The sequence below is a fragment of the Streptomyces sp. NPDC034084 genome (assembly GCF_055575535.1).
Map to the genome: position 1 here is coordinate 1 of NZ_JBVISK010000012.1, position 113345 is coordinate 113345.

At 72.5% G+C, this 113345-nt stretch carries 101 protein-coding genes (1 of these 101 running past the window's edge); 44 read left to right on the forward strand and 57 right to left on the reverse strand.

The window, feature by feature from the left end; all coding sequences use genetic code 11:
- The 3 genes from ACZ51I_RS30370 to ACZ51I_RS30380 form a co-directional block, all read left to right on the forward strand.
- Window positions 1-456, forward strand: a 456-nt coding sequence (locus ACZ51I_RS30370) for an acyl-CoA dehydrogenase family protein (RefSeq protein WP_468882243.1), incomplete at its 5' end; no start/stop codon positions are given.
- Window positions 457-484: 28 nt separating this feature from the next.
- Window positions 485-1270 carry an electron transfer flavoprotein subunit beta/FixA family protein gene (locus ACZ51I_RS30375; RefSeq protein ID WP_468882245.1) on the forward strand — a complete coding sequence of 262 codons (786 nt, stop codon included), beginning with the start codon at window positions 485-487 and terminating at the stop codon, window positions 1268-1270.
- 33 nt (window positions 1271-1303) lie between these two features.
- Window positions 1304-2260 carry an electron transfer flavoprotein subunit alpha/FixB family protein gene (locus ACZ51I_RS30380; protein ID WP_468882248.1) on the forward strand — a complete coding sequence of 319 codons (957 nt, stop codon included), beginning with the start codon at window positions 1304-1306 and terminating at the stop codon, window positions 2258-2260.
- 71 nt (window positions 2261-2331) lie between these two features.
- Here ACZ51I_RS30380 and ACZ51I_RS30385 read toward each other — a convergent pair whose 3' ends face one another.
- From ACZ51I_RS30385 to ACZ51I_RS30400, 4 genes are all read right to left on the reverse strand, one after another.
- Window positions 2332-2715 (reverse strand): zinc ribbon domain-containing protein, encoded by a 384-nt coding sequence (locus tag ACZ51I_RS30385; protein WP_468882250.1) that lies wholly within the window; start codon window positions 2713-2715, stop codon window positions 2332-2334.
- Window positions 2716-2867: 152 nt separating this feature from the next.
- Entirely contained in the window at window positions 2868-3575 is a 708-nt protein-coding gene (locus ACZ51I_RS30390; protein WP_468882252.1) for a TetR/AcrR family transcriptional regulator, read from the reverse strand.
- An 88-nt stretch (window positions 3576-3663) separates the two neighbouring features.
- Entirely contained in the window at window positions 3664-4425 is a 762-nt protein-coding gene (locus ACZ51I_RS30395) for an SDR family NAD(P)-dependent oxidoreductase (protein ID WP_468882255.1), read from the reverse strand.
- Between the two features lie 245 nt (window positions 4426-4670).
- The gene (locus ACZ51I_RS30400; protein ID WP_468882258.1) at window positions 4671-5279 is read right to left on the reverse strand and encodes a CGNR zinc finger domain-containing protein; all 609 of its coding nucleotides are present in this window, start codon (window positions 5277-5279) and stop codon (window positions 4671-4673) included.
- Window positions 5280-5317: 38 nt separating this feature from the next.
- Between ACZ51I_RS30400 and ACZ51I_RS30405 the strand changes: the two genes are divergently transcribed.
- Window positions 5318-6481 (forward strand): MFS transporter, encoded by a 1164-nt coding sequence (locus tag ACZ51I_RS30405; RefSeq protein WP_468882260.1) that lies wholly within the window; start codon window positions 5318-5320, stop codon window positions 6479-6481.
- Between the two features lie 33 nt (window positions 6482-6514).
- Here ACZ51I_RS30405 and ACZ51I_RS30410 read toward each other — a convergent pair whose 3' ends face one another.
- Window positions 6515-7669 (reverse strand): acyl-CoA dehydrogenase family protein, encoded by a 1155-nt coding sequence (locus ACZ51I_RS30410; RefSeq protein WP_468882263.1) that lies wholly within the window; start codon window positions 7667-7669, stop codon window positions 6515-6517.
- A gap of 115 nt (window positions 7670-7784) precedes the next feature.
- Here ACZ51I_RS30410 and ACZ51I_RS30415 point away from each other — a divergent pair, with 115 nt between their 5' ends.
- From ACZ51I_RS30415 to ACZ51I_RS30430, 4 genes are all read left to right on the forward strand, one after another.
- On the forward strand, window positions 7785-8390 hold the full coding sequence (locus ACZ51I_RS30415) for a TetR/AcrR family transcriptional regulator (protein ID WP_468882265.1): 606 nt from the start codon (window positions 7785-7787) through the stop codon (window positions 8388-8390).
- Window positions 8391-8682: 292 nt separating this feature from the next.
- Window positions 8683-9318 (forward strand): TNT domain-containing protein, encoded by a 636-nt coding sequence (locus ACZ51I_RS30420; protein ID WP_468882508.1) that lies wholly within the window; start codon window positions 8683-8685, stop codon window positions 9316-9318.
- On the forward strand, window positions 9315-9557 hold the full coding sequence (locus tag ACZ51I_RS30425) for a hypothetical protein (RefSeq protein WP_468882267.1): 243 nt from the start codon (window positions 9315-9317) through the stop codon (window positions 9555-9557). Before ACZ51I_RS30420 ends, ACZ51I_RS30425 begins: the two co-directional genes overlap by 4 nt.
- Before the next feature lie 113 nt (window positions 9558-9670).
- Window positions 9671-10981 carry an ROK family transcriptional regulator gene (locus ACZ51I_RS30430; RefSeq protein WP_468882269.1) on the forward strand — a complete coding sequence of 437 codons (1311 nt, stop codon included), beginning with the start codon at window positions 9671-9673 and terminating at the stop codon, window positions 10979-10981.
- A gap of 25 nt (window positions 10982-11006) precedes the next feature.
- On the opposite strand, the gene ACZ51I_RS30435 is transcribed toward ACZ51I_RS30430, so the two are convergent.
- From ACZ51I_RS30435 to ACZ51I_RS30455, 5 genes are all read right to left on the reverse strand, one after another.
- A complete protein-coding gene (locus ACZ51I_RS30435) occupies window positions 11007-12143 on the reverse strand; it encodes an XdhC family protein (protein ID WP_468882271.1) in 1137 nt (378 codons plus the stop codon).
- Window positions 12144-12184: 41 nt separating this feature from the next.
- Window positions 12185-13657, reverse strand: coding sequence for an NCS2 family permease (locus ACZ51I_RS30440; protein ID WP_468882273.1), 1473 nt, complete (start codon window positions 13655-13657; stop codon window positions 12185-12187).
- A 247-nt stretch (window positions 13658-13904) separates the two neighbouring features.
- Window positions 13905-16304, reverse strand: a complete 2400-nt coding sequence (locus ACZ51I_RS30445) for a xanthine dehydrogenase family protein molybdopterin-binding subunit (RefSeq protein WP_468882275.1) — start codon at window positions 16302-16304, stop codon at window positions 13905-13907.
- Between the two features lie 2 nt (window positions 16305-16306).
- Window positions 16307-16903, reverse strand: a complete 597-nt coding sequence (locus ACZ51I_RS30450) for a (2Fe-2S)-binding protein (protein WP_468882278.1) — start codon at window positions 16901-16903, stop codon at window positions 16307-16309.
- A gap of 2 nt (window positions 16904-16905) precedes the next feature.
- Window positions 16906-17796: an FAD binding domain-containing protein gene (locus ACZ51I_RS30455; protein WP_468882280.1), complete on the reverse strand. Its 891-nt coding sequence runs from the start codon at window positions 17794-17796 to the stop codon at window positions 16906-16908.
- Between the two features lie 306 nt (window positions 17797-18102).
- Here ACZ51I_RS30455 and ACZ51I_RS30460 point away from each other — a divergent pair, with 306 nt between their 5' ends.
- A complete protein-coding gene (locus ACZ51I_RS30460) occupies window positions 18103-19797 on the forward strand; it encodes a PucR family transcriptional regulator (protein ID WP_468882283.1) in 1695 nt (564 codons plus the stop codon).
- Window positions 19798-20089: 292 nt separating this feature from the next.
- Window positions 20090-20893 (forward strand): hypothetical protein, encoded by an 804-nt coding sequence (locus ACZ51I_RS30465; RefSeq protein ID WP_468882285.1) that lies wholly within the window; start codon window positions 20090-20092, stop codon window positions 20891-20893.
- Between the two features lie 33 nt (window positions 20894-20926).
- Here the strand turns inward: ACZ51I_RS30465 and ACZ51I_RS30470 are convergent, their stop codons facing one another.
- Window positions 20927-22582 carry a hypothetical protein gene (locus ACZ51I_RS30470; RefSeq protein ID WP_468882288.1) on the reverse strand — a complete coding sequence of 552 codons (1656 nt, stop codon included), beginning with the start codon at window positions 22580-22582 and terminating at the stop codon, window positions 20927-20929.
- Between the two features lie 130 nt (window positions 22583-22712).
- Window positions 22713-23522: a GntR family transcriptional regulator gene (locus tag ACZ51I_RS30475; protein WP_468882291.1), complete on the reverse strand. Its 810-nt coding sequence runs from the start codon at window positions 23520-23522 to the stop codon at window positions 22713-22715.
- A 191-nt stretch (window positions 23523-23713) separates the two neighbouring features.
- Here ACZ51I_RS30475 and ACZ51I_RS30480 point away from each other — a divergent pair, with 191 nt between their 5' ends.
- A complete protein-coding gene (locus tag ACZ51I_RS30480; RefSeq protein ID WP_468882294.1) occupies window positions 23714-24580 on the forward strand; it encodes a (2Fe-2S)-binding protein in 867 nt (288 codons plus the stop codon).
- 216 nt (window positions 24581-24796) lie between these two features.
- On the forward strand, window positions 24797-25909 hold the full coding sequence (locus tag ACZ51I_RS30485; RefSeq protein WP_468882296.1) for a DUF2637 domain-containing protein: 1113 nt from the start codon (window positions 24797-24799) through the stop codon (window positions 25907-25909).
- A gap of 35 nt (window positions 25910-25944) precedes the next feature.
- On the opposite strand, the gene ACZ51I_RS30490 is transcribed toward ACZ51I_RS30485, so the two are convergent.
- From ACZ51I_RS30490 to ACZ51I_RS30505, 4 genes are all read right to left on the reverse strand, one after another.
- Window positions 25945-26349: an ATP-binding protein gene (locus ACZ51I_RS30490; RefSeq protein WP_468882299.1), complete on the reverse strand. Its 405-nt coding sequence runs from the start codon at window positions 26347-26349 to the stop codon at window positions 25945-25947.
- Window positions 26350-26437: 88 nt separating this feature from the next.
- On the reverse strand, window positions 26438-28180 hold the full coding sequence (locus tag ACZ51I_RS30495; protein ID WP_468882301.1) for a pyruvate dehydrogenase: 1743 nt from the start codon (window positions 28178-28180) through the stop codon (window positions 26438-26440).
- A gap of 27 nt (window positions 28181-28207) precedes the next feature.
- Window positions 28208-29728 (reverse strand): protein phosphatase 2C domain-containing protein, encoded by a 1521-nt coding sequence (locus tag ACZ51I_RS30500; protein ID WP_468882303.1) that lies wholly within the window; start codon window positions 29726-29728, stop codon window positions 28208-28210.
- A gap of 123 nt (window positions 29729-29851) precedes the next feature.
- Window positions 29852-33619, reverse strand: a complete 3768-nt coding sequence (locus ACZ51I_RS30505) for a S8 family peptidase (RefSeq protein WP_468882306.1) — start codon at window positions 33617-33619, stop codon at window positions 29852-29854.
- Window positions 33620-33850: 231 nt separating this feature from the next.
- Between ACZ51I_RS30505 and ACZ51I_RS30510 the strand changes: the two genes are divergently transcribed.
- Together ACZ51I_RS30510 and ACZ51I_RS30515 are read left to right on the forward strand one after the other, a co-directional pair.
- A complete protein-coding gene (locus ACZ51I_RS30510; protein WP_468882309.1) occupies window positions 33851-34834 on the forward strand; it encodes a helix-turn-helix domain-containing protein in 984 nt (327 codons plus the stop codon).
- 129 nt (window positions 34835-34963) lie between these two features.
- Complete coding sequence (locus ACZ51I_RS30515) at window positions 34964-35446, forward strand: DUF456 domain-containing protein (protein ID WP_468882311.1); 483 nt, start codon at window positions 34964-34966, stop codon at window positions 35444-35446.
- Window positions 35447-35488: 42 nt separating this feature from the next.
- Here ACZ51I_RS30515 and ACZ51I_RS30520 read toward each other — a convergent pair whose 3' ends face one another.
- The gene (locus ACZ51I_RS30520; RefSeq protein WP_468882314.1) at window positions 35489-36841 is read right to left on the reverse strand and encodes a DNA-3-methyladenine glycosylase 2 family protein; all 1353 of its coding nucleotides are present in this window, start codon (window positions 36839-36841) and stop codon (window positions 35489-35491) included.
- Between the two features lie 72 nt (window positions 36842-36913).
- A complete protein-coding gene (gene rsgA / locus ACZ51I_RS30525) occupies window positions 36914-38029 on the reverse strand; it encodes a ribosome small subunit-dependent GTPase A (RefSeq protein WP_468882316.1) in 1116 nt (371 codons plus the stop codon).
- A gap of 591 nt (window positions 38030-38620) precedes the next feature.
- Here rsgA and ACZ51I_RS30530 point away from each other — a divergent pair.
- The gene (locus ACZ51I_RS30530; RefSeq protein ID WP_468882319.1) at window positions 38621-39190 is read left to right on the forward strand and encodes an SMI1/KNR4 family protein; all 570 of its coding nucleotides are present in this window, start codon (window positions 38621-38623) and stop codon (window positions 39188-39190) included.
- Window positions 39191-39248: 58 nt separating this feature from the next.
- On the opposite strand, the gene ACZ51I_RS30535 is transcribed toward ACZ51I_RS30530, so the two are convergent.
- Window positions 39249-43703 (reverse strand): golvesin C-terminal-like domain-containing protein, encoded by a 4455-nt coding sequence (locus ACZ51I_RS30535; protein WP_468882511.1) that lies wholly within the window; start codon window positions 43701-43703, stop codon window positions 39249-39251.
- Between the two features lie 59 nt (window positions 43704-43762).
- Window positions 43763-44713, reverse strand: coding sequence for a hypothetical protein (locus ACZ51I_RS30540; RefSeq protein ID WP_468882322.1), 951 nt, complete (start codon window positions 44711-44713; stop codon window positions 43763-43765).
- 1071 nt (window positions 44714-45784) lie between these two features.
- Here ACZ51I_RS30540 and ACZ51I_RS30545 point away from each other — a divergent pair.
- Window positions 45785-46615, forward strand: coding sequence for a glycoside hydrolase domain-containing protein (locus ACZ51I_RS30545; protein ID WP_468882324.1), 831 nt, complete (start codon window positions 45785-45787; stop codon window positions 46613-46615).
- 94 nt (window positions 46616-46709) lie between these two features.
- On the opposite strand, the gene ACZ51I_RS30550 is transcribed toward ACZ51I_RS30545, so the two are convergent.
- Complete coding sequence (locus ACZ51I_RS30550; RefSeq protein ID WP_468882326.1) at window positions 46710-47834, reverse strand: YihY/virulence factor BrkB family protein; 1125 nt, start codon at window positions 47832-47834, stop codon at window positions 46710-46712.
- 17 nt (window positions 47835-47851) lie between these two features.
- Between ACZ51I_RS30550 and ACZ51I_RS30555 the strand changes: the two genes are divergently transcribed.
- Together ACZ51I_RS30555 and ACZ51I_RS30560 are read left to right on the forward strand one after the other, a co-directional pair.
- The gene (locus ACZ51I_RS30555) at window positions 47852-49489 is read left to right on the forward strand and encodes an acyl-CoA dehydrogenase family protein (protein ID WP_468882329.1); all 1638 of its coding nucleotides are present in this window, start codon (window positions 47852-47854) and stop codon (window positions 49487-49489) included.
- 243 nt (window positions 49490-49732) lie between these two features.
- Window positions 49733-51043 carry a GAF domain-containing protein gene (locus ACZ51I_RS30560; RefSeq protein WP_468882332.1) on the forward strand — a complete coding sequence of 437 codons (1311 nt, stop codon included), beginning with the start codon at window positions 49733-49735 and terminating at the stop codon, window positions 51041-51043.
- Between the two features lie 37 nt (window positions 51044-51080).
- On the opposite strand, the gene ACZ51I_RS30565 is transcribed toward ACZ51I_RS30560, so the two are convergent.
- The 5 genes from ACZ51I_RS30565 to ACZ51I_RS30585 all read right to left on the reverse strand — a co-directional run bounded on the left by ACZ51I_RS30565 (window position 51081) and on the right by ACZ51I_RS30585 (window position 56578).
- Window positions 51081-51989 carry an MBL fold metallo-hydrolase gene (locus ACZ51I_RS30565; RefSeq protein WP_468882334.1) on the reverse strand — a complete coding sequence of 303 codons (909 nt, stop codon included), beginning with the start codon at window positions 51987-51989 and terminating at the stop codon, window positions 51081-51083.
- Complete coding sequence (locus ACZ51I_RS30570; RefSeq protein ID WP_468882336.1) at window positions 51982-53208, reverse strand: ketosynthase chain-length factor; 1227 nt, start codon at window positions 53206-53208, stop codon at window positions 51982-51984. The genes ACZ51I_RS30565 and ACZ51I_RS30570 overlap by 8 nt, the downstream gene beginning before the upstream one ends.
- Window positions 53205-54473 (reverse strand): beta-ketoacyl-[acyl-carrier-protein] synthase family protein, encoded by a 1269-nt coding sequence (locus ACZ51I_RS30575; RefSeq protein ID WP_468882337.1) that lies wholly within the window; start codon window positions 54471-54473, stop codon window positions 53205-53207. The genes ACZ51I_RS30570 and ACZ51I_RS30575 overlap by 4 nt, the downstream gene beginning before the upstream one ends.
- Before the next feature lie 142 nt (window positions 54474-54615).
- On the reverse strand, window positions 54616-55758 hold the full coding sequence (locus ACZ51I_RS30580; RefSeq protein ID WP_468882340.1) for an acyl-CoA dehydrogenase family protein: 1143 nt from the start codon (window positions 55756-55758) through the stop codon (window positions 54616-54618).
- Window positions 55759-55792: 34 nt separating this feature from the next.
- The gene (locus tag ACZ51I_RS30585) at window positions 55793-56578 is read right to left on the reverse strand and encodes an SDR family NAD(P)-dependent oxidoreductase (protein WP_468882342.1); all 786 of its coding nucleotides are present in this window, start codon (window positions 56576-56578) and stop codon (window positions 55793-55795) included.
- A gap of 291 nt (window positions 56579-56869) precedes the next feature.
- Between ACZ51I_RS30585 and ACZ51I_RS30590 the strand changes: the two genes are divergently transcribed.
- Window positions 56870-57523, forward strand: a complete 654-nt coding sequence (locus ACZ51I_RS30590) for a hypothetical protein (protein WP_468882345.1) — start codon at window positions 56870-56872, stop codon at window positions 57521-57523.
- A 98-nt stretch (window positions 57524-57621) separates the two neighbouring features.
- On the opposite strand, the gene ACZ51I_RS30595 is transcribed toward ACZ51I_RS30590, so the two are convergent.
- From ACZ51I_RS30595 to ACZ51I_RS30610, 4 genes are read right to left on the reverse strand one after another with little or no spacing between them, the layout of a single operon-like run.
- Window positions 57622-58752 carry a nucleotide disphospho-sugar-binding domain-containing protein gene (locus ACZ51I_RS30595; protein WP_468882348.1) on the reverse strand — a complete coding sequence of 377 codons (1131 nt, stop codon included), beginning with the start codon at window positions 58750-58752 and terminating at the stop codon, window positions 57622-57624.
- Window positions 58749-59768 carry a quinone oxidoreductase family protein gene (locus tag ACZ51I_RS30600; protein WP_468882351.1) on the reverse strand — a complete coding sequence of 340 codons (1020 nt, stop codon included), beginning with the start codon at window positions 59766-59768 and terminating at the stop codon, window positions 58749-58751. The genes ACZ51I_RS30595 and ACZ51I_RS30600 overlap by 4 nt, the downstream gene beginning before the upstream one ends.
- A gap of 54 nt (window positions 59769-59822) precedes the next feature.
- On the reverse strand, window positions 59823-60263 hold the full coding sequence (locus ACZ51I_RS30605; protein WP_468882354.1) for a nuclear transport factor 2 family protein: 441 nt from the start codon (window positions 60261-60263) through the stop codon (window positions 59823-59825).
- Between the two features lie 16 nt (window positions 60264-60279).
- Window positions 60280-61056 (reverse strand): AfsR/SARP family transcriptional regulator, encoded by a 777-nt coding sequence (locus tag ACZ51I_RS30610; RefSeq protein WP_468882357.1) that lies wholly within the window; start codon window positions 61054-61056, stop codon window positions 60280-60282.
- Between the two features lie 230 nt (window positions 61057-61286).
- Here ACZ51I_RS30610 and ACZ51I_RS30615 point away from each other — a divergent pair, with 230 nt between their 5' ends.
- Both ACZ51I_RS30615 and ACZ51I_RS30620 read left to right on the forward strand, forming a co-directional pair.
- On the forward strand, window positions 61287-62261 hold the full coding sequence (locus ACZ51I_RS30615) for a 3-hydroxyacyl-CoA dehydrogenase NAD-binding domain-containing protein (protein WP_468882360.1): 975 nt from the start codon (window positions 61287-61289) through the stop codon (window positions 62259-62261).
- A 34-nt stretch (window positions 62262-62295) separates the two neighbouring features.
- The gene (locus ACZ51I_RS30620) at window positions 62296-62799 is read left to right on the forward strand and encodes a flavin reductase family protein (RefSeq protein ID WP_468882363.1); all 504 of its coding nucleotides are present in this window, start codon (window positions 62296-62298) and stop codon (window positions 62797-62799) included.
- Between the two features lie 54 nt (window positions 62800-62853).
- Here the strand turns inward: ACZ51I_RS30620 and ACZ51I_RS30625 are convergent, their stop codons facing one another.
- The 11 genes from ACZ51I_RS30625 to ACZ51I_RS30675 all read right to left on the reverse strand — a co-directional run bounded on the left by ACZ51I_RS30625 (window position 62854) and on the right by ACZ51I_RS30675 (window position 74087).
- On the reverse strand, window positions 62854-63876 hold the full coding sequence (locus ACZ51I_RS30625; protein WP_468882366.1) for a carbohydrate kinase family protein: 1023 nt from the start codon (window positions 63874-63876) through the stop codon (window positions 62854-62856).
- Between the two features lie 41 nt (window positions 63877-63917).
- Window positions 63918-64892 carry an NAD-dependent epimerase/dehydratase family protein gene (locus ACZ51I_RS30630; protein WP_468882368.1) on the reverse strand — a complete coding sequence of 325 codons (975 nt, stop codon included), beginning with the start codon at window positions 64890-64892 and terminating at the stop codon, window positions 63918-63920.
- Window positions 64889-65611, reverse strand: coding sequence for a class I SAM-dependent methyltransferase (locus tag ACZ51I_RS30635; RefSeq protein WP_468882370.1), 723 nt, complete (start codon window positions 65609-65611; stop codon window positions 64889-64891). Before ACZ51I_RS30635 ends, ACZ51I_RS30630 begins: the two co-directional genes overlap by 4 nt.
- A gap of 49 nt (window positions 65612-65660) precedes the next feature.
- Entirely contained in the window at window positions 65661-67085 is a 1425-nt protein-coding gene (locus ACZ51I_RS30640; protein WP_468882371.1) for an NDP-hexose 2,3-dehydratase family protein, read from the reverse strand.
- Window positions 67082-68083 (reverse strand): dTDP-glucose 4,6-dehydratase, encoded by a 1002-nt coding sequence (gene rfbB, locus ACZ51I_RS30645; RefSeq protein ID WP_468882373.1) that lies wholly within the window; start codon window positions 68081-68083, stop codon window positions 67082-67084. Before rfbB ends, ACZ51I_RS30640 begins: the two co-directional genes overlap by 4 nt.
- Window positions 68080-69144 (reverse strand): glucose-1-phosphate thymidylyltransferase, encoded by a 1065-nt coding sequence (locus ACZ51I_RS30650; RefSeq protein ID WP_468882375.1) that lies wholly within the window; start codon window positions 69142-69144, stop codon window positions 68080-68082. Before ACZ51I_RS30650 ends, rfbB begins: the two co-directional genes overlap by 4 nt.
- Window positions 69141-70271: a DegT/DnrJ/EryC1/StrS family aminotransferase gene (locus ACZ51I_RS30655; protein ID WP_468882378.1), complete on the reverse strand. Its 1131-nt coding sequence runs from the start codon at window positions 70269-70271 to the stop codon at window positions 69141-69143. Before ACZ51I_RS30655 ends, ACZ51I_RS30650 begins: the two co-directional genes overlap by 4 nt.
- A 126-nt stretch (window positions 70272-70397) precedes the next feature.
- Window positions 70398-71363, reverse strand: a complete 966-nt coding sequence (locus ACZ51I_RS30660; protein WP_468882380.1) for an aromatase/cyclase — start codon at window positions 71361-71363, stop codon at window positions 70398-70400.
- A 40-nt stretch (window positions 71364-71403) separates the two neighbouring features.
- Window positions 71404-72978, reverse strand: a complete 1575-nt coding sequence (locus ACZ51I_RS30665) for an acyl-CoA carboxylase subunit beta (protein WP_468882513.1) — start codon at window positions 72976-72978, stop codon at window positions 71404-71406.
- A gap of 66 nt (window positions 72979-73044) precedes the next feature.
- Window positions 73045-73761 (reverse strand): 4'-phosphopantetheinyl transferase family protein, encoded by a 717-nt coding sequence (locus ACZ51I_RS30670; protein ID WP_468882382.1) that lies wholly within the window; start codon window positions 73759-73761, stop codon window positions 73045-73047.
- A 50-nt stretch (window positions 73762-73811) separates the two neighbouring features.
- Complete coding sequence (locus ACZ51I_RS30675) at window positions 73812-74087, reverse strand: acyl carrier protein (RefSeq protein ID WP_468882384.1); 276 nt, start codon at window positions 74085-74087, stop codon at window positions 73812-73814.
- 424 nt (window positions 74088-74511) lie between these two features.
- Here ACZ51I_RS30675 and ACZ51I_RS30680 point away from each other — a divergent pair, with 424 nt between their 5' ends.
- Window positions 74512-75456, forward strand: a complete 945-nt coding sequence (locus tag ACZ51I_RS30680) for a hypothetical protein (protein ID WP_468882387.1) — start codon at window positions 74512-74514, stop codon at window positions 75454-75456.
- Between the two features lie 45 nt (window positions 75457-75501).
- Here ACZ51I_RS30680 and ACZ51I_RS30685 read toward each other — a convergent pair whose 3' ends face one another.
- Window positions 75502-76143 (reverse strand): TetR/AcrR family transcriptional regulator, encoded by a 642-nt coding sequence (locus tag ACZ51I_RS30685; RefSeq protein ID WP_468882390.1) that lies wholly within the window; start codon window positions 76141-76143, stop codon window positions 75502-75504.
- An 82-nt stretch (window positions 76144-76225) separates the two neighbouring features.
- On the opposite strand from ACZ51I_RS30685, the gene ACZ51I_RS30690 reads away from it, so the two are divergent.
- The 3 genes from ACZ51I_RS30690 to ACZ51I_RS30700 are packed head-to-tail and all read left to right on the forward strand — an operon-like array spanning window position 76226 to window position 79501.
- Window positions 76226-77293, forward strand: coding sequence for a zinc-binding dehydrogenase (locus ACZ51I_RS30690; RefSeq protein WP_468882393.1), 1068 nt, complete (start codon window positions 76226-76228; stop codon window positions 77291-77293).
- Window positions 77290-78867 carry an MFS transporter gene (locus tag ACZ51I_RS30695; protein WP_468882395.1) on the forward strand — a complete coding sequence of 526 codons (1578 nt, stop codon included), beginning with the start codon at window positions 77290-77292 and terminating at the stop codon, window positions 78865-78867. Before ACZ51I_RS30690 ends, ACZ51I_RS30695 begins: the two co-directional genes overlap by 4 nt.
- Before the next feature lie 13 nt (window positions 78868-78880).
- Window positions 78881-79501, forward strand: a complete 621-nt coding sequence (locus tag ACZ51I_RS30700; protein ID WP_468882398.1) for a DsbA family oxidoreductase — start codon at window positions 78881-78883, stop codon at window positions 79499-79501.
- A gap of 66 nt (window positions 79502-79567) precedes the next feature.
- Here ACZ51I_RS30700 and ACZ51I_RS30705 read toward each other — a convergent pair whose 3' ends face one another.
- A complete protein-coding gene (locus ACZ51I_RS30705; RefSeq protein ID WP_468882400.1) occupies window positions 79568-80248 on the reverse strand; it encodes a response regulator transcription factor in 681 nt (226 codons plus the stop codon).
- Window positions 80249-80528: 280 nt separating this feature from the next.
- Between ACZ51I_RS30705 and ACZ51I_RS30710 the strand changes: the two genes are divergently transcribed.
- From ACZ51I_RS30710 to ACZ51I_RS30765, 12 genes are all read left to right on the forward strand, one after another.
- Window positions 80529-81098 carry a GNAT family N-acetyltransferase gene (locus tag ACZ51I_RS30710; RefSeq protein WP_468882402.1) on the forward strand — a complete coding sequence of 190 codons (570 nt, stop codon included), beginning with the start codon at window positions 80529-80531 and terminating at the stop codon, window positions 81096-81098.
- Between the two features lie 139 nt (window positions 81099-81237).
- Window positions 81238-81321 carry a putative leader peptide gene (locus ACZ51I_RS30715; RefSeq protein ID WP_342669711.1) on the forward strand — a complete coding sequence of 28 codons (84 nt, stop codon included), beginning with the start codon at window positions 81238-81240 and terminating at the stop codon, window positions 81319-81321.
- Between the two features lie 136 nt (window positions 81322-81457).
- On the forward strand, window positions 81458-83155 hold the full coding sequence (locus ACZ51I_RS30720) for a nitrite/sulfite reductase (protein WP_468882405.1): 1698 nt from the start codon (window positions 81458-81460) through the stop codon (window positions 83153-83155).
- Window positions 83152-83331: a hypothetical protein gene (locus ACZ51I_RS30725; RefSeq protein ID WP_468882407.1), complete on the forward strand. Its 180-nt coding sequence runs from the start codon at window positions 83152-83154 to the stop codon at window positions 83329-83331. Before ACZ51I_RS30720 ends, ACZ51I_RS30725 begins: the two co-directional genes overlap by 4 nt.
- On the forward strand, window positions 83328-84035 hold the full coding sequence (locus ACZ51I_RS30730) for a phosphoadenylyl-sulfate reductase (protein ID WP_468882409.1): 708 nt from the start codon (window positions 83328-83330) through the stop codon (window positions 84033-84035). Before ACZ51I_RS30725 ends, ACZ51I_RS30730 begins: the two co-directional genes overlap by 4 nt.
- Window positions 84017-84598: an adenylyl-sulfate kinase gene (cysC, locus tag ACZ51I_RS30735; RefSeq protein ID WP_468882412.1), complete on the forward strand. Its 582-nt coding sequence runs from the start codon at window positions 84017-84019 to the stop codon at window positions 84596-84598. Before ACZ51I_RS30730 ends, cysC begins: the two co-directional genes overlap by 19 nt.
- 88 nt (window positions 84599-84686) lie before the next feature.
- Window positions 84687-85622, forward strand: coding sequence for a sulfate adenylyltransferase subunit CysD (cysD, locus tag ACZ51I_RS30740; RefSeq protein WP_468882414.1), 936 nt, complete (start codon window positions 84687-84689; stop codon window positions 85620-85622).
- Entirely contained in the window at window positions 85622-86962 is a 1341-nt protein-coding gene (locus ACZ51I_RS30745; protein ID WP_468882417.1) for a sulfate adenylyltransferase subunit 1, read from the forward strand. Before cysD ends, ACZ51I_RS30745 begins: the two co-directional genes overlap by 1 nt.
- A 207-nt stretch (window positions 86963-87169) precedes the next feature.
- On the forward strand, window positions 87170-88279 hold the full coding sequence (locus ACZ51I_RS30750) for an aliphatic sulfonate ABC transporter substrate-binding protein (RefSeq protein WP_468882420.1): 1110 nt from the start codon (window positions 87170-87172) through the stop codon (window positions 88277-88279).
- Window positions 88280-88313: 34 nt separating this feature from the next.
- Window positions 88314-89108, forward strand: a complete 795-nt coding sequence (locus tag ACZ51I_RS30755; RefSeq protein ID WP_468882422.1) for an ABC transporter ATP-binding protein — start codon at window positions 88314-88316, stop codon at window positions 89106-89108.
- Entirely contained in the window at window positions 89095-89988 is an 894-nt protein-coding gene (locus ACZ51I_RS30760; RefSeq protein ID WP_468882425.1) for an ABC transporter permease, read from the forward strand. Before ACZ51I_RS30755 ends, ACZ51I_RS30760 begins: the two co-directional genes overlap by 14 nt.
- Entirely contained in the window at window positions 89985-90737 is a 753-nt protein-coding gene (locus ACZ51I_RS30765) for a sirohydrochlorin chelatase (RefSeq protein WP_468882516.1), read from the forward strand. Before ACZ51I_RS30760 ends, ACZ51I_RS30765 begins: the two co-directional genes overlap by 4 nt.
- Here ACZ51I_RS30765 and ACZ51I_RS30770 read toward each other — a convergent pair.
- The 6 genes from ACZ51I_RS30770 to ACZ51I_RS30795 form a co-directional block, all read right to left on the reverse strand.
- Entirely contained in the window at window positions 90734-91306 is a 573-nt protein-coding gene (locus ACZ51I_RS30770) for a TIGR03086 family metal-binding protein (protein ID WP_468882427.1), read from the reverse strand. The genes ACZ51I_RS30765 and ACZ51I_RS30770 overlap by 4 nt on opposite strands.
- 55 nt (window positions 91307-91361) lie before the next feature.
- Window positions 91362-91988 (reverse strand): mycothiol-dependent nitroreductase Rv2466c family protein, encoded by a 627-nt coding sequence (locus tag ACZ51I_RS30775; RefSeq protein WP_468882429.1) that lies wholly within the window; start codon window positions 91986-91988, stop codon window positions 91362-91364.
- Window positions 91989-92061: 73 nt separating this feature from the next.
- Window positions 92062-92622: a DUF1697 domain-containing protein gene (locus tag ACZ51I_RS30780; protein ID WP_468882432.1), complete on the reverse strand. Its 561-nt coding sequence runs from the start codon at window positions 92620-92622 to the stop codon at window positions 92062-92064.
- Between the two features lie 139 nt (window positions 92623-92761).
- Window positions 92762-94054, reverse strand: a complete 1293-nt coding sequence (locus ACZ51I_RS30785; RefSeq protein WP_468882435.1) for an ABC transporter substrate-binding protein — start codon at window positions 94052-94054, stop codon at window positions 92762-92764.
- Complete coding sequence (locus tag ACZ51I_RS30790) at window positions 94051-94893, reverse strand: carbohydrate ABC transporter permease (protein WP_468882437.1); 843 nt, start codon at window positions 94891-94893, stop codon at window positions 94051-94053. The genes ACZ51I_RS30785 and ACZ51I_RS30790 overlap by 4 nt, the downstream gene beginning before the upstream one ends.
- Window positions 94890-95834, reverse strand: coding sequence for a carbohydrate ABC transporter permease (locus tag ACZ51I_RS30795; RefSeq protein WP_468882440.1), 945 nt, complete (start codon window positions 95832-95834; stop codon window positions 94890-94892). The genes ACZ51I_RS30790 and ACZ51I_RS30795 overlap by 4 nt, the downstream gene beginning before the upstream one ends.
- Before the next feature lie 166 nt (window positions 95835-96000).
- Here ACZ51I_RS30795 and ACZ51I_RS30800 point away from each other — a divergent pair, with 166 nt between their 5' ends.
- On the forward strand, window positions 96001-96858 hold the full coding sequence (locus ACZ51I_RS30800) for a phosphotransferase enzyme family protein (RefSeq protein WP_468882442.1): 858 nt from the start codon (window positions 96001-96003) through the stop codon (window positions 96856-96858).
- A 45-nt stretch (window positions 96859-96903) separates the two neighbouring features.
- Window positions 96904-97734, forward strand: coding sequence for an alpha/beta fold hydrolase (locus ACZ51I_RS30805; RefSeq protein WP_468882444.1), 831 nt, complete (start codon window positions 96904-96906; stop codon window positions 97732-97734).
- Here ACZ51I_RS30805 and ACZ51I_RS30810 read toward each other — a convergent pair.
- From ACZ51I_RS30810 to ACZ51I_RS30825, 4 genes are all read right to left on the reverse strand, one after another.
- The gene (locus tag ACZ51I_RS30810; protein ID WP_468882445.1) at window positions 97731-98453 is read right to left on the reverse strand and encodes an exonuclease domain-containing protein; all 723 of its coding nucleotides are present in this window, start codon (window positions 98451-98453) and stop codon (window positions 97731-97733) included. The two genes, ACZ51I_RS30805 and ACZ51I_RS30810, sit on opposite strands and share 4 nt — an antisense overlap.
- Window positions 98454-98539: 86 nt before the next feature.
- Window positions 98540-99844 carry an SAV2148 family HEPN domain-containing protein gene (locus tag ACZ51I_RS30815; RefSeq protein WP_468882447.1) on the reverse strand — a complete coding sequence of 435 codons (1305 nt, stop codon included), beginning with the start codon at window positions 99842-99844 and terminating at the stop codon, window positions 98540-98542.
- A gap of 121 nt (window positions 99845-99965) precedes the next feature.
- Window positions 99966-101321, reverse strand: a complete 1356-nt coding sequence (locus tag ACZ51I_RS30820) for a copper amine oxidase (protein WP_468882449.1) — start codon at window positions 101319-101321, stop codon at window positions 99966-99968.
- Between the two features lie 54 nt (window positions 101322-101375).
- On the reverse strand, window positions 101376-102239 hold the full coding sequence (locus tag ACZ51I_RS30825; protein ID WP_468882452.1) for a Tat pathway signal sequence domain protein: 864 nt from the start codon (window positions 102237-102239) through the stop codon (window positions 101376-101378).
- Window positions 102240-102377: 138 nt separating this feature from the next.
- Here ACZ51I_RS30825 and glgX point away from each other — a divergent pair, with 138 nt between their 5' ends.
- On the forward strand, window positions 102378-104498 hold the full coding sequence (glgX, locus tag ACZ51I_RS30830; protein WP_468882454.1) for a glycogen debranching protein GlgX: 2121 nt from the start codon (window positions 102378-102380) through the stop codon (window positions 104496-104498).
- 79 nt (window positions 104499-104577) lie between these two features.
- On the opposite strand, the gene ACZ51I_RS30835 is transcribed toward glgX, so the two are convergent.
- Window positions 104578-105789 carry an MFS transporter gene (locus ACZ51I_RS30835; RefSeq protein WP_468882519.1) on the reverse strand — a complete coding sequence of 404 codons (1212 nt, stop codon included), beginning with the start codon at window positions 105787-105789 and terminating at the stop codon, window positions 104578-104580.
- 99 nt (window positions 105790-105888) lie between these two features.
- Between ACZ51I_RS30835 and treY the strand changes: the two genes are divergently transcribed.
- On the forward strand, window positions 105889-108207 hold the full coding sequence (gene treY, locus ACZ51I_RS30840) for a malto-oligosyltrehalose synthase (RefSeq protein WP_468882521.1): 2319 nt from the start codon (window positions 105889-105891) through the stop codon (window positions 108205-108207).
- Between the two features lie 33 nt (window positions 108208-108240).
- Window positions 108241-108849, forward strand: coding sequence for a hypothetical protein (locus ACZ51I_RS30845; RefSeq protein WP_468882457.1), 609 nt, complete (start codon window positions 108241-108243; stop codon window positions 108847-108849).
- Here ACZ51I_RS30845 and ACZ51I_RS30850 read toward each other — a convergent pair whose 3' ends face one another.
- From ACZ51I_RS30850 to ACZ51I_RS30860, 3 genes are all read right to left on the reverse strand, one after another.
- Window positions 108850-109341, reverse strand: a complete 492-nt coding sequence (locus tag ACZ51I_RS30850; protein WP_468882459.1) for a hypothetical protein — start codon at window positions 109339-109341, stop codon at window positions 108850-108852.
- Between the two features lie 81 nt (window positions 109342-109422).
- The gene (locus tag ACZ51I_RS30855) at window positions 109423-110535 is read right to left on the reverse strand and encodes a cytochrome P450 (RefSeq protein WP_468882460.1); all 1113 of its coding nucleotides are present in this window, start codon (window positions 110533-110535) and stop codon (window positions 109423-109425) included.
- 123 nt (window positions 110536-110658) lie between these two features.
- On the reverse strand, window positions 110659-111207 hold the full coding sequence (locus ACZ51I_RS30860) for an FHA domain-containing protein (RefSeq protein ID WP_468882463.1): 549 nt from the start codon (window positions 111205-111207) through the stop codon (window positions 110659-110661).
- A gap of 137 nt (window positions 111208-111344) precedes the next feature.
- Between ACZ51I_RS30860 and ACZ51I_RS30865 the strand changes: the two genes are divergently transcribed.
- Window positions 111345-112337, forward strand: coding sequence for a GNAT family N-acetyltransferase (locus ACZ51I_RS30865; RefSeq protein ID WP_468882464.1), 993 nt, complete (start codon window positions 111345-111347; stop codon window positions 112335-112337).
- Between the two features lie 54 nt (window positions 112338-112391).
- On the forward strand, window positions 112392-113345 hold the 5' portion of the coding sequence (treZ, locus tag ACZ51I_RS30870; RefSeq protein WP_468882467.1) for a malto-oligosyltrehalose trehalohydrolase. The gene runs 798 nt beyond the window's last position; only the first 954 of its 1752 coding nucleotides appear in the window; its start codon is at window positions 112392-112394; the stop codon falls past the right edge of the window.

Below are 113345 nucleotides of genomic sequence, written 5' to 3' on the forward strand. Positions count from 1 at the left end.
GGCACCGGCTTCGCCACCGCCATGAAGACCCTCGACCACACCCGCATCACCATCGCCGCCCAGGCCATCGGCATCGCCCAGGGCGCCCTCGACTATGCCAAGGGCTACGTCACCGAACGCAAGCAGTTCGGCAAGCCCATCGCCGACTTCCAGGGCGTGCAGTTCATGCTCGCCGACATGGCCATGAAGCTCGAGGCCGCCCGCCAGCTCACCTACGCCGCCGCCGCCAAGAGCGAGCGCGTCGACGGCGACCTCACCTTCTTCGGCGCCGCCGCCAAGTGCTTCGCCTCCGACGTCGCCATGGAGGTCACCACCGACGCCGTCCAGCTCCTCGGCGGCTACGGCTACACCCGCGACTACCCCGTCGAGCGCATGATGCGCGACGCCAAGATCACCCAGATCTACGAAGGCACCAACCAGGTCCAGCGCATCGTCATGGCCCGCAACCTCCCGTAACCACCAGCCTCTCGAAAGGAGACAGGCCGTGACCCTGAAGATCGCTGTCTGTGTGAAGTACGTCCCCGACGCGACCGGCGACCGCGGTTTCGCCGACGACCTGACGACCGACCGTGAGGCCGTCGACGGTCTGCTCTCGGAGCTCGACGAGTACGCGGTCGAGCAGGCGCTGCGCATCTCAGAGGAGTCCGACGACGCCGAGGTCACGGTCGTCACGGTCGGTCCGGACGACGCCAAGGACGCCCTGCGCAAGGCGCTGTCGATGGGCGCCGACAAGGCCGTCCACGTCAACGACGAGTCCATCCACGGCTCCGACGTCATCGCCACCTCCGCCATCCTGGCCAAGGCCCTGGAGAAGACCGGCTTCGACCTGGTCGTCTGCGGCATGGCCTCGACCGACGGCACGATGGGCGTCCTGCCGGCGCTGCTCGCCGAGCGCCTGAGCCTGCCGCAGGTCACCCTGCTGTCGGAGCTCTCCGTCGAGGACGGTCTCGTGAAGGGCCGCCGGGACGGCGACGCCGCGACCGAGCTCCTGGAGGCCCCGCTGCCGGCCGTCGTCTCGGTCACCGACCAGTCCGGCGAGGCCCGTTACCCCTCCTTCAAGGGGATCATGGCCGCGAAGAAGAAGCCGGTCGAGGAGCTCGACCTGGACGACCTGGACATCGACGCCGACGAGGTCGGCCTCGCCGGGTCGTGGACCCTGGTCGACGCCGTGGCCGCCCGCCCGGCCCGTACCCAGGGCACGATCGTCACGGACGAGGGCGACGGCGGCAAGCAGCTCGCCACCTTCCTCGCCACCCAGAAGTTCATCTGACCCACCGTCACCCCACCTCAGGAGCAAGGAATCATGGCTGAGATCCTGGTTCTCGTGGACCACGCCGACGGTGCGGTCCGCAAGCCGGCCCTCGAACTGCTGACCCTGGCCCGCCGCATCGGCGAGCCCTCGGCGGTCGTCCTCGGCGCCGGCGAGGCCGCGGCCTCGATCGCCGCCACGGCCGGCGAGTACGGCGCGGCCACCGTGTACGTCGCGGACGGCGCCGAGTTCACCGAGCAGCTCGTCGTCCCGAAGGTCGACGCGCTCGCCCAGCTGGCCGGGGAGAAGGGGGCGGCCGCCGTCCTGGTGACCTCCTCCGGCGAGGGCAAGGAGATCGCGGCCCGCGTCGCGCTCCGCCTCGGCTCCGGCCTCATCACCGACGCGGTGGAGCTGGAGGCCGGCGAGAACGGCCCGGTCGCCACCCAGTCCGTCTTCGCCGCCTCGTACCAGGTGAGGTCGAAGGTCTCGCACGGCGTCCCGGTCATCACCGTCAAGCCCAACTCGGCCGCTCCGGAGGCCGCTCCGGCCGCCGGTACGGTCGAGAACGTCAGCGTCGCCTTCACCGGCAACGCCGCCAAGGTCGTCTCGCGCACCCCGCGCGTCTCCACCGGCCGCCCCGAGCTGACCGAGTCCGCGATCGTGGTCTCCGGCGGCCGCGGTGTCGGCGCGGCCGAGGGCTTCGCGGTCGTCGAGAAGCTGGCCGACTCGCTCGGCGCGGCCGTCGGCGCCTCCCGCGCCGCCGTGGACGCCGGCTGGTACCCGCACTCCAACCAGGTCGGCCAGACCGGCAAGCAGGTCTCGCCGCAGCTGTACGTCGCGGCGGGCATCTCCGGCGCGATCCAGCACCGGGCCGGCATGCAGACCTCGAAGACGATCGTCGCGGTCAACAAGGACCCCGAGGCCCCGATCTTCGACCTGGTCGACTACGGCGTGGTCGGCGACCTCTTCGAGGTGCTGCCGCAGCTGACCGACGAGATCGGCGCGCGCTGACCTCACAGCGGGGACGATGACGAAGGGGCGGGTGGCACTCTGTGCCACCCGCCCCTTCGTCATCAGCGCGCTCAGTACCAGCCGTCGAGCGGGACCTCCTCGCACAGCCGGACGACCGGCCTGCGCCCGGAGGCCGCGGCGCCGGAGACCTTGACCCTGACTCCGGGGCGCACCGCGTGCGGCGGCCCGTCGACGCGGCAGCGGACCACGAACCCCTCCGTCATGTGGACCGGCCAGAGGTCGGCGTCTGCGGCGGCGACCCCGCGGCGCACGGAGATCACGCCCTCGCCCTCGCTGAGTTCGGGCGTGAGCTCGGTCGACCCGCAGGTCGGACAGAGCAGGCGCTGGAACGTGGTGGTGTGGCACCAGCGGCAGCGCTGGAAGTACAGCTCGGAGTCGGGGGCCGACTCGTCGGCCTGGACGGCGGTCCCGCTCCTCAGTCCCGTGTGGAACACGATGCCTTCTCCTTGCACTCGGCGGCTCAACCGTGCATGGAGCAAAGATATGGCACTGAGTGCCATCAAATAAAGACCTGAGTTCCCTCAATTCGAGATACCGGGACCCCCGGGGTGTTCCGGTGCCGCTCCGGGATCGCCTCGGGAGCCTCTCAGCCCTCTCCGAGGCTGGACTCCACCTCGCGGACCACGCGCCACATGGGGGTGGACCGCTTGGTGATGACCACGACGACGTCCCCGGCCTCCTCCGCCGGCGCGTCCGGGGCCTGGCCGCCGCCCCAGGTGGCGCGGACGAACTCCAGGGCGCCGTCGACCTCGGCCAGCGGGTCTCCCTCACCGCCCGAGCGCAGCCAGTGCCGCAGGGCGTGGTTGTGGGCGGCGACCACGGCCGCCGCGACGACGTTGGCGCGCAGGGTGCCGTCCCTGCGGTCGGCCCAGCGGGTGCGCAGATAGTCGCCGAGGGTCTTCTCGTACCGCCAGACCACCGACAGCTCGTAGGTGCGCAGTCCGGTCACCTCGCGGGTGAGCCGGTAGCGCTGCACGGAGAAGGTGGGGTTCTCGGCGTACATCCGCATGACGAGCCGGGCGGCGTCGCAGACGCGGACGACGGGGTCGTCGGAGTCGGCGCTCGCGGCGAGGAAGCGGGTCATGTCGGCGAGGCACTGCTCGTGGTCGGGGAAGACCACGTCCTCCTTCGACGGGAAGTACCGGAAGAAGGACCGCCGGCCGACGCCCGCGAGCGTGACGATGTCGTCGACGGTGGTCTGCTCGTAGCCCCGCTCCAGGAAGAGCTGGAAGGCCGCGGCGATGAGGGAGTCCCGCATCGCGGGCTTCGTGGAGTTCGTCGACGCTGTTCCCATGGCCCGAACCTAACATTCGCGGCCCATGGGCGCGGCACTCGGTGCCGGGTGACTCCGGCACCGAGTGCTCTGATGGGGGTACGGAGGCTCAGCGGGGGGCCATCCGCAGCGCGCCGTCCATGCGGATCGTCTCGCCGTTGAGGTAGTCGTGCTCGGCGATCATGGTCACGAGGCGGGCGTATTCCTCGGGGCGTGCGAGGCGCTGCGGGAAGGTGACGCTCGCGGCGAGACCGGCCCGGACGTCCTCGCCGAAGCCCGCCATCATCGGGGTGTCGACGATGCCGGGGGCGACGGTGACGACCCGGATGCCGAACTGCGCCAGGTCACGGGCGGCGGTGACGGTCATGCCCGCGACGCCCGCCTTGGAGGCGGCGTAGGCGATCTGCCCGACCTGGCCCTCGAAGGCGGCGATGGAGGCGGTGTTGACGACGAGGCCGCGCTGTCCGTGCTCGTCGGGCTCGTGGCGGGCGATGGCCTCGGCGGCGAGCCGCATCACGTTGAAGGTGCCCAGCAGGTTGACGTTGAGCACCGTACGGAACAGGTCGAGGTCGTGCGGTCCCTTGCGGCCCAGGATGCGGGCGGAGGGGGCGATGCCGGCGCAGTTCACGGCGAGCCGCAGCTCGGCGCCGTCGGCGTCGATCGCGGCGAGCGCCTCGCGGACCTGGTCCTCGTCGGTGACGTCGGCGGCGAGCAGCCGGACGCCCTCGGGCAGCGGTCCGGCGGCGGCCACGGCCTTGTCGAGGTCCAGGCCGTAGACGGTGGCGCCGCGCGCGGCGAGCGCGGCGGCGGTGGCGGCGCCGAGGCCGGAGGCGGCGCCGGTGACGAGCGCGGCGGAGCCGGCGATGTCCATGGAACTCCTCGTTCGTGTCGTACGGGTGCGACCCTGCCGCCGGGTTGGCCGCCGGACCGGGCGCGTGCCCGCGGGGGACCGCGCGGTCCGCGCGATCTGCGCCGCCCACCATAGAACCCCCTCCGGCACCACCGGAAGCGCAGGCCGGAGGCCGGGCGCGGTGCCCGCACGAGGGCCGCGACCGCTCGGCCGACACGGGGACCCCGGCCGCGGTCGCCGCCCTCCTCAGCGCGGCGAGCACCCGCTCACGCGCGGTCCGGCACGGTGCCGTCCGAGCCCCCGGCGGAGTGCCGGCCCCGGTGGGCCGCGACGCGCTCGCGGGTGGCGCAGCGGCGGGAGCAGTAGCGGCGCTCCGGGCCGCTGCCCTGCGCGATGAAGACGTTCCGGCAACTCCCCGACGCGCAGGTTTTGCCGGGCGGACGCTGCCGGTCCCACAGGAGAACGGCGAGCGCCATGCAGGACGAGGCGAGCAGCCACTCGGCCCAGGGCGCGTCGTCGTCCCGGTCGATGTGTGCGTGCCAGGGCGCGGTGCCGCCGTGCGAGGTGAGCCGGAGGGGCCCGGTGTGCTCGCGCAGGAGCCCGTTGAGGACGGCGGCGGCCTCGTCGGCGGTCGCGGCGGCGAAGACCTCGCGCAGCGGGACGGCGGCCGCGCGCATCCCGGCGACCTCGTCGGGGCCCAGTTCGACGGGGCCGGGCTCCCCGTACTCCAGGAGTACGGCGGCGACGTCACCGGGGTCGGGCCGGGGGGCCGCGAGCACGTTGACGAGGGCGGCGGCGCGGCGGGCCGTCGTCAGGACGGAGTGGCGGGCGGACCAGCCGTCTTCGGTGACGGACACCCTCGGAATGTAACGCATATTGCGGAGTTTTGAGTTACCTCCGTACCGTCCTGCCGGTGAGCGGAGATGACGCGACCCGCACCTACCTGGCCGGCGCCCTGGTGGCCCGCGTCGGGGACGAGACGGCCGGACCGGCGCTGCTCCTCGCCGGATTCGCGGTCGCCGGATCGACCGCCGGGGCCTCGACGCTGCTCGCGGGCCTCAGCCTCTCCGCCGCGTTCGGCGGGCCAGTGCTCGGGGCGCTCCTGGACGGGGCGACACGACCTGGCCGTCTGCTCGCCGGAGCGCTCGTCCTGTACGCGGCGGGCCTGACGCTCGTCCTCGGAGGGCTCGGCCGGGTTCCGTTCGCCGTGACCGTGGCGACGGCCGTCCTGACGGGCCTTCTGGGACCGGCCCTCTCGGGAGGCTGGTCCGCCCAGTTGCCCCGGGTGGCGCCGGGCGACCGGCTGCCCCGGGCGAACGCGCTCGACACGATGACCTTCGGCGTGGCGGTCCTGGCCGGCCCGGCTCTCGCGGGCGGGGCGGCGGAGGTGCTGGGGGCGCCGACGGCCGTGGTGCTCGCGGCGGCTCTCGTCGCCTCGGCGGCCCCCGCGGCGTGGGGCCTCCCCGTGCGGGCCCGGCGCGTTCCGGGGTCCGGGGCGGTCTTCGGCGTCCTCGTCTCGGGCACACGAGCCGTCCTCCGGAACCGGAGTCTGGCCCGGGCGACCCGTACCTCCGTCCTCTCGTGTGCCGCACAGGGGATGCTGACGGCCTGCGTCCCGCTCCTCGGCGAACGGGTTCTCGGCGGAGCCGGTCGCGGGGCGGTGCTGCTGTCCTGCGCGGCGGGCTCCGCCCTCGTCGCGAACGCCCTGTTCGCCCGGTTCCCGCTCCGCCTCTCCCCCGACGCGCTCGTACGGGCCGGGGCGCTGGTCCAGGCAGTCGCCCCCGCGCTGGCCCTGACGGGCGGGCCCGTGACCCTGGTGACCGCCTTCCTCGTCTCGGGGCTCGGCGAAGGCCCGCAGCTCACCGCGCTGTTCGCGGTGCGGCACCGGGAGTCCCCGGAGCACCTCCGGGGCCAGATCTTCACCACCGGAGCCAGCCTCAAGATCACCGGCTTCGCCCTGGGGGCCGCGGTGGCGGGTCCGCTCGCCGCGCGGTCGCTTCCGGCGGCCCTCACCGTGGCGACGGCCACGGCGCTTTTGGCGGCGGTCACCAGGACGCGCGTCCGCCCCCGGCGTTGAGCTGCTGCCGGGGGCGGGCGAGGGGGCCGGGGATCACGCCGCCGGCCGGGCGAGTCCCCGGCTGATGACCAGGCGCTGGATCTGGTTCGTGCCCTCGAAGATCTGCATGATCTTCGCCTCGCGCATGTAGCGCTCGACCGGGAAGTCGCGGGTGTAGCCGTAACCGCCGAAGACCTGGACCGCGTCCGTGGTCACCTTCATCGCCGTGTCCGTGGCGATGAGCTTCGCCACGCTGGCCTGGCGGCTGAAGGGGCGGCCGAGATCGCGGCGGCGGGCCGCGTCCAGGTAGGTGGCGCGGGCCGCGTCGACGGCGGCGGCCATGTCGGCGAGGAAGAAGCCGAGGCCCTGGTGGTCGACGATCCGGCGGCCGAAGGTGGTGCGCTCGTTGGCGTACGCCACGGCCGCGTCCAGTGCCGCCTGGGCGAGCCCCGTGGCGCAGGCGGCGATGCCGAGGCGGCCGTTGTCGAGGGCGCTGAAGGCGATCTGCAGGCCCTGGCCCTCGTCCCCGATGCGCCGGTCCTCCTCGATGAGGGCGCCGTCCCAGTACGCGGCCGTCGTCGGCACGGCCTGGAGGCCCATCTTCCGCTCGGGGGCGCCGAAGCTCAGGCCCTCGGTGGCGCCGGGAGCCAGGAAGCAGGAGATGCCGTGGCTGCCGGGGGCGGTGCGGGCGAAGAGGGCGTAGAACCCGGCCTTGCCGCCATGGGTGATCCAGGCCTTGGTGCCGGTGACGCGGTACCCGCTGCCGTCGTCCTGCCGCTCGGCCTTGCAGGTGAGGGCGGCGGCGTCCGAACCGGCCTGCGGCTCGGAGAGGCTGTAGCCGCCGACGGTCCGCCCCTCCAGCATCGCGGGCAGCCAGCGCTCCTTCTGCTCCGGGGTGCCGAAGGCGTGCAGGGGGTGGCAGGCGAGGGTGTGGACGCTGGTGGCGACGGCGACGGCGGCCCAGCGCGCGGCCAGCTCCTCCAGCACCTGGAGGTAGACCTCGTACGGCTGGCCCCCGCCGCCGTACTCCTCGGGGTACGCGAGGCCCAGGAGCCCGGCCTCGCCGAGGGTCGCGAAGAGCCCCTCGGGATAGGTCTCGGCAGCCTCGTGCTCGTCCACCCGCGGAGAGAGCTCCTTGTCGGCGATCTCCCGGGTGAGGGCGATGAGGTCCGCTGCCTCGGGGGTGGGAAGCAGGCGGTCGACATCCATGGCGACTCCAGCGGCGCGCAAAGTGGTACTGGGAAGGGTACTGCAGTACCGCTGAGAGTAGCGCAGAAGGGTGCCGCCGCAACCCCCTCGAACGGCGGCCTGGAATACTGTCGGGGTGATCGAGACCTCCGCCGCCGACGCCCCCAAGCTGACGGGCCGCGGAGCGGCGCGCCGCTCCGCCCTCTTCGAGGAGCTCGTCGCCCTCCTCGTCGGCGAGGGTTTCGCCCAGCTGACACTCGACGACCTCGCCGGCCGGCTGCGCTGCTCGAAGCGGACCCTGTACGGCCTGGCCGGCAGCAAGGAGCAGCTGGTCCGGGCGGCGGTCGTGCACTTCTTCCGGCGCGCCACGGCCCGGGTGGAGGCGGTCCTCGCCGCCGCGACGGATCCGGCCGAGCGGCTCGCCGCGTACCTGCGGGCGGTCTCGGCCGAACTGGCGCCCGTATCACCGCAGTTCTTCGACGACGTGGCGGCTTTCGAGCCGGCCGCGGAGGTGTACGAGCGCAACACGCGCGCGGCGGCGGGCCGGGTGCAGCAGCTCATCGAGGACGGCGTGCGGGCCGGCGTGTTCCGCGAGGTGCACGTGACCTTCGCGGCCGACGTCATCTCCTCCGTGATGGTCCGCATCCAGCGGCGCCAGGTGGCCGCGGCGACCGGACTCGCGGACGCGGAGGCGTACGAACAGCTGGCCGAGCTGCTGCTCAGCGGCCTCCGGAAGGCCTGAGCGGACCCCGGAAGGCGACCGGCCGGGCCGGAAAGGCCGGCCCCCGGAAGGCCGGACCCGGAGGCCGGACCCGGAGGGGGTCCCGGCCGTCCCGGAAGGCCCCAGACCGGCACCCTCAAGACCCTGACCCGCCCCCGACGGGCACGCATGGCCGGATTCCCCCCCGCCTTCGATCACTCTGCGCAAACGATCCACTACTGTGTGCGGCGCCACTGACCACCCACCCCACCCAGGGAGCCTCCGCGTGGAGCGCAGCCGTACCGTCCTCAGGATCCGTGCCGTCCTCGCCGCCATGGGCGTCACCGCCACCCTCGCCGCGGCTCCCGCGGCGCAGGCCGTCCCCGCCGGGAAGCCCGTCGCCGCTCCCCCGGCGCCCTGCACCGGAGAGTTCGAGGGCGACCAGCGGCTCGGCCCGAAGTTCCTGCCGAAGAAGTGGCAGGAGCCGGTCGGCCCGCTGCTGAACCGCTACCACCGGACCGGGAGGCTCTCCTCCGCCGACTTCCTCAAGAAGTACTGGGAGGGCCCGGCCGGCACCGGCGGCTGGAAGTACCCGCCGAACGACGGCTTCGGCGAGGTCAACGGCACCGTCGACAAGGCGCCCGAGCTCCTGGAGGAGGGCGAGCGCCTGGACCGCTTCGGCTCGGAGTACGGCTCCTACCTGGCTCCTGCCGGCGACGACTACGCGAAGCGGGCGCTGCCCCCGCAGAATCTCAACACCCGCGACGCCGCCTTCCCCTGCGACTACCACCTGTACGAGGTGACGAGGAGCTTCGTCGTCTGGGAGGGCTCCATCGCGCCCTGGTTCGAGCAGCCGGGCGGCGGCCGCCAGATCAAGCTGGACCCGGCGTTCCTGAACCCGGGCGAGGGGCAGCGCCTCAGCGTGAAGTGGCTGCTCGACAACGGCTACCTGGTGCGCGTCCCCGCGTGACCGACCGCCGGACGCTGGACCGGGCACTCCGGGAGGCCGGGGTGCCCGCCGCGTACTACTGGATCGAGGGTGTCCACGAACCGGCACCCACCCCGCCCGACTTCGTCTATCTGCGGACGAGGCCGGGCGGGCCCGGCTGGGAGACCGGGATGTACGAGCGGGGGGCGTACGAGCCGGTCGCCACACACGACACGGAGGCGGCCGCCTGCGCCCATCTGCGGAACCTGCTGGGGGCGTAGCGCATGAGGGTCACCCGCTTATTTCAGATCCTGACTTAACCCACAAGAGAAGCTGCGTCAAGGGTCCACGCGGCGGTATGTTGCGTTCAGGACTACTTCACCTGGGGGCCCAAGTGACCATGCGGAACGGCCGCACCGTGCGCGACCTGCGACGCGAGAACCGCACCGCCGTCCTCCAGCGCCTCTACTTCGACGGCCCCCTGAGCCGCTACTCGCTCGGTCCGGCCACCGGCCTGAGCTCCGGTTCCATCAGCAACGTGGTCGCGGAGCTCGTCGCGGAGGGCCTGGTCGAGGAGGCGGGCAGCGTCGACTCGGCCGGCGGGCGTCCCCGTACCCTGCTGAGGATCACCCCCGGCAGCGGCTGCATGATCGGGGTGGACGTCGGCGAGACCCGGGTCCGCGTCGAGCTGTTCGACCTCACCCTCACCGAACTCGCCCGCACCGAGCGCCCCTTGGCGGTCGACGGTCCGCACCCGCACGAGCGGTACGAGGTCGGGGTCGTCGTCGACCACGTACGGGCGGGCATCGCGGAGGTCCTGCGGACTGCGGACGTCCCCGCCGAGCGTCTCCTCGGCGTCGGCGTCGGCGTGCCGGGCATCGTGGCCCGCACCGCCGAGGAGGGTGCGGTCGTGCACGGCCAGACCATCGGCTGGGACGCCGTCCCCTTCGAACGCCTCCTGCGCGCGGCCGTCGACCTGCCCGAGGACGTCCCCTACTGGATCGACAACGGCGCCAAGACGCTCGGCCAGGCGGAGATGTGGTTCGGGGCGGGGCGGGGCGCGCGCAGCGCGGTGGTCGTACTGTTCGGCTCGGGCGTCGGCGCCTGTGTGGTCACGGACCCGATGGGGCCCGGCCGGGCCATCGAATGGGGCCATCTGACGGTACGGGTGCGGGGCCGCCGCTGCCGCTGCGGTGCCCGGGGCTGCCTGGAGGCGTACGCGGGCGCGGAGGCGCTCCTCGAACGGTGGCGCGAGGCGGGCGGGCGGCCTCCGGCGGGTGCGGACGAGGAGACGGCCCTGACGGCGATGCTGGCGGCGGCCTACCCGGCGGACCCCTCGGTGGCACCCGACGCGACGGCCCTCGCCGTCCTGGAGGAGACGGCCGAGTACCTGGGCGCCGGGTTCGCCGATCTCATCAACCTCTTCCAGCCCGAGCGGATCCTCGTCGGCGGCTGGGCGGGGCTCCAGCTCGGCGCCCGCTTCCTGGAGACGGTGAAGGGGTACGCGGCGGAGTACGCCCTGAATTACCCGGCGGCCCGGGTCGGCATCGGCCTGGGGACCCTGGGTCCCGACGCGGTGACGGTCGGCGCGGCGATCCTGCCGCTCGCCGACTTCTTCGCCCGGGGCGGGCGCCGGGCCGAGACCGGGGCCGTGGAGGAGCAGCCGGCGTGGGCGTCGACGGTACGGGACCGGGCGGCGCGCTGAGCAGGCGCCCTCCGGGACCGGGGCGCTACGCGACCGAACCTATGCGGCCGGCCGGCTCGCGGGGCCCGTCGTGGTGGATCGGGGTGTGGGCGCCCGTGAGGGACACGCCCCTGCCGCCGCGGCGGTTGGCGACGATCTCGGCGCCGATCGAGAGGGCGGTCTCCTCGGGCGTGCGCGCGCCGAGGTCGAGGCCTATCGGGGAACGCAGGCGGGCCAGTTCGAGTTCGGTGACGCCGACTTCGCGGAGGCGCTTGTTGCGGTCCTCGTGGGTGCGGCGGGAGCCCATCGCGCCGATGTAGGCGACGGGAAGCTTGAGGGCGGCCTGGAGGAGCGGCACGTCGAACTTGGCGTCGTGCGTGAGGACGCAGAGGACGGTCCGGCCGTCGACCTCGGTCGACTCCAGGTAGCGGTGGGGCCAGTCGACGACGATCTCGTCGGCCTCGGGGAAACGGGCCGCCGTCGCGAAGACGGGCCGGGCGTCGCAGACGGTGACGTGGTAGCCGAGGAACTTGCCGACCCGGACGAGGGCGGCGGCGAAGTCGATGGCACCGAAGACGATCATGCGTGGGGCGGGGACGGAGGACTCGACCAGGAGCGTCAGCGGCTGTCCGCAGCGGCTGCCGTCCTCGCCGATCTCCACCGTGCCGGTGCGGCCGGCGTCGAGCAGGGCGCGGGCCTCCGCGGCCGCGGTGCGGTCCAGCTCGGGGTGGCCGCCGAGCTTTCCCTCGTACGAGCCGTCGGGGCGGACGAGGAGGGCCTGGCCCCTGAGCTCGTCCGGGCCCCCGACGATCCGTGCCAGGGCCGCCGCCTCCCCCGTGGCGGCGGCCGCGAGCGCGGCGGGGAAGACCCCGCCGCGGACCGGGGTGACGAGGATGTCGATGATGCCGCCGCAGGTCAGACCGACCGCGAAGGCGTCCTCGTCGCTGTAGCCGAAGCGCTCGACGACGGTCCTGCCGTCTTCGAGGGCCTGGACGCACAGGTCGTAGACCGCGCCCTCCACACACCCGCCGGAGACCGAGCCGATCGCCGTGCCCTCGCTGTCGACGGCGAGTGCGGCTCCCGGTTGCCGGGGTGCGCTGCCGCCGACCGCCACCACGGTGGCGACGGCGAACGCGCGTCCCTGCTCGACCCACCGGTGCAGCTCTTCGGCGATGTCCAGCATGTCGGTCTCCTTGGGGGTGTGCGGAGGGTGGCCGTCGGGTGTCAGCTGACGCCCAGCCAGCCCTCGATCGGATGAAGGGCGAAGAACACGATGAAGATCGCGGTCAGGCACCACATGAACGCGCCGACCTCGCGCGCCTTGCCCTGCGCCACCTTGATGACGGTGTAGGCGATGACGCCGGCCGCGACTCCGGGGGTGATGCTGTAGGTGAACGGCATCAGGACGACGGTCAGGAAGACCGGGATGGCGACGGAGCTGTCGCCCCAGTTCACGTGCTTGGCGTTCATCATCATCATCGCGCCGATGACGACCAGGGCGGCGGAGCCGACCTCACGGGGCACGATCTGGGTGATCGGCGTGAAGAAGAGGCAGGCCGCGAAGAACAGGCCGGTGATGACCGAGGAGAAGCCGGTGCGGGCGCCTTCGCCGACGCCGGTGGCGGACTCCACGAAGACGGTCTGGCCGGAGGCGCCGGAGACGCCGCCGATCGCGCCGCCCGCGCCGTCGATGAACAGCGCCTTGGAGAGGCCGGGCATCCGGCCCTTGTCGTCGGCGAGGTTGGCCTCGGTGCCGACGCCGATGATGGTGGCCATGGCGTCGAAGAAGCCGGCGAGGACGAGGGTGAAGACGATGACGCCGACGGTGATGTAGCCGACGTCGCCCCAGCCGCCGAAGGAGACCTCGCCGAAGAGCGAGAAGTCCGGGCTGGAGACCGCGCTGCCCTTGAGTTCCGGAGCGCCGTTGGCCCAGGCGCCCGGGCCCTTCGGCGGGACGTCGGCGACGGCGTTGACGATCAGCGAGACGATGGTGCCGCCGACGATGCCGATGAGGATCGCGCCGGGGACCTTGCGGGCCTGGAGGGCGAAGATCGCGAGCAGGGTGACCGCGAAGATCAGGACGGGCCAGCCGACGAGCTCGCCGGCGGCCCCCATGGTGACGGGCGGGCCGAACTGCGGTCCCGCGCCGACGAAGCCGGCCTTGTTGAAGCCGATCAGCGCGATGAAGAGGCCGATGCCGATGGTGATGCCGTGCTTGAGCGGCAGCGGGATCGCGTTCATGATCATCTCGCGGAGACCGGTGACCACCAGGAGGCAGATCACCAGACCGTAGACGACACACATGCCCATGGCCTGCGGCCAGGTCATCTGGGGCACGACCTGGGTCGCGAGCACACCGGAGACGCTGAGTCCCGCCGCGAGGACGAGCGGGACCTTGCCGACGAAGCCCATCAGCAGGGTGGTCACCGCCGCCGCGAAGGCGGTCGCCGTGATGACGGCGGAGGTGGCGAGGACGTGCTTGTCGACGTCGGGGCCGCCGAGGAGGATCGGGTTGAGGAGGAGAATGTACGCCATCGCCATGAAGGTGGTGATGCCGCCGCGGATCTCCGTCGCGACGGTGGATCCTCTCTCCGAGATGTGAAAGTACCGGTCGAGCCAAGAACGCCCGGCGGGGTTGCGCGAGCCGGAGCCCGCGTCCTCCGCGGTGGTCTTGGGCTCCACAGACGACTGGGTCATGGGGCCTACTCCCAAGGTTCAAAGGGGCACCCGCATCAGACTTCGAAGCTCTGACGGTGAAGCTGCGGGATTTGGGATATTTCGTTGGCTGCACGACCCGGGGGACGGCCCGAGACGAACGGGGTGATGCCGTGAAGCGGGGTACTGCGGTACTGCGGTGATGCGGGTATCCCCAGGGGGGAGTGCTCCGGGCGGTGCGGGCGGGGAAGTGTGACGTTCCGGGGAGGCACGCACCGCCCGGAGAGTCCTACAGGGTGCCGGTGAGCGCCTCGGGGCGGACCGGCGTCTTGTTGAGCTCCAGGCCCGTCGCCGCCCGGATCGCCGCGAGGACGGCCGGGGTGGACGACAGGGTCGGGGCCTCGCCGATGCCCCGGACGCCGTACGGCGCGTTGGGGTCGGCCAGTTCGAGGTAGTCGACCGGGATGGTCGGCGTGTCGAGGATGGTGGGGATCAGGTAGTCCGTGAAGGAGGGGTTGCGCACCTTCGCGGTCTTCGGGTCGACGATGATCTCCTCCATCACCGCGACGCCCAGGCCCTGGGTGGTGCCACCCTGGATCTGGCCGACCACGGAGAGCGGGTTGACCGCCTTGCCGACGTCCTGCGCGCAGGCCAGCTCGATGACCTTCACGAGGCCGAGCTCGGTGTCCACCTCCACCACCGCGCGGTGCGCGGCGAAGGCGTACTGGACGTGCCCGTCGCCCTGGCCGGTGACGAGGTCGAAGGCCTGGGTGGGGCGGTGGCGCCACTCCTCCTCGACCTCCACGACCTGGTCCTCCAGGACGTCCGCGATGCTCGCGAGGGCCTCGCCGCCGTCGGTGACGACCTTGCCGCCTTCCAGGAGGAGCTCGGCGTTGGCCCAGGCCGGGTGGTACGAGCCGAACTTGCGCCGGCCGATCTCCAGGACCTTCTCGCGGACGATCCCGCAGGAGTTCTTGATGGCGCCGCCGGTCATGTACGTCTGGCGGCCCGCGGAGGTGGAACCGGCCGAGCCCACCTGCGTGTCGGCGGGGAGGATGGTGACCTGCTGGACGCCGAGCTCCGTACGGGCGATCTGGGCGTGGATGGTGATGCCGCCCTGGCCCACCTCCGCCGCGGCGGTGTGGACCGTGGCGACGGCCTCGCCGTTGATGACCTCCATGCGGATCCTGGCGGTCGAGTAGTCGTCGAAGCCCTCGGAGAAGCCGACGTTCTTGATGCCGACGGCGTAGCCGACGCCCCGCACGACGCCCTCGCCGTGCGAGGTGTTGGAGAGGCCGCCCGGCAGCGCGCGGACGTCCGCGCCCTCGCCGGCGGTCTCCCACTGGCGCTCCGGCGGCAGCGGGCGGGCCTTGACCCGGCGCAGCAGCTCGGCGACCGGAGCCGGCGAGTCCACGACCTGGCCGGTCGGCATGATCGTGCCCTGCTCCATGGCGTTGAGCTGGCGCAGCTCCACCGGGTCCATGCCCAGCTTGGCCGCGAGCTTGTCCATCTGCGCCTCGTAGGCGAAGCAGGCCTGTACCGCGCCGAAGCCGCGCATGGCGCCGCAGGGCGGGTTGTTGGTGTAGAGGCCGATCGCCTCGATCTCGACGTCCTCGACGACGTACGGACCGATCGAGAGGGACGAGGCGTTGCCGACGACCGAGGCCGTGGAGGACGCGTACGCGCCGCCGTCGAGCACGATCTTGCACTTGACGTGCGTGAGCTTGCCGTCCTTGGTGGCGCCGTGCTCGTAGTAGAGCTTCGCCGGGTGCCGGTGCACGTGCCCGAAGAAGGACTCGTACCGGTTGTAGACCATCTTGACCGGCTTGCCGGTGCGCAGCGCGAGGATGGACGCGAGGATCTGCATCGAGATGTCCTCGCGGCCGCCGAACGCGCCGCCGACGCCCGCCATCGTCATGCGGACCTTCTCCTCGGGCAGGCCGAGGCAGGGGGCGATCTGCTTGAGGTCCGAGTGCAGCCACTGGGTGGCGACGTACAGGTCGACGCCGCCGTCCTCGGCCGGTACGGCGAGGCCGGACTCCGGGCCGAGGAAGGCCTGGTCCTGCATGCCGAAGGTGTACTCGCCCTTGACGATCACGTCGGCGCGCTCGGCGGCCTCGGCGGCGTTGCCGCGGATGATCGGCTGGCGGTGCACGATGTTGGGGTGCGGGACGTGGCCGGAGTGGTGGTCGTCACGGTTCTCGTGGACGAGGATCGCGTCCGGGGCGAGCGCCGAGGCCTCGTCCGTGATGACCGGGAGCTCCCGGTACTCGACCTTGATCTTCGCGGCGGCGCGGCGGGCGGTCTCCGGGTGGTCGGCGGCCACGAGGGCGACCGGCTCGCCGTGGTGACGGACCTTGCCGTAGGCGAGGACCGGGGTGTCCTGGAACTCCATGCCGTAGTTCTTCGCGGCCGGCAGGTCCTCGTGGGTCAGGACGGCGTAGACGCCGTCCATCGTGAGGGCCTCGGAGGTGTCGATGGACACGATCTCGGCGTGCGCGACGGTGGAGCGCAGGATCTGGCCCCACAGCATGTCCTCGTGCCACATGTCCGAGGAGTAGGCGTACTCGCCGGTGACCTTGAGGGTGCCGTCGGGGCGGAGGGTGGACTCGCCGACGCCGCCCTTGACGTGCTTCTGGGTGACCTCGGTGGGCGTACCCGCCGGAACGGTGCGTGTGTTCTGAGCCATCGTCAGACCGCCTCTCCCTGACGCTCCTGGCGAGCGGCCGCGAGGCGGACCGCGTCGAGGATCTTCTCGTAACCGGTGCAGCGGCAGAGGTTGCCGGAGAGCGCCTCGCGGATGTCCGCGTCCGTCGGGGACGGGTTGCGCTCCAGCATCTCGTCGGCCGCGACGAGCAGGCCGGGGGTGCAGAAACCGCACTGGACGGCGCCGGCGTCGATGAACGCCTGCTGGATGGGGCTCAGTTCGACGCCCTCACCGGTCTGCGAGTCCTGGGCGGGCTTCGCCTCCCACTTCTTGGCCGCGTCGACCGAGGTGCCGCAGGCGCCGGAGGCGCAACCGCCGTGCTCCTCGCGCTGCTTGGCGTACTCCGCCAGGCCCTCGACGGTGACGACCTCGCGGCCCTCGACCTGACCGGCGGCGACCAGACACGAACAGACCGGCACGCCGTCGAGGCGGACCGTGCAGGAGCCGCACTCGCCCTGCTCGCACGCGTTCTTGGAGCCGGGCAGGCCCAGGCGCTCACGCAGAACGTAGAGGAGGGACTCGCCCTCCCAGACGTCGTCGGCTTCCTGCGGACGACCGTTGACCGTGAAATTGACGCGCATGGTTATGCAGCTCCCTCAAGCGTGCGGCCTGCGCCGCGGTACTGCTCCCAGGTCCAGCCGAGCTGGCGGCGAGCCATGATGCCGACGGCGTGGCGCCGGTACTTGGCGGTGCCGCGGACGTCGTCGATCGGGTTGGCGGCGGCCGAGCAGAGGTCGGCGAACTGCTTGGCGATCGACGGGGTGATGATCTTTCCGTTGTCCCAGAAGCCGCCCTCCTCCAGAGCCGCGTTCAGGAAGGCCTCGGCCTCCTTGGCGCGGATGGGGGTCGGCGCGGCCGAGCCGATGCCGGTGCGCACCGTCCGGGTCTCCGGGTGCAGGGCCAGGCCGAAGGCGCAGACGGCGATGACCATCGCGTTGCGGGTGCCGACCTTGGAGTACTGCTGGGGTCCGTCCGCCTTCTTGATGTGGACGGTCTTGATGAGCTCGTCGGCCTGGAGCGCGTTGCGCTTCACGCCCGTGTAGAACTCGTCGATCGGGATGAGGCGGGTGCCGCGGACCGACTCGACCTCGACCTCGGCGCCCGCGGCGAGCAGCGCCGGGTGCGCGTCGCCGGCGGGCGACGCGGTGCCGAGGTTGCCGCCCACGCCGCCGCGGTTGCGGATCTGCGGGGAGGCGACCGTGTGCGAGGCCAGCGCCAGACCCGGGAGCTCCGCGCGGAGGTTCTCCATGATCTGCGTGTACGGAACGGAGGCGCCGAGGCGGACCTTCTCCTCGCCGACCTCCCACTCGCGCAGCAGCTCGATACGGTTCAGGTCCAGGAGGTACTCGGGGCGCCGGTGGTCGAAGTTGATCTCGACCATGACGTCGGTACCACCGGCGATGGGCACGGCCGTGGGGTGCTCGGCCTTGGCGGCGAGCGCCTCCTCCCAGCTGGCGGGGCGAAGGAAGTCCATGGTGGCTCTCTTCTAGTGATTCTGGTGATCGGGGGTCGAGCTAGGGGGTCCGGGGGGACGGCCGGCCCTCGACATCGTGTTCATGTCCTGTTCACGCGGTGTGTGGCCTAGTACACAAGCCACGCTCGTCCGGGTGCAGTCACCGAAACCATGAAGGAGTTGGCTGGCGGCCGTTGTCGTCTTGTAGATTCGAACGAACGACGAGAACCGGGAACCTCACCGTTTCCCCCTGGAAACGGTGGCACCAGGTCACCGTCGACAACGCGACACACCACCATCATCGAACGAAGGAACGGCGGCGACACGATGCGGCTGCGCGCACTGCTGGAGAACGACGCGCTCGGGCTGCGCCTGCTCGGCGGCGAGGACGAGCTGGACCGGACCGTCCGAGGTGTCATGACGACGGACCTCAAGGACCCCAGCCGGTACCTCTCCGGCGGCGAGCTGGTGCTGACCGGCCTCGCCTGGCGGACGGAACCGGCCGACGCCGAGCCCTTCGTCCGCATCCTGGCCTCCGCCGGGGTGGCCGCCCTGGCCGCCGGAGAGGCCGAGCTCGGCGACATCCCCGACGATCTCGTAGAGGCGTGTTTGCGCCATCGGCTTCCGCTCTTCGCCGTGAACGAGTCCGTTGCGTTCGCGACGATCACCGAGCATGTCGTTCGACAGGTGTCCGGCGAGCGGGCCGGTGACCTGGCCGCCGTCGTCGACCGGCACAGGCGGCTCATGACCTCCGGACCGGCGGGCGGCGGGCCCGAGGTCGTCCTCGATCTCCTCGGCTCCGACCTGGACCTGCGGGCCTGGGTCCTCTCCCCCACCGGCCGCCAGATCGCGGGCGCGGGCGAGCCCCTGGAGCCCGGGCTCGCCGCCACCCTGGCCGGTGAGCACCTGGCCGCCACCCGGACCGGCCGGCGCGGCCCGCACCGGCTGGGCGTCGCCGGAGCCACGTACTCGCTCTTCCCGATCCGCAACACCGGCCGGGGCGCCGTGCCCGCCTCCCGGGACGTGCGCGAGACGGTCCTGTCGGACTGGCTGCTCGCCGTGGAGGCGGACGCCGGGGACTGGCCCGCCGCCCGGCTGGACCTGCTCCAGGGCGTCACCCAGCTGATCGCCGTCGAGCGGGACCGGCGCGACGCGGCCCGCACGGTACGGCGCCGGCTCGCCCAGGAGGTCCTGGAGCTGGTGCAGACGGGCGCCGCGCCCGCCGAGATCGCGGCCCGGCTGCGGGTCGCCGCCCCGGTGCTGCTGCCGGGGCTCGGCACGGCCCCGCAGTGGCAGGTGGTCGTCGCCCGCGTGGAGTGGGAGCAGGAGGCCGGTCAGAGCCCGCTGGACAGCGGGCCGGTCGCGCAGGCGCTCCTGGAGGAGGTCCTCGTCGACCCGGCGACCGTCGGCGCCGAGTCGGCCGACCGGATCGCGGTCGCGCACAGCGGTGACGAGGCGATCGCCCTGGTCCCGCTGGCCGCGGCCCCGCTGCCGGAGAGCGAGGACGAGAGCCCGGCCCCGGCGCTCGGTCTCCACGCGGACGCGCTGCTCGCCGCCGTACGGGCGCCGCTCTCCGCGGGACTCGCCGACGACGGGCGTCTGACGCTGGGCGTCAGCGCGGCCGTGCACTCGGCGGAGGGCCTGCGCGGGGCCCTGGAGGAGGCCCGGCACGCCCGCCGGGTGGCCGCCGCCCGCCCGGGCCGGGTCTGCGCCGCGGGCCACCACGAGCTGGCCTCGCACGTGCTGCTGCTGCCGTTCGTCCCGGACGACGTCCGGCGCGCCTTCACGGCCCGGCTGCTCGACCCGCTGCGGGACTACGACCGGCGCCACCGGGCTGAGCTCATCCCGACCCTGGAGGCGTTCCTGGACTGCGACGGCTCCTGGACCCGCTGTGCGACCCGTCTCCACCTGCACGTGAACACGCTGCGGTACCGGGTGGGCCGGATCGAGCAGCTCACCGGCCGCGACCTCTCCCGGCTGGAGGACAAGCTCGACTTCTTCCTCGCGCTGCGGATGAGCTGACGCCGATCGGACCACCGGCGATTCACTCCTTCGGGCGAGTCCGGAGGAGTGACGGCGGCGGCCCCGGCGGGCCTCCCGCACCGGGTCCCGCGGACCCGGCCCGACGCTGATCACCGGCGTGATCACCGGCCGATCGGCGGTCCGGCGATCCGCCGGACCGGGCGGGGGCGGAGGTCTCCACCCCCGCCGACCTCTTGTGAATTTTTTCACCCGACCCCTTGGCCGGGTGCTGCCGTTCGTGCTGAGATGCCGTCCTACTCAACAGCTCGATGGCGCGCTCGGGGAGGGCAATGTGGCGGATACCGCCATGTCTGGTTCCGAATCAAGGGATGGCGAAGATCCGTCCCTCGCCTACGGCAAGGAGACTCCCGTGGAGACCGCCATATGGCGGCTCCGCTCCCGAGGTTGCTGGACGGACGCGGCCGCGCTGCTCGCGCCGTACGCGTCCGAACCGGCGGCCGCACTCGAACGCGCGGCGCTGCTCATCGAGCGCTGCCTCTACACCGAGAAGGGCTGGGCCGACGCCGAGGAGGCGCTCCGGGCGGCGGAGGCGGTGGCCGGCACCGACGAGGAACGCGGGGCCGCGGCCTGTGAACGCGGTTATCTCGCCTACGCCTCCACGCTGTTGGGCGAACGCGACCGGGCCGACGAGGCGCGGATGGCGCTGGGCCGGGCGGCGGCCCTGATCGCCCCGTCCGCCGCCGGCCGGCCGCTCCTGGACTTCCGGCGCGGGCTCGTCGCCCAGAACCTCGGTGACTCCCCACAGGCTGCCCGCGCCGCGTACCGCAGGGCGCATGCCGGGGCGACCGCGCAGGGCGACGCGCTGCTGCTCTCCTTCACCTGGCGGCATCTCGCCGGACTCGCCCTGCGCGAGGGCGAGTTGGCGGAGGCGCGGCACGGTTTCGCGGAGTCGCTGCGGATCCGTGAGGAGCTGGGCTATCTGGTCGGTACGGCCCCGGCGCTCACGGCTCTGGCCGACACGGAGACCGAACCGGAGGCGGGCCGCCTGCGGGCCGAGGCGCGCCGTCTCTTCCAGCTGCTCGGCGGGGTGCCGTCCTGGCTGTCGGCCCAGCTGACACCGCGGGCGGCCACCTGAACTCCACTCGCTCGGCGGCAGGGTGACTCCTGATCACCTCTGTCGCGGTGCGAGGCACACCAGGCTGTCGTCGGTTCCGACAATTAGGGAGCCGGTGCCGGTGACCGCGACCGCGCGGACCGGCGGTCCCGGGCGGAAGGAGAGCGTCGGGCCGCCCTCCGGCCGGTGGAGTTCGACGAGGCCGTCCGCCCAGGCGGCGGCGACCAGCGGCCCGTGCGGGGTCTCGGTCGCGTGCAGGGAGACGACCGGCGAGGCGCGCTCGGCGAGGGGCTCGGGGCGCGCTTCGCGGCCCGGGGTCCAGAGCCGGACGCTCCCGTCGGCGCCGCCGGAGCAGACGAACGGGGTCTCGGACTCGACCGCGGCGACGGCCGTGACCCGGCCGCTGTGCGAGGCCGACTGGTGAAGGCCCGTCAGGCCGAAGGCGTGGACGGAGCCCAGCCGGTCCCCCACCACCACCGAGCCGGCGATCGCCGCGAGGGCCGTGCCGGGGTGGCGGGCCAGGGTGGCCGAGACCGCCTCGGTGAGCCGCTCCAGGTACGGCGGCCGGGGCGCCGTTCCCCGTACGGCGTGCAGCCGGCCCCGGTCGTCCAGGAGCAGCACCGTGCCGTCGGGCGCGGGTGCGAGGGCGGCGATCCGGCCGGGGACGGTGTGCACGAGGCGGCCCGCCGGGCTCGCGTCGGCCTCGTGGAGCAGGCGCACGGTGCCGGTGGGGTCGCCGACGAGGAGGGTGCCCTCCAGGGGGCCGCCGGCCGCGCCGAGCACCGTGACCGGGCCGGGCCAGGGCGGGGTCAGGTCACCGCGGTGGCGGGCCCACCGGACCCGCCAGGGGGCGCTGTCCGCCAGTGCGGCGAGGGCGGGGCGGAGCCGGGGGTCGGCGCCGTCCCCGAGCGCGGCCAGGAGCACCAACGCCCGTTCCGCCGACTCCTGTTCGCGGCAGAGCGACTGCCCGGCGCGCATCCAGGCGGTCCGGAGGCCGCCGTGCTCGTCGGCGGTTCCCTCGCCGGGCCGGGCGGACGGTTCGGGCCCGTCGAGGGTGCCCGGGACCCCGGCGAGGGCGGCGCCGGTGACGTACGCCGTGGTGACGAGCAGCGGGTCGGCCGCGCAGACGGCCGCCGGGTCGGAGAGGTCGGGCAGCGGCGGGGCCGGCTCGACGGCGGCGCCGTCGCCGGTCTCGGGCTCGCCGTCGAGGTCGACGACGGTGACGGGGCGTTCGGCGCGGAGGGCGGCGGGGGCCGGGGTGCCGCTCCGGGCCTCCACGACGAGGCGGATCCTGCCGACTCCGGCGAGTTCGGCGAGGAGCCGGGTGAGCGCCGCGGGTTCGGCGGCGGCGTGGAGGTCCGTGAGGAGGAGGACGGACCGGCCGGCGGGCCGGGGCTCGCTGGTGGCGAGGGCGTGGACGAGGTCGCCGGGCGAGCGCGCGACGACGCCGAGGCGGTCGGCGATGGTCCAGGCCGCGCCGAGCGCGCTCTGCCCGGCGAGCGGGACGAGCAGCCGGGCCGGGCGGCGGCGGGACCGCCCGGAACGCGGGCCGTACCCGGCGAGCCAGCCGAGGAGGGCCGTCTTGCCGCTGCCCGGTGCGCCGGTGACGAGGCAGAGCCGGGGCGCCTCGGGATCGGTGAGCCAGCCGAGCAGCGCGGCGGCCTCGGCTTCCGTGCCGTCCCATGCCGGGGACGGGGTCGCGGACGGCATGGGACACCTCACGGGCGACGCGGTGCGGGCGGCTGACGCCTTCGACCTTAGTCGTCCGGGGCGCCGTGGGCCCCGATCCGGTGCACGGCTTCCGGGACCGGGACCGGGAAGCCCGGCAGCGCCTGGACGCTCAGCACTCCGATCCCGTGAAGTGCTCCCGTACCAGGCTCTGGACGACCGGCAGGTCCTGGGCGACCAGGGCGTCCAGCAGGGCCGTGTGTTCGGCCGCGTCGGCGACGAGGACGCCGTGGCGGAGGGTGGGCGCGCTGATCAGGGGCCATTGGGAGCGGCGGTGCAGATCGTCGGCGACGGCGAGGAGTTGCTCGTTGCCCGCGAGGGAGAGGACGGCGCGGTGGAAGGCCCGGTCGGTTTCGGCGTAGTGGGCGCGGTCGCCCCGGGCGGCGGCCGCCGCCGTGGCCTCGGCGAGCGGCCGGAGCTCGGCCCAGCGGGCGGCCGGGACCGTGCGGGCGAGCCGCAGCATCACGGGGACCTCGATGAGCGCGCGGACCTCGGCGAGCTCGGCGAGCTCGCGGGGCGTGCGCTCGGTGACGCGGAAGCCGCGGTTGGGGACGACCTCGACGGCCCCTTCGACGGCGAGGCGCTGCATGGCCTCGCGGACGGGGGTGGCGGAGACGCCGAAACGCTCGGCGAGTGCGGGGGCCGAGTACACCTCGCCGGGGCGCAGTTCGCCGCCGACGAGGGCGGTGCGGAGGGCTTCGAGGATCTGGCCGCGCACGGAGTGCCTGCGCACGGTGCGCGGGCCGGGGGCCGCCGGTTCGCCGTGGGTGTGCTCGCCCCGGACGTGCCCGGGGCCGCGGCACGGCTCCGTGCCGCGCGCCTGTTCCGGGACGCGTAGGGACGCGCCGGGAGCGGCCACGGCGTCGCCGAGGGGCGGGGACGGCATCTCCGTCGCCCGCTCGCGCGCTGCGCCCTGCTCCACCCGGGTCCTCCTGCGGCCTCGTGCCGGGCCCGGCTCGCGTCGCCGGGTCCCCCGTGCACCATAGGCGAACGGACCGACATCCGGGGCATACGGGTTGCCGCGCAGGTGGGAGGGGGTCGCCGTGGTGAGAGACCACCCCGAATCGGGTAAGGTAAGGCTAACCTGCTCACGCTCGCGATTCGGTGGTCCGCATGACCGTCCCCGCCCTGTTGCCCGCCCCCCTCACCTCGCCCGTCGCGGCTGCGTACGCCCGGCTCGCCGAGGTCTTCCCCGGGCTGCGGACGGCGGAACCCGCACGGGGCGAGCGGCTGCCGAGCGGCGGGGGCTGGGTCGGCGCCGACGAACTCGCGGCCGGCGGCCCCGGCCTCGAGGCCTTCCTCGCCTGGGACGACGCGCAGGTGCTGCGGGAGTACGGCACCCGGGCACGCCCCGACGTGCTCGCCGGTTTCGGACTGCACCGGTACGCCTGGCCCGCCTGTCTCCTCGTCACCGTCCCCTGGTTCCTGGACCGCCGGGTGCCCCGGCTGCCCGTCCGGAACGTGGCCTTCCAGCGCACCCTCGGCCGGATGTCCGTCCGCGTGGAGGAGTTCGCCTGCCTCCCCGGCGACCCGGCGGCCACCTTGCCCGGCGCCCGGGTCGTCGCCGGCGAGGAGGCGCTGAGGGCCGAGGTGCGCGCCTCGCTCGCCGAGCACTTCGAGGCCGTCCTCGAGGGCTTCGGCCCCCGGATGCGGCGCGGCCGCCGGGCCCTCTGGGGAATGGTCACGGACGAGATCGTCGAGGGCCTCTGGTACATCGCGACCCTGCTCGGCGAAGAGCCGCGGGCGCTGGCCGAACTCGAACTCCTCATGCCGGGCACCCCCGAGCCGTACAAGCCGTACGCGGGTGCGGCGGGCTTCCGCGAGCTGGCGGGCACCGAGGGGCCGGACGGCGTCCCGCACGCCACCCGCTCCCGGGCCACCTGCTGCTTCTTCTACACGCTGCGCCCCGAGGACACCTGCCTCACCTGCCCGCGCACCTGTGACGCCGAGCGCGTCCGCAGACTGACCGCCACCGCCTGAGGCTCCCGAGCCTCGAGCCGGGCGACCACGCCACCCGCCCGGGTGACGGGAATCGAACTCAATCCCTGTCATCTGTGCGGGTGTTCGACCAGATCGTACCTATTCGCATGTCCCGCGACCCCGATGGCGTGCTCTTGCCCGGAAACCCCTTGAGCACCCCACGGGGTCGGCCAGTATGGGCCGCCAAACGCCCTACTGCGATGCAAGGGACACCGCATGAGACTGACCGACATATCGCTGGACTGGCTGCTTCCGGGCGGCGTGATGGTGGCCGGAGTCCTGACGGCGGTGGCGGTGCTCGCGCGCGGGAAGCGCGCCGGTGACCAGGCCGCGGCCGAGGACTCCTGGGAACGCAGCGAGGAGCGCCGCAGACGCAAGGAGGCCGTCTACGGCTTCGCCTCGTACGGGCTGCTCTTCCTCTGCGCGGCCGTCGCGGCGGCGCTCTCCTTCCACGGCCTCGTGGGCTTCGGCCGGCAGAACCTGAACCTCGCCGGGGGCTGGGAGTACCTCGTCCCCTTCGGCCTCGACGGCGCCGCCATGTTCTGCTCGGTGCTCGCCGTCCGCGAGGCCAGCCACGGCGACGCGGCCCTCGGTTCGCGTCTGCTCGTCTGGATGTTCGCGGGCGCGGCAGCCTGGTTCAACTGGGTGCACGCACCGCGCGGCATGGGCCACGACGGGGCACCGCACTTCTTCGCGGGCATGTCCCTGTCGGCTGCGGTCCTCTTCGACCGGGCGCTGAAGCAGACCCGCAGGGCCGCTCTGCGCGAGCAGGGCCTGGTGCCCCGTCCGCTGCCGCAGATCCGTATCGTGCGGTGGCTGAGGGCGCCCCGGGAGACCTTCGCGGCCTGGTCGCTGATGCTCCTGGAGGGCGTACGGACCCTGGACGAGGCGGTCGACGAGGTGCGCGAGGACCGGCGGGAGAAGGAGCAGAACCGGCTCCGCCGTCGCGACCAGGTGAAGCTGGACCGGGCGAGACTCAAGGCGATCAACCGTCAGCACCGGGCCTTCGGGCTCGGCCGCGGCGGCGGGCGCCAGGTCGAGGTGGCGGCGCTCAACGCCGCCTCAGGGACCGGTCAGAGCCCGGGTGCGGGCAGCGGTTCGGGCTCCGCGACGGCCGCCGTGCAGGCCACCGTCGCGGAGCCCGCCATAACGGACCCCGGACAGCTGCCGCTTCGACCCCGGCCCTCCCTGCAAGCCGTCAGGGGCGATGAACCCCGGCCCGGCGAGTCCCGGACGGTGGACCTCACCGCCGAGGACGACACCCAGGCGCTGCCCCGTCTCGACTCCCTGGAGCGCAAGCTCAAGGATCTCGAGCAGCAGTTCGGCTGAGCACGGGAAAAGAAGGAAGCCGACGGGGCCGCCTCTCAGGCGGCCCCGCCGTTCAGTTCGAACCACACCACCTTGCCCACCTCGTGGTCCTCGACTCCCCAGGAGTCGGCGAGGGCCTGGACGAGGACGAGTCCCCGGCCGTTCGTACCGTCGTCGGCGGGCGGTACGGGCGGCCGCTGGAGGCCGGGCACGAAGTCACGGACCTCGACCCGCAGCTGCTCGGGGACGACCGTCGCGGTCACGACGGCCCCGTGCTCGGTGTGGACCAGGGCGTTGGTCACCAGCTCGCTGGTCAGCAGTTCGGCCACGTCGGAGGCGCCCGGTCGGCCCCACTTCCGCAACAGTTCCCGCAGGGCGTGCCGCACCTCCGGCACCGCCGTGAGATCCGCGCATCCCACCTTTCTGAGCAGTTGAGTCGGCTGTCGTGCCTCCCCGGCCATATCCCCCCACCCACAGGTCGTGTCGAACAGGCTCCCGGGGATGCATGCCCCGCCTCACCGTCCGCATACATGAGGTGGCGGGGCGGCGTCAGGGCCTGGGGACGTTGCGCAGGTTGGAGCGGGCCATCTGGAGCATCCGCCCCACTCCCCCGTCCAGGACGATCTTGCTGGCGGAGAGCGCGAAGCCGGTGACCATGTCGGCGCGGATCTTCGGCGGGATGGAGAGCGCGTTGGGGTCGGTGACGACGTCGACCAGGGCGGGCCCCTTGTGCCGGAAGGCGTCCTTGAGCGCGCCCGCGAGCTGCTTGGGCTTCTCCACCCGGACGCCGTAGGCCCCGGCGGCGCGGGCGATGGCGGCGAAGTCCGGGTTCTTGTTCGTCGTCCCGTACGAGGGGAGTCCGGCGACCAGCATCTCCAGCTCGACCATGCCGAGCGAGGAGTTGTTGAAGACGATCACCTTCACCGGCAGGTCGTACTGGACGAGGGTCAGGAAGTCGCCCATCAGCATCGAGAAGCCGCCGTCGCCGGAGAGCGAGACGACCTGGCGGTTCCGGTCCGTGAACTGGGCGCCGATCGCCTGCGGCAGGGCGTTCGCCATGGAGCCGTGGCTGAACGAGCCGATGATCCTGCGCCGCCCGTTGGGCGAGAGGTAGCGGGCCGCCCACACGTTGCACATGCCCGTGTCCACGGTGAACACCGCGTCGGCGTCCGCGAGGTCGTCGATGACGGAGGCGACGAACTCGGGGTGGATCGGCACGTGCTTCTCGACCTTGCGGGTGTACGCCTTGACCACCCCCTCCAGCGCGTCGGCGTGCTTCTTCAGCATCTTGTCGAGGAAGCGGCGGTCGGTCTTGGCGCGGACGCGCGGGATCACGCAGCGCAGGGTCTCGCGGACGTCGCCCCAGACGGCCAGGTCGAGCCGGGAGCGGCGGCCGAGGTGCTCGGGCCGGACGTCCACCTGCACGATCTTGACGTCGTCGGGCAGGAAGGCGTTGTACGGGAAGTCGGTGCCGAGCAGGATCAACAGATCGCACTCGTGGGTGGCCTCGTAGGCGGCGCCGTACCCGAGCAGACCGCTCATGCCGACGTCGTACGGATTGTCGTACTGGATCCACTCCTTGCCACGGAGGGCGTGGCCGACCGGGGCCTTGACCCGCTCGGCGAACTGCATCACCTCGGGGTGCGCGCCGGCCGTGCCGCTGCCGCAGAAGAGCGTCACCCGGTCGGCGGCGTCGATCATCCGGACGAGGGCGTCGATCTCGGCGTCCCCGGGGCGGACGCTGGGCCGGGTGGTGACGAGGGCGGTCTCCGCCGATTTCTCCGGGGCCGGTTCGGAGGCGATGTCGCCGGGCAGGGAGACGACGCTGACGCCGCCGCGGCCGACGGCGTGCTGGATCGCCGTGTGGAGCAGCCGGGGCATCTGCCGCGGGCTGGAGATCAGCTCGCTGTAGTGGCTGCACTCGCGGAACAGCTGGTCGGGGTGGGTCTCCTGGAAGTAGGAGAGCCCGATCTCGCTGGACGGGATCTGCGAGGCGAGCGCGAGGACCGGGGCCATGGAGCGGTGGGCGTCGTACAGGCCGTTGATGAGATGCAGATTGCCCGGGCCGCAGGAGCCCGCGCAGGCGGCGAGGCCGCCGGTGATCTGCGCCTCGGCGCCGGCGGCAAAGGCCGCGACCTCCTCGTGCCGCACCTGGATCCAGTCGATCCCGCGGGTACGGCGGATGGCGTCGACGACCGGGTTGAGGCTGTCGCCGACGACGCCGTACATGCGTCGGACGCCCGCGCGCACGAGGATGTCCACGAACTGTTCCGCCACGTTCTGTTTGGCCATGGCTCCATCAACACACGGCCCCGCGCGTCACGCCTCCCAGACGGCCGCCGCCGTACGGTCATCGGCGTAACCGGTCACCCTCAGCTGGGTGTCGGCGAGGAATGCGGCGAGGCCCGGCGGCTCGGCTTCGGCCCAGCGGGCGGCGAGCTCGTGCGCGAGGGCGGGTTCGCCGCGCATCGGCTCGGCGAGACCGGGCGAGGCGAGGAGGAGGGTGTCGCCGGGGCGGGCGACGGACGCGCGGAAGCGGAAGGGCTCGGCGGGGGGCGGCACGGGCTCCTCGACGAGCGGCGGCGAGGTGGTGATGCCGAGGTCCATGGTGAGCCTGTCCCCGTCCTCGGTCACCTCGGGGGCGGCGGGCCCGGACTGCTCGGGCAGGAGGGGTTCGAGGTCCTGCCAGGATCCGTCGCGGAGCCGGAAGAGCCCCCCGCCGCCGATGCCGAAGAAGACGCGGGTGCGGCACTCGGGGTCGGCCGGGACGAGGAGGCAGCGGAGGGTGGCGCCGTACTCGTCGGGGGCGAGGCCCCGCTCTGCGGCGCGGGCCCGCAGCTTGCCGCAGGTCCGGTCGGTGAGCCGGTGCAGCCCCGACTTGAGGTCACCGCGGCGGCCGGACCTGATGTCCTCGGAGAGCCGGGCGTGGCTCCGGCAGACGGCCTCGGCGATCCAGTGGCAGGCGTCGGCGGCGGCGAGGTGCGCGTCCTCGGCCGTGCGGGAGCCGGCGGCGACGGCGACGAGGACGAGCGCGGCCTCGTCGTGCCCGAAGCGGGCGGTGAGCAGGGCGTCGCGACGGGGTTCGCCGCGGAAGCGGGCGGAGTCGCCGCGTACGGAGGCGGCGCGCAGGGTGCAGGTGCCGTAGCGGGCTCCGTCGAGGACCGTGTCGGCGACCAGGTCGGCGAGTTCGCCGGGGCGGGCGACGGGCAGCGCGGTGGGCTCGGCCTCGTAGGTGGGCGGTCTGCCGCCGATGAACCCGGTCCGCGGCCGGGGCATGGCCAGGGCCACCCGGACGGTGGCATCGGGGTCGGGGCAGGCGTCCGGGCCGGAGCCGGGATCCGGCTCCTCGTGGGCCGGGTCGTGGGGCGGGGGCACGTGGACGGTGGGCGTCTCGACGGGCGGAGCGGCCGGGGGCGGGGGCGGCGGGCCCGGGAAGGTCCGCGGGCCGACGGCCTCGGGCGCCTCCCAGGGCGCCGCTCCGGGCACGGGGGGCGCCGGTGGCGCCGGTGGCGGGGCCGGCCGGGCGGCGACGGGGGGTGCCGGCGGGGCGCTCGGCACCGGTGGCGCGGGGGGTGACGACGGCGGGGGCGGCGGGGGCATCGACGGCGTCGATGGAGCCGGCGCCGTGGCCGGGCCCTGTGTCACCGGGGGCGCCGTGGCCGGGGGCGATGCCGTGCCCGGGGCCCGCGTCACCGGGGGCGCCGGGGCCGGTGAGGGTGGTGTGGCGCGGGGTGTCGTGTCGAAGTGGTCGTCGAGCGTGTCAGCCGAGACCGTCGGGGCCGTGTCCGGCGCCGACTCGTCGTAGAGCTTGTCCCACCAGTTGTCCCCCTGCTGAGTCATGCCCTTATTGTCCACCGCTCACGGCGTCGGAAAACGGGACACCAGGAAAACCGTTGGTGCGAATGGGTGATCCGCCGGGCGGCCCCACCCCCCACGGGAAGGACGCCCGGCGGACCGGCGTGGTCAGCGCACGTCGTAAGCGCGGACCACGGTCTGGGTGACGGAGTTGCCACGGGCGTCCGTCAGTTCGGTCTTCAGGGTGACCTGCTCGCCGGTCGCGCCCGCGTGGTTCACGGTCGCGGTCCAGCCGCCGCCCTGCTGGGAGACCTGCGCTTCGGTCCAGGTCGTACCCCCGTCGTAGGAGTACGAGAGCTTCGCCGAGGTGAGCGCCGCGGGCGTGTAGCCCGCGTGACCCGTCGCGGTGAGGCCGATGTGCTGGCCGTCGGTCGCGGCGAGGGTCTTGAGTCCGTCCTCCGGAAGGTCGTACCGGGGGAAGAGAATCGGGATGCCCTGAGAATAGACGCTCTCGTCAAGCTTGGAGGTGAATTTCCAGACCGAGTTGACGGAAGTGGAGCGGGCCCACACCTTGCTGCCGATCTTCATGGTGTTCTGTTCGAGGGTGTACGTCCCGGCTTCGGCCGGTACCTCGAAGACGCCGGACGGCCAGCCGGTCTCACCGATGAGCTCGCCGTCGCGGCGCAGGCTCAGATTGCCGATGTCGCCGAAGGAGCCGGCCTCGGCGTGGTGGGTGCTGTCGCCCCACAGGGCGTTCGCGAAGCCGATGAGGTCGCCCTGCCGCTCGGAGACGAGGACCGGCTTTCCGGCGGTGTCGCGGGGCGCGGTGGGGGCGATGACGCCGTCGTACCACTTCTCGGTGCGCTTCTCGCCGGGCTTGTACGTGTGGCGGGCGCCGATCATGAGCTCCCCGAACGGGAAGCTGCTGTTGACCATCTGCTGCCAGGCGGTGTCGCCGGCGGAGTAGTACTCGGTGCGGGTGCCGGGGGCGGGGACGGTCTCCAGGGAGCCGAAGGAGACGCCGGCGCCGTCGGGGCGGTACGCGGCGGGGAAGTCGGTGAAGTCGGTGGTGATGCCGGCCGAGCCGTAGGTCGCGTCCGTCCGGCCGAGGCGGGCGTCGCGGACGCGGTACTCCGTGTCGTCGCGGATCGCGCCGGTCTCCGGGAAGGCGAGGTTGTAGAGGTACGGGCTCTTCGCGGTGGCCTTCCAGGCGAGGGTGACCTCGCCGGTCGCCAGCTTGCCGAGGAGCGCGGTCGCCTCGGTGGACGGGACGGAGAGGACGGGCAGGCCGATGCCGGTGAAGCCGCCCGCCGGGTACCAGCGGGCGGGAGCCGCGTGGTACGCGACGACGGCGACGGCGCCCGCGGCCTTGGCGTTCCGGCCGAGGGTGCCGGCGTTGGTGGAGTCCTCCGGGAGCCGGACGAGGGCGATACGGCCCTGGACCCCGGCGGCCTTCAGCTCTTCGGGAGTGCCCGTTCCGGCGTCGACGAGTCGGGCCGAGCCCGTGCCGTCGAGGTTGTCGGAGCCGAGGGAGCCGGTCAGCGGGTGCAGGGTCAGGCCGTCGCCGGTGCGCAGCGAGGTGATCTGCGGGGCGGCGGCCCGCCAGTAGCTGCCGAACTCGAAGTCGCCCTCGTCGGCGGCGCCTTCGACCGAGGCGTAGTAGCCGCGGATGGTGCGCGGGCCGGCGGCGGTTCCGGCGTGCAGCCAGAAGTCGTCCCAGGAGCGGGCGAACGCGAGGGTGGCGCCGCGGAGTTCGGAGGCCCGGTCCGTCTTCACCGAGAGCTTGTGGGCCTTGCGGGCGTCGAGGACGACCGTGGTGTCCTTCTTCAGTTCCACCTGGGGGCGGCCGAGGTAGGTGAGCGAGTCGTTCAGCGTGGCGCCCTCGCCCGCGTCGGGCGTGGTGACGAAGGAGGAGAGGAAGTAGCTGCCGGGGCGCAGGCGGTAGACCTGGTCGGATGCTCCCTCGTTGAAGCGGCGCTCACCGCTGGCGGTGTCGGTGCCGATGACGTCGAGGGAAGAGGCTCCGCCGGCGGGCTTGCCCTGACGGTCGATCAGTTTCACCCGCAGGGTGACGGTCTCGGGCTCCACGTACAGCGAGAAGGGGGTGGAGACGTGGATGCCGCCCTTGCCGGTGGCGACGACGCGGCCGGTGACGTCGCCGTACTGGGCGCGCTCCAGGCGTGCGTCGGGGGCGAGGTCGAGCGGGACCTGGACGGTGGCGCCGGCCGGGACGGTGACGGTGCGCCTGCCGAGGCGGGCGATGCCCGACCGGACGGCGGAGCCGTCGTTGCCGGTGACCTTCTCGACGGCCAGGTCGAGGGTGACGGGCGCGGCGGAGGTGTTGGTGTACGGCACGGAGACCGTGGTGCGGTCGCTCCTGTCCTGCGGCCAGTCGAAGGTGCCGCCCTGGACGGCGGGGGCGCCGAGCACGGTCTGGTCGATCGCGGCCTTGACGTCGAGGCGGCCGCCGCCGACCTCGCGGACGTCGCCGGGGACCCCGCTGTCGGCGGAGGCGACGAGCGCGGACTTGATCTGCCGGGCGGTCCAGTCGGGGTGGCGCTGCTTGACGATGGCGGCGGCGCCCGCGACGTGCGGGGTGGCCATCGACGTACCGGACATGGACTGGTACGCGTAGACGCCCCGGCCACCGGCCGCTGCGGCGGAGATGCCGACGCCGGGCGCGGCCATCTCGGGCTTGAGGGTGTGCTGGACGATCGTCGGGCCGCGGCTGGAGAACCAGGCGGTGGAGTCGTCGCGGTCGGTGGCGCCGACGGTGAGCACGCTGGGCGCGCAGCCGGGCGAGGAGACCGTGTTGAGCGTGGGGCCCGAGTTGCCGGCGGCGATGACGAACAGGGTCCCGTCGTTCTGGGCGAGTTCCTCGGCCGCGACGCTCATCGGGTCGGTGCAGTCGGTGGGTTCGGGGCTGCCGAGGCTCATGGAGACGACGTCGGCGCCCTGGGCGACGGCCCACTCCATGCCGGCGATGATCCAGGAGGTGGCGCCGGAGCCGGAGTCGTCGAGGACCTTGCCGTTGAGGAGGTCCGCGCCGGGGGCGACGCCCTTCTTCTTCCCGTCGCTCGCGGCGCCGGAGCCCCCGACGGTGGAGAGGGTGTGGGTGCCGTGGCCCTGTCGGTCGCCGGTGGTGTCGGAGTCGGTGAAGTTCTTCTGGGCGACGACGCGGCCCTCGAGGTCGGGGTGTTCGGCGTCGGCGCCGGTGTCGAGGACAGCGACCTTGGTGCCCTTGCCGTCGTAGCCCGCGGCCCAGGCCTCGGGGGCGTGGATCTGCTTCGTCGACTGCTCCAGGGCGGCTTCGACCTTGCGGTCGAGCCAGAGCTTCTTCAGGCCGGGGGCGGAGCGGGTGGCCGGGGCGGCGATCTCGGCCCAGAAGGTGGCGGCCTGCTTCTTCTCCGCCGTGAGCGCGACGCCGTCGATCGCCTTGAGGACCTGGCCGCGCCGGGCGCCGCGGGGTGCGGCGGGGACGGAGCGGGCGAGGTCGGAGCCGTAGACCGCGATGAGGGGCAGCGTGGTGGTGGCGGCGTCGTCGTAGCCCTGGCGGATCAGGCCGGTGACGTTGAAGAGCTCCTCGTCGACGCGTCCGGCGGCGAGCGCGGCGGTGGCGTCCTCGGGGTAGACGTAGAGGTCCTGGCCGGAGCGGCGGGTCTGGACGAGGGGGACCGTTCCGTCCTCGCGGGGCAGGGCCGTGGCCGCCGGGTTGCCTTCGGCGTCGCGGGTGAGCAGGACGCGATCGCCGGTGACCAGGGTCACCGTGGCGGTCCTGGCTCCGTCGCCGGCGCGGGCCGAGGCCTCGCTGCCGACCAGCGGTCGCTTGCCGGCCGTGTCGTCCTGCGGCTCGTCGGCCATGGACGGCGCGACCGCGGTGACGGCCAGGACGACGGCGGTCGCCGCCCCCACGGCCGTACGCGAAATCGGACGCATCGCTCTCCCCGTCTGAATCCGGAAAAAGGGCATGAGGCGCCCGCTCCGGAGGCTGTCGGTGCTGCGGTGGCGCCACATTGGCAGAGGTGAGGGCCGTACAGGGATGATGGGAGAGGCGGGAATACGCCGTGGCCGTTTCCCGCCAGGTCACCAACGGAACGAATGCCTCCGGTGAACGTCCCTGGAAGATCGGGGGCGCCCGCCGGAGGTACGGCGAGGGGCGGGGCATCCATGCTGGGAGCGATAGGACTCGACGAGCGCCAGGAGTCCGCGTACCGGGCCCTGGTCGCGCTGGGCGCGGCCGAGGTCACCGATCTCGCGCACCGGCTCGCCCTGCCCGAGCGGGACACCGAGCGGGCGCTGCGCCGCCTGGAGGCGCAAGGGCTCGCGGCCCAGTCCTCGGCCCGCACCGGCCGGTGGGTCGCGGCGCCGCCCGGGGTCGCCCTGGGCGCGCTCCTCACCCAGCAGCGCCACGAGCTGGAGCAGGCCGAGCTGGCGGCGAAGCTGCTCGCCGAGGAGTACCGGGCGGAGGCCGAGGAGGCGGCCGTCCACGACCTGGTGGAGGTGGTGACCGGCGCGAGCGCGGTGACCCACCGCTTCCTCCAGCTCCAGCTGGGCGCCCAGGAGGAGGTCTGTGCCCTGGTCACGGGCAAGCCGGTCGCGGTCTCCGGCCTGGAGAACGACGCCGAGGAGCAGGCGGCCGCGCGTGGGGTGCGCTACCGCGTGGTGATCGAGCGCGAGGTGCTCAACCTCCCGACCGGGCTGCTCGAACTGTCGGCGGCCCTCAGCCGCGAGGAGAAGATCCGGGTCGCGGACCGGGTCCCCACGAAGCTGGTCGTCGCCGACCGGTCCCTGGCCATGGTCCCGCTGACCGGCCGGGGCGCCGAGCCCGCGGCGATCGTCGTGCACGCGAGCGGGCTGCTCGAATCGCTGATGGGCCTCTTCGAGTCGGTGTGGCGGGAGGCGCTGCCGCTGCGGCTGGGGGCGGGCGCGCAGATCACCGAGGACGAGGCGCCTGGGCCCGACGTGATGGACCTGGAGATCCTGTCGCTGCTGCTCGCCGGGATGACGGACGCGAGCGTGGCCAAGCAGCTGGACCTGGGGCTGCGGACCGTGCAGCGGAGGGTGAAGGGGCTCATGGAGCTGACCGGGGTGACGACCCGGCTGCAGCTGGGCTGGCACGCGTACGAGAAGGGCTGGGTCTCCCGCGCCTGACGTGTCCCGGGGCCGGGTCGCCCGCGGTTGACGCGTCCCCGGGCCGGGTCGCCCGCGGCCGACCTGGCCCGTAGCCCGTCCGCCCCGCGCGACCTGCGGGAATCCCGCTCATCGTGCACGCTGGGCAGCGTGGGTGTGTGGCAGCTCCTGATGATCGCGACGGTGATGCTGCTCGGCCTGTTCGGGGTCCTTGCGCCCGGCGTGCCGGGGCCGTGGCTGGTGTGGGCGGCGATGCTCTGGTGGTCGCTGCACGAGCGGACCGACCTCGCCTGGATCCTGCTGGCCTCATCGACGGGTCTGCTGCTGCTCACGCAGGTGATCGTGTGGCAGCTGCCGCCGCGCCGCCTGCGGGGTGTCGGGATCACCCGGCGCATGGTGACGTACGCGGGGGTGGGCGCCGTCCTCGGTTTCGTCCTGGTCCCGGTGGTCGGCGCGATCCCCGGTTTCGTCGGCGGCATCTACCTCGCGGAGCGGCTCCGGCTCGGCGGCCACGGCCAGTCCAGGGCGGCGACCCGGGCGGTGATGCGGGCGGCGGGCACGAGCGTGCTCGTCGAGCTGTTCGCCTGCCTGCTGATCGTGGGGGCGTGGGCGGGGGCGGTGATCTGGGGCTGAGCCCGGACCCGGTCGTCCCGGCCCCGGCTCGGGCCGGGAGGACTACCCCGCCGAAGGAACCGCGTCGAGGTAGCGCGCCGCGTAGGAGCCCCACGGTCGCCACTCCTCCGCCTCCGGGGCGCCCGCCGGGGGCACGTCGGGGTCGCCGAGGGCCCGCATGCGGATGAGCGCCGCGGCCTCGGCGGTCACGCCGGGGACGGCGAGCAGGGCGCGCTCGGCCTCGTCGCGGTCGGCGCCCGGGTCGAGGCGTACGGCTCCGTCCGCGAGGGCGCGGGCCAGCGGCCCCGCGACGGGGTGGTCCGTCAGGGCGGCGGGTTCCGGGAAGACATGGGTGAGGGTGCCGCAGGCGGTGGCCAGCGGGGTGCCGTGGAGCTCGACGAGCCGGGCCGACTCCCCCGCGCCGAGGACCGTCCGCAGCGCGAACTCCTCGGGCTCGGCCGTCCCCGGCGAGCGCACACCGGGCCGGGCGGCCACCTCGGCGGCGAGCCCGGGGGCGGCCCCCAGGCGCTCGGCGACCGCGTACGGGTCGGCGTCGAGGTCGAAGAGGCGGCGCAGCCGGTGCACGGCGGTGGTCAGGTCGCGCAGCTCGGTGAGGTGGATCCGGGCCTCCAGCCAGCGCCCGCCGGAGCGCTCGTCGACGGAGACGACACCGGTGCCGTACGGGAGGCGGAGCGTACGCCGGTAGGTGCGGGCGCCGGGGGCGCCGAGGACCTCCTCCACCCGGGGCACGGCCTCGGCGGCGAGCAGGTCGAAGACCTCGCGGGCCGCGTACGGGCCGCGGTGGGCGAGCCGCAGCGGCACCCCGGCGGCGAGCGCGGTACGGGCTCCCGCGCCGCTGCCCGCCTCGGCGCGCAGGGCGGTGGGGGTGCGGGCGTAGACGGCGCGGATCGTCTCGTTGAACTGACGGACGCTGGCGAAGCCGGCCGCGAAGGCGATCTCGGTGACGGGCAGGCCCGTGGTCTGGAGCAGCAGCCGCGCGGTGTGCGCCCGCTGGGCGCGGGCGAGCGCGACGGGCCCGGCGCCCAGCTCGGCGGTGAGCTGGCGCTGGACCTGCCGGGTGCTGTAGCCGAGGCGTCCGGCGAGTCCGGGCACGCCCTCGCGGTCGACGACGCCGTCGCCGATCATCCGCATGGCGCGTCCGACGACGTCGGCCCGGACGTTCCACTCGGCGGAGCCGGGCACGGCGTCCGGCCGGCAGCGGCGGCAGGCGCGGAAGCCGTGGCCCTGGGCGGCGGCGGCCGTCGGGTAGAACGACACGTTCTGCCGCTTGGGGGTGACGGCGGGGCAGCTGGGACGGCAGTAGATTCCGGTGGTCCGGACGGCGAAGAAGAACTCTCCGTCGAACCGCGCGTCCCTGCTGGTGACCGCCTCGTAGCGGGTGTCGTCGTCCCTCATGGCTCCCAGTGTGCGGGAGCCGCCGCCACCCGGCTCGCGGTTTTCGGACACCGCGATCGGCTCGGTCCGGGGCTACCGGACCCTGCCGCCGCCGCGCTTGAGCTGCATGGCCTTCTGTCCCTCCCTGCCCATGCGCTTCCACTCCTTGAGCATCTCGGAGCGCACCCGGGCGTCGGTCTTGGCCACGATCCGCCGGTTCTCGCGGATCAGCTTGTGGTAGCTCTCCAGGCGGCGTACGGGCAGCGAGCCGTCCTCGATCGCCGCCGCCACCGCGCAGCCCGGCTCGGACTCGTGCGCGCAGTCGTGGAAGCGGCAGTCGGCGGCCAGCTCCTCGATCTCCGAGAAGACCTGGCCGACACCGGCCTCGGCGTCCCAGAGCCCGACACCGCGCAGTCCGGGGGTGTCGATGAGGACGCCCCCGCCGGGCAGGACGAAGAGGTTGCGGGTGGTGGTCGTGTGGCGGCCCTTGCCGTCGACGTCACGGGCGGCCCGGACGTCCATCACGTCCTCGCCGACCAGGGCGTTGGCCAGGGTCGACTTGCCGGCGCCGGAGGTGCCGAGCAGCACGGTCGTGCCGCCGGCGACGGTCGCGGCGAGCACGTCGATCCCTTCTCCGGTGGTGGAGCTGAGGGGCAGCACCTGCACGCCGGGCGCGACCGTCTCCACGTCCTCGACGAGGTAGGACAGCCCGACCGGGTCGGGCACCAGGTCGGCCTTGCTGAGGACGACGGTCGGCTGGGCGCCGGACTCCCAGGCCAGGGCGAGGAAGCGTTCGATCCGGCCGAGGTCGAGCTCGACGGCGAGCGAGACCGTGATGACGGCGTGGTCGACGTTCGCGGCGAGGATCTGCCCCTCGGACCGCTTGGAGGAGGTGGAGCGCGCGAAGGCCGTACGGCGCGGCAGGCACGCCCGTACGTAGCGGGGGTCGGCGGCGCCATCCGGGTCGACGGCGGCCCAGTCGCCGGTGCAGACGACCCGCAGCGGGTCGTGCGGGGTCACGAACGCCGTGTCGGCGCGCACGACCCCTTCGGCGGTGGCGACGTCGCACTGGCCGCGGTCGACGCGGACGACCCGCCCCGGGACGAGTCCCTGGGCGGCGTAGGGCGCGAAGGCGGCGGCCCAGCCGGAGTCCCAGCCGTGAGCGTCGAGCAGCGAGGAGGAGGAGACGGAGGAAAGCGGGAAAGACAAGGGGGACCCTTCGAAGGGTGGCCCCGGCGGCGCGCTCCGAGCGCGCGGATCGAGTGGGTGTCAGCCGGAGACCACAGGGGTGGGAACGATGAACTCCTGAATGCGGGCAGAGCCCGTCACCGTGACAGTCATCAATGTCCTCACCTCCTGCTTCTTCTCGCACGAACCGACACCGTCCCCCCAGGAACGGATGAGCAGAACCATAGCCCCGCCCCAGGGCACTGCACCACCGATTAAATTCAGCCCCGCACCGCCCGCCATCGACTGTGGACGCGACGCCGCGAGCCGCACAGCGCACCGGACGAATTCGCTCCCCACTACGACGAGACCGTGCCCCTGGTCGGCTGGGCATCGGCTGTCCCGTGGCGATCGGCTGCGACCACACTCGTACCTGAGCCGCGAGCAGTGACCAGCAAAGCCCGGTTCGACGCGGTGATGCCGGCCCAGGACCGGAACAGGCCGCACGGCAGCTGGGGCAAGCGGCGCTCCAGCAGGCCGAGGGCGCTTCGACCGGCCCGGCGTGCTGTCCGGCTACAGTAGGTGAGCCCGTTGAGTGGCATAGCGAATCCGTGCAGAGAGGGGCAGCGGGGGATGAGTGTGGTGGAGAGCTGGTCCCGCGTGATGAGTCTTCTTCGGGAGTGTGCCCCGGCCGATCACGGGGATATGCCCGGTCCGGCCACGGAACAGATGATCGCGGCCGCCGAGGAGCGGATGGGGATCTCCTTTCCCCAAGACCTGCGGGCGTGGCTGCTTCTGAACAATCTGGATCTTCCTGAGGAAGACTTCGACGACGACGTGGCATGTTGCGGCTTCGACGGGTTCCCGGACGAGGGAATCTTCTTTCTGGGCATCCGGGCGATGGAGAAGCTATACGCGAACCGGTACATGCCCGGTGGATTCGATCCTCCGGACCAGCCGGACAATCCGTTCTGGCGTAATGAGTGGATCCCGTTTCTGTCAAGCCAGGATGGCTGGAGGGGAAAGTTCATCGATGCGCGGGACGGGCGTGTCGGACGCTGGTTCGTGGGTGCCCCCACAGTCACAGGCGAATACGAATCGATGGCCCAGTATTTCGACTCCGTAGCGGAGATACTGAGAAGTATCGCCGACGGAAACAATCCGATCTGCAAGGTCGCCGAAGGGCGCCTCGTTTGGTCGTGAAGCTGACTCATGAGAAAAATGCCCCCCGGGCTTCCGGGGGGCATTTTTTGTTACTCGGCTACGGTGTGGGTGCGGTGAACCCGTCTAGGTCCATCCAGTAGTTGTCGTCCTCCAACAGGCGTTGATTAGCGATGAAGGTGCCGAACGGTTGCATTGATTGGCCGTTTTGCCAATTCGACATCGAGGATCGCCCGCAGGGCTCCTTCCAGGTTGGCGCTGGAGCATCCGGGCGCAGGTGGAGAGTCATGGTGTCGTCGGCGTTGCGCGTGAGATAGGTCTGCACACATTCCTTGCCGCTGTACGACACGCTGTTCGGCCCATTGACATTTCCGGCGCTCTGAAAGGAGTTGGCAAAAGCGAACTCGTCGCAGCTTCTCTGGTCGGTGCGTGGCGCTCCTGCATCTGTGCTCCACATGTCACTGAACAGGCCGGTGCCCGGATAGGTTTTCCACCGTCTCTCGCAGATGATCTGGCGATTGCGATCTTGTTGCGTCTTGTCGGGATTTCGGGGATCGTCGGTGGCAAGCTTGTTGGCCAGGTAAGTGAGAGGCTTTCCGCCGTTCCTGTTTCCCCACTTGATGTTGGTCTTGCGCCACATCATGTCGATGTGGGCCGCGGCTCCGGGGAATTTCTTGGAGTTCATGACGTAGGTCGGCGTGTATCCGGGGAATACGCAACCGGTACCGGCGGCTTCACTGTCACAGCGGATGTCCAGCTTGGTGTTTTCGAACTCGGACGGATTCACGACCTTAGTGGTGTTGACCTTACCGCCGAGAGACAAGTACGGGGTGATCGTGTTCTTGGTGGCGCCGCTGGGCGCCCACTTGAACCGCGTGGTGACGGTCCGCAGGAGCGTGTCGCCCTTGGCGAAGGTCTTCGACCCGTTCCAGCCGACGCTGGTGATGTCGCAGTAGCCGCGGCACTTGGCCGCGTAGTCGAAGGTGGCGTTGTTCACCGTACCGTCCATCGACTTCAGCCGGATCTCGGTGACCTGCGAGAATTCGGCGCTCTTCGGGTCGAGGTAGTAGGTGATGTAGAGGTCGAAAGCCGCGCTTCCGGTCGGGACGGTGTTCGTGTACTCCGTCATTGCGTAGTCGCTGTGGATGCAGGCGGTGGTGCGCTTGCGGCTGAGGGAGTGGTTGACCGTCGAGCATGACGCGGTGCTCGTGGCGGCCATCGTCGTCGCCCTCGGCGCCGCCGTGGCGGTGTCTGCCGAGGAGCTGCGGGCCGCGGAGAAGTTGCTGCCGGTGATGTCCTCGTCCGGCTCGACCGGCGCCGGATCCGGAGCGGTCGGATTGGCCCTCATGTTGCCGGTCAGCGACAAGCCGTTGTACGTGCCCGGGACGAATGCCAGCGCGTCGAAGGCGATGTCCGCGCTGCCGTCACCGCCGTTGAAGTTGTCGAGCCGCACCTCGGGGATCTGGTCACCGAAGCTGTAGGCCCCCAGGTCCACCCACTTGTTGGCCTGGTTCGCGGTCTGCGAGATCGCCGCCTCCTCTTCCCCTTCGGGCGTCTGGATCCGGTACACGGCGTTGGAGGTCTGCGCCCCGTGGTCGGGTATGTGCGCGTAGATCTTCGCCTGGCGCGTGGTGTTGGTCAGCGGAGCGGTCAGCTTCCACGTGCCGGTCACCTTCAGACGCTCGGCGTTGGCCGGGTTCGACTCGGGCGAGCGGCTGTGCGTGAACCAGAAGTGGTTGCCGTAGCCCGCACCGATCTGATGCGTGTCGATCTTCCCCGGATACGTGGTGACGGTGGTCGGGTTGTCCGTACCGTCGTTGGTGAGATCCATCTGAGTGTCCCACGGGACATACGTGAAGTTGAATGTGCCGCTCGACTTCACCGCCCCGCATCCCCGCTTGGCGTCCACGCCGGCAGGTATGGTCCCGTCCGCCAGATCGTCGACCACCAGGGCGTTGGCGGGCAGAGGCGTGGTGACGCAGTTCGGCGGGTAGGAGCCGGCATCCGGCTGCTCGCCGTAGGACGTCGGGAAGCGGTGCACACCGTTGCCGCACTTGGCCCCCGTGGTGCAGTTCTTCCACTGCGCCTCGGTGACCGGCTGGTTCCACCAGCAGTGCAGCCAGTGCGGGTTGGTTTTGCTGTTGCCCGCGTCCAGGGTGCAGGCACCCAGGCCCGGGTCGTTGGAGTCGTTGTCGCCGATCTTGGCCGGGTTGCAGTTGTTCGACGCGTTGCAGAACAGGTCGACCGGAGGCTTGGCGCTCGCGCGGTCCGCGTTGGTGGTCCACCATGCGGCCTTGTAGCCCGCCTGGAAGTCACCGGGACCGAACAGCGCTGAGATCGGGCGCGCCGCCCAGCCGATCACCTTCTCCTGGTACGGCCAGTCCTGCGGGTGCGCGGCGTGGCTGTAGTCGTCCTTGGAGGTGTCGGTGGCGTGCTGCAGGAACGGCACCCGGTTGGCCTTCCACAGGGGGTTGGCCGGGTTGTTCGTCCAGCCCACGCCCGAGTGCCCCGCGGAGTCGGCGGTGTCGTAGAAGCCGGAGTTGTACGCCCACAGGGCGAAGAACCAGTTCTCGATCCACTTGGGGTGGCCGCCGTTGATCTTCATGCCGGCGTTGTACGTCTGGTTCCACTTCTCCGACAGGATCCGCACGCCGGCCGCGACGTTTGCCGTGTAGTCCAGCGCGACCGCTTCCTGGGCGACCGTGGACAGGGCGGTCTCGCCCGGCTTGGTCTTGCCCGCCAGGCGCATGCCGTCGGTGGCCTGCGTGATGCCGTAACCGCAGTCGGCATGGGCCCAGTCGATGCGCCACGGGTCGAGCTGCTCACCGGAGGCGGCGTAGTCGACGCCGTAGTAGTTGCCGATCAGCGAGTTGGAGGTGACACCGGGCACGGCGAAGCGGGTGGCCTGCCACATGTTGGATTCCTGCGCGGTGATGCCCAGCATCACCTGTGCGGGAATGTGCCACTTGTCGGTGACGGCGGGGTCCTCGTTGTCGAGCTTGCCGTTGGGGTCACCCGCGAGGACGGTCGGCGGGAACAGACCCTGGGGCTGGTAGCCGCCGGCGATACCGGTGTTCTTCCAGTTGCTGTCGCGGTAGAAGTTCAGCGAGCCGACGACCGCCTGGTCCACGGCCCACTCGACCTGCCGCGGTGTGGGCTGGAACGCCTGCTTCTTCGGGTCGTTGCGGGCCACCGCGCAGTAGCGCTCCCCGGTGCCTTCGCTCGGGTTGTCGGCCTGCGCGGTGAGGGCCTGGGTATGGACGGTCTGCGTGGACAGGCCGTCCGTGCTCTTCTCGCCCATGTCCGGGCCGGAGCCGACCGGGCCGCCGGTGGGCAGAGCGGGGGACAGGGCGTGCCCCTGTGCCTCGTCGCCCACGCGGTGCGCGCCAGGGCGCAGGTCGAGGGTCACGGACTTGCCCGAGTCCAGCATGCGCAGGGCCGTACGGGCGGGGCGCGGCTTGGCGGCGTCCTCCGGGTTGACCAGGGTGGTCTTCCCATCGGACCAGGTGGTGGTCAGGGCCGCCTGGGCGTGGCTGGAGATCGCCGCGCCCTTGGGGAGCTTGCCGGGGTTGTGCACCCGCCTGGGCAGGGCCTTGGACGTGGCGTCACCGGTGACGAACACCTCGCCGCGTGCCGAGCGGGTCAGGTCCCAGGCGTGCAGCCCGCCGGAGGCGACGGTGACGGGCTCGGTCTTCTTGCCCTGCCTCACCTTCGTACGGTCCAGGTGCTTGGCCCAGGCGACCGGCTTGTCGGACGCCTTCTTGTCCAACTCGCGGTCGATGAAGGTGATACCACCGTCGGCGTCGGCGGTGACCTGGAACGGCACCGTTGTGGTGGACGCCAGGGTCTTCTCGGCCGTGCCGTTGATCCGTACCAGCTTGTTGCCGTGGGCGGCGACGATGCCCGCGTCGGTGGGAATCGCCGAGGTGATCTGGCCGGCGAGCGTGACCGGCTCCGACCTCTTGCCGGTGGCCGCGTCGACGGTGATCAGACGGGTCTGCTGCTTTGCGTCGCCGTCATGGGTGAGCTGGGTGAACACCGCCTGGTCGCCCTGGCCGCAGCCGGGCGAGAAGTAGGCGAGCGACGACTGGAACGGCAGCTTGGTGACCTTGCCCGAGGTCAGGTCGACCACCGCGGTGAAGGCACCGCGCACCATCAGCTCGGGCTTGTTGGTGAACATCCGCGGCGCGTACGAGACGGCCGCGTACTTGCCGGACTCGGTGACGCAGTGGTTGCCGATCCAGGTGTCCGAGGCGAAACCGTCCTCGAACAGACTGGCCACCGTACGGAGTTGGTAGCCGTCCTTCTCCTTGCCCGCAAGGAGATGGAAGCCGGTGCCGTCACCGGTCGTGGTGACCGCGGTGTCCGCGGACTTCTCGTAGCCCTTGCCGAGCAGGCCGGCGCGGTCCTTCGCGGGGATCGCGGAGGGCTCCAGGGGGAGCTTCTTCCGCTGCTGGGTGGGGTCGCTCCACCCCTGCGCCGCGCCCTTGGGCGGCTTCGGTTGCTCGGCCTGCGCGGGCAGGCTCAGCGGTATCGCCAGCGCGGTGGTCACCACAAGGGTGATCGGCGCGCGCAGGCGACTACGTATCGGTCTCAACTGTGTTCCCTCTCTGGTTACTTGACTGCTTTCGCGGCCGCAAGGACCTCGCCCATGCGCTTCTTGACGGCGGCGAGCTGGTCCTTGTTCTCCTCGATCAGCCGCTTCTGGACGGCCGACTCCTCCTTGAACCAGACCTCGATCAGACGGGTCTGCTCCTTGCAGTCGATGTCGTCCAGCGCGAGCTCGATCGCGTTCTTGGTGGTGCCGTCACCGTCGGCGTAGCCCTGCTCCATCGCCCGGTACGGATCGGCGGCCTTGCGGCCCTTGCCCTTCATGCAGGCCGACCAGCTCTTGAGAGCCTTCTCGACCGGCTTCAGCGGCCGGGACTCGGAGATGCTCCTCGAGGCGAGCACGGAGACGAAGCCCTCATCGTCCTCGTTCACCTCGAGCCGCCGCTTCGACCAGCCGGCGCAGCCGCCCTCGTGCAGCTTCTTTCCGTTGTGCTCGGCACGCGCGGGCTCCGGGACCCCGCCGAAATGGCCGCTGCCGACCTTGGCGCCCTTGGCACCCTTGGGTGGGGTGAACTCGGGCTTCTTTCGCCCGGTCAGGACCTCCACCTCGACGCCTGAAAGCCCCTCCTCGACGGGTTCGAGGCTCCGGGTCAGCTCCTTCGGCAGCCCGTACCCGTACTTCTGTGCCTGAGCGCGGTCGCTGATCCCGTAACGCTGCTCGACCGAGAGGGCGTTGCTGTAGGGCGGCGGGTTCGCGCCGGGACGCGGCAGATCGACGGTCAGCCCGTACTCGGACATGCACCGCGTCTGCAGGGTGCGCAGCGCGGTGTCGACGACGACCTGATCCGGGTAGGAGGGCAGGTAGGACTCAAGCGGCAGCTCCAGGCCCTTGACCAGTCCGGAAGTGGGCACCTCCGCAGGCCAGTTGGCCCGATCGACCGGAGCCTTGTCCTCCGCCGGGTCGGAGACCGATCCGGACGAGGAGCAGGCGCCGAGCGAGATTGCCGCGAGCATGACAGTAGTGGCGACGGTCGTTCGCCTGAGGGCGTGCATGGGTTTTCCTTCTCTATGTGACGTGAGGTGGTCCACGTGCGTGGCGCATGCCGGCCGCGGTCCTTGCGTCGCTCAGCGGCGCAGCGCCTCTACCGGCGTGATGCGGGAAGCTCTCCAAGCCGGAGACAGGCCGGCCAGCACCTGCCCCGGCCGATCGAGGGGCCGGCGGCATCGAGGTACAACCTGACATGTTCCACGCCGTTGAGGCGCTCTACCTGCTGCTCCCCATCAGCTGGGAATGCGAGATCCACGAACTCGTTGTGGTTTTTTGCAACGTCCTCGACGGTCACTTCCGTCGCGCTCAGGGCTCACCCAAGCCGAGGGGGATCGTGCGCATCTGAGCGATAGCTGCACGGCGAGCGTCAACACTCGCATGAGTTGCGATACAGGCCGCACGAGCCCCCCCGGGCCTGCTGAATTCCATGTGGATCCACCCTACACTCCGGGGCGACCACTTCAAGATCCATAAAGCTGACCTGTCGTGCGATCAGGGGCATACGGGATGACTGCTGATCTTTGGCGTCGCTTTGATGGGCCCTCGACTATGGAATCCCGAACTCGGGAGGATTTGAGACGAGTTGAGCCGCAGCAGCCCCGGACCTGTTCGAGCAGGGGAGGCGGCGGTACGAAGCCGCGCACATGCTCAGGGGCGACGCCGCACGCGGTCAGCGGTGCGGGGCTCCGTCGTTCTCGTGCTTGGCTCGACGTAGTCGACATGGCCCAGTGCGGCATTCGTGAGGGATGAATTACTGGCGTCCAGTCTTGATGGACAGCAACGCCGACGACACTCAACACCCCGAGAGCAGATCCCAGAAGGGCCACTGAGCACACCCGGTATTGAGGATTCGCACAGAAATCGGCCGGGCGGTGAACGGCACGACCTCGCCCGAGCGCTTCTCGTACGAACCGGCACCCCCCCCGGGAAGGATGAGCAGCACCACAGTCCCGCCCCCGGCGTGGCACCACCGATTTGAAACCGTAGGGTGGATCCGGCTCCGGAGACCGGGGCCGGAACTTCAGATGGGTGGGGAAATGCCGAAGCACCGGCTGTCCAGAAGAGGCCGCTACACAGCGCTGGCGACGACGGCCGTCGCGGTCGTGGCGGGTGCCGGGGTCGCGGCCCAGACCTCCATGGCGGCCACCGTGTGGCCGGCGCAGAGGACGTACACGGGCCGTGCGTTCGACGCCTGCACGGCGCCGTCGCTCACCGCGATGAAGGCGTGGAAGAAGGACGCCTACTACGGCGGCGTCGCCGTCTACATCGGTGGGAAGAACCGCGGCTGCGCCCAGCCCAACCTGACCAGGTCATGGGTGAAGTCGGTCGACACGCTCGGCTGGCGGGTCGTCCCGCTCTACGTCGGGGCCCAGCCGCCCTGCCAGAAGAGCGGGAACAAGGAGAGGTTCACCGCGGCCACCGCGGCCTCGGTCGGGGCGAGCAACGCCGACGACGCGGTCGCCAAGGCCTCGGCGCTCGGGATGAAGCCCGGCAGCCCGGTCTACCTCAACATGGAGCCGTACGACACCGCCGACAAGGCGTGCAACGACGCCACCCTCGCCTACGTGCGGTCCTTCACCAGGACCCTGCGCGCCAAGACCTACCGCGCCGGCCTCTACGGCTTCAGCAGCTCCAGCGCCAAGGCGGTCGCCACGGCGAAGGACCGCACGGACCTGCCGGGCAACCTCTGGTACGCCCTGTGGAACGGCCAGGAGACCACCACCAGGGACTGGCCCTGGGACCCGAAGCTGTACACCGACCACAGCCGCGGCCACCAGTACAAGGCCAACAGCAGGGAGACCCGCGGCGGCCACACCATCACCGTCGACCGCAACGCCTGGGACGCCCCGGTCGCCATCGTCGGCTGACCGGCGGCCTCCGGAACGGCACGACCCGAGCCTGCCGGCCGACGGGTCGTGCCCTCCGGGTCGGTGGAACGCGCCCGCGCTCGGCGGGCGCCGGTCAGTCCTTCTCCCAGCCGGAGTGCAGGCGGGACTTCACGTCGTCCGGGGGGAGGAACTTGGACCAGCGCTCGGGGAACTCGGAGGGCATGTCCGGGTCGTCCTCGTCGACGTCCTCCGCCTCGGCGCGCACGCGGGCGACGAGCTCCGCGGCCTGGAAGGCTCGGGCCCGTTCGTTGGCCTCGCGGGCGGCGGCGGTGGCGACGGAGGGCCAGACCCGGTCGATGGCGGCGTTCACGGCCGCGCCGACGAGGACGGCGAAGGCCGAGATGCCGATCCAGAGGAGGACGGCGATGGGGGCGGCGAGGGAGCCGTAGATGGTCGGTCCCTCGACCTGGCTGGTCAGGTAGATGCGGAGCAGGAAGCTGCCGAGGACCCACATCCCGAGCGCGACCAGGGCGCCGGGGATGTCCTCGATCCACGGCGATCTGACGGGCACGGAGACGTGGTAGAGCGTGGTGAGGAAGGCGATGGAGAGCAGGCTGACGGCCGGCCAGTAGAGGACGGCGACGACCTCGGTGCCCCAGGGGACGAACTCGACGACCCGGTCGGGGCCGACGACGGCCAGGGGCAGGACCACGGCCCCGATGAGCAGCGCCACGATGTAGAGAAGCAGGGCGAGGAGCCGGGTCTTGACGATGCCCCGGTGCCCGTCGAGGCCGTACATGACGGTGATGGTGTCGATGAAGACGTTCACCGCGCGCGAGCCGGACCAGAGGGCGATGGCGAAGCCGAGGGAGATCAGGTCGGGCCGCTTGCCCTGGGTGATGTCGTCGAGGAGGGGCTCGGCGATCTCGCGGACGCCCCGGTCGGAGAGGACCGTGCCGGCCGCGTGGAGGATGTTCTCCCGGATGCTGGCGACGGTGTCGGTGTTGGTCCAGTCGTCGGCGTAGCCGAGGACGGCGATCAGACCGAGCAGCAGGGGCGGCAGGGACAGCAGGGTGAAGAACGCGGCCTCGGCGGCCAGCCCGAGGATCCGGTACTCGATGCACGAGTTGACGGTGTCCTTGAGGAGCAGCCAGGCCATCTTCCGCTTCGAGACGTTGCGGTAGAGGACGCGCGCGCGGTGGAGCCTGCTCCAGGGCCGACGCTCGGGCCGATCGGTTGTTTCTCTTGCTGCCTGCACCTGCTTACCGTATCGGCATGGCAGCGAGCACCCACACCGTGACCAACCAGCCTCCGCCTCTGGTGGGGTACGACGTCTTCACGAGCGACCTGGCCCTGGCGGAGGCGGTCGAGCGGCACCTCGCGCCGGACCTGCGCTCTGAGGTGCGCGAGGAGCTGAGTCTGCTCGGCCGGGCGACCGGATCGGCGCAGGTACGGGAGTGGGGTGAGCAGGCGAACGAGAATCCGCCGCGGCTGCGGACCCACGACCGGTACGGGCACCGGATCGACGAGGTCGTCTTCCATCCGGCGTGGCACCGGCTCCTCGGGAAGTCCGTCTCGTCCGGGCTCACGCACGCGTGGGGCCGTCCCGGCGGTCACGTGCGGCGCGCCGCCGGATTCCTGGTGGCGTCGCAGGCGGAGGCGGGGCACGGCTGCCCGGTGTCGATGACACACGCCGCGGTGCCCGCGCTGCGGGCCGAGCCGGAGCTTGCGGCGGTCTGGGAGCCGGCGGCCCTCTCCCACGTGTACGAGCGGGAGCTCGCCCCGGTCGCGGAGAAGCCGGGGGTGCTGCTGGGCATGGCGATGACGGAGAAGCAGGGCGGCAGCGACGTCCGGGCGAACACGTCGGAGGCCCGGCCGCTCGCGGCCGACGGCGAGTACGTCCTGACGGGCCACAAGTGGTTCTGTTCGGCTCCGATGTCGGACGCCTTCCTGGTCCTCGCGCAGGCCCCGGCGGGGCTGACCTGCTTCCTGGTGCCCCGCGTGCTCGCGGACGGTTCGCGGAACGCCTTCGCGATCCAGCGGCTCAAGGACAAGCTGGGCAACCGGTCGAACGCCTCCGCCGAGGTGGAGTTCGACGGGACGACCTGGGCGCGGCGGGTCGGAGAGGAGGGGCGGGGAGTACGGACGATCATGGGCATGGTCGCGGCGACCCGGCTCGACTGTGTCCTCGGCTCGGCGGCGCTGATGCGGCAGGCGGTGGCGCAGGCAGTGCACCACGCCGCGTACCGCTCGGCCTTCGGCGGGCCGCTCGTCGACAAGCCCCTGATGCGGAACGTCCTGGCCGACCTCGCCCTGGAGTCGGAGGCGGCCACGGCCCTCGGCATGCGGCTGGCGGCCGCGTACGACGCCGGCACTCCGGAGGAGTCGGCCCTGCTCCGCATCGCGATCCCGGCGGCCAAGTACTGGGTGACCAAGCGGTGTGTTCCGGTCGTGGCGGAGGCGCTCGAGTGCCTGGGCGGCAACGGGTACGTGGAGGAGTCGGGGATGCCCCGGCTGCTGCGGGAGTCACCGCTCAACTCGGTCTGGGAGGGCTCGGGGAACGTGCAGGCGCTCGACGTGGTGCGGGCGCTGCGGACCGAGCCCGCCGCCCTGGACGCGCTGCTGCGGGAGCTGGGGGAGGCGCGGGGCGCCGACCACCGGCTCGACCGGGCGATCCGGGGGCTGCTCGTCGAGCTGGCGGACCTGGAGGGGATCGAGGCGCGGGCGCGGCGGCTCACGGAGCGGCTGGCGCTGGTGCTCCAGGGCGCGCTGCTCGTGCGGTGGGCTCCGGCGGAGGTGGCGGACGCGTTCTGCGCGGGGCGGCTCGGCGGGGACGGCGGGGCGGCGTTCGGGACGCTCCCGCACACGCTCGCCCTGCGGGCGGTGGTGGAACGGGCGCGGGCCGTCGTGTGAACGGTGAGGGCCGCGCGCCCTGAAGCGGAGAAGCGGGGGTGGTGCTGCGCCGACACGGCACCACCCACCGCTCCCACCACCTTCGCCCAGGGGACGGGGCGGTCGCCAGAGTTGCAAAGGGTTGCAGGATTACCCGAACCGGGCCTCGCCGGGCGGTCCCGGACGGCACGATGGGCACCGACACTCCGGACGTCTGCCCTGTGCAGAACCGATACAGCACCCCGGGGTGGCTGGGAGGGACCGATGAAGAACACGCAGCTCGACATGAAGCGGCTCGCCGCCATGGACGCCGCTCAGGCCACCCGGCTGCTGCACCGCGTGCGCGAGGAGACCCTGGCGGGCCGCAGGCCCCCGATCGCGCCCCGCCCGGTGATCGACGCGTCCTGGCAGCGGATGGCCCGGCTCGGCCTCGACCCGGACCAGAGCCCGAGCACCGTGCTGCTCCAGCGGGACGAGCTGGAGCAGCGGCGCAGGACCACGCTCCTCTCCGAGGTGCTGCAGACGTTGAGCGGCGGCCTCGCGGGCATCGCCGACGCCTCCCTCCAGATCATGGTGGTCACCGACGAGCACGGCCGGGTGCTGTGGCGTCAGGGGAACCTCGCCGTGCTGCGGCAGGCGAACAGCATCTGTCTGGAGGAGGGCGCGGCCTGGGCCGAGCACGCGACCGGCACGAACGCCGTCGGCACGGCGCTGGCCATGGGCCGGGCGGTGCAGGTGCACTCCGCCGAGCACTACGTGCAGGCGCTGCACAACTGGACCTGCGCCGCCGCGCCCGTGCACGATCCGCGCGACCAGCGGCTGCTGGGCATCCTGGACGTCAGCGGTCCCGCGTCCAGCTTCCATCCCGCGATGCTGGCCCTGGTCGGCTCGGTGGCGCAGCTCGCCGAGGCCGAGATGCGGGAGCGGCACCACCGGTCGATCGAGCGGCTGCGGGCGGTGGCGGCGCCGATCCTGTGCCGGGTGGGCGGCCGGGCCGTGGCGGTGGACACCCACGGCTGGACGGCGGCGGTGACCGGGCTCGCGCCGGTGGACCGGATCCCGCTGCCCAAGTCGTTCGGGGCCGGCCGGGTCTGGCTGCCCTCGCTCGGCGTGTGCGCGGTGGAGCCGCTGCCGGGCGGCTGGCTGCTGCGGGTCGAGGAGGAGGCCCGGCCCGGGGAGCCGGGCACGGAGACGGCGAGCCGGGTGGTCCTGGACCTGAGCCGGCCGCGCCGGTGGACGGTGGCCGTGTCCGGCGCGGCGGGCAGCTGGCAGCAGGAGCTGAGCCCCCGGCACGCGGAGCTCCTCTACGTCCTGGCGCTGTACCGCGACGGCCGGACGGCGGCGGAGCTGGCGGACGACGTCTTCGGCGACCGTACGCGGACGGTGACCGTGCGGGCGGAGATGTCCCGGGTGCGGCGCAACCTCGCGGGGGTCCTGGCGCACCGCCCGTACCGCTTCCGGGAGGAGGTCGCGGTGGAGGTCCTGCGCCCCGAGTGGCCCGGGGACCTGCTCCCCCACTCGACGGCCCCGGCGGTCCGGGCCGCGCGGACGGGCGCGCGGGGCCCGGACGCCTGAGGCCAGGACGTTCAGGGCCGGCGGCAGGGCGGTGTCGTCAGGCGTGGCAGTCGGGGAGACGGCCGTGGTACGTCACCATCTCGCCGAACACCCCGACGACGTCCAGCGGGCTCGCCCAGTCGAAGTCGTCCAGCTCGTGCCAGGCGCGGTGCAGGTTCCCGACGAGCCGCTCGGAGTCGAGCAGACCGGCGAACGGGCCGAGGTCGTACGTCCTGGCCGCCTCCAGCGGGGTGAGCCCCCTGGCGGCGCCCTCGGCCGCGACCTTCTCCAGCCACCGCAGGTACTCCTCGGTGGCGTCGAAGGCCTCGGGGCCGGCGAGCGGGCCGTGGCCGCCGACGACCGTGACGGGCTCCAGGGCGCGCAGCCGCTCCAGGACCTCCAGGGAACCCCGTACCGTCCCCATCAGGACGAAGGGCGTGCAGCCCGGCATCACGATGTCCCCGGTGAACAGGACCCGCTCCTCCGGCAGCCAGACCACGGTGTCGCTCCGGGTGTGCGCGGGGCCCAGGTGCAGCAGTTCCACGCGCCGGCCGCCGGTGTGCAGGGTCAGTCCGCCGGAGTAGGTGAGGTCGGGCAGGCGGACCTCGACGTCTCCCCACTCGACGTCCGGCCAGAGGCCGGTCAGCGCGAGCCCGGTCTCGGCCATGTCGGTCCGGGTGAGGGCGTGGCTGACGACGGTGGCGTCCGGCCCGAAGACCTTGTTGCCGAAGGTGTGGTCTCCGTGGAAGTGGGTGTTGACCACGGTCCGCCGGGGGCCGGCCGCGAGCGCGTCGACGCTCTCCCTCAGCCGCAGGGCCCGGCGTTCGGTGGCCGCCGTGTCGACGACGATCGCCTCGTCGCCGGCGAGGATCACGCCCGCGTTGTTCAGGCACCACCCGCCGTCAGGCTGCACGTACGCGTGGACCCCGTCGGCGATCTCGACGAGCCGCGAGGTGTCGTCAGCCACGGTCGGCCGCCTTGACCACGACGGCGGAGTTGAAGCCCCAGCGGCCCCGGGCGAGGACCAGGGCGGCGCGCGCGGAGGTCGGCCGGGGCGTCCCGCGCACCAGGTCGATGCCGTACGCCTCCGGTGTCTCGCCCTCGTACGGTACGCCCGGGACCAGCCCGTCGCGCAGGGCGAGCAGCGCCGCCACCACGTCCAGCGGGCCGCCGCCCGCGAGGAGACGGCCCGTCAGCGCCTTGGGCGCCGCGACCGGCACCCCGCGCGGGCCGAAGACCGCGGTGATCGCCTCGGCCTCGGTCCGGTCCAGGTCGGCCGTGCCGGCGGCGTCGGCGAAGACGACGCCGATGTCCGAGGGCTCGAGGCCGGCGTCGGCGATCGCCAGTTCCGCGGCGCGGCGCAGGGCCGGGGGCCGGCCGGAGTCGGGGTGCGGGTCGAAGGTGGCTGCGTACCCGGCGAGTTCGCCGTAAGGGCGGTCCGTGCCCCGCCTCCGGAAGCTCTGTTCGTCCTCCATCACGAGGAACGCCCCGCCTTCGCCGGGCACATGGCCCCGGGCCCGGCCGTCGAACGGCAGATAGGCCCGGTCGGGGTCGTCGCTGTCGCTGATCAACCCGCTGGACAGGTGTGACGCCCAGCCCCAGGGGTCCAGGGCCGAGTCGACCCCGCCGGTGACGACGAGGGGTGTGCCGAGCCGGAGGGAGCGGCGGGCGTGGCCCAGCGCGTCCAGGCCGCCCGCCTGTTCGGCGACCAGCGCGGCTCCCGGGCCGCGGAGCTTGTGCCGGATGGACACCTGGCCGGTGTTGACCGCGTAGAACCAGGCGAAGGACTCGTAGACGCTCACGTACTCGGGTCCCTTGGACCAGAGGTTGGCGAACTCGCGGTGGGTGAAGGCGAATCCGCCGGAGGCGTTGGAGGTGATGACGCCGAGGTCGAAGTCGACGAGTTCGGCCGGCTCGACGCCGCCGTCGGCGAGGGCCTGTTCGGCGGCGACCAGGGCGAGCCGGGTGGAGACGTCGGTCTGCGGGAGGAGTCGGTTGGGCAGGTGCTCCGCCGGGTCGAAGGCGAGGATCTGGCCGGCGAGCCGGGACGGGTAGCGGGAGGCGTCGAAGCGGGTCAGGGGGGCGATGCCGCCGCGCCCTTCAAGGGTGGCGTTCCAGTACTCCTTGACGCCGAGGCCGTTGGGGGCCACCACGCCGATGCCGGTGATCAGGGCTCGGTCGCTCATGCCGCCGCCTCCTCGGGCCGTCGGAGCACCATCGCGGACTGGAAGCCGCCGAAGCCGCTGCCGACCGTGAGCACGCTCCGCAGCTTGGCCTCGCGGGCGGTCAGCGGGACGTAGTCGAGGTCGCACTCCGGGTCGGCGGTGTGGAGGTTGGCCGTGGGCGGGACGACCTGGTGCGTGAGGGCCAGGAGGCTCGCCGCGATCTCGATGGAGCCGATGGCGCCGAGCGAGTGTCCCACCATCGACTTGATGGAGCTGACGGGCACGGCGTAGGCGTGGTCACCGAGGCTCCGTTTGAAGGCGGCCGTCTCGTGGCGGTCGTTCTGCTTGGTGCCCGAGCCGTGCGCGTTGACGTAGTCGATGGTGGTCGGGTCGATCCTGGACTCGTCGAGGGCGACGCGGATGGCCTCGGCCATCTCCCGGCCGTCGGTCTTGAGCCCGGTCATGTGGTGCGCGTTGAGGCGGGTCGCGTAGCCGGTCACCTCCGCGTAGATCCGGGCTCCGCGGCGTACCGCGCTGTCGTACTCCTCCAGGACGAACATCGCGGCGCCCTCGGCGAGGACGAAGCCGTTGCGGGAGAGGTCGAAGGGGCGCGAGGCGTGTTCCGCGTCGTCGTTGCGGGGGGTGGTGGCCTTGATGGCGTCGAAGCAGGCGGCGACGATGGGGGTGAGCGGGGTGTCGGTGGCGCCGGCCAGCATGACGTCGACCGAGCCCTCCTGGATCAGCCGGCAGGCGTAGCCCACCGAGTCGAGGCCGGAGGTGCAGCCGTCCGAGACCACGGCGACCGGGCCCTCGGCGCCGACGGTCCAGGCGACCTCCGCGCCGAGGACGCTGGGCACCATGTGGTCGTACATGTGGGGGGTCAGGTAGGAGGGGTCGACCTCCCATTCGCGGCCCTGGTCGGAGAGGACCCGGTACTCCTTCTCCAGCGACATCGCCGCCGCCACCGCGCTGCCCACGCTCACGCCGATCCGCTCGGGGCGGACGCCCTCGAAGGAGAGCCCGCTGTCGGCGACGGCCTCGCGGGCGCAGACGACGGCGAACTGTGCCGCCCGGTCCATGCGGCGGATCTCGCGGGGCGAGAGCCCCTCGGCGGCGGGGTCGAAGTCGATCTCGCCGGCCACCTGCGAGCGGCAGGCGGAGGCGTCGAAGGAGGTGATGCCGCGGGTGGCGGTGCGGCCGGAGCTGAGCAGGTCCCAGAACTGCCGCGCCCCCGAGCCGCCCGGGGCGCGCACCCCGAGGCCCGTGACGACGACACGGCGGGTCATCGGGAGCCCCCCACCGGATAGCGGGACCGGGCCTGGCCCTCGGGGCCTGCCGTCGTTCGCTGGTTGCACGACATCGGGTGCGGTTTCCCTTCTCGTTTCTGCTGTACGGGTGATCCGGCCGGTCTCGCGGTGCGCACGCCGGTCACGGGGTGTCGAGGGCCCGCGAGGCGCGGACGAGCGCGCTCGCCACGGGCGGGAACTGCAGGCCGCTGTGGCCGGCCCCGGCGTTGACGTCCCGCCAGAACCGCTGGAGGGGTTCGGTGTCGGACTGGCCCCTGCTGCCCGAGGAGCGCAGCAGCCGGTCGACGGCCCCGGCGAGGAGCTCGGCCGCCAGCGCGCAGTCGCGTCCGTTGCGAGCGGTCAGGAGCGGGTCGACGGGTTCGCGGTCGAGGACGTCGGCCACCCGGTCGAGCAGCAGGGCGGCCGCGTCCACCTCGCCGTCGGTGCGGGCCAGCGTCAGCTCGTACGGGGTCCGGTCCGCGGCGCCGGTGACGGCGGCGGCCGGTGCCTGGAGCTTGCCGCGCACCAGGCCGGACCACTGGCGCAGCGCGCCGCGGGCGGCGCCGAGCAGGGGGGCCGTCAGGGTGAGGCCGTTGGCGGCCTTCAGCGGGACGCGGTGACAGCGGGCCTCGGCGTCGGGGGCCTTGCCGGCGAGGAGGTCGGCGAGGGCGACGGAGCGGGCGTCGGGCACGGTGACGCCGTCGAGGACGAGGGTGTTGCTGCCGGTGGCGCGCAGGCCGACGTTGAACCAGGAGTCCCCGAGTCCGTACGCGGAGCGGGGCACCGCGAAGAACCGGGGCTCCTGGTGCTCGCCGTCGGAGGCACGGGCGCAGACCAGGGCCCAGGCGGAGGAGTCGACCCCGCTGACGTAGGGCCACTGGCCGGTGACGCGCCAGCCGCCGGGGACGCGTTCGGCGGTGCCGGCGGCGGCGAGCGCCGCGACGAGCGGGGTGTCGGGCCCGTCCTTCCAGAGTTCCGCCTGGCCCTCGGTGGGCAGGTGGGCGGCGAGGCGGCCGACGCTCGCGGCGAGTGAGGCGAACCAGGCGGCCGAGGTGCAGCTCTCGCCGATGGCGGTGACGGCGGGCAGCAGCGCGCGGAACGTGCCCGCCGAGCCGCCCCAGCGGGCCGGGACGAAGTGGCGGGCGAATCCGGCGGCCAGGAGGGGGGTGACGACCTCGGGCGGCAGTCTCCGGTCGGCCTCGGAGGCGGCCGCGTGCTTGGCGGCCGTCTCGGCGGCCTCGCGTACGGCGTCCGGGGACAGTGATGTCGGCTGGGTGGCAGGCATGGGGCTCCCTGAGGGGCTGGTCGCGGGCGTCCGGTCAGTAGTTGCCGAGGCCGCCGCAGACGTTGAGGGCCTGGGCGGTGACCGCGGCGGCTCCGTCGCCGACGAGGTACTCGACCATGGCGGCGACCTCGGAGGGCTCGACGTACCGGCCGATCGGCACCCGGGCGGTGACCCGCTCGAAGGCCTCCTCCTCGGTGGTCCCCCAGATCCCGGCGTAGTGGGTGCGGACCTTCTCCGCCATGGGGGTCTCGACGAAGCCGGGGCAGACGGCGTTGACGGTGATGCCGGTCTTGGCGAGCTCCAGGCCCCAGGCCTTCGTCAGGCCGACGACGCCGTGCTTGGAGGCCGAGTAGGGGGCGCCGTGCAGGACGCCCTGCTTGCCGCCGGTGGACGCGATGTTGACGATGCGGCCGCGCTTCTTCCCCTGCATGCCGCCGGTGGTGAGCACCGCCTTGGTCATCCGGAAGACGCTGTTGAGGTTGGTGTTGACGACGTCGAGCCAGAGTTCGTCGGTGACCTCGGCGGTGATGCCGCCGCCGCTGCGGCCCGCGTTGTTGACCAGGACGTCGATGGGACCGTAGCGGGCGACGGCGGCCGCGACGAAGGCGGTGACCTGGTCGGGGTCGGCGACGTCGCAGGTGCTGCCGTCGGCGTCGAAGCCGCGGTCCTGTAGCTGCTTGACGGCCTCGGCCAGCCGGTCCGCCGACCGCGCGCAGAGATAGACCCGGTGGCCGGTCTCGGCGAGGCGGACGGCGATCTCCCATCCGATGCCACTGGTCGCGCCGGTGACCACGGCCACACGGCCGTTCGCCTGAGTCATGGAGGCCTCCAAGAAGTGTGCCGTACGGGGGTGTCGGGGCTCCGATGGGTGGTGATCCCCAGGTGATCCGACTCGGCCGACGGTCGCTCCGGGGTCTCGAAGGCCGTTCGAAGCCCGCTCGAAGCGGCCACGGGGCGGCGGAGAAGCGGAACTTCGAGTTCTGCTCGACGGGACGACGAGGAGCGTTCGAGCGGGGCGACGATGCTTTCGTCTCGCCGGCACCACCGGCCTCCCTGCTCTCCGTCGTGAGGCAGGGGCCCACGTACCGCAGCGAGAAAGGCCACACGCACCATGAAGAAGAAGAGCGCGGCGGGGATCGCCGCCGCCCTGAGCATCTCGGCGGCCACCGCAATGCTGGGCGTCGCGTCTCCGGCGAACGCCACGGGCACGGGCACGAGCGCGAGCACCCCGTCGACCGTCGGCTACGTGTGCCAGAGCCGCTATGACGGCACGTGGTTCCCGATCAACGGGTACTCCCGGAACTTCACCACCACGGCCCCCACGCAGGTCGCCCCCGGGGCCGCGTTCAACGTGTCGTTCGACCCGGCGCCGATCCTGGCGGTCGGCGACTACAACAAGGAGCTCACCGACATCGAGGTCGCCTACAAGGTGTCGCCCGAGGCCCGGGTCCTCGGCTACAAGCTGGTCGGGGGCGGCAACCTCGGCTCCGCCCGGTTCCATGTCGAGCGGCGCGGCGCCGAGTTCGTCGTCACCTCGCCCGACACCCTGCCCGGCGGCGTCGAGTTCGACCTGCCCACCCTCGTGGTCGCGCTGCGCGCGCCCTCCGCCCAGGGCAAGGTCACGACCGCCCCCGGCGGTTCGAGCTTCGAGAACCGTTCCTTCGGCTGGAACCGTCTGCACCCGGCGAACAACCAGTGGGACCCGTTCCAGTGCTACGCCAACCCGGCCACCCCGGTCGTGTTCAGCACGACGAACGTCGGCTGAACACGAGCGGTCCGCGCACGGCAACCGCCGGGGGCGGTCACGGGAACTCCCGTGGCCGCCCCCGGCGGCATTCCCGCCTCCGGCGGCGGCCCGCCGGGTCAGGCGGCCAGCCGCTCCAGGGCCCCGACCACCTCCGCAGGCCCGGGAAGGGCGGCGATCTCGGCGGCGATCTCGCCGGCCCGCTTCCGGGGGCCGGGCTCCTCCAGGAGCTCCCGGCACGCCCGCAGCACGGCCCCGGGCGAGGTGTCCTCGGGGAAGAGGGCCCGGGCCGCGCCCTGCTCGGCCGTGCGGCGCATGGTCGAGGCGAAGATGTCCCAGCGCGACAGCAGCAGTTGGGGCGTTCCGGCGGCCAGCGCGGTCATCCCGGTGACTCCCCCGCCGTGGTGCACGAGGAGGTCGCACGTGGGGGCGACGACGTCGAGCGGCATCCAGCCGATCCGCACCCGGCCGGCGGTCTCCCGCAGCCGGGCCGCGGCCTCCTCGGGCGCGGCGACCAGGATCTCCGCGTCGAAGGAGGCGAGGTCCGCGACGAGCCGGACCAGGAAGTCCCGGTTGGCCTCGGTCTCGCGGCTGCCCGAGGTCACGCACACCCGGGGCCGCTCGCCCCGGCCGTACATCCACGGTTCGAGCGGCTGCTGCCGGTTGTACGGGATCCAGCGCATCGACCGCGCCGGGTCCGCGTCCGGGGGCCGCAGGCTCGGCGGGCAGACGTCGACGCGGAGCTCCGGCTCGGGGAGCCGGTCGAGCCCCAGCGCGTCCAGTTCCGGGCGGAGTTCCTCGGCGGCGTACGGATCGACGCCCCGGGTGTCGTACAGGTCCCAGGCCTGCCGGACGTACGGGACGCCCAGCTCGGCCGCGAGCAGCGGCGCCGCGTACGACATGCTGCCGCCGACGACCAGGTCGGGGCGCCAGTGGGCGGCGAGTGCGCGCAGGCCGTCCAGGCTCTCGGCGGCCAGCCGGCCGAACCAGCCGCCGTGATGGCGGCGTTCGGGCTCGACGCCCCGGGGCATCCTCGGTACCGGTCGGCCGGCCCGGTCCGTGACGATCAGGCTCTCCCAGGTACGGGAGGTGACCGCCGCGCCGGGCAGACCGATGCCGGTGATGTGCGGGACGAGCTCCTCCGTACCGGCCACGATCACACGGTGCCCCGCCTGGCGGGCGGCGACGGCGAGGGACGCGAGCCCGAAGACGGTCGCCGGGCTGGGGCCGGCGACGAAGAGGATCCTCACGCCGCACCCCCGGCGGTCCGGGCGCCGCGGCCGGTGAGGAGCACGATCCGCCCCAGATGGGCCCGGCTCTCGACGATCTCGTGCGCCTTCCCCACGTCCTCCAGGGGCAGCGTCGCGTGCACGGTCTGGTGGACGGTCCCGGCGAGCAGGTGGGCGGTGAGCGCGTCGTGGTCGGCCCGGTAGCGCTCGGGCCGTGCGTTCCGCCAGGCCGAGAGGGCGAATCCGGTGAGGAACCTCATCCCGATGAGCTCCATCGGCGAGACGACGGGGATGCCGAGGCCGCCGCCTGCGGAACCGTAGAAGACGAGCCTGCCGAACGGGGCGAGGAGCCCCACGCCCTGCCGCAGCACCTCACCGCCGACGCTGTCGAGGATCACGTCGACGCCGCGCCCGCCGGTGGCCTCGCGGACGGCCTCCGGCCAGTCCGCCCTGCTGTAGTCGACGGCGACGTCCGCGCCGAGGGTACGGGCGTAGGCGCATTTCTCGGGCGTGCCGGCGGTGGCGATCACCGTCCCGGCCCCGGCGAGCCGGGCCAGCTGGACGGCGAGGTGGCCGATGCCTCCCGAGGCGGCGTGCACGAGGACGCTCTCCCCGGGGGCGAGGGAGGCCGTGCCCATCGTGCCCATGGCGATGGGCCCGGGGGCGGGCAGCGCCGTCGCCTGGGCCGCGTCGAGCGCGGCGGGCACGGGGAGCACGGTGTCCGCGTCGACGACGACGTACTCGGCGTAGGCGCCGTGCAGGGTGAAGGCACCGACCCGGTCGCCGACCGCGATCCCGGAGACGCCGGGGCCGACGGCGACGACCTCGCCGACGACGTCCCCGCCGAGCGTGATGGGGAACTCGGGGCGCCACATGGGCGCGGGGAAGACGTTCCGCCGCATCTGGGTCTGGGCGAAGCCCACGGAGACCGCTTCGGCCCCGATCAGCACCTGGCCGGGGCCCGGCTCCGGTATCGGCACCTCTTCGGTGCGCAGCACCTCGGGGCCGCCGTACTCATGGATTCGGACAGCGCGCATGGCGTTCCTCCGCGGAAGGGGGAAGGGAAGGGAGGGTCGGGGGTACGGGAGCGGTCACGATTCCGGCAGGTGGTCGTGGTCCACCCGGCGGGAGCGGGTGAGGAGCCGGCCGTCCTCCTCGACGAGGACGTCCCGGACCAGGCAGCTCGGGGCGATCTCGGGGACGCGCTCGCCCTCCCGGGTCAGGAGCGCCAGGACGTAGAAGGTGGCGTGGATCGTGCCGTCGGCCTGCTCCTGGACGTTCAGCATGTTGAACCAGTGGCGGCGCTGGACGGGTTCGCCGGCGAACCGCTCCTCGTGGAAGGCCTTGAGCTCCTTGGCGATGCCGGCCCGGGTGTGCGCGGCCGGACGGCCGGGCGAATGCCGGAACTCGCCGTCCTCCGTGAAGGTGGCGGCGTACTCGTCGAAGCGGCCGCTGTCGAGCGCCTGCATCTGCGCCGCGTGGAACTGCTGCACACGGCTGTACAGGTCGCTCGTGACTCGGTCCGTGGACATGGGTGGTCTCCCTTCGTCAGGCCGCGCGGACGGTGCGCGCGACCGGGTTCAGTACCTCGTGGTGCAGCCGTTGCACGTCGGGCGACGGCTCGATGCCCAGCTCGTCGGCGAGCGACCGCCACAGGTCGCGGTAGACCGTGAGGGCCTCGGCCCGCCGGCCGCAGTTGTTGAGGGACTCGATGAGCTGGGCGTGGAACCACTCGTTGAGCGGGTACTGCTGGATGAGCGCCCGCAGTTCGGGTATGAGGTCGCGCTCGTTCCCGAGCTGCTTGAGCGCCTCGATGCGCCGTTCGACGGCGCGTACCCGCAGTTCCTCCAGGTACATCGTGTAACCGGTGAGGACGCGGCCGGTGGAGATGTTGGCCAGGGCGGGGCCGGTCCAGAGGTCCAGGGCCTCGCCCAGGGTGCGGGCGGCCACTTCGAGGAAGCCCCGGTCGGCGGCCCGCCGTCCGGACTTCACGAGCTCCTCGAACTCCCGGGTGTCCAGGCCGTGGCCGGTGGGATCGATGAGGTAGCCGGGGCTGCGGGTGACGAGGATCCGTTCGCCGGCGCGCGCGAGGCCCTCGCCGACCAGGATCTTGCGCAGGTGGTAGACGTACGTCTGCAGGGTGGTCAGGGCGCTGCGTGGGGGGTTCTCGGCCCAGAGTTCCTGGATGAAGGCGTCGACCGGCACGATCTCCCGGGGCCGGGTGAGCAGCAGGGCGAGGACCTGACTGGCCTTCGGGGTGGGCGGGATGCACGACCGGCCGTCCTCCGTGGTGATCTCGAAGGGGCCGAGGAGATGGAATTTCACTGACTGACCTCGGACGTCTCGTTTTCCGGTCGGTTCCGGACTGGCGGATGGGTGTCTCTGATGTCGGGGGTGGGGGGGCTTCGGGGGTGGGGGGTGTCGGGGGTGTCGGGGGTCGGGGGGCTTCGGGGGTTCTCCGTCGAGTACGTGTCGAGAGTCCGTCGAGCGCGGCGGGCCAGCATGGGGCCGTGCGAGAGCGCATGCAGGGACACCAGGACGGGAGAACGAAAACGATGAGCGGAACCGGCCGGCCCACCGTGGCGGTGATCGGCGCGGGGACGATCGGCCTCGGGTGGATCACCCTGTTCCTCGGACACGGACTGGACGTGCGGGTCAACAGCCGCCGTCCCGAAGCGCGGAACGTCGTCCTGAAGGGGCTGCGGACCTTCGTGCCCACGCTGCCCGGCGGCACGGGCCTGGACCCCGAGGAACTCCTCGAGCGGGTGACCTTCGAACCCGACGTGGCCCGTGCGGTGGAGGACGCCGACGTCGTCCAGGAGAACGCGCCCGAGGACCTGGTCCTCAAGCAGGAGCTGTACGCCCGTATCGGTGAAGCCGCTCCGGAGCGCGCCCTGTTGCTGTCGTCGACGTCCACCCTGCTGCCCGACGCGATGGGCGAGCGGATGAAGGACTCGGGCCGCCTGGTCGTCGGGCACCCCTTCAACTCCCCCCACATCGTTCCCCTGGTGGAGGTGGTCGGGGGCGAGCGGACGGACCCGGAGGCGGTGGCGGAGGCGGTCGGCTTCTACCGTTCGGTGGACCGGACGCCCGTCGTGCTGCGCCGGCCGATCGCGCGGTTCGTCGCGAACCGGCTGCAGTCCGCGCTGCTCCAGGAGAGCATCCACCTCGTCCGTGAGGGCGTGGTGACGATGGAGGAGCTGGACACCGTCGTCACGCGGTCCATCGGCCTGCGGTGGTCCACGATCGGTCCGTTCCGCTCCTTCCATCTCGGAGGCGGGGAGGGCGGTCTGCGGAAGTGGCTCGGCCATCTCGGCGTCGGTCTGGAGAAGAGCTGGGCCGAGCTCGGTTCGCCCCGGATGACCGAGGAGACGATCGACGCCCTCGGCTCCGAGGCGGAACGCCTCTTCGGCGGGACCGAGTACGCGCGCCTGTGCCTGGAGCGCGACCTGAGGCACCGGGCGGTGCTCGACGCGCTGGCGGCGGTCGAGACGGAGCGCGGTGGCGCCGAGCAGGGGGGCGCGTCGTGAGGGCCGTGCCCTGCCGGAAGCGCGGGGGTACGTCGTGACGGTGCGCGCGGACATCAGGGCCGTGGCGGACGCGGACACCTTCAAGGACGCGCTGTCCCTGCTCGCCTCGCCGCTCACACTCGTGACGACGGTGGACGAGGAGGGGAACAGGTGGGGGCTCACGGCGAGTTCGGTCACCTCCGCCTCGCTCTCCCCGCCGCTCGTCGTGGTCGGCATAGCCCGCACCTCCAGTTGCGCCGCGGCCCTCGCCGCCGCGTCCGAGTTCGTCGTCAACGTGCTCGGGGAGCAGCACGAGGAGCTCGCCCGCAGGTTCGCCACCCGGGGCATCGACCGGTTCGCCGGTCAGTCCCTGGCCCCCTGGCCGGGCAGCCGGCTGCCGTTCGTCCCCGACGCGCACGCGGCGTTCCGCTGCGCGGTCGAGGACCGGCTGCGGGTCGGTGACCACGAGCTGCTGGTGGGGCGCCCGACCGAGGTGCTCCTCGACGGGGGCTCCCCGCCGCTGCTCTGGCACCGCCGGGCGTTCCGCACGGCGACCTGAACCGCACCCCGTGGCCCGCCCGCCCGCAGGGCGGGGCGGCGGGCCACGGGCGGTTCAGACGCGTGCGGCTCCGACCGTCTCGGCCGTCCCCAGCGGTCGTACCGCCGTGGTCTCGGGCGCGAGGTCGGCAGCGGCCCCGGGCCCGTACGCCTCCGCGATACGGGCCCGGAGCACCGTGCCGTCGAGCCGGTACGCCTGTGGGCCCACGGACTCCAGGGCCGTGGTGGCGAGCGCCGCGCCGAGCCGGGCGGCCCGCACCGGGTCGTCCCTGCGGGCCGTGGCCGCGAGGAAGCCGGCCCGGAAGGCGTCGCCGGCTCCGGTGGGCTCCACGGTCCCGTCCGCCGGGACGGCCGCCACGTCGAGGGGCGGTCGGCCGGAGGTCAGGATCCGGACGCCGTCCGCGCCGCGGGTGATCACCCAGGTGCCGACCCGTTCCAGGACCTGCCGCTCGGTCCAGCCCGTCCGCTCCTGGACGAGCTGGGCCTCGTACGCGTTGGTGAAGAGGTACCGGGGCCCGCGCAGGAGCAGCCGGACCTCGTCCCGGTCGAGCCGCGCCAGCTGCTGGGAGGGGTCGGCGCAGAACGCGACGCCGAGTGCGGCGGCCTCGCTCGTGTGCCGCAGCATCGCCTCCGGGTCGTTCGGCGAGACGAGGAGCAGGTCGAGGCCCCCGGCGCGGGCGAGCACCGGGGCGAGGGCGATGTGCCGTGCCTCGCTCATGGCGCCCGCGTAGAAGGTGCCGATCTGGTTCTGGTCGGCGTCGGTGGTGCAGATGAACCGGGCCGTGTGCCGGGTCTCGCTGACGTGGACGGAGCCGGTGTCGACGCCGTGCGCAGCGAGTTCCTGCCCGTACTCGGCGAAGTCCCGGCCGACGGCCCCCACGAGGAGGGGCCGGAGTCCGAGGGCGCCGAGGCCGAAGGCGATGTTCGCCGCGACGCCGCCGCGACGCACGTCGAGCTCGTCGGCGAGGAAGGAGAGCGAGACCTTGTCCAGTTCCCCTTCGATGAGCTGCTCACCGAACCGGCCGGGAAACGTCAGCAAATGGTCGGTGGCGATGGAGCCTGTCACCGCGATACGCACATCCACTCCACTCTGTTCGGGGGTGAGGGTCCGGCCGTCGTTCAGACGGGGGCGGGCCGGCCGCTGACATCCGCCCAGTAGGCGGCGAGCGACTCCTCCAGACCGCGCCTCGGCCGCCATCCGAGGAGTTCGCGGGCGGGGGCGAGGTCCGTCCGTATCCAGTCCCGCGGCGCCGCGGCGCCGGGCTCCGGCGGCCGTTCGACGATGTGGGCGGGCACACCGCTCACCCGCACCAGGAGGTCCACGAGCCATCGCACGGGGACGGCCTCGCCGCGCCCGATGTCGACGGCCCGGCCGCTCGCGGGCGAGAGCGCCGCCGCGAGGACGGCCTCCGCCACGTCCCGTACGTCGACGTAGTCGCGGTGGGCCCGCAGCGGGGCGAGTTCGACGGTGACGGGGTCCCCGTCGGGGGTGCCCGTCAGGAGCCGCTCCGCGACCCTGCCGAGCAGGCTGACGTCGGGGGCGCCGACGCCCGACACGTTGGAGACGCGCAGGACGAGGGCCCGCACGGCGCCGCTCGCCGCCGCCTCCAGGACGGCACGGGAGGCGGCGAGCTTCGCCTTTCCGTACGGGGTCGTCGGCTCGGGCACCGGATCGGGGCGCGGGGTGCCGGGCGGTTGCGGGCCGTGTTCGAGTACGGAGCCGAGGTGGACGAGCCGGGGCCGGTGCCGCAGGGTGGCGAGGGCGTCGAGGAGCCGCAGGGTGGGGACGGTGCAGATGCGGTCCATGGCGGCGTCGTCCCGGCTCCAGATGCTGCCGGTGGCGTTGACGACCACGTCGGGGCGCTCGGCCTCCAGGACCCGGGCGAGCGCGTCCGCCGGCGTCCGCGCCAGGTCGAGGGCGAGGAACCGGGCCGCGAGGGGCCGCTCGGGCGCGGTCCGTGCCACGGCCAGGACGTCCCAGCCGGCGGTGCGGAAGTCCGCGCAGACGGTCCGCCCCACGAAGCCCGTGCCGCCGAGCACCACGACGCGCCGGGCCTGTGCCGTCCGGGGGGCGGGGGGCTGTCCGGCCGTCACTTGCGGACCCCGACGAGGAACCCCCGGGCGGACACGCGGCTCTCGACCCGCTCGAAGGCGAAGCCCGCGGCGGTGAACGCGGCCTCGTAACGGTCGGTGCCGAAGAGCCGGCACACATGGTCCTCGGTGAAGTGCCGTACGCCGTGGTCGGCGTGGGCCACGACGTAGTGGACGCGCATGAGGGAGGCGTCACCGGCGGGCGTGGCCAGGGAGGCGTGGGAGACGCGGGCGACGTGGGTTCCTTCGGCCTCGACCACGTCGGCGGAGACGTGTCCGGGTGTGAAGGTCTCCGGGGCCCACCAGGGCTCCACGACCAGGACGCCGCCCGGGTTGAGGTGGCGGGCGAAGGAGCGCAGGGTCGCGTCGAGCTCCTCGGCCGAGTCGACGTACCCGATGGAGCCGAAGAGGCAGACGGCCGCGTCGAAGCGGCGGCCCAGGTCGAAGTCGCGCATGTCGCCGAGGGTGAACGGGACGTGGGGCAGGCGGTTCCGGGCGAGGGACAGCATGGGCTCGGAGAGCTCCACGCCCTCGACGTGGTCGTACCGTTCGGCGAACCGGGCCAGGTGGGCGCCGGTGCCGCAGGCGATGTCGAGGAGGGAGCCGGCGCCGGGCATGCGGTCGTCGACGAGAGCGGCGACCGCGGCGGCCTCGCCGTCGAAGTCCTTGCCCCGGGCGCTGTGCAGGAGGTCGTAGAGCTCGGCGGAGTCGTTTCCGTACATGATCGTCCTCTATGGATGCGGTGGATGCGGAGGTCGTTGCGAGGGGGCGTCAGAAGGACGCGACCGCGCCGGAGTTGAGGCAGGCGAGCAGTGTGCGGGCCTGCACGTTCACATAGCGCGCGTGCTGGGCGAGGGCTCCCAGCTGGCCCGGGGTGACCCACAGATAACCCTCCGGCGGGTCCAGCGGGGCGTCGGGGTCGGCCTCCACGATGAGGTAGCGGCTCTCGGCGTTGAGGAACCGGCCGCCCTCCTCGGAGTGGACCGCCTCGTAGTGGACGCGCCCGGGGCCGGCCGCGAGGACCTCCTCCAGGAAGGGGGGCCGGTCCGCGGGGTCGAGGTGGGCGTAGTTGTCCGGTGCGTACTGCACGGTCGGGGCCAGCTCCAGGACGTCGAGCAGGCCGGCCTCCACGCGCGCGTGGACCAGGAGGTGGCGGACGCCTCCGATGCGGCGGGTGAGGAACGCGGTCACGCCCCGCCCGGTGGGTTCGATGAGCGGCTGCGTCCAGTCGGCGGTCTCCCGGCTTCCGGCCTCGACGGCCACCGCCACCACCCGGAAGTAGCGCCCGTCCGGGCGTTCGACGGCGGTGGGGGTACGGTGCCAGCCCCTCACCTGGGCGAGCGGGAGCCGTTCCACGTGGACCTCGTGGCGGGCGCGCTGGGCGGTGACCCAGGAGAGCAGTTCGCGGTCGGTGTGGAGCGCGCGGGCGAGGTGGTCTCCGGCGGAGTGCGTCGGCAGGCCCGCGAGGACGGTCCGTGAGTCCATGTTGACGAGGTTGTCGTGACGGAGCAGACGGCCGATCTGGCCCAGGGTCAGCCAGCGGAAGTCCTCGTGCGGCTCGACCTCGTCGTCGGTCTCGACGAGCACGTTCCGGTTGGCCTTGCGCAGGAACCAGGAGCCGTGCTCGGACTGGAGGACGTCGGCGAGCACCCGTCCTCGGCGCGGTCCGTGGAAGTACTCCAGGTAGCGGACGTCCGCGCCCCGGTGGACCTTGGTGTAGTTGCTGCGGGTGGCCTGGACCGTCGGGGACAGCTGGAGCACGTTCCGGTTGCCCGGCTCCATCTTCGCCTGCATCAGGAAGTGCAGGACTCCGTCGATCTCCTTGGCCAGGATGCCGAGGATGCCGACCTCGGGCTGGTGGATGATCGGCTGCTGCCACCGCGGGAAGGGGCCCCGGTCGACGGTGACGCCGACGCCCTCGACCGAGAAGAACCGGCCGCTGCGGTGGACGAGGTTGCCGGTGTCCGGGGCGAACGACCAGCCGTCGAGGTCGGCGAAGGGGATGCGGTCGACCCGGAAGCGGTGGGCCCGCAGGCGTTCGGCCAGCCATCCGGCGACCTCGTCCGTGCGCGGGCCGGCTCCTTCGGGGGCGGCGGCCGAGCGGGCCAGGCGCTGGGGCAGTCCGGTCTCCGCGCGGCGGCGCAGGACCGCCGTCGCGGGCGCCGTCCGGGTGGTGGTGGCCGGCGGACGGGTCACCGGTCCGTCTCCGGACGGGGGGCCGGCCGCTCCCGGTGTTTCACCGGCTTCCACCACTGGGGGTTCTCGCGGTACCAGTCGACGGTGTCCGCCAGGCCCCGGTCGAAGGGGACGAGGGGCTCGTAGCCGAGCTGTTCCCGGATCTTGCCGTCGTCCAGGGCGTAGCGGAGGTCGTGGCCCTTGCGGTCGGCGACGGGCTGGATCATGGACTCGTCGGCGCCGCACAGCTCGACGAGCCGGCGGGTGAGGTCGAGGTTGGTGATCTCGTTGCCGCCGCCGATGTTGTAGATCTCGCCGGCTCCGCCGTGGGCGAGGACGAGCTGGACGGCCCGGCAGTGGTCCTGGACGTGCAGCCATTCGCGGACGTTGCGGCCGTCTCCGTACAGCGGCAGGGGGATGCCTTCGAGGAGGTTGGTGACGAACAGCGGGACGAGCTTCTCGGGGTGCTGGTGGGAGCCGTAGTTGTTCGAGCAGCGGGTGATGGAGAGGTCGAGGCGGTGGGTGCGCCAGTAGGAGCGGGCCACCAGGTCGGCTCCCGCCTTCGAGGCCGCGTACGGGGAGTTGGGCAGCAGGGGCCGGCTCTCCGTCCAGGAGCCCGTCTCGATCGATCCGTACACCTCGTCGGTGGAGACGTGCACGACCCGCTCGATGCCGGTCTCGACGCAGGCGTCGAGCACGGTCTGGGTGCCGCCGACGTTCGTGCGGACGAACTCGGCCGCGGACTCCACGGAGCGGTCGACGTGCGACTCGGCGGCGAAGTGGACCAGGCTGTCGTGGCCCGGGAACACGTCGAGGAGGAGGGGGAGGTCGCAGACGTCGCCGTGGACGAAGTCCAGCCGGGGGTGGTCGGCCGGGAGGTTGTCCCGGTTGCCCGCGTAGCTGAGTTTGTCGACGACGGTGATCCGCGCGTCCTCGTAGCCGGGGTAGCCGCCCGCGAGCATGGTGCGGACGTAGTGCGAGCCGATGAAGCCGGCGCCGCCGGTGACGAGCACCCTCATGCGGCCACCTCGATACGGGTGTGGTCGCCGATCACGAGCCGGTGGCCGTCGCCCTCGGCGCCGGCGCCGACGACGGCGTTGCGTCCGATGAGCGAGCCGCGCAGGCCGGTCACGGCGGTGATGGAGGCGCCGTCCATGACGATGGAGTCGGTCAGGGTCGCGGCGCGCAGCCGGCAGTCCCGGCCGATGGAGGTGTGGGGTCCGACCGTGCTGTCCTCGATCACGGTGCCGGCGCCGATGACGGCCGGGCCGGTGATCGTGGAACGCACCAGACGGGCTCCCGCCTCGAGTACGACGCGGCCGGTGACCCTGCTGTCCGCGTCGACCTCGCCGTCCACCCGGGCGTCTTGTTCGCCGAGCAACTGCCGGTTGCAGGCGAGGACTTCCTCGACCCGGCCGGTGTCCTTCCAGTATCCGTCGTACTCGCTGGCCGCGACGTGCGAGCCGTGGGTGACGAGCCACTGGACGGCGTCGGTGATCTCCAGCTCGCCGCGGGGACCGGGTTCGATGGCGGCGACGGCTTCGTGGATGGCGGCGGTGAAGAAGTACACGCCGATGAGGGCCAGGTCGCTCCTGGGCTGTTCGGGTTTCTCCACGAGCCTCAGCACCCTTCCGTCGGGGGCGAGTTCGGCCACGCCGAAGGCGCGTGGGTCACGCACCTTGTGGACGACGACGAGGGCGTCGGGCCGGGTGGCGGTGAAGTCGGCGGCGATGGAGGCGATGCCGCCCGGGACCATGTTGTCCCCGAGGTACATCACGAAGTCGTCGTCGCCGAGGAAGGGCCGGGCGAGGGCGACGCAGTGCGCGAGGCCGAGCGGCTTCTCCTGGGGGATCAGCGTGATGCGCAGCCCCAGGCGGGAGCCGTCGCCGATCACCTGGGCGATCTCGTCGGCCCAGTCGCCGACGATGACGCCGACCTCGGTGACGCCCACCGCGCGGATGTTCTCCAGGACGTGTTCGAGGACGGGCTTGTTCGCGATGGGGATGAGCTGCTTGGGCATCGAGTAGCTGAAGGGGCGCAGACGGGTGCCCGCTCCGCCGGACAGCACCAGGGCCTTCATGACCGGTTCCCCTCGGTGAGGACCTCCCGCAGGGCGGAGATCACCTTGTCCTGGACGTCCTCGGAGAGCGAGGGGTACATCGGGAGGGAGAAGATCTCGCCGGCCAGCCGCTCGGTCACGGGCAGCGAGCCCCGGGCGTATCCGAGGTGCGCGAAGCCGCTCATCGTGTGCACCGGCCACGGGTAGCTGATGTTCAGCGAGATGCCGTAGCCCTTGAGTCGCTCGATGATCTCGTCGCGGCGCGGGTGGCGGACGACGTACACGTAGTAGACGTGGTCGTTGCCCTCGGCCGTGGCGGGCAGCTGGAGCCCGCCCGGTCCGGCGAGGTCCCCGAGGCCCTCCTCGTAGCGGCGGGCGACCGCGCGGCGCCCCTCGATGTAGGTGTCGAGGCGGCGGAGCTTGCGCCGGAGGATCTCGGCCTGCACCTCGTCGAGGCGGGAGTTGTGGCCGGGGGTCTGGACGACGTAGTACGTCTCCGCCATGCCGTAGTAGCGCAGGCGCCGGAGGGCGGCGTCGACCTCGGGGTCGTCGGTGGCGACCGCGCCGGCGTCGCCGTACGCGCCGAGGACCTTGGTCGGGTAGAAGGAGAACGCGGCGGCGTCACCGATGGTGCCGGCGGTCCGGCCGTGGTGGCGGGCGCCGTGCGACTGGGCGCAGTCCTCGAGGATCTTCAGGCCGTGCTGTGCGGCGAGGCGCTCCAGCGGGGCCATGTCCACGCACTGGCCGTAGAGGTGGACGGGCAGCAGGACCTTGGTCCGGGGGGTGATGGCCGCCGCCACCTGGTCGGTGTCCATCAGGAAGTCCTGTTCGCGGATGTCCACGAACACGGGGGTGGCTCCGGTGCCGTCGATGGCGACGACGGTGGGCGCGGCGGTGTTGGAGACGGTGATCACCTCGTCGCCGGGCCCGACGCCGAGGGCCTGGAGGCCGAGCTTCACGGCGTTGGTGCCGTTGTCCACGCCGGCGCAGTGGGCGAGGCCGTGGTAGGCGGCGAACTCGCTCTCGAAGCCCTGGACGGAGGGGCCGAGGATCAGACGGCCGGAGCGGAAGACGGTGTCCACGGCGTCGATGAGGTCGTCGCGTTCGTTCTCGTACTCCGGGAGGTAGTCCCAGACGTAGGTGGTCATGGTGTTCCTTCTGCGAGTGCGGATGCGGAGGGGGCGGGCCGCCGGTGCGGACGGCGGTGGTCGCCTGCGGTCGGGGGCTGTGCTCCGGTGCGGTCGGGCTGCGGGCGTGGGCGGGGCTCGGTGCGGTCAGCGGCGGGCCGCGGCGTACGCTCCGGCGTGTTCCAGCGTGGCCAGGCTGTTCGCGCCGAGCGCTTCGCGGAGGTAGCGGCGCGCCGCCGGCAGGTCGGCGTTCTCGCCGAGGACCCGGGTGACCGCGGTGGGCTCGACCACGGCGGTGTGCCGCGAGGTGACGACGGTGGCACCGTCGCCGTCCTCCGCGAAGCTCCATTCCCCGGTGTGCAGGGACATCAGCGGGGGCAGGGTGGTCTGCTTGTAGACGATCCGCTGGTACGGGAAGCAGACGCGCACCGACTCGGTGGTGTGCGGGCTGCCGTCCTTGGTGAGCGTGTCCATGGCCAGGATCTGGACGCCGGGGGCGGCGTCCCGCAGGTGCACGGCCGTGACGTGGGGCAGGCGGTCGGCCCAGTGCTGGGCCTGGTCGATGAAGTCGTAGACGTCCTTGACGTGGCCTTCGAGCCGCACGGTGTCCTCGAAGGTGAGAAAGGTGCCGCCCTCACCGCCCTCACCGCCTTCACCGCTGACGCGTTCCGCGTGCCTCTTGAGCGCGGCGAGTTCCGCCCGGCTGTTGGCGTCCACGGCGCGGTCGATCCAGTCGAGGGTCCCGGGGTCGTCACCGGCGGCCCGGAAGTCGTGCAGCAGCCGTACGCGGCACTCCCCCGGCCCGGTGGGCTCGATGATCCAGGCGCCGCCCATCGCGGCCATCGGCGGACTCGGCACCTCCTGCCGGAAGTCGACGCGGAGTCCGTCCCGGTCCAGGGTGCGCCGGGACGTCCAGTGCTTGACCTGTCCGTCGACGGTGGCCCAGAGCCGGATGCGCTCCTCATCGGCGCCCCGCTCCAGGTGGTCGGCGTGGACCGAGGGCGGGAAGATCGCCGGCCAGCCGCCGACGTCGGCGATCAGTTCGTAGAGCCGCTCGGCGGGCGCGTGGACGGTGATCTCGTGTGCGGTCTCCCGCGTGGTGTGCTGGGTCATGGTCGGTTCCTCGGAGTCGGCGCACCCGGCTGCTCCGCCGTCACTGCGGCGGGTTTCCGTGTTTGCGCGAGGGGAGATCGGCGTGCTTGGCGCGGAGCATGTCCAGGGCGCGTACGAGCACGCGGCGGGTGTCGGCGGGGTCGATGACGTCGTCGACGAGGCCGCGCTCGACGGCGTAGTAGGGGTGCATCAGTTCCGTCCGGTACTCCTTGATCTTCTGCAGGCGTTCCGCCTCGGGGTCCGGAGCGCTCGCGATCTGCTTGCGGAAGATGACGTTGGCGGCGCCCTCGGCGCCCATGACCGCGATCTCGTTGGTGGGCCACGCGTAGGTGAGGTCGGCGCCGATGGACTGGGAGTCCATGACGATGTAGGCGCCGCCGTAGGCCTTGCGCAGGATCACGGAGATCCGGGGCACGGTCGCGTTGCAGTACGCGTAGAGCAGTTTGGCGCCCCTTCTGATGACGCCGTGGTGCTCCTGCCCCACGCCGGGGAGGAAGCCGGGCACGTCGACGAGCGTGACGATCGGGATGCTGAAGGCGTCGCACATCTGCACGAACCTGGCCCCCTTCTCGGAGGCGTCGATGTCCAGCACGCCCGCCATCACGGAGGGCTGGCTGGCGACGATGCCGACGACCCGGCCGTCCAGTCGGGCGAGGGTGCACACCAGGTTGGCGGCCCAGCCGCCGTGCACCTCCATGTGCTCCCCGTCGTCGACGAGTTCCTCGATCACGGCCCGGACGTCGTACGAGCGGACGGCGTCGGCGGGAACCAGGTCGAGGAGCGCGGGGGTGGCGCGGTCCGGGGAGTCTTCCGGCACCACGGCGGGCGGGTTCTCGCGGTTGTTCTGCGGGAGCATCGACAGGAGGTAGCGGACCTCGGCGATGCAGGTCTCCTCGTCGTCGTACGCGAAGTGCGCGACGCCCGAGGTCTCGGCGTGGACGTCGGCGCCGCCCAGACCGTTCTGGGTGATCTCCTCACCCGTGACCGCCTTGACGACGTCCGGGCCGGTGATGAACATCTGCGAGGTCTCACGGACCATGAACACGAAGTCCGTGAGCGCCGGGCTGTAGGCGGCGCCGCCGGCGCACGGGCCGAGCATCACCGAGATCTGCGGGATGACCCCCGAGGCCCTGGTGTTGCGCTGGAAGATCCCGCCGTAGCCGGCGAGCGCGGAGACGCCCTCCTGGATACGGGCGCCCGCCCCGTCGTTCAGCGACACCAGCGGCGCACCGGCCGCGATGGCCATGTCCATGATCTTGTGGATCTTCGTGGCGTGGGCCTCGCCCAGCGCGCCGCCGAAGATCCGGAAGTCGTGCGCGTACACGAAGACCGTCCGGCCCTCCACCGTGCCCCAGCCGGTGATCACACCGTCGGTGTACGGCTTCTTCGCCTCCAGGCCGAAGCCCTGCGCACGGTGCCGGCGCAGCTGCTCGACCTCGCTGAAGGAACCGGGGTCCAGCAGCAGCTCGATCCGCTCACGCGCCGTCAGCTTGCCCTTCGCGTGCTGCGCCTCGGTCGCACGGTCACTCGGGCCACGCAGCGCCCGCTCGCGCAGGACACGCAGCTCGGCCACACGGCCACGGGCGTCGGCGGGCTTGTCGTCCGGGCCGTTCACGTGCTCCGGCCGGCGGCTCTCGGTGGTGGGCACGGCACACTCCACTTCTGGGGGCGACTGCTCGGTTCACACGGCGGGGACGGCGGCTCGGAGGAAGGAGGCGCCCCGCTCCCGCACCTCCGGCGGCCCCACCTCCTCGGCGCGTACGGCCACGGCCGCCGCGTACGCGCGGTCCTCGGGGAGATCGAGGTCGAGGACCGTCCAGCCCGGCGGCCGTCCCCGGGTGTCGGTTCCCAGATACTCGGAGGACGTGCCGTGCGCCAGGCCGGTGCCGATTCCCTTGAGATAGGCCTCCTTCCGGGTCCAGAGCCGGCCGAACTCGGCCGGCCGGGCGCTCTCGGGCCGGCGCTCCACCTCGGCCCGCTCGGCCGGGTGGAGCGCCGGGAGGCACGCGTCGACGGTGCCGCCGCCCGGCGAGCGCTGGATGTCGGCTCCCACCGGGGCGGCGGCGACGGCGACGAGCACCAGACCGTGGCTGTGGGAGAGGGAGAAGCGGACGGGCGGGGCGTCGACGGCCAGTTCGGGACGGCCGTGCGGACCGCCGCACACGGGGCAGGTGGCCCGGGTGAACCGCAGGTCCCCCGGGGCCGTCCCGGTGTGCAGCGCCAGGACCCGGCGGAGCGCGATGTGGGCGGCGAGGTACCGGAGCCGGTCGCCCGGTCCGACGAATCGTTCCGCCCGCTCCCGCTCCCGGCCGTCCAGCTCCTCCAGGGCGAGGGCCGCGGTGTCCGGGCCCGGCTCGTCGACCCGCACCAGCCAGACGTCGAGCCGGACCCGTCTCATGTGCCACCGTCCGGCGCGGTGGGGGTGCGCCGCGTGGGGGCCACGGGCGGTCAGACGGTCGGGACGGAACGCAGCTGGGCGTTCACGGCCTCGATCAGCAGGCGCGGTGTGGAGGTCTCCGTGAGCGTCTCGTCCGTGAGCACGACACCGAACTCGCGCTCAATCCGCGTACCGGTCTCCAGCATGGCCAGGGATTCATATCCGAGGGATTCGAAATCCACGTCGAGGATGTCACCCTCCAGGTCGACGCTTTCGTCGGCGCCGACCCCTTCCTTGAGAATTCGCTTCAGGTCGTCGAGCTCGAAGGTCCTGATTCCGGAAGACATAATCATCCTTTCACGGGGTCGAATGGGTTCCCCGGCGGGGGACGGCCCCGGTCGACGCCGGCCGGTCGGTCTCTCGCCCGACACGCACCGGACATGCGGGGTTCACCTGCGAAGTTCTTCGGAGCAGAAGATGCGAGCGCCCCTACCGCCCGCATCGGACCGCGTTGCGGCCGGGGGCTGGGCACATGCCTGGGGAACGTAACCAACAGCTTCTTCGCCGGACCGCCTCCCCGTCAATGGAGATCTTTTAAGATACCGACAAGATCATGTCAAGCAATCGTAAAGTCGTCAGGATCCCATCAATACCGGGAAGCGCCGCGACAGTAAATCAGGTCACCCTTGACCCCGCTCACCGAGGACTTTTACGCTGCCCGGAACGCTGCGATCCAGCAGGTGACCAGGATTTACAAAGGGGAAACACGCCTTGAATTCCCGTGAGACTCGAACCGTCCGGTCGCACCACCCCTGCGCGGGCGCCGGCTGCCGACGCCGGCACGAGACGGGGACGGAAAGCGGGCGGAGAGCCGCCACCGGGGCCTTCCTCTGTCCGGACTGCCGGGGCGAACTCCTCACGGACCTCCGCCGACTGCCCGCGCTCTACCGGGCCTGCGGGCAGCTGCTCGACGGCAGCCGGACCGTGAGCGGTCCGCGCGAGCGCACCTCGGGCGGCGGGTTGCCCGGACTGCCCTTCAACACGGCCGCGTCGGACGTGCGCCAGGAGACCCTGGCGGTCCTCGGCTCCTGGGCGGGCCTGATCGCCGAGGCCCGGAGGCTGCCCCGCCCCGACCGCACGGTGGAGGCCCTGACGGCGTTTCTGATACGCCACGCGGGATGGCTGACCGCGCACAGCGCCGCCGGTGACGCCTCCCGCGAGCTGAACGAGGTGACCCGCCGGGCGGCGCGCGTGGCTTCCCCGGACGACGACCGCCGTCTGGTGACGGTCGGTGTCTGCCCCGAGCCGGGCTGCGCGGGGAGGCTCCAGTCGCTGATCCGGCCGACCGTCGACGATGCCGGCGCCGGCGCCGCACCCGTCGTCCGGTGCCGGAACGATCCGGCGCACCACTGGGCGGGCCAGGAACTGATGCTGCTCAGGCAGCGGTTGACGGCGAGGGCCGGTACGGCACGGCACGCGGCCCCCGGCGGCGCGGCGCCGTCGGCGCCCCGGCCGGAGGCGGCCGCCGCCACGACGGGAACCGTGTGGCTCAGCGCCTCGGACATCACCCGGCTGTGGGGCACGCCGGCCGGCAGCGTGTACCGGCTCGCCAGCACGGGGGCGTGGCGGCGCCGGAGCCGGGACGGCCGTACGTACTACCACGAGGCCGACGTCGTAAGGGCGTTGAGCGAGCGCCACCCCCGGACCGTCGCGTAACCTCCCGGCCCCGGAAGACGCGCGCCCGCCGCCCGGTGCCCCCTCCTACCAGCGTTCGGCGAGGAGGTCGGGGCCGGGCGGCCGGCCCGGGAGCGGGCCGTGCCCGGCGCGCAGGCCGTCGACCGCGATGGCGATGATGCGGCGGCGGGCGTTGGCGGCCGCGTCGACGAGGTCGGTCCTGCCCTGCACCTCGAACTGCTCGACCAGGGACGACTTCCCGAGCTGCTCGATGAGGAGGGACACGTCCACGGCCGTGACGTCGGCCCGCAGCACGCCCGCCTCGTGGGCGCGCGCGATCAGGGCCCGCGTCAGCTCGTCGGACCTGGTGAACTTCTCGGCCATCTCGTCGGTGACGGGGATCGTGCCGGCCAGCGGGCCGAGCGCACCGCCGCTGAACTCGATGGCGGCGGTGATGTAGTGGACGAGCCCCTCCCAGGGGTCGTCGTGCGCGAGCCCCTCCTCCACCGCCTGGATCCACTGCCCGAGCGACAGCGCGCACAGGTGCTGGAACAGCTCCTCCTTGGTGCGGTACCGCCGGTAGAGGCTGGCGATGCCGACTCCCGCGCGGGCCGCGATCGTCGCCACGGAGGTATGGGCGCCGTCCACCGCGAGGACCTTCTTGGCGGCTTCGAGGAGGGCGCGGTCGTTGCGTTCCGCTTCGGCGTATCGGGGAGCTCGTCGGGCCATGGGTCCACTCTAGCCGCTTGCGAAGCGAATCACTCCGTTATACATTCCAAACGAAGCGAAGCTATCCGTTTGGAGGGGCGCCGTGCTGTCCGTGGTGATGGAGGAGTTCGGAGGACCGGAGGTCCTGCGGGCTCGACAGGTCGAGGATCCGGTGCCGGGCCCCGGGCAGGTGCTGATCGACGTCACGTACGCGAGCGTCACCTTCGTCGAGACCCAGGTGCGCTCCGGCAACGGCCCCTTCGGCCGCCCCGCGCTCCCCCGCGTGCCGGGCAACGGCGTCGGCGGCCGGGTCGTCGCCGTCGGCGAGGGAGCGGATTCCGCGCTGCTCGGCACGGTCGTGGTCACCACCACCGGCGGCGAGGGCGGGTACGCCGAGCGCGCCCTGGCGCGGGCCGACGAGGTCGTACCGGTCCCTCCCGGCCTCGCCCTCAAGGACGCGGTCGCCCTGCTCGCCGACGGCCGCACCGCCCTCCTGCTCTTCCGTCAGGCGGAGGTCAAGCCGGGCGAGAAGGTCCTCGTGGAGGCCGCGGCCGGCGGTGTCGGCAGTCTCCTGGTCCAGTTGGCGGTGCACGCGGGCGCCCGCGTGGTCGGTGCCGCGCGCGGCGACCGGAAGGCCGAGCTGGTCGTCTCCCTCGGCGCGTCCTACGTCGACTACTCGCGGGACTCCTGGCTCCGCCAGGTCCGGGACGCGGCCGGCGGCGGTGAACTCGACGTCGTCTTCGACGGGGTCGGCGGGGCGATCGGCACCGCGGCGGCGGGAGCCCTGCGCGCCGGAGGGCGCATCAGCCTGTACGGCATGGCCAGCGGCGCGGACGCCACACTCGACGAGGACGACCTCGTCGCCCGGGGCATCCGCACCCTCGGCCTCTTCGCCGCCCCGGGTCCCGCCGAGACCCACCCCCTCATCGGACAGGCGCTGCGGCTCGCGGCGGAGGGCGTCCTCCGGCCGGTCGTCGGCCAGGTCTTCCCGCTCACCGCGGCGGCGGCGGCGCACGCCGCCATCGAGGCGCGGGCCACCGTGGGCAAGACCCTGCTCGCCGTCGGCGACCGGCAGGTCGCCACGGAAGGCGCCACGAGTGGCGCGGCGGACGACACCTCGGACGGCACCACGACCGCCGTCCCGGACGCCGCGACGAACGGCGACCGATGAGCACCGGGGCCCGCACACCTCCCGAGCGGGCGGGCGCCCGCGAGTGGACCGCGCTCGCGGTCCTGGGCGTCCCGGCCGTCCTGGTCATGATGAACATGTCGGTGCTCTACCTGGCGCTCCCGACGCTCAGCCGGGACCTGGACCCCAGCGGCCCCCAGCTGCTGTGGATCACCGACATCTACGGCTTCATGGTCGCCGGCGCCCTCATCACCATGGGCACGCTCGGGGACCGTATCGGCCACCGCAGGATCCTGCTGATCGGGGCCGTCGCCTTCACCGCCGCCTCGGTCTTCGCGGCGTATGCGAACAGCGCGGGGATGCTCGTCGCCGCGCGCGCCGTCCAGGGCGTCGCGGCCGCCTCCCTCGCGCCCTCCTCGCTCTCCGTGATCCGCAACCTCTTCCGGGACCCGGCGCAGCGCACCCTCGCCATCACCATCTGGATGATGAGCTTCATGGGCGGCGGGGCGCTCGGCCCGCTCGTGGGCGGGGTGCTCCTCCAGTACTTCTGGTGGGGTTCGGTCTTCCTCGTCGCCGTGCCGACCATGCTGGTGCTGCTCCTCACCGCGCCGTTCCTGGTGCCGGAGTTCCGCTCGTCCGGGACCGGGCGGCTGGATCTCGTCAGCGTCACGATGTCCCTGCTGGCCCCGCTGGCGATCGTGTACGGGATCAAGGGCGTCGCCGCGGACGGCCCCGGGCTCGCCTCGCTGGGCTTCATCGTCCTCGGCCTGCTCGTCGGCTGGGCCTTCGTACGGCGCCAACGGCGGCTCGCCGAGCCCCTGCTCGACCTCTCCCTCTTCCGTATCCCCGCCTTCGCGGTCTCGGCCGGAGGCATGATCGTCGTCGGCATGCTCCTCTTCGGTACGAGCCTCCTCACCTCGCAGTACCTGCAACTGGTGCTGGGATTCGAGCCCCTGGAGGCCGGTCTGTGGCAGCTGCCTACCGCCGTGGGAGGCACCGTCGTCGCGCTGTGGGTCTCCGGTCTGGCGGCCCGTTTCCAGCCGGCCGTGCTGATGAGCGCGGGAGCGGCCCTCGCCGTCCTCGGGCCGGTCATGCTCACCCAGGTCGACGGTGGCCCCGGCTTCCTGGTGGCCGGTTCGCTGCTCCTCTTCGCGGGTCTCACCCCGTTCATGGCCCTGGGCACCGGTCTGGTCGTGGGCGCGGCACCACCCGAGCGGGCCGGCGCCGCCTCGGCCATCTCCGAGACGGGCGCGGAGCTCGGCGGCGCGCTGGGCATCGCCACGCTCGGCAGTGTGGCCACCGCCGTCTACGGCGGTTACATGGCCGGCCACCTGCCGCCGGGCCTGCCCGCGGACCTCGCCGGGCCCGCCGGCGAGACCCTGCCCGCGGCCCTGGAGGCCGCCCGCGGGCTCCCCGGGGATCTCGGCTCCGCGCTGGCGGACACCGCCCGGGCCGCGTTCACCCACAGCCTCCACGTGCACGCGCTGATCCTGATCCCCCTGCTGCTCGCCCTCTCGGGCCTCACGCTCACGCTGCGCCGCCGCGGGGAGCGGGACCCGGAGGACCATCCGTCGCCCCACGACCAGGCCGCCGCCCCCGCGCCGGTCGCCGACTGAAAGGAGCCCGTCCATGAGGGTCGAGGTGTACTTCGACATCCTGTGCCCCTGGTGCTACATCGGGAAGAGGAGGCTGGCGACCGCGCTCGCCGAACGCGAGGACGTGGAGGTCGTCTGGCGCAGCATGGAGCTGGACCCGGACGGCAGCCCGACGGCGGGCGCGACGGCGGCCGAGGTGATCGCCCAGTACCAGAGCGGGCCCGAGCGGGCCGCCGCCCGGGTGCGGCAGATCCAGTCGCTCGGGGAGGCCGAAGGACTGCGGCTCGACCTCCACAAGGCCCGGCCGGTCAACTCCTTCGACGCGCACCGGCTCGTCCACCTGGGCGCCGCGCACGGGCGGGCCGACGAGGTGCTCGAGCGTCTGCTGTACGGCTATCACACGGAGGGGCTCGACATCGCCGCCCCCGAGGTCCTGGAGAAGCTGGGGGTCGAGGCGGGGCTCGATCCGTCCGCGGTCCGCCGGGTGGTGGAGGGCACGGAGTACACGGAACACGTCCGCGCCGACGAACGGCGCGCCGTGGAACAGGGCATCAGGGGCGTGCCGACCCTGGTGGTCGACGGCGGGGCGCCCGCCTCGGCCGTGCAGAGCCCGGACGTCCTGGCCCGGCTGCTGACCCCCGGGTCCCGTGGCTGACCCCGGCGCCCGGTCCCGGCGAGGGCTCGTGTCCTCGCCGGGGCGGCTCGGTCCCCTCACTCCTGGTCACTCCTGGCGGAACCGGAATCCCACTCCTCGGACGGTCAGGATCCAACCGCTCTCGCGCAGCTTGCTCCGCATGGAGCTCACATGGGTGTCGATGGTCCGGCTCGCCTGGGCGCTCAGCCCCACGTCGGGCGGATGGCCCCAGACGTCGATCATCAGCCGCTGCCGGGACACGACGACACCCGGCCGGCTCGCGAGGTAGTGGAGCAGGTCGAACTCCTTGCGGGTCAGCGGGATGGGCCGGCCGTCGAGCTCGACCTCGCGGGACTCGCTGTCGAGGCGGAGGCCGCCCCGGGAGAGGGTGGCTCTGCGCTGACCGCCGATCCGGGCGCCGACCCGCCGCATGACGGCGTCGATTCGGGCCATCAGCTCCCGAAAAGAATAGGGCCGCTCAAGACAGTCGTCGGAGCCCGCCTGCAGTCCGAGAATCCGGTCGAGCTCGGCGGACTCGCCGGCGAAGGATATGATCGGTGTGTCGCCTGCCGCCCGCATGCGACGGCAAACTTCGATTCCGTCGATATCGGGCAGCCCGAGGTCGAGCAGTACGAGGTCGGCATTCTCGAATACGTTCAGAGCCTCGGCCCCCGAGCCGACCACGAGGGTGTCGTGACCGTGCCGTCTGAGGCCGTCTATCAGCGACTCTGCCTGATCTCGTTCGTCCCCGACCACAAGGACGCGCATTCGATCCCCCTCCGGGTTACTGCCGCCCCAACATTCGGTCAGAACTTTAACAAACTCCACGATAGGCCTCCAGGAGGCCTAAGGGAACCAGGCCGAGAAAACGCCCCCCTGAGTGGCATTTGCCTCGTTTCCACAATAACTTGAGCATCCATTTCCGTCACGCTATATCGATCGGTTCTGGCCATTCTCGAACGGCCCACGTAATTGACCCGCCACCCCGGCGGCCGCGGGCCGCCGACCCCGATCGCCCACCCGTGGGCACTCGTGATGCGATGGCCCCATGCGCATCACTCTCACCACCTGGTCCCTAGAGCAGACCTCTCCGTCCGACCTCCGCCCCTCCCGCGCCCCGGAGGGCGACGACATCACGATCGCGCGGGCCGCGGTCCCGTCGCCGGAGTACAGCCGCTTCCTCTATACGGCGGTCGGTGGCGACATCCACTGGAACGACCGCCTGTCGCTCACGTACAAGCAGTGGCAGGAGATCGTCGAGAAGCCGGGGGCCGAGATCTGGGTGGCGTACGACCGGGGGACGCCGGCCGGATACGTGGAGCTCGACCCGCAGCCCGGCGGTGTCGTCGAGATCGTCTACTTCGGCCTGATCCCCGCCTTCCGCGGCCGCGGGATCGGCGGCCACCTCCTGTCCGAGGGAGTGGCGCGCGCCTGGGACCTGGCGGAGCGCTGGCCGGACCGTGAGCCCACCCGGCGCGTCTGGCTGCACACCTGCTCGCTCGACGGCCCGCACGCGGTGGCCAACTACGAGCGGCGCGGTTTCCGGCTGTTCGACACCACGGTGGAGGAGGTCAAGGAGTCGGAGACTCCCGGCCCCTGGCCCGGCGCCCACGCCTGAGGCCGCGGCGGTCGCGCGCGGGGGCCCCAACTGGCCCTCGCGCGTGACCTACAGCACAACGTCTCACCTATCGAGACATCTATGTCCAAATCCTGGACGATGCTGGACTGGGTCCAAAGTCCCGTGACACGCTTCCGTCATGTCTGGAACTGGAATTGCCTTGGTGAGTCGGCGGCACGTCGACCTCGGCCGCATGTCCAGCGCCGTCTGTCCGGCGCGCTGAGAGCACCAGCACCGCCGCGATCTCCGCACCCCCCGACTCTGCCCCACCCTGCTGCGCACTGACGCGCCACCCTCTGACCTGAGCGCGAGTGTGCAGGTCAGAGCCGCCCTCTCGCAGTCCCGAAGGACAAGACGCCATGGCCGCCACCCCGGAAAACCCCACTCCCGCCGCCGCCCGCCGCAAGGTCGGGCGCCACCGTGGCGAGGGACAGTGGGCCGTGGGGCACTTCACCCCCCTGAACGGCAATGAGCAGTTCAAGAAGGACGACGACGGTCTCAACGTACGGACACGTATTGAGACGGTCTACTCGAAGCGCGGCTTCGACTCCATCGACCCCAACGACCTGCGCGGACGCATGCGCTGGTGGGGCCTCTACACCCAGCGCAAGCAGGGTCTGGACGGCACCAAGACGGGTGTCCTGGAGCCGGAGGAGCTGGACGACGAGTACTTCATGCTCCGGGTCCGCATCGACGGCGGCCGGCTGACCACCGAGCAGCTCCGGGTCATCGGCGAGATCTCCGAGGAGTTCGCCCGCGGCACCGCCGACATCACGGACCGGCAGAACGTCCAGTACCACTGGATCCGCATCGAGGACGTCCCCGAGATCTGGAACCGCCTGGAGGCGGTCGGCCTGTCGACCACCGAGGCCTGCGGCGACACCCCGCGAGTCATCCTCGGCTCCCCCGTGGCCGGCATCGCCGCCGACGAGATCATCGACGGCACCCCCGCCATCGACGAGATCCAGCGGCGGATCGTCGGCAACAAGGACTTCTCCAACCTGCCCCGCAAGTTCAAGTCCGCGGTCTCCGGCTCGCCCCTGCTCGACGTGGCGCACGAGATCAACGACATCGCCTTCGTCGGCGTCGAGCACCCGGAGCACGGCCCCGGCTTCGACGTGTGGGTCGGCGGCGGTCTGTCCACCAACCCCAAGCTCGGCGTCCGCCTCGGCACCTGGGTCTCCCTCGACGAGGTCCCCGACGTCTACGAGGGCGTCATCTCGATCTTCCGCGACTACGGCTACCGCCGACTGCGCAACCGCGCCCGTCTGAAGTTCCTCGTCGCCGACTGGGGCCCGGAGAAGTTCCGCCAGGTCCTGGAGGACGAGTACCTGAAGCGGAAGCTGACGGACGGCCCCGCGCCCGAGCAGCCCGCGGGCCGCTGGCGTGACCACGTCGGCGTGCACAAGCAGAAGGACGGCCGCTTCTACGTCGGCTTCGCGCCGCGCGTCGGCCGTGTCGACGGCGCCACCCTGACGAAGATCGCGGGCATCGCCGAGGCGCACGGCTCCGGCCGCGTCCGGACCACCGCCGAGCAGAAGATGCTCGTCCTCGACATCGAGGAGGCGCAGGTCGAGTCGATCGTCTCCGCGCTGGAGGCGCTGGACCTGCGGGTCACCCCCTCGCCGTTCCGGCGGGGCACGATGGCCTGCACCGGCATCGAGTTCTGCAAGCTCGCCATCGTCGAGACGAAGGGCCGCGGGTCCTCGCTCATCGACGAACTGGAGCGCCGCATCCCGGAGTTCGACGAGCCGCTGACGATCAACATCAACGGCTGCCCGAACGCCTGCGCCCGTATCCAGGTGGCGGACATCGGCCTCAAGGGTCAGCTGGTCCTGGACGACGAGGGCAACCGCGTCGAGGGCTACCAGGTCCACCTGGGCGGCGCGCTCGGCCTGGAGGCCGGCTTCGGCCGGAAGGTCCGCGGCCTCAAGGTCACGGCCGCCGAGCTCCCGGACTACGTCGAGCGGGTCCTCAAGCGCTTCCAGGCGGAGCGCGAGACCGGCGAGCGCTTCGCGACCTGGGCGGCCCGCGCGTCGGAGGAGGCCCTCTCATGAGCGAGCGAGCGGCGCCGTTCCACTGCCCCTACTGCGGCGACGAGGACCTGCGTCCGAACGAGCAGGGTCACGGCGCCTGGGAATGCGCCACGTGCAGTCGAGCCTTCCAGTTGAAGTTCCTGGGGCTCCTCGCCCCGGCGACTTCGGGCAACACCACTGGGAGGGAAGCGATATGACGATCACTCAGGACGCGACCGCGGCCGACCTCAAGGCACTCGCCGAGCAGGCCGGCCGTGATCTGGAGGACGCCTCCGCGCTGGAGATCCTCCGCTGGGCCGTGGACACCTTCGGTGACCGCTTCTGCGTCACCTCCTCCATGGAGGACGCGGTCGTCGCCCACCTCGCCTCGCGCGTCAAGCCGGGGGTGGACGTCGTCTTCCTCGACACGGGCTACCACTTCGAGGAGACCATCGGCACCCGGGACGCCGTCGACGCCGTCATGGACGTCAACGTCATCACCCTGACCCCGCGTCAGACGGTGGCCGAGCAGGACGCCGAGCACGGTCCGAGGCTCCACGACCGCGACCCCGACCTGTGCTGCGCGCTCCGCAAGGTCAAGCCGCTGGAAGAGGGCCTCACCGCGTACGGCGCGTGGGCCACCGGCCTGCGCCGCGACGAGTCCCCGACCCGGGCGAACACCCCGGTCGTCGGCTGGGACGAGAAGCGGCGGAAGGTCAAGGTCTCGCCCATCGCCCGCTGGACGCAGGACGACGTCGACGCGTACGTCACGGAGCACGGCGTCCTCACCAACCCGCTCCTCACGGACGGGTACGCCTCCGTCGGCTGCGCCCCGTGCACCCGCCGCGTCCTGGAGGGCGAGGACGCCCGCGCCGGACGCTGGGCCGGTCGCGCCAAGACCGAATGCGGGCTGCACGGATGACGGACACTCAGAGACTTCAGGAGAACCACGTGACCGGTGCCACCATCTGGCTCACCGGCCTGCCGAGCGCCGGAAAGACCACCATCGCGTACGAGCTGGCCGGCCGCCTCCGCGACGAGGGGCACGCCGTCGAGATCCTCGACGGCGACGAGATCCGCGAGTTCCTCTCCGCGGGTCTCGGCTTCACCCGCGAGGACCGGCACACCAACGTGCAGCGGATCGGCTTCGTCGCCGAGCTGCTCGCCTCGCACGGCGTGAAGGTCCTGGTCCCGGTCATCGCCCCGTACAACGACAGTCGCGAGGCGGTCCGCAAGCGCCACCAGGCCGAGGGCACCGCCTTCCTGGAGGTCCACGTGGCCACCCCGGTCGAGGTCTGCTCCGTCCGTGACGTGAAGGGCCTGTACGCCAAGCAGGCCGCCGGCGAGATCAGCGGCCTCACCGGCGTCGACGACCCGTACGAGGCGCCCGAGAACCCCGATCTCCGGATCGAGTCCCAGAACCAGACCGTGCAGGAGTCCGCTGCGCAGCTCCACGCGCTGCTCACCGAGAGGGGTCTGCTGTGAGCGACGCGCGCGCGGCCGCCGGGCCGCAGACGACCACGAATGCCACGCCTCTGCGCCGCGCGGGCGGAGAAGCGAACAAGGAGGCACAGTGACCACCGTCGCCCATGCTCACGACACGACGGACACTCCGTTCGCGCTGTCCCACCTCGACTCCCTGGAGTCCGAGGCCGTCCACATCTTCCGTGAGGTGGCGGGCGAGTTCGAGCGGCCGGTGATCCTCTTCTCCGGCGGCAAGGACTCCATCGTCATGCTGCACCTGGCGCTGAAGGCCTTCGCCCCCGCGCCGGTCCCCTTCACGCTGCTCCACGTCGACACCGGGCACAACTTCCCCGAGGTCATCGAGTACCGCGACCGCGTCGTCGCCCAGCACGGTCTGCGGCTGCACGTCGCCTCCGTGCAGGAGTACATCGACGCCGGCAAGCTCCGCGAGCGCCCGGACGGCACCCGCAACCCGCTGCAGACCGTCCCGCTGACCGAGGCGATCCAGCAGCACCGCTTCGACGCCGTCTTCGGCGGCGGCCGCCGCGACGAGGAGAAGGCCCGCGCCAAGGAGCGGGTGTTCTCGCTGCGCGACGAGTTCTCGCAGTGGGACCCGCGCCGGCAGCGCCCCGAGCTGTGGCAGCTCTACAACGGCCGGCACGCCCCCGGCGAGCACGTCCGGGTCTTCCCGCTCTCCAACTGGACCGAGCTGGACGTCTGGCAGTACATCGCCCGCGAGGGAATCGAGCTGCCGGAGATCTACTTCGCCCACGAGCGCGAGGTCTTCGCCCGCAACGGCATGTGGCTGACGGCCGGCGAGTGGGGCGGCCCGAAGGACACCGAGACGGTGGAGACGCGGCTGATCCGCTACCGCACCGTCGGTGACATGTCCTGCACGGGTGCCGTCGACTCCGACGCCACCACGCTCGACGCCGTCATCGCCGAGATCGCCGCCTCCCGCCTCACCGAGCGGGGCGCGACGCGCGCCGACGACAAGATGTCCGAGGCCGCGATGGAAGACCGCAAGCGCGAAGGGTACTTCTAATGAGCACGTCCACCGAGCAGTTCGCCGACGTCTCGGCCACCACCCTGCTGCGTTTCGCCACCGCCGGGTCCGTCGACGACGGCAAGTCCACCCTGGTGGGCCGGCTCCTGCACGACTCGAAGTCGGTCCTCACCGACCAGTTGGAGGCCGTCGAGGCCGCGTCCCTCAAGCGCGGCCAGGAGGCGCCCGACCTGGCGCTCCTCACCGACGGCCTGCGGGCCGAGCGCGAGCAGGGCATCACGATCGACGTGGCCTACCGCTACTTCGCGACCCCGCGCCGCCGCTTCATCCTCGCCGACACCCCCGGGCACGTGCAGTACACCCGGAACATGGTGACCGGCGCCTCCACCGCCGAGCTGGCCGTGGTCCTCGTCGACGCCCGCAACGGCGTGGTCGAGCAGACCCGCCGGCACGCGGCCGTCGCCGCGCTGCTCCGCGTCCCGCACGTGGTCCTCGCCGTGAACAAGATGGACCTGGTCGACTACCAGGAGCCCGTCTTCGCCGCGATCGCCGAGGAGTTCACGACGTACGCCTCCGAGCTCGGCGTCCCGGAGATCACCGCGATCCCGATCTCGGCGCTGGCCGGCGACAACGTCGTGGAGCCGTCCGCGAACATGGACTGGTACGGCGGCCCGACGGTCCTGGAGCACCTGGAGACCGTCCCGGTCAGCCACGACCTGACGGCCTGCCACGCGCGTTTCCCGGTGCAGTACGTGATCCGCCCGCAGACTGCCGAGCACCCCGACTACCGGGGCTACGCCGGTCAGATCGCGGCCGGTGCCTTCCGGGTCGGCGAGGAGATCACCGTCCTGCCCTCCGGCAAGACGTCGACGATCACCGGGATCGACGCGCTCGGCGAGTCCGTGGACATCGCCTGGGCCCCGCAGTCGGTGACGATCCGGCTCGCCGACGACATCGACATCTCGCGCGGCGACCTGCTCGCGCCGAGCGGCGACGCCCCGGCCACCAGCCAGGACATCGAGGCGACGGTCTGCCACGTGGCGGACCAGCCGCTCGCCGTCGGCCAGCGGGTCCTGCTCAAGCACACCACGCGCACGGTCAAGGCGATCGTCAAGGACATCCCCTCGCGGCTGACCCTGGACGACCTCTCCCAGCACCCGAACCCCGGGCAGCTGGTCGCCAACGACATCGGCCGGGTCGTGGTCCGCACCGCGGAGCCGCTCGCGCTCGACGCGTACGCGGACTCCCGCCGTACGGGTTCGTTCCTGCTGATCGACCCCGCGGACGGCACCACTCTCGCGGCCGGCATGGCGGGCGAGTCCTTCGCCACGACCAAGGCCGTCATCGCGGTGGACGAGGAAGAAGGGTGGGACTTCTGACATGAGCCAGGACTTCTACGCCACCTTCGCGAAGGAGGGCGGCCGGGTGGGCTCCGGCGCCCTCGGCGCGGGCCGGGGAGGTGTCGCGCGATGTGCGTGCTGACCTCGACGCACCGCGTGAGCGGTGCGAGCCGGCTCCACCCGCTCCACCCCGAACGACATAGACGCAGACTTCGCTGAGAAGTCGAACCGAGGGGATCACCACCCGTGCCTGCCACCACCCGTACCACCCTGCGCCGCGGCCTGGTCGCCGCCGCCGCCCTGCCGCTGCTGATCGGCGCACTCGCCTCCTGCGGCTACGGCTCCGAGGCCAAGAACGACGAGAAGAAGGTGGCCGCCGAGGGCGAGAAGCTCTCCGCCGACACCGTACGGCTCGGGTACTTCCCCAACCTCACGCACGCCACCGCGCTCGTCGGTGACCAGGAGGGCATCCTCCAGAAGGAGCTGGGCGGCACGAAGCTGGTGCCCACCACCTTCAACGCCGGCCCGTCCGAGATCGAGGCGCTGAACGCCGACTCGATCGACATCGGCTTCATCGGCCCCTCGCCGTCCATCAACGGCTACGTGAAGACCAAGGGCACCAACCTCCGCATCGTCGGCGGCGCCGCCTCCGGTGGCGTCAAGCTCGTGGTGAACCCGGCGAAGATCAAGACGGTGGACGACCTCAAGGGCAAGAGGATCGCCACCCCGCAGCTCGGCAACACGCAGGACGTGGCCTTCCTCAACTGGATCTCCGAGAAGGGCTGGAAGGTCGACGCCCAGAGCGGCAAGGGCGACGTCTCCGTGGTCCGCACGGACAACAAGGTCACCCCGAACGCCTACGCCTCCGGCGCCGTCGACGGCGCCTGGGTGCCCGAGCCGACCGCGTCCAAGCTGGTCAGCGACGGGGCGAAGGTGCTCCTCGACGAGTCCGACCTGTGGCCGGACAAGAAGTTCGTCATCACCAACATCATCGTGTCGCAGAAGTTCCTGACGGCGCACCCGGACGTCGTCGAGGCGTTCCTGCGCGGCTCGGTGAAGACCAACGAGTGGATCAACGCCAACCCGGACAAGGCGAAGGCCTCGGCCAACGCCAAGCTGAAGGACCTCTCCGGCAAGGCGCTGGGCGCGAAGGTGATCGACTCCGCCTGGCCGTCCATCCAGTTCACGAACGACCCGCTGGCGGCCACCCTCCGGGCCCAGGCCGACCACGCGGTGAAGGCCGGTCTCCTGAAGCAGCCCGAGCTGGCCGGCATCTACGACCTGAAGCCGCTCAACAAGGTCCTGAAGGCCGCGGGTCAGCCCGAGGTCTCCGACGCCGGTCTCGGCGCGAAGTAACAAGTCCGGCGCTCACAACCAGGAGGTGACGACCATGGCCACGACCGCGACGCTCGCCAAGGCCGAGGACCGTGCGGCGGTGACCCATGCCGCCCGCATCGAGCACGTCTCCAAGTCCTTCGGCGGCCCCGCCGGCGGGCAGCTCGTGCTCGACGACATCTCGCTCGATGTCGCCCCCGGCGAGTTCGTCACCCTCCTGGGCGCCTCGGGCTGCGGCAAGTCCACGCTGCTCAACCTGGTCGCCGGGCTCGACCGGCCGTCCGCGGGGTCCATCGAGACCCCCGGCGGCCGGCCGGCCCTGATGTTCCAGGAGCACGCCCTCTTCCCGTGGCTCACCGCGGGCAAGAACATCGAACTGGCCCTGCGGCTGCGCGGGGTCCCGAAGACCGAGCGCCGCGAGGAGGCCGAGCGGCTGCTCGACCTCGTCCGGCTCCGCGGTTCGTACGGCAAGCGGGTCCACGAGCTGTCCGGCGGCATGCGGCAGCGGGTCGCGCTCGCCCGCGCGCTCGCCCAGGACAGCGACCTGCTCCTGATGGACGAGCCGTTCGCCGCGCTCGACGCCATCACCCGGGACGTGCTGCACGACGAGCTGACCCGGATCTGGCGGGAGACGAAGCTGTCGGTGCTCTTCGTCACCCACAACGTGCGCGAGGCCGTGCGGCTGGCCGAGCGCGTCGTCCTCCTCTCGTCCCGGCCGGGCCGGATCGCGCATGAGTGGACCATCGACATCCCTCAGCCGCGTCGCATCGAGGACTCCGCCGTCGCGGAGCTGTCCCTCGAGATCACCGAGCACCTGCGTGGGGAGATCCGTCGTCATGGCCAGCACTGAAACCACCCCCAAGGCGCCGAAGGCCGACGACCTCGCGGGGCTCGAAGCCGGTCTCGACGCCCTCGACACCGTGCAGATCCGGCGGACCCCGGTCCGCGAGGTGCTGGTCAAGAAGGTGTTCCCGCCGGTCGTCGCCGTCGTGCTCGTCCTGGTGGTGTGGCAGCTCCTGGTGTCCCTGAAGGTCACCGACGAGTTCAAGCTGCCCGCGCCGTCCGCCGTGTGGGACAGCCTGACCACGATGTGGTTGGAGGGCACGCTCCTCGACGTCCTGTGGACGAGCGTGTCCCGGGCCCTGTTCGGCTTCCTCCTGGCGCTGGTCATCGGCACCCCGCTGGGCCTGCTCGTCTCCCGCGTGAAGTTCGTGCGGGCGGCGATCGGCCCGATCCTCGCGGGACTCCAGTCGCTCCCCTCGGTGGCCTGGGTGGCGCCCGCCGTCCTGTGGCTCGGCCTCAACGACAGCATGATGTACGCGGTGATCCTGCTCGGCGCCGTCCCGTCGATCGCCAACGGCCTCGTCGCCGGCGTCGACCAGGTCCCGCCGCTGTTCCTGCGGGCCGGCCAGACGCTCGGCGCGACGGGCCTCAGGGGCGCCTGGCACATCGTGATGCCGGCCGCGCTGCCCGGATACCTCGCCGGACTCAAGCAGGGCTGGGCGTTCTCCTGGCGTTCGCTGATGGCGGCGGAGATCATCGCGTCCTCGCCGGATCTGGGTCTCGGCCTCGGGCAGCTCCTGGAGAACGGCCGCAACAACATCGACATGGCCGGGATCTTCCTGGCGATCATCCTGATCCTGATCGTCGGCATCGCCATCGACCTGCTCATCTTCAGCCCGCTCGAGCGCGCGGTGCTCCGCCGCCGCGGCCTCCTCACGAAGGGCTGAACCGCGCCGTGAACCCCGTCCTCCTCGTGATCGCCCACGGCAGCCGCGACCCGCGGCACGCGGCGACCGTCCAGGCGCTGGTGCGCCGGGCCGGTGGGCTGCGGCCGGGGCTGCGCGTGGAGACGGCGTTCCTGGACTTCAACCTGCCCTCGGCGCCGGGGGTCCTGGACCGGCTGGCCGCCGACGGGGTCCGGGAGGTCGTGGCGCTGCCGCTCCTGCTCACCCGGGCCTTCCACGCGAAGGCCGACATCCCCGCCGTCCTGCGCCAGGCACCGCCGTCCCTGAGCATCCGCCAGGCGGAGGTCCTCGGCCCGTCGCCGCTGCTGATCGCGGCGGTGGAGCGGCGGTTGTACGAGGCCGGGCTGACGCCCGGCGACAAGAGCGCGACCGGGGTCGTCCTGGCCTCGGCGGGCTCCACAGACCCGGAGGCGATCGCGGTGATCGCAGAAACGGCGCGGGAGCTGCGGCGCACCGGTTGGTGCTCCGTGCGACCCGCGTTCGCCTCCGCATCCCTTCCCCGTACGGAGGACGCCGTCCGGGCCCTGCGTACGGAACCTGGCGTCCGCCGGGTGGCGGTCGCCCCGTACGTGATCGCCCCGGGCCGCCTCCCGGACCGCATCGCGGCGGGCGCGGCCGGAGCCGACGTCCTCGCGGACGTCCTGGGCCCCTCCCCCGAACTGGCGGGCCTCCTCCTGGAGCGGTACGACGGTGCCCGCGCGGCCCGCCGACCGGTCGCGAGGACCGCCTAGCGCTGTGGGTTCCGGCCGCTGATCGCCAGGGCGCGGTCGAGCGCCGGGGCGTCGGCGGGTGCGTCGACGACCGCGGCGAAGCCCTCGTACTGGCGGTACATCTCCGCGTACCGCTCGACCACGCCGAGCAGGTAGACCGCCGTCGCCTCGGGCAGGGTGAAGTCCTGGCCGGTGGAGCGGGCCAGGTCCCAGCCGTGCAGGGCGAGTTCCTCGGCGAGCATGGCGGCGATCTCGGCGGCCGGCACGGCGCTGCCGCCCATGTCGACGTCGCCCTCCCAGGCCTCGGGCTTCTCCCAGGCGGCCAGGGCCCGGTCGAGCTGGGCGGCGTACGCCTCGGCCCAGCCGTCTTCGCCGGTGAAGTCCCGCTGGACGGTCTCCTCGGGGAGCTCGGTGCGCAGCGCCCGGTGTTCGAGGCCGTGCGCCGAGTAGAGGACCATGTGGTTGGCGAGTTCGCGGACCGTCCAGCCGTCGCAGACGGAGGGGGCGGCGAGTTGTTCGGGCGTGACGGCGCGGGCGACCCGGCTCGCCTCGGCGGCGCAGACGGTGAGGTGGTGGTGGGTCTCGTTCATGCCGCCGACGGTACGGAGCGTCCCGGCGCCGGGTCTTGAACTTTCGCGCCAGGCCCTAGCTGAAGTCGAGGCCGCCGGTACGGGTGCGCTTGAGTTCGAAGAGGTCGGGGTGGGAGGCGAGGACGCGGAAGCTGTCGAAGAGTTCGGCGGCCTTCTCGCCGCGCGGGATCGCCCGCAGGACCGGTCCGAACCAGACGGTGCCGTCGACGTGGAGGGTGGGGGTGCCGACGTACGCGTCGGCCTCGGGGTCCTTGCCGGCGTCGTGGCTGCGGAGGACCGCCTCGTCGTGGGCCGGGTCGTGGGCGGCGGCGGCGAGTTCGGGCGGCAGGCCGAGTTCGGTGAGCGATTCGGCGATGACGGCGTCGAAGTCCTTCTGCTTCTTCTCGTGGATGCGGGTGCCGTACGCGGTGTAGAGCGGGCGCAGGATCTCCTCGCCGTGCTGTTCGGCGGCGGCCGCCGCCACCCGGACCGGGCCGATGGAGGCGTCGACGAGCTCGCGGTACCAGTCGGGCAGGGTGTTGCCCTCGTTGTGGACGTACAGGCTCATGACCTTGAAGCGGAGGTCGATGTCCCGGTGGCGCTCGACCTCCAGGATCCAGCGGGAGGTGATCCAGGCGAAGGGGCAGGCGGGGTCGAAGTAGAAGTCGACGGTGGGACGGGGCGTGGTCGCGGTGCTTGTCATGGGTGGAATCTAGCCAGCCGATGGCCCTGATCCACGGGCCATTCGGCGGCTGTTCGGCTGGGCCACTTCGGGGTCAGTCCTGCCGTGTCATCTCGACGAGCTTGACCACGGTGTTCCAGTTCCGGGCGGTGGCGACGAGCCCCTTCACGACGGACGGCCGGGAGACCGCTTCACCGAGCCTGGACCTCCCGAGTCCCTCGGGGGCGTAGAGGTAGAGCACGCGGTCGCCGAGGGCGAAGTCCTCGGGGAGGTGGGCCTTCCGGTCGATCGCGGCGAAGCGCTCGGGGCCGACGGCCTCCGAGTAGTAGATGGCGTGGAGTTGCTTGCCCTCCAGGCCGGCGGCCGGGAAGGGGCAGGCGGCGGCGACGGCGGCGAGGTAGGCGTGGTCGCGGACGAGGCAGTCGACGCGGAAGCCGAAGCGGCCCTCGATCGCGTCTTCCAGCGCGGTCCTGAGCGCGTCCTCACCGGCGGCCGAGTCGGTGGTGAAGACGGCGTTCCCGCTCTGGAGGTAGGTGCGGGCGTCCGTGTGCCCGAGACCTTCGAGGAGGTTCCGGAGGTCCGCCATGGGGACCTTGCGGTGCCCGCTGACGTTGATGCCCCGGAGCAGGGCCGCGTAGGTCTTCGTCGTCGTCATGGGGCAAATGTAAGCGGCCACCGTGCCTCGTGGGGGGCGGCGCGGTGGCCGGTTCGAACACTGTCCGATTCACGGCGCCCGGAGAAGACCCTTCACCCATCTGTGACTTATTCAACAAGGTTTCTTAATGACGAATCCGTCATCTGCGCTGATAGCGGGCGAGGACCCGGTTGCCGTCCTCGACCAGGCGTCTGCGCAGCTCGGCGCCGTCGATGGCGCCGCTGTAGTACTCCTGGAAGGCGGGGGTCGCCACCTTGTCCTTCCACTCGGGATAGCCGCGCACCGACTGCGCGGGCGCGGGCCGGAGCCGCTCGGCCACCGCCGCCCCGGTCGCCCAGCCGTCCCGCGCGGTGTGCAGGGAGGGGTCGGCGAGCGCGGCCGTGCCGGTGGGCAGCATCCAGTCGCCGCGCGCGAGCCGCACCATGTTCGCCGGGCGCAGGAGGAAGTCGAGGAACCGGGCCGCCTCCTTCTTGTGGGCGCTGTCCTCGGCGATCGACAGGGTCTGCGGGGAGACGCCCTGGGCGAGCCCCTCGCCGCCGGCGGGCGCGGGCAGCACGGTCCACTCGAAGCCCTCGGGTGCCTGCTGCGCGATCTGCTGCCGGTAGGCGAAACCCAGCGGGACCATGGCGTACTTGCCGGCGAAGAAGCCGGGAAGGGTGTCGGAGCCGCCGCTGCCGAGGGTCGTGCGCGGGGCGGTCCGGTCGGTGACGACCTGGTCGTGGACGGTGCCGGGGACGACGCCGTCGGCCTCGGTGAAGTCGACGGTCACCCGGCCGTCCGGGTCCCGGTGGAAGAGCCGGCCGCCGGCCGAGACCCCGAGGTTGAGGCTGACGGAGACGGGTTCCTTGAGCGGCCAGGCGACCGCGTACCGGCCGGGTCCCATGGTCCGGGTGAGGTCCCGGGCGATCTGCCGGAACTCGCTCCAGCTCCAGGGCTTCTCCGGGGTGGGGACGCGCACGCCGGAGGACTCCAGGATCTTCCGGTTGGCGATGAGGACGCGCGGTTCCTGGAGGAAGGGCACGCCGTAGACGCCCTCGCCGAAGGTGGTGGTCTCCCAGCCGCGGGCGGGGATGTCGGCGCGCAGCCGTTCGGACAGGAGCGGGCGGAGGTCGGCGAGGTGGCCGCCGTAGGCGAAGTCGGCCAGGTCGTCGGAGGCGTCGTGGATGATGTCGGGCGCCTCGCCGCCCTCGAAGGAGGTGAGGAGCTGGTCGTGGACGGAGTCCCAACTGCCCTGGACGTAGTCGACCTGCACGTCGGGGTGGGTGGCGTTCCACTCGTTCACCAGCTGCCGGTTGGCGTCGACGGACTCCTTCTGCCAGGCGAGGGACTGGAAGCGGAGGCGTACGACCCCGCCGTCGGAGCCGTCGTTCCCGGTGGTGCAGCCGGTGAGGAGGAGAAGGAGCACGGCGGCGAGGGTGGGGAACCGTCTCATGACTTCACCGCCCCGGCCAGCGTCCCGCCGGTGATGCGTCTCTGGAGGATGCCGAAGACGACGAGGGACGGCAGGGTCGCGAGGAAGGCGGCGGCGGCCAGCGGGCCGAGGTCGGCGACGCCCTCCGCGCCGAGGAAGTGGGTGAGGACGACCGGCAGGGTCTGCTTCTCGGGGGTCTTGAGGAGGACGAGCGCGAAGAAGAACTCGTTCCAGGCGGTGACGAAGGCGAAGAGCGCGGTGGCGACGATGCCCGGGGCGAGCAGCGGGGCGGTGACCGAGACGAGGGTACGGATCCGGCCGGCGCCGTCGACGGCTGCGGCCTCCTCCAGTTCGGCCGGGACGGCCCTGACGTAGCCCATGAGCATCCAGAGCGCGAAGGGCAGCGACCAGACCACGTAGACGAGGACGAGCCCGGCGACGCTGTTGATCAGGTGCAGGTTCTTGAGGATCAGGAAGAGCGGGATGATCACGAGGACGAAGGGGAAGGCCTGGCTGATCACCACCCAGCCGGTGGCGGCTCCGGCGAGCCGGCCCCGGTGGCGGGCCGTCACATAGGCGAGCGGGGTCGCGACGGCCACCGCGATCACGGCGGCGGAGACGGCCGCGAGCAGGCTGTTCGTGGCGGCCCTGAGCAGGGGCTGCTCGTCGAAGGCCTGCCGGAAGTTGTCGAGGGTCGGGTCCTCGGGGATCCAGGTGGGGTGGAGCGAGGCCAGCTCGGGGGCGGGCTTGAAGGCGGTCGAGACCAGCCAGAGGAAGGGGAAGGCGAGGAAGACCAGGTACGCGAGGAGGGCCAGGTACTGGCCTGCCCGCGCGGGCCCGCTCGTCCGGAGGGCGCTCACCGGTCCTGGTCCCCTTTCAGGCGGCGTACGAGGGAGAGGGCGATGAGCACCGAGACGGCGGCGACCATCACACAGCCCATCGCGGCGGCGTAGCCGAACTGGCCGTAGCGGAAGGCCTCTTCGTACGCGAAGAGCATGGGGAGCCGGGTGCGGCCGCCCGGTCCGCCGTTGGTCAGGACGTAGACCAGGGCGAAGGAGTTGAAGTTCCAGATGAGGTTGAGCGCGGTGATGGCGAGGGCGACGGGCCGGAGCGCGGGCCAGGTGACGGCGCGGAAGCGGCGCCAGGCGCCGGCGCCGTCGAGGGCGGCGGCCTCGTGGAGTTCGCGCGGGGTGTTCTGGAGTCCGGCGAGCAGGGCGACGGTGGTCTGCGGCATGCCGGCCCAGACGCCGACGACGATGACGGCGGGGAGGGCGGTGGCGAGGCCGGAGAGCCAGTCGTGGCCCTCGCCCAGGCCCAGGTCTCGCAGGGTCTCGTTGAGGATGCCGGCGTCGGGGTTGTAGACGAGCCGCCACATGATGCCGACGACGACCTCCGGCATCGCCCAGGGGACGATGGCGAGCGCCCGTGCCAGCCACCGGAAGCGGAGGTTCTGGTCGAGGAGGAGGGCGAGGCCGAGGGCGAGGAGGAACTGCGGGACGGTGACCCCGACGGCCCAGAGCACGCCGATGCGGAACGAGTCCCAGAAGAGGGTGTCGTGCAGCAGGTCCTGGAAGTTGAGGGTCCCGACCCAGCGGGTGGCCTGGGTGCGGCCGGACTGGGCGTCGGTGAAGGCGAGCGCGATGCCGTAGAGGAGCGGGCCGACGCTGAGGACGAGGATCGGCAGGAGCGCCGGGAGCACGAGGAACCAGGCGCCGAGGTCGGGGCCGCGCGGCCGTGCCCCGGGGGCGGCGCGCGGTGTGCGCGCTCTGCCCGGCCGCTTCGTCACGGTCACGGAGCTCACGATCCGACCCCCGTCTCCCCCCGGCTCCGTCCCGGGGGACCCCCGTGACGCCGCCGTGGTAGTTCCGCCATGGTGCTGACGGGACGGGGGGGCGTCAAGGCGGCCTGCGGGGTCGGCCGGCCGGATGCGAGACTTTGGCGCGAACGCACAGGTGAGGGAGAGGTCGATGGACGAGGCGCGGGCGCGGGAGATCCTGGCCGAGGCAGGGCTGCCGGTCGCGGAGGCGCGGCTGCTCGCTCTCGGGGAGAACGCGGTCTTCGCGGTGGGCGAGCTGGTGGTGAAGGTCGGCCGGGACGCGGAGCTGTTCGAACGCGCCGGCCGGGAGCTCGCCCTGGCCTCCTGGCTGGAAGCCGCAGGGGTTCCGGCGGTGCGGGCCGCCGAGGAGAAGCCCCGGCTGGTGGACGGGCATCCGGTCACCGTCTGGCACCGGTTGCCGGATGCGGTCCGGCCGCCGGAGCCGCGTGATCTCGCGCCGCTGCTGCGGGCCGTCCACGCCCTGCCCGAGCCGGCCGGATTCTCGCTGCCGCGCCGGGAGCTGCTCGGCGGGGTCGAGCGGTGGCTGCGGCTCGCGGGCGACGCGATCGACCCGGCGGACGCGGCGTTCCTGCGGGAGCGGCGGGACTCCTTCGCCCCGGCGGCGGCCGCGCTCACCCCGTATCTGACCCCGGGTCCGATCCACGGGGACGCCCTGCCCCGGAACGTCCACGTCGGCCCCGACGGTCCGGTCCTGGTCGACCTGGAGACCTTCTCCTCGGATCTCCGCGAGCACGACCTGGTGGTCCTCGCCCTCTCCCGGGACCGGTACGGCCTGGACCCGGCGGCGTACGAGGCCTTCACCGAGGCGTACGGGTGGGACGTCCGGGAGTGGGCGGGGTGCGCGGTGCTGCGCGGGGCGCGGGAGACCGCGAGCTGTGCGTGGGTGGCCCAGCACGCGCCGTCGAACCCGAAGGCGCTGGCCGAGTTCGAGCGCCGGGTGGCCTCCCTGCGGGACGGTGACCCCGAGGTGCGCTGGTACCCGTTCTGACATCATGTCCCCTGCCGGAACCGGCCTGTGAAACGGGGTGTTGGGATGCGTGTCGAACTGTGCGAGGTGACCCTCGACGTCGAGGTGAGCGGTGAGGGGCCGGCCGTGCTGCTGGTGCACGGCTTTCCCGACAGCCACCACCTGTGGCGGCATCAGGTCCCGGCACTGAACGCGGCCGGGTTCATGACGGTCGCCCCGACCCTGCGGGGCTTCGGCGCCTCCGACCGTCCCGAGGGCGGCCCTGAGTCGTACCACCCGGGCAAGCACGTCGGCGACCTCGTCGAGCTCCTGACCCGGCTCGACCTGGACCGGGTCCATCTGGTCGGCCACGACTGGGGTTCGGGCATCGCGCAGGCCCTGACCCAGTTCTTCCCGGACCGGGTGCGGAGCCTGAGCGTCCTGTCCGTGGGGCATCCGGCGTCGATCCGGGCCGCGGGCTGGGAGCAGCGGCAGCGGTCCTGGTACATGCTGCTGTTCCAGCTGGCCGGGCTCGCCGAGGACTGGCTGGCACGGGACGACTTCGCCCATCTGCGGGACATGCTGGGCGAGCACCCGGACGCGGAGGCCGTGATCGAGTCGCTGCGGGCGCCGGGCGCGCTGACGGCGGCGCTGGACATCTACCGCGCGGGTATCCCGCCTGAGGCCCAGTTCGGCGCCGAGGCTCCGGTGGTCCCGCTGCCGGAGTCCGTCCCGGTGATGGGCGTGTGGTCGACCGGCGACCGATTCCTCACCGAGCGCTCGATGTCGGGGACGGAGGCCCATGTGTCTGGCCCGTGGCGCTACGAGCGGGTCGAGGACGCGGGGCACTGGCTCCAGCTGGACCAGCCGGAGAAGGTGAGCGAACTGCTGCTCTCCTTCCTCAAGGAGAACTCCTAGCCCACCGCGACGGCCGTCCGCAGGGGCCACGTGGAGTCGACGACCGCCTCCGCGTCGCCCTTGCGGCGCAGGAAGTCCTGGAAGTTCTCGGCCCAGGCGCGGTACCAGCCGATCTGCCGCTCGTGCAGCTCGGCCGGGTCAAGACCGGCCACCTGAGGGTGCCGCTCGGCTATCGCGACGGCCACCCGGACGGCGGCGAGCGCGTCGGCGGCGGCCTGGTGGGCGGCTTCGAGCACCACGCCGTACTCCCCGCAGACCGCTTCCAGGGTCCGCTTGCCGCGCCGGTAGCGGTCGACGGCCCGGTCGATGGTGTACGGGTCGACGACCGGTCCGATGCCCGTCCCGCCGAGCCGCTCCTCGAGGGAGGGCAGCCCGTGGCGGCGCAGTTCGGCGGCGAGGAGCGTGAGGTCGAAGGAGGCGTTGTACGCGACGACCGGGACGCCGTCCTCCCAGTACGCGGCGAGGGTCCTCGCGATCTCGTCGGCGACCTCGCGGACCGGCCGGCCCTCGGCCGCCGCGCGCTCGGTGCTGATGCCGTGGATCGCGGAGGCCTGCTCCGGGATGCGGATGCCCGGGTCGGCGAGCCAGTCCCGCCGGTGCCGGACCTGTCCGCCGCCGTCGACCTCGACGATCGAGGCCGTGACGATCCGGGCCTCCAGCGGTTCGGTACCGGTCGTCTCCAGGTCGAAGCCGACCAGCGTGTCGCCGTGCCAAGCCATCGGGTCCTCCTTACGTGATCTCCCCCGTGGTGCTGACCACCCTCGCACGCACCACTGACAACGCCTCCGGCTCCCCCGGCGCGACGTCAGGAGACGGGCCGTGAGTCGAGCCAGACCGACTCGAATTCCTCCCGGTATGTCTCGAAGAGTCCGTGATCCCCGTCACGGGACGGCTGTCCGTGCCGGACGACGTTCCGTCCGCCGCCGCGCAGGACGAGGACCGGCGCCTCCATGCCCCGGGCGCGGCGCAGATAGGACTGGACGACGCCGACGCCGTCCGGCCCGTCGCCGTCCACCAGGTAGGCGGTGAAGCGGGGGGTCTCGTCGAAGACGTGGATCTGGAAGGCGCCCGGGTCGCGGAGTTTCGAGCGGACCCGGCGCATGTGCAGGATGTTCATCTCGACCGAACGGCTCAGCTCGCCCTTCTTCAGGCCGAGTTCGCGCTCGCGGCGCTTGACGGCGCTGCTCGCGGGGTTGAGGAAGAGGAGCCGGGTCCGGCAGCCGGACTCGGCGAGCCGGACCATGCGGCGGCCGGAGAAGTTCTGCACGAGCAGATTCAGGCCTATGCCGGTGGCGTCGAGGCGCCGGGCCCCGCCGAAGAGGTCCTCGGCGGGCAGCTGCCGCTGGAGCCGGACCCGGTCGGGGTGGACGGAGACGACGTCCGCGTACCGGTCGCCGACGAGGTCCTCGACCGCGTCCACGGGCAGCCGGTCGGCGGACGGCACCCCGGCCCCGCTGCCGAGGATCTCCAGGATGCGGGCGGAGGCGCGCTCGGACTGGGCGAGGACGGTCAGCGAGAGCGCCCGGTTGCGGGAGACCACGTTCCGCGTGACCTCCAGCTCATCGAGGGCGAGCTCGACCTCGCGCCGGTCGTCGAAGTAGGGCTCGAAGCAGGGCCAGTGCTGCACCATCAGCTCGCGCAGCTGGGGCAGCGTGAGGAAGCTGAGCACGTTGTCGTCGGCCGGGTCGAGCAGGTAGCCCTTGCGCCGGGAGACCTCGCGGACGGCGACGGCCCGCTGGACCCACTCCTGGCCGGCGGGTCCCGCCGCGGCCACCACCCACTCCTCGCCGTGGACCGGTTCGTACACGGGCCGCAGGACGGCGGCGACGACGGCCCGCAGCCGCTGTTCGACGAGATTCAGCCAGATGTAGGCGCGCCCGGCGCGCTGGGCCCGGGTGCGGACCTCGCTCCAGGCCCCGGCGTCCCAGTCGAGCTCCGCCCCTATCTCCACCGGCCGGCCGACCGTGACCGTGCCGGGCGGCACGGCCGTCCCCGGAGGCGCGGCCGCGCCCGGCGGTGCGACCGCTCCGGACGACGCCTCCGCGGGGTCGGCCGGGCCCCCCTCGTGACCCGCGTCACCTGGGGGCAGCTCCAGACCTCCCGAGCTCACCCGCGCACCGCCTTCTGCTCCCGGACACCCCTTCCGGCGGACAGGATGACCATGTGACAACGATCAAGGAAGGGTACTCCGCGAGCGGGAGGCGGTGCAGCAGGATCGTCAGGCTGCTCGCTCAACTCCCCAGATCGGGCTGCCCGTTCTGGGAGGCGAGATCGGCCGGAGTGAGCGGATTCATAGCGGTTACGTCCCGGGGCGCGAGCTGGAAACCCTGCCAGTGGACCGGCATCGGCTGCTGGTCCTCATCCCGGGCGACGTGGTGGAACCCGATGTTGACCCACACGGAAGGCTGGGTCAGCGTCTCGCCGTTGACCCACCTGTCCACGCTGTCGCCGGCGCCCTGCGCGCAGTTGCCGATGTTGTTGCTCGCGAACTTCTCGCAGGCGCGGGACTGGGTGAAGTACACGTCGTGCTTGGTGAAGCCGCGGCCCGCGTGGGTGTCGGTGTGGCCGGGCACGATCTCGTACGAGCGGGCGTGACCGTCGGCGTTCTTGCCGGTGCCGCTGACCACCCGCCACCAGCGCATGTTCTTCGCGTCGCCGGCGAGTTCCTTGGTGATGACGGTCCGCTTCGTCTTCACGGTGGGTCCGCCGCCGCCGGCGGCGGGCGCGGTGACGGTGGAGTCGAACTGCTCGATCCGGTCCTTGGTGGAGCCGTCGAGACCGAAGTCGAGCTTCCAGAAGACGTTGTGGGCGTGACTGGTGGCGTAGCCGCGGGCGCCCTTGCCGAGGGGCCAGCCGCGTCCGTCGGTGGCGTTGTAGTCGACGGGCGAGAGGCTGCCGGTGGCCCCGACGTTGGCGCCGATGGTGCCGTCGGCGGTGAAGCGCCACTCGGTGATGTACTCGTACCAGCCGACCTTGTTGACGGTGTAGACGAGCAGGTCCTTGGCCTGGGCCTGCCAGACCCTGGAGCCGTTGTCGCTGGCCATGCGGTACGCGTGCCCACGCGCCCGCGTGGTGGTGCACAGGCCCTTGACGTCGCCGACGTCGACCACCTTGACGGTGGTGAGGGTGCCGCCGGGGCACTCGGCCGGCTTGAGGTTCTGCAGGCCGTAGCCGAAGCCGGCGCCGGTGAGGTCGTCGTACTCGGCGCCGCCGTCGTCGTAGGGCACGTGGATCTGGGCGAGCCGGGCGCTGGTGAGGACCTTGATGGGGGCGGTGGCGCCGGGCGGCTGGTAGGTGACCCGGTCGAGCGTGAGCCCGGCATCGGTGTCGTAGCGCCAGCACATGCGCCAGGTGGTGCCGCCGTCGAGCTTCTGCGTGATGCGGTACGCGGCCGAGCAGTCGGGCGTGGCGGGGGCCGGCGCGGCGGTCGCGCCGGTCGCGGGTCCGGCGGCGGCCGTGACGGTGCCGAGCAGGGCGGCGGCGGTCAGGACGGCCCCCCGCCTGCGGGTGTGAAGCCTCCGCCGCGTGGACAGGCTCGACTGCGTGGACAGGTTGCGCTGGGTGGACAGAGTGCGCTGGGTGGACATGGGGAGGTACTCCCTCGTACGTGTCATGAGGCTGCGGTGAGTCCCGGCCGGTGGTCAGCCGACGCGGGTGACGGTCCTCGCGGAGAGGTCGACGATCAGGTTCCGGGTGTCGATCCAGGCCCCGTTGAGGACCTTGGTGACGAGCCGGACGCACCGGTGCTCACCGCAGCGGGCGAGCTGCTCGGGCACGTGTGCCTCGCGGTAGGTGCGGTAGACGTCGCCGTTGAACCACAGCTGCTTGCTGGAGGTGAGCTCCTTGCCGGTGGCGTCCTTGTAGTCCTCCTTGACCCCCTTGCCGAGCGGGCCGGCGAGGATCAGCTCCACGGCCTCGCGCAGTTCCTCGGGGTGGGCGGAGGGCTGGACCCCGCGCTGCGCTCCGGACTTCTCGACCTTGCCGGTGTCGAGGTTGACGGTCTTCGTGATCAGCTCGTCCCGCCCGTAGTCGTAGAGCCGGACCTCGGCGCGGCGGGAGGTGTCTCCCGGCTGCGGGTCGGCGAGCCGCGTGCCGAGACGCTGGGGGCCGCGGCCGCCCGAGACGTCCTGCTGGGCGGAGGCGGCGGGCGGAGCCAGCGCCAGCGTCTCGGCCCTCGCGAGCTCGTCGTCGGTGAGCGGGTCGCTGCCGACCCCCTTGTCCCCCTCGGCCGCGGGCGGGACCACGGTGGCCGGCCGGGGCGCGGAACCCGCGGCCCGCTCACCGGCCTCCCCCTCCCCCTGTCCGGAGGCACCCGAGGCACCAGAGGCCCCGGACGTGCCGGCCGCCGCGGACGAACCCCCCGCCACGGCGCCCCGGCCCCCCGGCGTGTCGTCCGCTCCCGCCTGGCCCGGCAGGCTGATCGCGACGGCGACGGCGGTTCCCGTCACCGCCATGGCCGCTCCGGCCACCACCTTCCCCAGGTGGCGGCGCGCTATTTCGTACACACTTCCCCCTCGTTCCCCCTCTTGGGCTCCGGTCACCCGGTAGGACGGGGCGAAGTCCTAGGAGGTTGCGCCTCTTTCGGGCAGGATCTGGCCGAAGAACAGCTATGAAACCCGGACAGAAGAGGAAGAGTCGTATCCATGCAGGTCTGGCCGGGACAGGCGTACCCCTTGGGCGCCACCTATGACGGAGCGGGAACCAACTTCGCGGTCTTCTCGGAGGCCGCCCACAGAATCGAGCTGTGTCTGCTCAATGACGACGGCTCGGAGACGGCGGTGGAACTGCGCGAGACGGACGCCTTCGTCCGGCACGCCTATCTGCCGGGTGTGATGCCCGGTCAGCGGTACGGGTTCCGGGTGCACGGCCCGTACGCGCCGGAGCGCGGGCTGCGCTGCAACGCGGCGAAGCTGCTGCTCGACCCGTACGCGCGCGCGGTGTCGGGACAGATCACCTGGGGGGAGGCGGTGTACGGCTATCCCTTCGGGCGGCCCGACGCGCGCAACGACCTCGACTCGGGCCCGCACACGATGGCCTCGGTCGTGGTCAACCCCTACTTCGACTGGGGCGACGACCGGCGCCCCCGCACGGAGTACCACCACACGGTGATCTACGAGGCCCATGTGAAGGGCCTCACGATGCTGCATCCGGACCTTCCGGAGGAGCTGCGCGGGACGTACGCGGGGCTCGCGCACCCGTCGGTGATCGGCCATCTGAAGGAACTCGGCGTCACGGCTCTCGAGCTGATGCCCGTGCACCAGTTCGTGAACGACCACCGGCTCGTGGACGCGGGTCTGTCCAACTACTGGGGCTACAACACGATCGGGTTCTTCGCCCCGCACAACGCCTACGCGTCCTGGGGCGACCGGGGCCAGCAGGTCCTGGAGTTCAAGTCGGCGGTCCGGGCGCTGCACCAGGCGGGCATCGAGGTCATCCTCGACGTGGTCTACAACCACACCGCCGAGGGGAACCACCTGGGCCCGACGCTCTCCTTCCGGGGCCTGGACAACCCCTCGTACTACCGGCTCTCGAACGACCGCCGGTACTACACGGACACCACCGGCACCGGGAACTCGCTGCTCATGCGCTCCCCGCACGTGCTCCAGCTGATCATGGACAGCCTGCGGTACTGGGTGACCGAGATGCACGTGGACGGTTTCCGCTTCGACCTGGCGGCCACCCTGGCCCGCCAGTTCCACGAGGTGGACCGGCTGTCCTCCTTCTTCGACCTGGTGCAGCAGGATCCGGTGGTGAGCCAGGTGAAGCTGATCGCCGAGCCGTGGGACGTCGGCGAGGGCGGCTACCAGGTGGGCAACTTCCCGCCGCTGTGGACCGAGTGGAACGGCAAGTACCGCGACTGCGTGCGGGACCTGTGGCGCGGCGAGCCGCGGACGCTCGCGGAGTTCGCCTCCCGGCTGACCGGCTCCTCCGACCTCTACCAGGACGACGGGCGGCGTCCGCTCGCCTCGGTCAACTTCGTGACCTGCCACGACGGTTTCACCCTGCGTGACCTCGTCTCGTACAACGACAAGCACAACGAGGCGAACGGCGAGGGCAACCGGGACGGCGAGAGCTACAACCGTTCCTGGAACTGCGGGGCGGAGGGCGAGACCGAGGACGTCGGGATCGCCGAGCTGCGCGCCCGCCAGATGCGCAACTTCCTCGCCACGCTGATGCTCTCGCAGGGCGTGCCGATGCTCAGCCACGGCGACGAGTTCGGGCGGACGCAGGGCGGCAACAACAACGCGTACTGCCAGGACAACGAGGTCTCGTGGGTGCGGTGGCCGAAGGAGAACAGCGAGGTGGAGGGCACGCTGCTGCGCTTCACGCGCGCGATGGTCCGGCTGCGCCGTGACCATCCGGTCTTCCGTCGCCGCCGCTTCTTCCACGGCCGGCCGGTGGAGGGCACGCACGACGAGCTGACCGACATCGCCTGGTTCACGCCCGAGGGCGAGGAGATGACGTCCCGCGACTGGCAGGCGGCGCACGCCCAGGCGTTGACGGTCTTCCTCAACGGCAACGCCATCTCGGAGCCGGGCACGCAGGGCGAGCGGATCGCGGACGACTCGTTCCTGCTGATGTTCAACGCCTCGTCGAAGGAGCTGGAGTTCGCGGTCCCGGACAGCCACGGGCGCTGCTGGCGCACGGTGGTGGACACCTCCGACCCGGAGGGGATGCCGCCGAAGGAGGGCCCGGAGCTGGCGGCCGGGGAGCGGGTGACCCTCGCGCCGCTCAGCCTGACCGTCCTGCGGAGACCGGCCTGAGCCTCCGTACGGGAGTCGGGCAACTGGTCTGAGTTCTCGTACGGGAGTCGGGCAACCGGTCTGAGTTCTCGTACGGGAGTCAGGCAACCGGTCTGAGTTCTCGAACGGGGGTCGTCACCCGCACCGACCAGGACAGCACCGCGCAGGCCACGGCCGCCCCCACCGCCACCGCGAAGGCGGCGGGGGCGCCGTGGCCTTCGGCGAGCCGGCCGGAGACGGCGAGGGCGAGGGCCTGACCGCCGACGATCCCGCTGGTCAGAAAGGCCATCGACTCGGCGAGCCGGGCGGCCGGCACGATCCGTTCGGTCAGCCCGAAGACGGTGATCAGGTGCGGGGCATAGGCCGCGCCGAGGACGACGACCACCGCGTACAGCGCGCCCAGCGAGCCGACGGACAGCAGCGGTACGGAGAGGACGACGAGGCCCGCGGTCGCGGCGCGCCAGCGGGTGACGAGCCCGATCCGGGCGGGCACGGCCGCCATGGAGAGGCCGACGGCGGCGCTCATCACGCCCATGGCCGCGTACGCGAGTCCGGCCTGGGCGGGCGCTCCCAGCTCCTCGGTGAGGGCGGTGATCCCGGCCTGCGAGGCGCCGAACATGGCGCCCTGGAGGACCATCGTGCCGCGCAGGGCGTACGCCGATCCCGGCAGCCGCGTCCGTTCGGCGGCACTCGTTCGGGTGGAACCGGAGGGCTTCGAAGCGGTCGCGCGAGCCGTCGGATGGAGCGCGAAGGCGCAGCCGCAGACGGCCAGGAGGAGCGCCGCCAGGAGGAGTGCGGCGGCCGGGTGGGCGAGGGCGGCGGCGAGGCCGACGAGAGCCGGGCCGAGGACGAAGGAGACCTCGTCGAGGGTGCCCTCGAAGGAGAGCACCGTGCCGACGAGCCGGTCGTCCGCGCCGGAGCGGCGGGCAAGGGCCACGGAGCGGGTCCGGGCGAGCGGCCCGACCTGGGGGACGGTGGCCCCGGCGAGGGCCCCGAGCGCCATGAGCGGGCCGGTGGAGATCTCGGCGAGGGCGGCGAGGACCAGGGCGGTCACGGCGACCGCGTTGGCGAGGGAGGCCGCGAGGACGACCCCGCGCTGGCCGTGCCGGTCGGCGAGCCGCCCGATGACGGGCCCGGCGAGGGTCTGTCCGGCGGCCAGCGCGCCGCCCGTCAGGCCCGCGGCGGCGAGCGAGCCGCTCGTCTCGGCGACCAGGAGGAGACTGCCGAGCTGGCACATGGCGGTGGGGAGCCGACCGAGGAACGAGACGACCGGCAGGGCCGGTCCGAGCAGGGACAGCGTGTCCCGGTACATGCGGAGCATCACGCGAACGTAACGCGATGCACTCGAACGGGTGCATGGGGCGATGACACAGAAGCCCTCCAGCGGGGTACGTACGTTCGCATGACGCCCATTCCACCCACGTCGACCTACCGGCTGCAGCTCCAGCCGGAGTTCCCGTTCGCGGCCGCCGAGCGCGCCGTGCCGTACCTGGCCGGCCTCGGGGTCTCACACCTCCACCTCTCCCCCGTCCTGGAGGCGATGCCCGGCTCGACCCACGGCTACGACGTCACCGACCACCGGTCCGTACGGGCCGAGCTGGGCGGCGAGGACGGGCTGCGGGCCCTGGCGGTGACCGCGCGGGCACACGGCCTCGGGCTCGTCGTGGACCTGGTGCCCAATCACATGGCGGCCTCCCCGCGCCACAACCACGCGCTGCGCGAAGTGCTCCGCGAGGGCCCCGACTCGCCGTACGCCCGCTGGTTCGACATCGACTGGGGGGCCGGGGACGGCCGGGTGCTGCTCCCCGTGCTGCCCGCGCGGCTTCCGGAGGTACGGGACCGGTTCCGGGTCTCCGGCGGGACCCTCCACCTGGACGGCCAGGAGTTCCCGCTCCGGGCGGGCACCGAGGAGCTGCCGCTCGACGAGCTGCTCGACGCCCAGTGGTACCGGCTCGGCTGGTGGCGGCTCGCCCGTACCGAGCTCGGCTACCGCCGCTTCTTCACCATCTCGGACCTCATCGGAGTACGGGTGGAGGACCCCGAGGTCTTCGCGGCGAGCCACGCGAAGATCGTGGAGCTGGTCGCCGACGGGGTGATCGAGGGGCTGCGCATCGACCACCCGGACGGACTCGCCGATCCGCAGGGCTATCTGGAGGACCTGGCGGCGGCGACCGGGGGACGCTGCTGGACGGTCGTGGAGAAGATCCTCACGGGAGCGGAGACGCTGCCCGCCGCCTGGCCGGTCGCGGGCACCACGGGGTACGACGCGCTGCGGCAGGTCGAAGGGGTGTTCACCGACCCGGTGGGCGCCGACGAACTCGCGGACCTCTACCGGGAGTTCGTCGGGAAGGCCGGGGACCGGGGCGGCCGCTGGGAGGCGACCGCGCGCCGCGCCGCGTACGAGGTGGTGACGCACGACCTGGCCGCGGAGACCAACGCGCTGACCCGGATCGCCGGCCGGATCTGCGCCGCCGACCCCGAGCTGCGGGATCACGCCCCCTGGGCGCTGCGCACCGCCATCCGGGAGCTTCTCGTCCGGGTCCCCGTCTACCGCCCCTACCGGACCGGCGGCGAGGAGGTGCTGACCGCGGAGGCGGCGCGCGGCGCGAAGGCCGCCTTCGCGGTGGAGGAGGAGGCGACGGCGGTCGACGTCGTTCGGGAGCTGGCGCTCGGGGCGCGGGGCGACGGTCCGGAACACCGGGCGTTCCGCGCGCGGTTCGCCCAGACCTCGTCCGCGCTGCGGGCCAAGTCCGTGGAGGACACCGCCTTCTACCGGTACACCCCGCTCCTGTCGGCGAACGAGGTCGGCGGCGACGCCGGGCGTCCGGCGGTGCCGGTGGAGGAGTTCCACGCGTACTGCCTGCGGATCGCCCGGGACTGGCCGGCCACCGGCACCGTGCTGTCCACGCACGACACCAAGCGCAGCGCGGACGTCCGGGCCGGGATCGCGGTGCTCGCCCAGTGCCCGGACGTGTGGGCGGAGCTCCTCGCGGAGGTCGCCGACGTGCCCGCGCCCGACGCCCATGTGGCGTGGACGGCCTGGCAGACGGCCTTCGGCCTCGGCACCCCGGACCCGGACCGGCTGGGTCCCGCGATCCTCAAGTCCGTGCGCGAGGCGGGGCTCAGGACCAGTTGGACCGAGCCGGACACGGAGTACGAGCGGGCGGTGGCCGAGTTCGCGGCGGCCGGTCCCGGCCGGATCCCGCTCCGGGCCGCCTCGGAGGCCGCCTTCGCCCTGGAGCCGCACATCCGGGCCCACGCGCTCGGCGCGGCGCTCGCGCAGCTGACGATGCCGGGGGTGCCGGAGCTGTACCAGAACACGGAGCGGGAGTACCGGGCGCTCGTCGACCCGGACAACCGCGCGCCGTTCGCGGTCGGCCCGGAGGACGAACGGACGGCCCTGGTCCGGGCGGCGCTGCGGCTGCGGCGCGCCCACCCGGAGGCCTTCGGCCCGGACGGCACGTACGTCCCGCTGACGGCGGAGGGGCCGGCGGCCGCGCACTGTCTGGCCTTCGCCCGCTCCGGCCGGGTGATCACGGCCGTGACCCGGCTCTCCCTGCGGCTCGCGCAGGCGGGCGGCTGGCAGGACACGGAGCTGGTGCTGCCCGAGGGGCGCTGGGGCGACGCGCTCGACGGCGTACGGGAGTTCACGGGCGGGCCCGCGACGGAGGTGAAGCTGGCGGAGCTGTTCGCGGAGCGGCCGGTGGCGCTGCTCGCCCGGCTGGAGTGAACAGCGGCCCGGCCCCATGACAAGCTGATGATCATGACAAAGGATCAAACCGGCCGGCTCATCGGCGCCGCCTTCGGGCTCGTCTTCGTCCAGGCCAACGCGGGCGCTCTGCCGACGGCGGTCGCCACTCCGCTGCGCCTCCTCGCGATCGCCGCGTTCCTGGGCGTGGTCGTCTTCGGGCGGCGGCGCGGCCGGGCCGCGCAGGCGCCCGAGGCGGCCACAGGGGCCGGAGCCGCCACCGGTGCCGAAGCCGACGGCGACACCGGGGCCGTCACCGGATTCGGGCGCCGCTACTGGTACGTGGTGGCGGCCGAGGTGCTCGGGCTCGCGGTCGGGCTCCTGGTGATCAGCCGCGTGCTGCACCTCCCGCAGGCGGCCGTGGGCTGGATCGCCTTCGTCGTCGGCGTCCACTTCTTCGGCCTGGCGGCCGCCTGGCGCCGGCCGGCCCTGCACGCCCTCGCCGCCTCGCTCACGGCCTGCGGGGCGGCGGGCCTGGTCCTCGCGGCGCTCGACGCCCCGGCCGCCGTCATCGCGAGCGTCGCCGGAATCCTCCCCGGCGCGCTCCTGATGGCCTCGGTCTGGCGCTCCGGACAGGATCCCGCCGCGTCCGCGGGCCGGGTCCTGTCCGGAACCCGGGGGTGATCAGGAGCGGGAGGCTCGGGTGACCTCGCACTTGGTGTACTCGGAGCCGTCGCCGGATCCCGGGTACGAGGTGGTCATTTCGACGCTCCTGGAGGCGCTCGCCTTGACGGCGATGGCGGTCGTCCTGGCGGTGGCCGGGACGGCGGTGCCACCGGCGGCGCCGGTGAACTTCATGCTGACGTCGTAGTCGTAGTCCATGAGGCCGTCGTTCTTGATGGTGATCCGGGCGACGAGGTTCTTCGTCGCCGGGTCGTACGTGCACTCGTCGATGGTCACGTCGCGCGAGGCCTTGTCGGCGCTGCCGGCGCCGCCGGACACGGAGCCGCCGGAGGTGCTGCCCGAGCCGCCGTCGTTGTCGCTGTGGTTGCTGCCGCTGCTGTGGCTGCTTCCGGAGCTGCCCCCGCAGCTGCCGCCGTGCGAGCCGCGGGCACCGGTCAGGGCGACCACCGCGATGCCGAACACAGCGATCGCGCGGACATGACGCATCTTCATGTTTGAATCCCCGTTGGAAGTGGTAGAACGAAAGCTCGTTTTGACGAGCGCACGTCACCCTAACAGCGGTCCCGGGGCCCCTCAGCCGCCCGGACGGACGATCAGACTCCGGGGGGCCCGCGTGATGAGCCCCGTGGCTGTGGGGCGGAAACCGTCGGCGAGACGCAGTCGGGGCATGGCCGTGAAGAGGGCGCGCAGGGCGTACTCCGCCTCGAGGCGGGCGAGCAGGACCGCCGGGCAGAAACCCGCCCCGTACGTGAGCTGGCCCGGGTCGTCGCGGAACGGGTCGAAGCGGTCGGGCTCGCGGAAGCGTTCGGGGTCGCGGCCCGCCGAACCGACGAGCAGGGCGACGGACGCGCCCGCCGGGACGACACCGCCGCTCACCGGCACCTCGGCGCTGGTGCGGCGCACCGCGATCTGCACGGGCGGGTCCCGGCGCAGCGACTCGGTCCAGGCGCGGGCGACGAGTCCGGCGGGTGCGTCGCGGAGGGCGGCGACCTGGTCTGGGTCGGCGAGCACGTTGCCGAGGAAGGAGGCGAGCGCCTTCTCGCGTACGGCGATCTGCCCGCCGCACTCCCCCGCCAGCGCGCCCGCCGCCCGGCCGCGTACGAGCCGCATCATGTCGCGGTAGGGCACGCCGACGGCGGCTGCGACGATGCCGGCGGGCAGCCAGTGGCAGAAGTCGGTGACCAGGTCTGCCTGGGACCGTTCGGCGATCCGGCGGGCCAGGACGTGGGCGGTGCGTTCGGTGACCGCGCGCAGGGCCTCCATGTCGACGTCGACGTGGGCCCGCGCGCACGGCGGGTCGCCGGGCCGGTGCCCGTGCGTGAAGCGCGAGTCGGTGAGCGCGGTGGCCACGTCCGCGTACCGGCTGAGGACCCAGGCCCGCAGCAGCGGGTCGTACGTGAGGGGGAACCGCTCGCGCAGGGTCCGGTGGATCCGGTGCGGGTCCCGCGTGGCGCCCGGGTCGAGGGGGCTCGGCGCGACGGTCCGCCCGCCGGGCGGGACGGGGCCGGCGGCGGCGGGGTCGGCCAGGGGGCGTACCCGACCGGCGGCGGGTGCCGGGCCGGGCGTGCGGCGGCGGCGGCGGGTGGCGGGTGCCGGCGCCATGGACGGCAGCCGGGTCCAGGGGTCTCCGGAGGGCCGGTCGTTCCCCGTGCCCCGGTTCGGCTCGCGGTTCGGCGCGTCGCTCATCTCGACCCCTGTCGATCGGCGGTGGGTGCCGCGGCCGGAGAACGTGGCGCGCGTCTTCCCAGACCATCACCGCGCGCGCCTCAGCGCCCGCCGCGTACCGCCGGACGAGTGAACATCAAGGGGTCAGTCGTGCGACAGCCGGAAGGACATCTGGCCGAAACCGACGACGTCCCCGGGCCGCACCACCACGGCGCCGGTGACCCGCCGCCCGTTGACGGTGGTGCCGTTCGTCGAGCCGAGGTCGCGCAGCACCCACAGGCCGCCCTGCAGCGAGAGTTCGGCGTGCAGCCGGGAGGCCGTCTCGTGGCTGAGCCGCAGCCCGTTGACCGGGTCGCGGCCTATCCGCAGCGGGTACGGGCCGGGGCGCGGCAGCAGCAGCTTCGGCAGCCGCTCCGCGCTCCAGGCCCGCCCGATCCGCGCCGTGAACGCGGACATCCGCTCGACCGCGCCGACCACCCGCCGGGTCCAGGTGCCCTCGGTCCGCAGGTCGGCGGTGAGCAGGGCGAGTTCGTCGGGCCTGCGGGCCTGGAGCGCGCGCTCCATCCGGAAGAGGAAGGTGTCGTGCGAGAGGCGGCCCTGGGCGGCGCCCTCACGGAGCAGCACCAGCGCGCGGTCCCGCTCGGCGTCGGTCAGCCGAGGGGAGTTCGCCGGAAGCTCGAAAGGGGTCGTCACACCCGAGATTGTCGGCCCGTCGGGCCCGAAGTGTCCAGAAGCGCCGCTGACCTGGAGAAACTCCCGGGCGGCCGCGGCGCCGTAGCTGTTACGGTCTGCGGGCTCCGCACCCAGCGATCCCCCGGGGGACACACGACGTGACCACGTCTTCTTCGACCGCGCTCCACCACGACCTCGTCATCCGCCCGCTCGCCGGGCCCGGGGAACTCGACCTGTTCCTCCGCCTCACGTACTCGCTCGACCACGAGCTCGCCGACGACCTCGTCACCGGCCGCCGCCTCCCCGCGTGGATGTGGGTGGCGCTCGACGGCGACCGGCTCCTCGGCCGGCTCGCCTGGTGGACCCACGCGGCGGGCTCCGCGCCCCAGGCGCTCGACTTCTTCGACCTCGCGCCGGAGCTGACCCCGGAGGAGTGCGCCGAGATCGGTCTGCGCCTCCTGGAGACGGCGACGGCCGCGGTGGTCCCGGCCGGCGAGCGGCGCCCGGAGTTCGGGCGGTTCCTGCCGGCGGACTGGCGCGAGGTCCCGGAGACCCGCTCCCGGCTGGAGTCCCTGTTCTCCGTCCTGGAGCGCACGGGCGCCCGGCCGCTGGTCGAGCGGCTGCGCCTGGAGTGGCGCCCGGGCACCCCCGTGGCGGAGCCGACGGGACGGCTGGAGTTCCGTCCGGTGCGGGACCGCGAGGACCTCCTCGCGCTGATGACACCCGTGATGGAGGGCACGCTCGACGCGCACGGCCAGGCCGATCTGGCCTCCGGCCTGTCGGCGCGGAAGGCGGCGGAGCTGCACTTCGACGAGGAGCTCGGCACCTACTCCTCGCCGCGCGCCTGGTGGCGGATCGCCCAGCTGCCGGGGAGCGGCGAACCGGTCGGCTTCGTCGTGCCCGCCCGGAACAACTACCACCACACCATCGCGTACATCGGTGTGCTGCCCGCCCACCGCGGGCACGGGTACATCGACGACATCCTGGCGGAGGGGACCCGGATCCTGGCCGCCGCGGACGTGCCCCGGATCCGGGCGGCGACGGACCTGGGGAACGTGCCGATGGCGGCTGCCTTCGCCCGGGCGGGCTACGTGGCGTTCGAGCACGCGATCAACTACGTGTGGGACGCGCCGGGCGCGTCGGGGTCCTGACTGCCAGGATGGTCGCGGTGGTGGAGTGACTGGACCGTCGACGAGGGGATTCCCGTGCTCTTCGAGGTGTGGGCGCCGAACGCCCGTGACCGGGTGACCCTGGAGCTGAACGGCTCCGGTCACCCCCTGGACCGGGACGCCGAACGGGACGGCTGGTGGTCGGGCGTGGTGCCCGCCGTGGACGGCGACCGGTACGGCTTCTCGCTCGACGGCGGGCCCGTGCTCCCGGATCCGCGCTCACGCCGGCTGCCCGACGGGCCCGACGGGCTGAGCGCGGTCGTCGACCACGCGGCGTACACCTGGCGGCACGACTCCCCGCGCCTGCGGCTGCGCGGCGCCGTCCTGTACGAGCTGCACGTCGGCACCTTCACGCCGGAGGGAACGCTCGACGCGGCGGCCGCGCGGCTCGGGGAGCTCGCGGGCCTCGGCATCACCCATGTGGAGCTGATGCCGCTGTGCCCGTTCCCCGGGGTGCGGGGCTGGGGGTACGACGGGGTGGCGCCGTGGGCGGTGCACGAGCCGTACGGCGGGCCGGAGGCGCTGAAGCGGTTCACGGACGCGGCGCACGGGCTCGGCATGGGCGTGGTCCTGGACGTGGTGCACAACCACCTGGGCCCCTCGGGGAACCACCTCCCGTCCTTCGGCCCGTACTTCACGGAGACCCACCACACGCCGTGGGGCGCGGCGGTGAACCTGGACGCGCCGGGCTCGGACGAGGTGCGGGCGTACTTCCTGGGGAGCGCGCTCGCCTGGCTGCGGGACTACCGGATCGACGGGCTGCGGCTCGACGCGGTGCACGCGCTCGCCGACACGCGGGCGCTGCACTTCCTGGAGGAACTGTCGGAGGCCGTCGACGAGCTGGCGAAGGAGCAGGGCCGCCAGCACTTCCTGATCGCGGAGTCGGACCAGGCCGATCCGCGCACCACCGCCCCGCGCTCGCTCGGCGGTCTGGGCGTGCACGCCCAGTGGAACGACGACTTCCACCACGCCCTGCACACCGCCCTGACC

Excerpts from the sequence above, each read along its gene's own strand:
- ACZ51I_RS30380 (WP_468882248.1), top strand. The coding sequence starts at position 1,304 with ATGGCTGAGATCCTGGTTCTCGTGGACCACGCCGACGGTGCGGTCCGC.
- ACZ51I_RS30390 (WP_468882252.1), bottom strand. The coding sequence starts at position 3,575 with ATGGGAACAGCGTCGACGAACTCCACGAAGCCCGCGATGCGGGACTCC.
- ACZ51I_RS30395 (WP_468882255.1), bottom strand. The coding sequence starts at position 4,425 with ATGGACATCGCCGGCTCCGCCGCGCTCGTCACCGGCGCCGCCTCCGGC.
- ACZ51I_RS30400 (WP_468882258.1), bottom strand. The coding sequence starts at position 5,279 with ATGCGTTACATTCCGAGGGTGTCCGTCACCGAAGACGGCTGGTCCGCC.
- ACZ51I_RS30410 (WP_468882263.1), bottom strand. The coding sequence starts at position 7,669 with ATGGATGTCGACCGCCTGCTTCCCACCCCCGAGGCAGCGGACCTCATC.
- ACZ51I_RS30420 (WP_468882508.1), top strand. The coding sequence starts at position 8,683 with ATGGGCGTCACCGCCACCCTCGCCGCGGCTCCCGCGGCGCAGGCCGTC.
- ACZ51I_RS30435 (WP_468882271.1), bottom strand. The coding sequence starts at position 12,143 with ATGCTGGACATCGCCGAAGAGCTGCACCGGTGGGTCGAGCAGGGACGC.
- ACZ51I_RS30440 (WP_468882273.1), bottom strand. The coding sequence starts at position 13,657 with ATGACCCAGTCGTCTGTGGAGCCCAAGACCACCGCGGAGGACGCGGGC.
- ACZ51I_RS30445 (WP_468882275.1), bottom strand. The coding sequence starts at position 16,304 with ATGGCTCAGAACACACGCACCGTTCCGGCGGGTACGCCCACCGAGGTC.
- ACZ51I_RS30450 (WP_468882278.1), bottom strand. The coding sequence starts at position 16,903 with ATGCGCGTCAATTTCACGGTCAACGGTCGTCCGCAGGAAGCCGACGAC.
- ACZ51I_RS30455 (WP_468882280.1), bottom strand. The coding sequence starts at position 17,796 with ATGGACTTCCTTCGCCCCGCCAGCTGGGAGGAGGCGCTCGCCGCCAAG.
- ACZ51I_RS30460 (WP_468882283.1), top strand. The coding sequence starts at position 18,103 with ATGCGGCTGCGCGCACTGCTGGAGAACGACGCGCTCGGGCTGCGCCTG.
- ACZ51I_RS30470 (WP_468882288.1), bottom strand. The coding sequence starts at position 22,582 with ATGCCGTCCGCGACCCCGTCCCCGGCATGGGACGGCACGGAAGCCGAG.
- ACZ51I_RS30480 (WP_468882294.1), top strand. The coding sequence starts at position 23,714 with ATGACCGTCCCCGCCCTGTTGCCCGCCCCCCTCACCTCGCCCGTCGCG.
- ACZ51I_RS30485 (WP_468882296.1), top strand. The coding sequence starts at position 24,797 with ATGAGACTGACCGACATATCGCTGGACTGGCTGCTTCCGGGCGGCGTG.
- ACZ51I_RS30490 (WP_468882299.1), bottom strand. The coding sequence starts at position 26,349 with ATGGCCGGGGAGGCACGACAGCCGACTCAACTGCTCAGAAAGGTGGGA.
- ACZ51I_RS30495 (WP_468882301.1), bottom strand. The coding sequence starts at position 28,180 with ATGGCCAAACAGAACGTGGCGGAACAGTTCGTGGACATCCTCGTGCGC.
- ACZ51I_RS30500 (WP_468882303.1), bottom strand. The coding sequence starts at position 29,728 with ATGACTCAGCAGGGGGACAACTGGTGGGACAAGCTCTACGACGAGTCG.
- ACZ51I_RS30505 (WP_468882306.1), bottom strand. The coding sequence starts at position 33,619 with ATGCGTCCGATTTCGCGTACGGCCGTGGGGGCGGCGACCGCCGTCGTC.
- ACZ51I_RS30510 (WP_468882309.1), top strand. The coding sequence starts at position 33,851 with ATGCTGGGAGCGATAGGACTCGACGAGCGCCAGGAGTCCGCGTACCGG.
- ACZ51I_RS30520 (WP_468882314.1), bottom strand. The coding sequence starts at position 36,841 with ATGAGGGACGACGACACCCGCTACGAGGCGGTCACCAGCAGGGACGCG.
- ACZ51I_RS30530 (WP_468882319.1), top strand. The coding sequence starts at position 38,621 with ATGAGTGTGGTGGAGAGCTGGTCCCGCGTGATGAGTCTTCTTCGGGAG.
- ACZ51I_RS30540 (WP_468882322.1), bottom strand. The coding sequence starts at position 44,713 with ATGCTCGCGGCAATCTCGCTCGGCGCCTGCTCCTCGTCCGGATCGGTC.
- ACZ51I_RS30545 (WP_468882324.1), top strand. The coding sequence starts at position 45,785 with ATGCCGAAGCACCGGCTGTCCAGAAGAGGCCGCTACACAGCGCTGGCG.
- ACZ51I_RS30555 (WP_468882329.1), top strand. The coding sequence starts at position 47,852 with ATGGCAGCGAGCACCCACACCGTGACCAACCAGCCTCCGCCTCTGGTG.
- ACZ51I_RS30560 (WP_468882332.1), top strand. The coding sequence starts at position 49,733 with ATGAAGAACACGCAGCTCGACATGAAGCGGCTCGCCGCCATGGACGCC.
- ACZ51I_RS30570 (WP_468882336.1), bottom strand. The coding sequence starts at position 53,208 with ATGAGCGACCGAGCCCTGATCACCGGCATCGGCGTGGTGGCCCCCAAC.
- ACZ51I_RS30575 (WP_468882337.1), bottom strand. The coding sequence starts at position 54,473 with ATGACCCGCCGTGTCGTCGTCACGGGCCTCGGGGTGCGCGCCCCGGGC.
- ACZ51I_RS30580 (WP_468882340.1), bottom strand. The coding sequence starts at position 55,758 with ATGCCTGCCACCCAGCCGACATCACTGTCCCCGGACGCCGTACGCGAG.
- ACZ51I_RS30585 (WP_468882342.1), bottom strand. The coding sequence starts at position 56,578 with ATGACTCAGGCGAACGGCCGTGTGGCCGTGGTCACCGGCGCGACCAGT.
- ACZ51I_RS30590 (WP_468882345.1), top strand. The coding sequence starts at position 56,870 with ATGAAGAAGAAGAGCGCGGCGGGGATCGCCGCCGCCCTGAGCATCTCG.
- ACZ51I_RS30600 (WP_468882351.1), bottom strand. The coding sequence starts at position 59,768 with ATGCGCGCTGTCCGAATCCATGAGTACGGCGGCCCCGAGGTGCTGCGC.
- ACZ51I_RS30605 (WP_468882354.1), bottom strand. The coding sequence starts at position 60,263 with ATGTCCACGGACCGAGTCACGAGCGACCTGTACAGCCGTGTGCAGCAG.
- ACZ51I_RS30615 (WP_468882360.1), top strand. The coding sequence starts at position 61,287 with ATGAGCGGAACCGGCCGGCCCACCGTGGCGGTGATCGGCGCGGGGACG.
- ACZ51I_RS30635 (WP_468882370.1), bottom strand. The coding sequence starts at position 65,611 with ATGTACGGAAACGACTCCGCCGAGCTCTACGACCTCCTGCACAGCGCC.
- rfbB (WP_468882373.1), bottom strand. The coding sequence starts at position 68,083 with ATGAGGGTGCTCGTCACCGGCGGCGCCGGCTTCATCGGCTCGCACTAC.
- ACZ51I_RS30650 (WP_468882375.1), bottom strand. The coding sequence starts at position 69,144 with ATGAAGGCCCTGGTGCTGTCCGGCGGAGCGGGCACCCGTCTGCGCCCC.
- ACZ51I_RS30655 (WP_468882378.1), bottom strand. The coding sequence starts at position 70,271 with ATGACCACCTACGTCTGGGACTACCTCCCGGAGTACGAGAACGAACGC.
- ACZ51I_RS30660 (WP_468882380.1), bottom strand. The coding sequence starts at position 71,363 with ATGACCCAGCACACCACGCGGGAGACCGCACACGAGATCACCGTCCAC.
- ACZ51I_RS30670 (WP_468882382.1), bottom strand. The coding sequence starts at position 73,761 with ATGAGACGGGTCCGGCTCGACGTCTGGCTGGTGCGGGTCGACGAGCCG.
- ACZ51I_RS30675 (WP_468882384.1), bottom strand. The coding sequence starts at position 74,087 with ATGTCTTCCGGAATCAGGACCTTCGAGCTCGACGACCTGAAGCGAATT.
- ACZ51I_RS30685 (WP_468882390.1), bottom strand. The coding sequence starts at position 76,143 with ATGGCCCGACGAGCTCCCCGATACGCCGAAGCGGAACGCAACGACCGC.
- ACZ51I_RS30695 (WP_468882395.1), top strand. The coding sequence starts at position 77,290 with ATGAGCACCGGGGCCCGCACACCTCCCGAGCGGGCGGGCGCCCGCGAG.
- ACZ51I_RS30700 (WP_468882398.1), top strand. The coding sequence starts at position 78,881 with ATGAGGGTCGAGGTGTACTTCGACATCCTGTGCCCCTGGTGCTACATC.
- ACZ51I_RS30705 (WP_468882400.1), bottom strand. The coding sequence starts at position 80,248 with ATGCGCGTCCTTGTGGTCGGGGACGAACGAGATCAGGCAGAGTCGCTG.
- ACZ51I_RS30710 (WP_468882402.1), top strand. The coding sequence starts at position 80,529 with ATGCGCATCACTCTCACCACCTGGTCCCTAGAGCAGACCTCTCCGTCC.
- ACZ51I_RS30715 (WP_342669711.1), top strand. The coding sequence starts at position 81,238 with ATGTCTGGAACTGGAATTGCCTTGGTGAGTCGGCGGCACGTCGACCTC.
- ACZ51I_RS30720 (WP_468882405.1), top strand. The coding sequence starts at position 81,458 with ATGGCCGCCACCCCGGAAAACCCCACTCCCGCCGCCGCCCGCCGCAAG.
- ACZ51I_RS30725 (WP_468882407.1), top strand. The coding sequence starts at position 83,152 with ATGAGCGAGCGAGCGGCGCCGTTCCACTGCCCCTACTGCGGCGACGAG.
- ACZ51I_RS30730 (WP_468882409.1), top strand. The coding sequence starts at position 83,328 with ATGACGATCACTCAGGACGCGACCGCGGCCGACCTCAAGGCACTCGCC.
- cysC (WP_468882412.1), top strand. The coding sequence starts at position 84,017 with ATGCGGGCTGCACGGATGACGGACACTCAGAGACTTCAGGAGAACCAC.
- ACZ51I_RS30745 (WP_468882417.1), top strand. The coding sequence starts at position 85,622 with ATGAGCACGTCCACCGAGCAGTTCGCCGACGTCTCGGCCACCACCCTG.
- ACZ51I_RS30755 (WP_468882422.1), top strand. The coding sequence starts at position 88,314 with ATGGCCACGACCGCGACGCTCGCCAAGGCCGAGGACCGTGCGGCGGTG.
- ACZ51I_RS30760 (WP_468882425.1), top strand. The coding sequence starts at position 89,095 with ATGGCCAGCACTGAAACCACCCCCAAGGCGCCGAAGGCCGACGACCTC.
- ACZ51I_RS30770 (WP_468882427.1), bottom strand. The coding sequence starts at position 91,306 with ATGAACGAGACCCACCACCACCTCACCGTCTGCGCCGCCGAGGCGAGC.
- ACZ51I_RS30775 (WP_468882429.1), bottom strand. The coding sequence starts at position 91,988 with ATGACAAGCACCGCGACCACGCCCCGTCCCACCGTCGACTTCTACTTC.
- ACZ51I_RS30780 (WP_468882432.1), bottom strand. The coding sequence starts at position 92,622 with ATGACGACGACGAAGACCTACGCGGCCCTGCTCCGGGGCATCAACGTC.
- ACZ51I_RS30785 (WP_468882435.1), bottom strand. The coding sequence starts at position 94,054 with ATGAGACGGTTCCCCACCCTCGCCGCCGTGCTCCTTCTCCTCCTCACC.
- ACZ51I_RS30800 (WP_468882442.1), top strand. The coding sequence starts at position 96,001 with ATGGACGAGGCGCGGGCGCGGGAGATCCTGGCCGAGGCAGGGCTGCCG.
- ACZ51I_RS30805 (WP_468882444.1), top strand. The coding sequence starts at position 96,904 with ATGCGTGTCGAACTGTGCGAGGTGACCCTCGACGTCGAGGTGAGCGGT.
- ACZ51I_RS30810 (WP_468882445.1), bottom strand. The coding sequence starts at position 98,453 with ATGGCTTGGCACGGCGACACGCTGGTCGGCTTCGACCTGGAGACGACC.
- ACZ51I_RS30820 (WP_468882449.1), bottom strand. The coding sequence starts at position 101,321 with ATGTCCACCCAGCGCACTCTGTCCACCCAGCGCAACCTGTCCACGCAG.
- glgX (WP_468882454.1), top strand. The coding sequence starts at position 102,378 with ATGCAGGTCTGGCCGGGACAGGCGTACCCCTTGGGCGCCACCTATGAC.
- ACZ51I_RS30835 (WP_468882519.1), bottom strand. The coding sequence starts at position 105,789 with ATGTACCGGGACACGCTGTCCCTGCTCGGACCGGCCCTGCCGGTCGTC.
- ACZ51I_RS30845 (WP_468882457.1), top strand. The coding sequence starts at position 108,241 with ATGACAAAGGATCAAACCGGCCGGCTCATCGGCGCCGCCTTCGGGCTC.
- ACZ51I_RS30850 (WP_468882459.1), bottom strand. The coding sequence starts at position 109,341 with ATGAAGATGCGTCATGTCCGCGCGATCGCTGTGTTCGGCATCGCGGTG.
- ACZ51I_RS30855 (WP_468882460.1), bottom strand. The coding sequence starts at position 110,535 with ATGAGCGACGCGCCGAACCGCGAGCCGAACCGGGGCACGGGGAACGAC.